98 protein-coding genes and 1 riboswitch (1 of these 99 running past the window's edge) are annotated in these 115343 nt (G+C 35.2%); of the genes, 85 read left to right on the top strand and 13 right to left on the bottom strand.

Annotation, left to right across the window (positions count from 1 at the left end; all coding sequences use genetic code 11):
• Positions 1-493: the start of a glycoside hydrolase family 2 TIM barrel-domain containing protein gene (locus C8E03_RS13730; protein ID WP_110291284.1), read on the bottom strand. It extends 2510 nt beyond the left edge of the window; the window shows 493 of its 3003 coding nt (coding positions 1-493); the start codon lies at positions 491-493; its stop codon lies beyond the left edge, outside the window.
• A 220-nt stretch (positions 494-713) separates the two neighbouring features.
• Here C8E03_RS13730 and C8E03_RS13725 point away from each other — a divergent pair, with 220 nt between their 5' ends.
• Positions 714-1562 carry a helix-turn-helix domain-containing protein gene (locus C8E03_RS13725; RefSeq protein ID WP_170123003.1) on the top strand — a complete coding sequence of 283 codons (849 nt, stop codon included), beginning with the start codon at positions 714-716 and terminating at the stop codon, positions 1560-1562.
• Between the two features lie 71 nt (positions 1563-1633).
• On the opposite strand, the gene C8E03_RS13720 is transcribed toward C8E03_RS13725, so the two are convergent.
• Positions 1634-1936, bottom strand: coding sequence for a helix-turn-helix domain-containing protein (locus C8E03_RS13720; RefSeq protein WP_170123002.1), 303 nt, complete (start codon positions 1934-1936; stop codon positions 1634-1636).
• A gap of 158 nt (positions 1937-2094) precedes the next feature.
• Here C8E03_RS13720 and C8E03_RS13715 point away from each other — a divergent pair, with 158 nt between their 5' ends.
• The 7 genes from C8E03_RS13715 (at position 2095) to C8E03_RS13690 (ending at position 7920) form a co-directional block, all read left to right on the top strand.
• Complete coding sequence (locus C8E03_RS13715) at positions 2095-2337, top strand: hypothetical protein (RefSeq protein ID WP_094378197.1); 243 nt, start codon at positions 2095-2097, stop codon at positions 2335-2337.
• Positions 2338-2393: 56 nt separating this feature from the next.
• A complete protein-coding gene (locus C8E03_RS22000) occupies positions 2394-2570 on the top strand; it encodes a hypothetical protein (RefSeq protein ID WP_170123001.1) in 177 nt (58 codons plus the stop codon).
• Between the two features lie 242 nt (positions 2571-2812).
• Positions 2813-3997, top strand: coding sequence for a pyridoxal phosphate-dependent aminotransferase (locus C8E03_RS13710; protein ID WP_094375828.1), 1185 nt, complete (start codon positions 2813-2815; stop codon positions 3995-3997).
• 50 nt (positions 3998-4047) lie between these two features.
• Positions 4048-5331, top strand: coding sequence for a WS/DGAT domain-containing protein (locus tag C8E03_RS13705; protein WP_242993544.1), 1284 nt, complete (start codon positions 4048-4050; stop codon positions 5329-5331).
• Positions 5318-5986, top strand: a complete 669-nt coding sequence (locus C8E03_RS13700) for a DUF6320 domain-containing protein (protein WP_094375830.1) — start codon at positions 5318-5320, stop codon at positions 5984-5986. Before C8E03_RS13705 ends, C8E03_RS13700 begins: the two co-directional genes overlap by 14 nt.
• A gap of 8 nt (positions 5987-5994) precedes the next feature.
• Positions 5995-6915, top strand: a complete 921-nt coding sequence (locus tag C8E03_RS13695; protein WP_094375831.1) for an alpha/beta hydrolase — start codon at positions 5995-5997, stop codon at positions 6913-6915.
• A gap of 99 nt (positions 6916-7014) precedes the next feature.
• Positions 7015-7920, top strand: a complete 906-nt coding sequence (locus C8E03_RS13690) for a ComEC/Rec2 family competence protein (protein WP_242993542.1) — start codon at positions 7015-7017, stop codon at positions 7918-7920.
• A gap of 347 nt (positions 7921-8267) precedes the next feature.
• On the opposite strand, the gene C8E03_RS13685 is transcribed toward C8E03_RS13690, so the two are convergent.
• The 6 genes from C8E03_RS13685 to C8E03_RS13660 all read right to left on the bottom strand — a co-directional run bounded on the left by C8E03_RS13685 (position 8268) and on the right by C8E03_RS13660 (position 13577).
• On the bottom strand, positions 8268-8846 hold the full coding sequence (locus C8E03_RS13685; RefSeq protein WP_110291283.1) for a biotin transporter BioY: 579 nt from the start codon (positions 8844-8846) through the stop codon (positions 8268-8270).
• A gap of 1 nt (position 8847) precedes the next feature.
• Positions 8848-9813 carry a biotin synthase BioB gene (bioB, locus tag C8E03_RS13680; protein WP_110291282.1) on the bottom strand — a complete coding sequence of 322 codons (966 nt, stop codon included), beginning with the start codon at positions 9811-9813 and terminating at the stop codon, positions 8848-8850.
• A 218-nt stretch (positions 9814-10031) separates the two neighbouring features.
• Positions 10032-10502, bottom strand: coding sequence for a helix-turn-helix domain-containing protein (locus tag C8E03_RS13675; protein ID WP_110291281.1), 471 nt, complete (start codon positions 10500-10502; stop codon positions 10032-10034).
• A gap of 193 nt (positions 10503-10695) precedes the next feature.
• Complete coding sequence (locus C8E03_RS13670; RefSeq protein ID WP_094379011.1) at positions 10696-11979, bottom strand: aminotransferase class I/II-fold pyridoxal phosphate-dependent enzyme; 1284 nt, start codon at positions 11977-11979, stop codon at positions 10696-10698.
• 226 nt (positions 11980-12205) lie between these two features.
• Positions 12206-12655 (bottom strand): CYTH domain-containing protein, encoded by a 450-nt coding sequence (locus tag C8E03_RS13665; RefSeq protein ID WP_110291280.1) that lies wholly within the window; start codon positions 12653-12655, stop codon positions 12206-12208.
• A 91-nt stretch (positions 12656-12746) separates the two neighbouring features.
• Positions 12747-13577: an AraC family transcriptional regulator gene (locus tag C8E03_RS13660; RefSeq protein ID WP_094379015.1), complete on the bottom strand. Its 831-nt coding sequence runs from the start codon at positions 13575-13577 to the stop codon at positions 12747-12749.
• A 264-nt stretch (positions 13578-13841) separates the two neighbouring features.
• Here C8E03_RS13660 and C8E03_RS13655 point away from each other — a divergent pair, with 264 nt between their 5' ends.
• The 21 genes from C8E03_RS13655 to C8E03_RS13555 all read left to right on the top strand — a co-directional run bounded on the left by C8E03_RS13655 (position 13842) and on the right by C8E03_RS13555 (position 38690).
• Positions 13842-15278, top strand: a complete 1437-nt coding sequence (locus C8E03_RS13655; protein WP_094379017.1) for an MATE family efflux transporter — start codon at positions 13842-13844, stop codon at positions 15276-15278.
• Positions 15279-15421: 143 nt separating this feature from the next.
• Positions 15422-15973, top strand: a complete 552-nt coding sequence (locus C8E03_RS13650) for a DJ-1 family glyoxalase III (RefSeq protein WP_094379019.1) — start codon at positions 15422-15424, stop codon at positions 15971-15973.
• A 14-nt stretch (positions 15974-15987) separates the two neighbouring features.
• A complete protein-coding gene (locus C8E03_RS13645) occupies positions 15988-16773 on the top strand; it encodes a DUF975 family protein (protein WP_094379020.1) in 786 nt (261 codons plus the stop codon).
• A gap of 2 nt (positions 16774-16775) precedes the next feature.
• On the top strand, positions 16776-17441 hold the full coding sequence (locus tag C8E03_RS13640) for a hypothetical protein (protein WP_170123000.1): 666 nt from the start codon (positions 16776-16778) through the stop codon (positions 17439-17441).
• Positions 17442-17574: 133 nt separating this feature from the next.
• Positions 17575-18714 carry a M20/M25/M40 family metallo-hydrolase gene (locus C8E03_RS13635; RefSeq protein WP_110291278.1) on the top strand — a complete coding sequence of 380 codons (1140 nt, stop codon included), beginning with the start codon at positions 17575-17577 and terminating at the stop codon, positions 18712-18714.
• Between the two features lie 196 nt (positions 18715-18910).
• Positions 18911-20200, top strand: coding sequence for a trigger factor (gene tig / locus C8E03_RS13630; protein ID WP_110291277.1), 1290 nt, complete (start codon positions 18911-18913; stop codon positions 20198-20200).
• A 232-nt stretch (positions 20201-20432) separates the two neighbouring features.
• The gene (gene clpP, locus C8E03_RS13625) at positions 20433-21014 is read left to right on the top strand and encodes an ATP-dependent Clp endopeptidase proteolytic subunit ClpP (protein ID WP_094379028.1); all 582 of its coding nucleotides are present in this window, start codon (positions 20433-20435) and stop codon (positions 21012-21014) included.
• Between the two features lie 40 nt (positions 21015-21054).
• A complete protein-coding gene (gene clpX, locus C8E03_RS13620) occupies positions 21055-22353 on the top strand; it encodes an ATP-dependent Clp protease ATP-binding subunit ClpX (protein WP_094379030.1) in 1299 nt (432 codons plus the stop codon).
• A gap of 137 nt (positions 22354-22490) precedes the next feature.
• Entirely contained in the window at positions 22491-24851 is a 2361-nt protein-coding gene (gene lon, locus C8E03_RS13615) for an endopeptidase La (protein WP_110291276.1), read from the top strand.
• Positions 24852-24894: 43 nt separating this feature from the next.
• A complete protein-coding gene (yihA, locus tag C8E03_RS13610; protein WP_094379034.1) occupies positions 24895-25503 on the top strand; it encodes a ribosome biogenesis GTP-binding protein YihA/YsxC in 609 nt (202 codons plus the stop codon).
• Between the two features lie 30 nt (positions 25504-25533).
• Complete coding sequence (gene ytvI / locus C8E03_RS13605) at positions 25534-26658, top strand: sporulation integral membrane protein YtvI (RefSeq protein ID WP_094379036.1); 1125 nt, start codon at positions 25534-25536, stop codon at positions 26656-26658.
• A gap of 188 nt (positions 26659-26846) precedes the next feature.
• Positions 26847-28007: an iron-containing alcohol dehydrogenase gene (locus C8E03_RS13600; RefSeq protein WP_094379038.1), complete on the top strand. Its 1161-nt coding sequence runs from the start codon at positions 26847-26849 to the stop codon at positions 28005-28007.
• Between the two features lie 152 nt (positions 28008-28159).
• Positions 28160-29410 (top strand): hypothetical protein, encoded by a 1251-nt coding sequence (locus tag C8E03_RS13595; protein ID WP_110291275.1) that lies wholly within the window; start codon positions 28160-28162, stop codon positions 29408-29410.
• Positions 29411-29694: 284 nt separating this feature from the next.
• Positions 29695-30075, top strand: coding sequence for an ArsR/SmtB family transcription factor (locus C8E03_RS13590; RefSeq protein ID WP_334294028.1), 381 nt, complete (start codon positions 29695-29697; stop codon positions 30073-30075).
• A gap of 11 nt (positions 30076-30086) precedes the next feature.
• Positions 30087-30332 (top strand): cation transporter, encoded by a 246-nt coding sequence (locus tag C8E03_RS13585; RefSeq protein ID WP_330410822.1) that lies wholly within the window; start codon positions 30087-30089, stop codon positions 30330-30332.
• A gap of 20 nt (positions 30333-30352) precedes the next feature.
• On the top strand, positions 30353-32212 hold the full coding sequence (locus C8E03_RS13580) for a heavy metal translocating P-type ATPase (protein WP_207657806.1): 1860 nt from the start codon (positions 30353-30355) through the stop codon (positions 32210-32212).
• 283 nt (positions 32213-32495) lie between these two features.
• Positions 32496-35081 (top strand): ATP-dependent chaperone ClpB, encoded by a 2586-nt coding sequence (gene clpB, locus C8E03_RS13575; RefSeq protein WP_094379044.1) that lies wholly within the window; start codon positions 32496-32498, stop codon positions 35079-35081.
• Positions 35082-35312: 231 nt separating this feature from the next.
• Positions 35313-36386 carry an HD-GYP domain-containing protein gene (locus tag C8E03_RS13570; RefSeq protein ID WP_094379046.1) on the top strand — a complete coding sequence of 358 codons (1074 nt, stop codon included), beginning with the start codon at positions 35313-35315 and terminating at the stop codon, positions 36384-36386.
• 19 nt (positions 36387-36405) lie between these two features.
• The gene (locus C8E03_RS13565; RefSeq protein ID WP_094379048.1) at positions 36406-36579 is read left to right on the top strand and encodes a DUF4250 domain-containing protein; all 174 of its coding nucleotides are present in this window, start codon (positions 36406-36408) and stop codon (positions 36577-36579) included.
• 70 nt (positions 36580-36649) lie between these two features.
• Entirely contained in the window at positions 36650-37339 is a 690-nt protein-coding gene (locus C8E03_RS13560; protein WP_094379050.1) for a polysaccharide deacetylase family protein, read from the top strand.
• Between the two features lie 31 nt (positions 37340-37370).
• Positions 37371-38690, top strand: a complete 1320-nt coding sequence (locus C8E03_RS13555) for a replication-associated recombination protein A (RefSeq protein ID WP_110291274.1) — start codon at positions 37371-37373, stop codon at positions 38688-38690.
• A 37-nt stretch (positions 38691-38727) separates the two neighbouring features.
• Here C8E03_RS13555 and C8E03_RS13550 read toward each other — a convergent pair whose 3' ends face one another.
• Genes C8E03_RS13550 through C8E03_RS13540 form a run of 3 tightly spaced genes read right to left on the bottom strand, consistent with a single transcriptional unit; the run spans position 38728 to position 41365 of the window.
• The gene (locus tag C8E03_RS13550) at positions 38728-39243 is read right to left on the bottom strand and encodes a DUF4364 family protein (RefSeq protein WP_094379054.1); all 516 of its coding nucleotides are present in this window, start codon (positions 39241-39243) and stop codon (positions 38728-38730) included.
• Between the two features lie 38 nt (positions 39244-39281).
• Positions 39282-40211 carry a TIGR01212 family radical SAM protein gene (locus tag C8E03_RS13545; RefSeq protein ID WP_110291273.1) on the bottom strand — a complete coding sequence of 310 codons (930 nt, stop codon included), beginning with the start codon at positions 40209-40211 and terminating at the stop codon, positions 39282-39284.
• Between the two features lie 2 nt (positions 40212-40213).
• Positions 40214-41365: an NAD(P)-dependent malic enzyme gene (locus tag C8E03_RS13540; protein ID WP_094379058.1), complete on the bottom strand. Its 1152-nt coding sequence runs from the start codon at positions 41363-41365 to the stop codon at positions 40214-40216.
• A 212-nt stretch (positions 41366-41577) separates the two neighbouring features.
• Positions 41578-41755: riboswitch (Lysine riboswitch) on the top strand.
• 301 nt (positions 41756-42056) lie between these two features.
• On the opposite strand from C8E03_RS13540, the gene dapA reads away from it, so the two are divergent.
• The 7 genes from dapA to C8E03_RS13505 all read left to right on the top strand — a co-directional run bounded on the left by dapA (position 42057) and on the right by C8E03_RS13505 (position 51864).
• The gene (dapA, locus tag C8E03_RS13535; RefSeq protein ID WP_094379060.1) at positions 42057-42947 is read left to right on the top strand and encodes a 4-hydroxy-tetrahydrodipicolinate synthase; all 891 of its coding nucleotides are present in this window, start codon (positions 42057-42059) and stop codon (positions 42945-42947) included.
• A 37-nt stretch (positions 42948-42984) separates the two neighbouring features.
• Positions 42985-43740: a 4-hydroxy-tetrahydrodipicolinate reductase gene (gene dapB, locus C8E03_RS13530; RefSeq protein ID WP_094379062.1), complete on the top strand. Its 756-nt coding sequence runs from the start codon at positions 42985-42987 to the stop codon at positions 43738-43740.
• Positions 43741-44091: 351 nt separating this feature from the next.
• Complete coding sequence (locus C8E03_RS13525) at positions 44092-45255, top strand: galactokinase (RefSeq protein ID WP_094379064.1); 1164 nt, start codon at positions 44092-44094, stop codon at positions 45253-45255.
• A gap of 41 nt (positions 45256-45296) precedes the next feature.
• The gene (galT, locus tag C8E03_RS13520; protein WP_110291272.1) at positions 45297-46790 is read left to right on the top strand and encodes a UDP-glucose--hexose-1-phosphate uridylyltransferase; all 1494 of its coding nucleotides are present in this window, start codon (positions 45297-45299) and stop codon (positions 46788-46790) included.
• Between the two features lie 163 nt (positions 46791-46953).
• A complete protein-coding gene (locus C8E03_RS13515) occupies positions 46954-48006 on the top strand; it encodes a tetratricopeptide repeat protein (RefSeq protein ID WP_170122999.1) in 1053 nt (350 codons plus the stop codon).
• A gap of 20 nt (positions 48007-48026) precedes the next feature.
• The gene (gene hflX / locus C8E03_RS13510) at positions 48027-49277 is read left to right on the top strand and encodes a GTPase HflX (protein WP_110291270.1); all 1251 of its coding nucleotides are present in this window, start codon (positions 48027-48029) and stop codon (positions 49275-49277) included.
• 169 nt (positions 49278-49446) lie between these two features.
• Positions 49447-51864: a ribonucleoside triphosphate reductase gene (locus C8E03_RS13505; protein WP_110291269.1), complete on the top strand. Its 2418-nt coding sequence runs from the start codon at positions 49447-49449 to the stop codon at positions 51862-51864.
• A gap of 88 nt (positions 51865-51952) precedes the next feature.
• Here C8E03_RS13505 and C8E03_RS13500 read toward each other — a convergent pair whose 3' ends face one another.
• Positions 51953-53626: a S8 family peptidase gene (locus C8E03_RS13500; protein ID WP_242993540.1), complete on the bottom strand. Its 1674-nt coding sequence runs from the start codon at positions 53624-53626 to the stop codon at positions 51953-51955.
• A gap of 291 nt (positions 53627-53917) precedes the next feature.
• Between C8E03_RS13500 and C8E03_RS13495 the strand changes: the two genes are divergently transcribed.
• The 23 genes from C8E03_RS13495 to hisA all read left to right on the top strand — a co-directional run bounded on the left by C8E03_RS13495 (position 53918) and on the right by hisA (position 76457).
• Complete coding sequence (locus C8E03_RS13495; protein ID WP_110291268.1) at positions 53918-54847, top strand: ABC transporter ATP-binding protein; 930 nt, start codon at positions 53918-53920, stop codon at positions 54845-54847.
• Entirely contained in the window at positions 54825-55625 is an 801-nt protein-coding gene (locus C8E03_RS13490; protein ID WP_170122998.1) for an ABC transporter permease subunit, read from the top strand. The genes C8E03_RS13495 and C8E03_RS13490 overlap by 23 nt, the downstream gene beginning before the upstream one ends.
• Positions 55626-55763: 138 nt before the next feature.
• Positions 55764-57047 (top strand): dihydroorotase, encoded by a 1284-nt coding sequence (locus tag C8E03_RS13485; RefSeq protein WP_110291267.1) that lies wholly within the window; start codon positions 55764-55766, stop codon positions 57045-57047.
• Between the two features lie 69 nt (positions 57048-57116).
• On the top strand, positions 57117-58040 hold the full coding sequence (gene pyrF / locus C8E03_RS13480; protein ID WP_110291266.1) for an orotidine-5'-phosphate decarboxylase: 924 nt from the start codon (positions 57117-57119) through the stop codon (positions 58038-58040).
• 57 nt (positions 58041-58097) lie between these two features.
• Positions 58098-58865: a dihydroorotate dehydrogenase electron transfer subunit gene (locus tag C8E03_RS13475; RefSeq protein ID WP_094379082.1), complete on the top strand. Its 768-nt coding sequence runs from the start codon at positions 58098-58100 to the stop codon at positions 58863-58865.
• Complete coding sequence (locus tag C8E03_RS13470) at positions 58865-59767, top strand: dihydroorotate dehydrogenase (RefSeq protein WP_094379084.1); 903 nt, start codon at positions 58865-58867, stop codon at positions 59765-59767. Before C8E03_RS13475 ends, C8E03_RS13470 begins: the two co-directional genes overlap by 1 nt.
• 60 nt (positions 59768-59827) lie before the next feature.
• The gene (gene pyrE / locus C8E03_RS13465) at positions 59828-60502 is read left to right on the top strand and encodes an orotate phosphoribosyltransferase (protein WP_094379086.1); all 675 of its coding nucleotides are present in this window, start codon (positions 59828-59830) and stop codon (positions 60500-60502) included.
• A 17-nt stretch (positions 60503-60519) separates the two neighbouring features.
• Positions 60520-60672: a hypothetical protein gene (locus C8E03_RS21995; protein WP_170122997.1), complete on the top strand. Its 153-nt coding sequence runs from the start codon at positions 60520-60522 to the stop codon at positions 60670-60672.
• A 157-nt stretch (positions 60673-60829) separates the two neighbouring features.
• Positions 60830-61294 carry a VanZ family protein gene (locus tag C8E03_RS13460; protein ID WP_110291265.1) on the top strand — a complete coding sequence of 155 codons (465 nt, stop codon included), beginning with the start codon at positions 60830-60832 and terminating at the stop codon, positions 61292-61294.
• Entirely contained in the window at positions 61291-61617 is a 327-nt protein-coding gene (locus tag C8E03_RS13455; protein ID WP_094379089.1) for a DUF6142 family protein, read from the top strand. The genes C8E03_RS13460 and C8E03_RS13455 overlap by 4 nt, the downstream gene beginning before the upstream one ends.
• A 43-nt stretch (positions 61618-61660) precedes the next feature.
• Positions 61661-63736 (top strand): aminopeptidase, encoded by a 2076-nt coding sequence (locus C8E03_RS13450; protein ID WP_181899238.1) that lies wholly within the window; start codon positions 61661-61663, stop codon positions 63734-63736.
• 315 nt (positions 63737-64051) lie between these two features.
• On the top strand, positions 64052-65179 hold the full coding sequence (gene purK, locus C8E03_RS13445) for a 5-(carboxyamino)imidazole ribonucleotide synthase (RefSeq protein ID WP_094379091.1): 1128 nt from the start codon (positions 64052-64054) through the stop codon (positions 65177-65179).
• 22 nt (positions 65180-65201) lie between these two features.
• Positions 65202-65717, top strand: a complete 516-nt coding sequence (gene purE, locus C8E03_RS13440) for a 5-(carboxyamino)imidazole ribonucleotide mutase (RefSeq protein ID WP_094379093.1) — start codon at positions 65202-65204, stop codon at positions 65715-65717.
• A 39-nt stretch (positions 65718-65756) separates the two neighbouring features.
• Positions 65757-66782: a phosphoribosylformylglycinamidine cyclo-ligase gene (gene purM, locus C8E03_RS13435; RefSeq protein WP_110291264.1), complete on the top strand. Its 1026-nt coding sequence runs from the start codon at positions 65757-65759 to the stop codon at positions 66780-66782.
• Complete coding sequence (gene purN / locus C8E03_RS13430; protein ID WP_094379097.1) at positions 66776-67402, top strand: phosphoribosylglycinamide formyltransferase; 627 nt, start codon at positions 66776-66778, stop codon at positions 67400-67402. The genes purM and purN overlap by 7 nt, the downstream gene beginning before the upstream one ends.
• Before the next feature lie 11 nt (positions 67403-67413).
• Positions 67414-68685, top strand: a complete 1272-nt coding sequence (purD, locus tag C8E03_RS13425) for a phosphoribosylamine--glycine ligase (RefSeq protein ID WP_110291263.1) — start codon at positions 67414-67416, stop codon at positions 68683-68685.
• A 246-nt stretch (positions 68686-68931) separates the two neighbouring features.
• Complete coding sequence (locus tag C8E03_RS13420) at positions 68932-70893, top strand: fructose-1,6-bisphosphatase (protein ID WP_094379101.1); 1962 nt, start codon at positions 68932-68934, stop codon at positions 70891-70893.
• Between the two features lie 210 nt (positions 70894-71103).
• A complete protein-coding gene (locus tag C8E03_RS13415; RefSeq protein WP_110291262.1) occupies positions 71104-72129 on the top strand; it encodes an ABC transporter ATP-binding protein in 1026 nt (341 codons plus the stop codon).
• Positions 72113-72976 carry an ABC transporter permease gene (locus C8E03_RS13410; protein ID WP_094379105.1) on the top strand — a complete coding sequence of 288 codons (864 nt, stop codon included), beginning with the start codon at positions 72113-72115 and terminating at the stop codon, positions 72974-72976. The genes C8E03_RS13415 and C8E03_RS13410 overlap by 17 nt, the downstream gene beginning before the upstream one ends.
• Positions 72977-72988: 12 nt before the next feature.
• Entirely contained in the window at positions 72989-74452 is a 1464-nt protein-coding gene (locus C8E03_RS13405) for a GldG family protein (RefSeq protein WP_094379107.1), read from the top strand.
• On the top strand, positions 74452-75081 hold the full coding sequence (locus C8E03_RS13400; RefSeq protein WP_110291261.1) for a DUF4340 domain-containing protein: 630 nt from the start codon (positions 74452-74454) through the stop codon (positions 75079-75081). The genes C8E03_RS13405 and C8E03_RS13400 overlap by 1 nt, the downstream gene beginning before the upstream one ends.
• Before the next feature lie 73 nt (positions 75082-75154).
• Positions 75155-75538 (top strand): hypothetical protein, encoded by a 384-nt coding sequence (locus tag C8E03_RS13395; protein ID WP_094379111.1) that lies wholly within the window; start codon positions 75155-75157, stop codon positions 75536-75538.
• Between the two features lie 142 nt (positions 75539-75680).
• On the top strand, positions 75681-76457 hold the full coding sequence (hisA, locus tag C8E03_RS13390) for a phosphoribosylformimino-5-aminoimidazole carboxamide ribotide isomerase (protein ID WP_094379113.1): 777 nt from the start codon (positions 75681-75683) through the stop codon (positions 76455-76457).
• Between the two features lie 217 nt (positions 76458-76674).
• Here the strand turns inward: hisA and C8E03_RS13385 are convergent, their stop codons facing one another.
• On the bottom strand, positions 76675-76875 hold the full coding sequence (locus C8E03_RS13385; RefSeq protein ID WP_094379115.1) for a cold-shock protein: 201 nt from the start codon (positions 76873-76875) through the stop codon (positions 76675-76677).
• Positions 76876-77288: 413 nt separating this feature from the next.
• Here C8E03_RS13385 and C8E03_RS13380 point away from each other — a divergent pair, with 413 nt between their 5' ends.
• The 26 genes from C8E03_RS13380 (at position 77289) to radA (ending at position 114981) form a co-directional block, all read left to right on the top strand.
• The gene (locus C8E03_RS13380; RefSeq protein ID WP_110291329.1) at positions 77289-78629 is read left to right on the top strand and encodes a TrkH family potassium uptake protein; all 1341 of its coding nucleotides are present in this window, start codon (positions 77289-77291) and stop codon (positions 78627-78629) included.
• Positions 78630-78638: 9 nt separating this feature from the next.
• A complete protein-coding gene (locus tag C8E03_RS13375) occupies positions 78639-79295 on the top strand; it encodes a potassium channel family protein (protein WP_094379117.1) in 657 nt (218 codons plus the stop codon).
• A 168-nt stretch (positions 79296-79463) separates the two neighbouring features.
• The gene (gene gmd / locus C8E03_RS13370; RefSeq protein ID WP_110291260.1) at positions 79464-80543 is read left to right on the top strand and encodes a GDP-mannose 4,6-dehydratase; all 1080 of its coding nucleotides are present in this window, start codon (positions 79464-79466) and stop codon (positions 80541-80543) included.
• A gap of 25 nt (positions 80544-80568) precedes the next feature.
• On the top strand, positions 80569-81510 hold the full coding sequence (locus tag C8E03_RS13365; protein WP_094379121.1) for a GDP-L-fucose synthase family protein: 942 nt from the start codon (positions 80569-80571) through the stop codon (positions 81508-81510).
• 255 nt (positions 81511-81765) lie between these two features.
• Entirely contained in the window at positions 81766-83484 is a 1719-nt protein-coding gene (locus tag C8E03_RS13360; protein WP_094379123.1) for an oleate hydratase, read from the top strand.
• 282 nt (positions 83485-83766) lie between these two features.
• Positions 83767-84198 (top strand): MarR family winged helix-turn-helix transcriptional regulator, encoded by a 432-nt coding sequence (locus C8E03_RS13355; RefSeq protein ID WP_094379125.1) that lies wholly within the window; start codon positions 83767-83769, stop codon positions 84196-84198.
• Between the two features lie 65 nt (positions 84199-84263).
• Complete coding sequence (locus tag C8E03_RS13350; RefSeq protein WP_110291259.1) at positions 84264-85991, top strand: ABC transporter ATP-binding protein; 1728 nt, start codon at positions 84264-84266, stop codon at positions 85989-85991.
• Positions 85991-87889, top strand: coding sequence for an ABC transporter ATP-binding protein (locus tag C8E03_RS13345; protein ID WP_330410817.1), 1899 nt, complete (start codon positions 85991-85993; stop codon positions 87887-87889). The genes C8E03_RS13350 and C8E03_RS13345 overlap by 1 nt, the downstream gene beginning before the upstream one ends.
• Before the next feature lie 131 nt (positions 87890-88020).
• Positions 88021-88494, top strand: a complete 474-nt coding sequence (locus tag C8E03_RS13340) for a methylglyoxal synthase (RefSeq protein ID WP_094379129.1) — start codon at positions 88021-88023, stop codon at positions 88492-88494.
• A 400-nt stretch (positions 88495-88894) separates the two neighbouring features.
• Complete coding sequence (locus C8E03_RS13335; protein WP_110291258.1) at positions 88895-95971, top strand: rhamnogalacturonan lyase family protein; 7077 nt, start codon at positions 88895-88897, stop codon at positions 95969-95971.
• A 335-nt stretch (positions 95972-96306) separates the two neighbouring features.
• Positions 96307-97140 (top strand): BglG family transcription antiterminator LicT, encoded by an 834-nt coding sequence (gene licT, locus C8E03_RS13330; RefSeq protein ID WP_110291257.1) that lies wholly within the window; start codon positions 96307-96309, stop codon positions 97138-97140.
• A gap of 197 nt (positions 97141-97337) precedes the next feature.
• A complete protein-coding gene (locus tag C8E03_RS13325; RefSeq protein WP_110291256.1) occupies positions 97338-98156 on the top strand; it encodes an HAD family hydrolase in 819 nt (272 codons plus the stop codon).
• A gap of 32 nt (positions 98157-98188) precedes the next feature.
• Positions 98189-99601 carry a glycoside hydrolase family 1 protein gene (locus tag C8E03_RS13320; protein WP_110291255.1) on the top strand — a complete coding sequence of 471 codons (1413 nt, stop codon included), beginning with the start codon at positions 98189-98191 and terminating at the stop codon, positions 99599-99601.
• A gap of 31 nt (positions 99602-99632) precedes the next feature.
• The gene (locus C8E03_RS13315) at positions 99633-99890 is read left to right on the top strand and encodes an HPr family phosphocarrier protein (RefSeq protein ID WP_110291254.1); all 258 of its coding nucleotides are present in this window, start codon (positions 99633-99635) and stop codon (positions 99888-99890) included.
• 17 nt (positions 99891-99907) lie between these two features.
• Positions 99908-101539, top strand: a complete 1632-nt coding sequence (gene ptsP, locus C8E03_RS13310; protein ID WP_110291253.1) for a phosphoenolpyruvate--protein phosphotransferase — start codon at positions 99908-99910, stop codon at positions 101537-101539.
• Positions 101540-101713: 174 nt separating this feature from the next.
• The gene (locus tag C8E03_RS13305; protein ID WP_110291252.1) at positions 101714-103144 is read left to right on the top strand and encodes an NAD(P)/FAD-dependent oxidoreductase; all 1431 of its coding nucleotides are present in this window, start codon (positions 101714-101716) and stop codon (positions 103142-103144) included.
• A gap of 3 nt (positions 103145-103147) precedes the next feature.
• Positions 103148-104401, top strand: a complete 1254-nt coding sequence (locus tag C8E03_RS13300; protein ID WP_110291251.1) for an NAD(P)/FAD-dependent oxidoreductase — start codon at positions 103148-103150, stop codon at positions 104399-104401.
• 13 nt (positions 104402-104414) lie between these two features.
• Positions 104415-104825 carry a DUF1667 domain-containing protein gene (locus C8E03_RS13295; protein ID WP_110291250.1) on the top strand — a complete coding sequence of 137 codons (411 nt, stop codon included), beginning with the start codon at positions 104415-104417 and terminating at the stop codon, positions 104823-104825.
• Positions 104782-105351 (top strand): glycerol-3-phosphate responsive antiterminator, encoded by a 570-nt coding sequence (locus C8E03_RS13290; RefSeq protein WP_170122996.1) that lies wholly within the window; start codon positions 104782-104784, stop codon positions 105349-105351. The genes C8E03_RS13295 and C8E03_RS13290 overlap by 44 nt, the downstream gene beginning before the upstream one ends.
• Positions 105352-105355: 4 nt before the next feature.
• Positions 105356-106864 (top strand): glycerol kinase GlpK, encoded by a 1509-nt coding sequence (glpK, locus tag C8E03_RS13285; RefSeq protein ID WP_110291248.1) that lies wholly within the window; start codon positions 105356-105358, stop codon positions 106862-106864.
• Between the two features lie 286 nt (positions 106865-107150).
• Positions 107151-109049: a beta-glucoside-specific PTS transporter subunit IIABC gene (locus tag C8E03_RS13280; RefSeq protein ID WP_094377523.1), complete on the top strand. Its 1899-nt coding sequence runs from the start codon at positions 107151-107153 to the stop codon at positions 109047-109049.
• A gap of 215 nt (positions 109050-109264) precedes the next feature.
• Entirely contained in the window at positions 109265-109816 is a 552-nt protein-coding gene (locus C8E03_RS13275; protein ID WP_110291247.1) for an HdeD family acid-resistance protein, read from the top strand.
• Between the two features lie 139 nt (positions 109817-109955).
• Entirely contained in the window at positions 109956-110324 is a 369-nt protein-coding gene (locus tag C8E03_RS13270; RefSeq protein WP_110291246.1) for a GntR family transcriptional regulator, read from the top strand.
• A 14-nt stretch (positions 110325-110338) separates the two neighbouring features.
• Entirely contained in the window at positions 110339-112795 is a 2457-nt protein-coding gene (locus C8E03_RS13265) for an ATP-dependent Clp protease ATP-binding subunit (RefSeq protein WP_094377526.1), read from the top strand.
• Positions 112796-112907: 112 nt separating this feature from the next.
• Positions 112908-113321 (top strand): endosialidase, encoded by a 414-nt coding sequence (locus C8E03_RS13260; protein ID WP_094377527.1) that lies wholly within the window; start codon positions 112908-112910, stop codon positions 113319-113321.
• Between the two features lie 304 nt (positions 113322-113625).
• Entirely contained in the window at positions 113626-114981 is a 1356-nt protein-coding gene (gene radA, locus C8E03_RS13255; RefSeq protein ID WP_094377528.1) for a DNA repair protein RadA, read from the top strand.
• The last annotated feature ends 362 nt before the right edge of the window (positions 114982-115343 follow it).

The following is a 115343-nucleotide window of genomic DNA, read 5'->3' as shown; positions in this document are numbered from 1 at the left end:
TATTAAATTCACTCGTAGAGTGCGAAACCTGACTGTAGCCTACGAAAGTTTGATTGACATAGACATAAAAGCAGGAATCTACACCCTCAAAATTTAAATATTGTAAATAATTACAATTTTCCTCTGTTATATCGAAGCTTTTATGATAAACGCAGGTTGGGTTCTGCTGAGGTACATAAGGAGCATCATATGCAAATGGGAAAGGGATATTCGTGTAATGGTGATGGTCATAACCATACATTTGAATACATCCGGGAACTGGAATAGAATCATAGTTTTTATAGGAATAGCCTAACTTTGTAAAATCCTCTAAAACATATGGATTCTCATAATATCGAAAATCCCAGTTACCATTTAATGTAAGGATTCTTGAACTTTCGTTTGTGTTTTCCAAAGTAAAAGGAATATAGTAGCTTCGATTGTCTTCACATCCTATGTGAAGTGAAGAAGGATCTTCATAATAGTTTGGTAGTTTTAATTCATTGGATAACATAACAATCCCCTTTCGTGATAGGCATAAAGTTTATATTTTATCTAATAATTACGAATAAAAATATGTTGAATAAATAAAACTATTCTATAAAGAATATATCAAAATGCAAGTTATTATTCCATACATAAAATTTAAGTTCATATGCATAAAGTTTTCAAAATCTTTGACAAAAATAAAAAATTATTTTATGATAATAGAAAAAGGATTGAGGGAGATAGGTATGAAAACCGTCGTAGGCTATTATGACTGGGAATCAAATGAAAAGTCTGTATCTGACCAAAATTTTTTTGTACATTGCAGTGGTAGATATCGTTTGGTACATAAGGAAAGGTTTGCAACAGAGCGTCCGAGCGGTTCCAATAACTATCAATTGCTTTATATTGCTGATGGGAAAGCCAGATTTTTGATACATGATAAGCTGCATATATTGGAAAAAGGACATTGTGTACTGTATCGTCCAATAGATGCACAATATTATTATTATTTTCTTGAGGATCACCCAGATATTTACTGGGTACATTTTTCCTGTAAGGAAGATAATTTATTTTTTGAAAAAACAGGCTGGGGAAGTGGAAATATTTATTATGTGGGTATGCATAATGCATATGTACAGCTCTTTGATGCTATGATTTTGGAATTACAGCTAAAACAGCCTTATTTTGAGGAACAGCTTCAATTTTTGATTCAGGAATTGATGCTTAAAATGGGAAGAAATCAAATCCGAGAGAGAACAATTTTTGAAAGCTATAACAGAGAAGTAGAAGATGCCATACGTATGTTTCATTTAGAGCCTGAGCGAGATTTTACAATTAAGGAGTTTGCAAGGGAAAGAGGGCTGAATTATTATCGCTTTATTGATAATTTTACTCATTATGCAGGAGTCTCACCAAGACAGTATATCATTAATTTACGTATGATGATTGCTAAGGATTTGCTGTTGAATTCATCCTTTCAGATAGCAGAGGTCGCAAGGTTGATTGGCTATGGAAATGCACTTTATTTTAGCAGATTATTTAAGAAAAATATCGGTGTGTCCCCTACAGAATATAGACAACAGATTCGAATTTGAAAGATAGGAGTATGAAACAACAGCATTGAGCTGCACGAAAGGTGTAGCCCAATGTCTGTTATAGCCTATTTCTAGTCCTCTTTCATTAATTCTATGAATTTCTGAAGCTTTTCAGGGGCTATCTTGTATTTAATACATTCTCTTACAATAGAATCATATTTTCCCTCTTCCAAGGTATCAAATCCACAAAGCCAATCCATACTAACGCAAAAAGTTTTGGATATCATGATAAGCATGTCTAAAGTAGGCTTGATTTGACCATTTTCGTATCGGGTGATACTTGACTTATTGATTCCTAATTTCCTAGCCATATCTATTTTGTTAAGTCCATTTCTTTGTCTTAATTCAATCAGTCTTTCTTTGATTTCTTTCACTGTTACGCTCCTCTTAATATATTTATATGATTACGCAACTAATTTTACACTATAAAATGAATTTGCGCAACAAAACTTTCTTGACATTTGGATATAAATGGTATAAAGTATAATTAGTAGTTGCTTTAAAGACAACAATGACAAAAAGGGGAAGAAATATGTTGGACAATCCAAGAGACAGATTTATTAAGCTTGAAGCCATTAGAGTAAAATACGGCTTATCCAAAGAACAGATGACAAATTTTCTTGGTCTGGATAATGTTGCGGCTTATGAAGATAAAATAAATAAAAAGTATCCGTTTACCTATGATGAGTTACTAATTATAAAAGCTACATTTAATCTAAAAGCAGAAAGAAGAGGTGAAAAATTATATACGGTAGATGATATTTTTTTAGATTAGAAATTGTCTAATAGACAACTAAATAACTAAAACACGGTGAAATGGGAGGAAAAATTTTGGAACAGGAAATTAAGTTTGATATGAGTGAGAAAACAAATAGGGAAATTCTTCGTTTTCAACTTGAGCAATTAGCCGAGGTTTCTAAGGATTGCTTGACAGAGGAGTTGTCTAAGATAACAAGTTCCATGATTGAAATTGTATCATACCTGGAAAATAATCAAAGTGTTCAATAAGCGTAAGTTGTGTTTCATACACAACTTACGTTTTTTTTTATTTCATAGGAAAGACCTTGTTGTGGTAATGTATAAAAGTATTGATTCCTATGAAATATTTATATTTTTATAATTAAATTGTAATTATAAATAGTGATATTGAAAACTCTATGGTATAATTTACCCGAACAGTATTTGCGATTGGTAAAACATATACGATGATCGTATTGATGGAATATATGCAATTATAACAGGAGGAAATCATGGTACCAGAACGATATAAAGAAATGCTAGGTAAGAAATCCGTTATTCGGGAAATGTTCGCATATGGAGCAAAAAGGGCAGAGGAAATTGGCTATGATCATGTATTTGATTATAGTTTGGGCAATCCATCCGTGCCTGCACCAAAAGATTTTCAGGAAAGATTACTTGAGTTAGTACAAAGCGAAGAGCCTACAAAGCTTCATGGCTATAGTCCGAGTTTGGGAATTGAGTCTACTAAAAATGCAGTTGCAAAATCTCTGAATCAACGTTTTGACATGAGCTATCAATCAAAACATATCTTTATGGTTTCAGGGGCAGCGGGTGCAATCGCACATGCGGTTAGAGCAGTGACAAACGGTGGGGATGAGGTTATTACCTTTGCACCGTTTTTCCCAGAATATATACCATATATAAATTCAACAGGGGCTTTGCTTCAAATAGTGCCGGCTGATATTAACACCTTTTCAATTAACTTTGATAAATTATTAGAGTTTTTCAATCCAAAAGTCACCGCTGTGCTTATTAATACTCCGAATAATCCGTCAGGAGTGGTGTACTCTACCCAGACCTTAACCAAACTTAGTCAGATATTGAGTGAAAAGGAAAAAGAATATGGTCATCCTATTTACTTAATCTCAGATGAACCTTATCGGGAAATTGTATTTAATGGCGTGGATGCGCCTTATGTTGCAAAGTTGTATCACAATAGTCTGACCTGCTATTCCTTTAGTAAATCTCTTTCCATACCAGGTGAGAGAATCGGTTATATTGCAGTGAATCCACAATGCGAAGATGCCGATATACTGGTAGATGTATTTGGACAAATTTCAAGAGGAATTGGACATAACTGTCCTCCGTCCTTGATGCAGCTTGCCATTGAAACGGTTCTTGATAAGACCTCCGATTTATCGGTTTATGAGAAGAATAAAGAAATACTTTATGAGGAATTGAAAAAATTAGGATTTGAATGTGTAGAGCCAGGTGGAACCTTTTATATGTTTCCAAGAGCCTTGGAAGAGGATGCAAATCGATTTTGTGAAAGGGCAAAAGAATTTGATTTACTGCTTGTGCCTGGAGACAGCTTTGGTTGTAAAGGCCATTTTCGGATCTCCTATTGTGTAGACACCCCAAAAGTAATACGTTCCTTAGAGGCATTTCATAAATTAGCGAAAATTTATAAATAAAATGGGGAGAATACCAATAGGTGCATTTGTACCGCACAGGGAGAGACATGATGAAGAAGAATCATAAGGAAACAAGGTGGCATAAGCTAGATAATACAGCTAATATTTTTCCTGTGATAGCGAGTGAAAATCTTAGTAATGTATATCGCATATCAGTCACATTAAAAGAAGATATTAAACCAGAGCTTTTACAAGAGGCACTTGATACGGTGCTTCCTTGGTTTGAGGTATTTAACGTACGATTAAGAAGAGGAATATTTTGGTACTATTTTGAAACAAACAGACACAGACCTGTTGTGGAATTAGAGAGTAATTATCCTTGCAGATATATTGATCCGTATAATAATTATAAATTTTTATTTCGGGTATCTTACTATCAAAAACGGATTAATCTGGAGGTATTTCATGTACTGACAGATGGAATGGGTGCCATCACTTTTTTGAAAGAATTAACCTATCAATATTTGCGATTATGTGAACCAAAGTTTAGAGATTGCGTTGAGGCGAAACCAAGCAGAGAATGTTCACTTAATATAGAAGACAGCTACTTAAAATACTATAAAAAAAGTGATGCAAAGGGTTATAAGACGAAAAAGGCTTATCAGCTAAAGGGGAAATTTATGCCTCCTACTGTTATGGGAGTCGTTCATGGATATATTGAGATACCTAGTTTAAAAGCAGCCTGTAAGATTTACGATGTAAGTATTAATCAATATTTGGTTGCTCAATTGTTATGGAGTATTTATACAGAATATTTAAATAAGCAAATATGCAAGGAACCTATTTGCATTAATATTCCGATGAATTTAAGAAAGATTTTTGAATCCAGTACTACCAAAAACTTTTTTGCAGTATTATTAGCAGAATTTGAGTCTGATAGAGAGGACTATACCTTTGAGGAAATATTAGAGAAAGTTACGAACAATCTTAAGAAGCAGATGACCAAAGAGCATTTGCAAGGTCTAATTTCCTATAATGTGTCAAATGAAAAGAGATTTTATGTAAGAGCAGTACCTCTTTTTATTAAAAATATTGCAATTAAATATATTTATCACAATTCCTCTAAGGCATTTACTACTACAATTACAAATTTGGGAAGTATTAGCGTATTAGATGAATTTCAAGATTATATAGATAAATTTCATTTGGTTTTGTCCGTTTCTAAGAAGCAAAGTTTAAAATGCAGTGTTTGTTCCTATAAAGATGAGCTTGTTTTTACATTTGCATCCGTGTTAACAGATATGAATTTGGCAAAGACTTTTTTTAGAAATCTTGCATTGCAGGGAATTAGAGTGTCAATAGAAAGTAATGGTGTTTACAATGAAGAGATGTAATAAGTGCAATGTAGAAATATTAGAAGAGATCAGTGTATGCCCACTATGTCAGCATGGACTGGAAACTATTTCTGATGCAAAACACAAGAAAATGTATCCTAAAATAGAATTTGATAACCAGAAGTTTGTCCTGCTGCTTCGAATATTTATCTTTATTTCGATTATTTTGGTGCTTGGCTTAGTCATTATCAATGCTGCTACCTACAATGGGCTTTGGTGGTCACTCATTTGCGTTGGAGTAATTTCGTATTTTTGGGTAACGGTAAGATATTCTATACAAAATAATACGAATTATGCTGCAAAGATATTAGTACAAACGATTGGAGGTATGGGGCTGTGTCTTTTGACTGATGTAGTTATGGGATATCAGGGCTGGTCCATTAATTATGTGATTCCGGCTATCATATTAGTTGGATATTTTGCAATACTAATGCTTATGATTGTCAACTTTATGAGCTGGCAAAGTTACATTCTATTTCAATTTACATTAGTGATTTTTAGCATGATTTTGATGGGATTACATTTTCTTAATATTATAACCAAACCGATTCTTTCCTATGTTACGGCGGGAATTACTCTGGCAATTTTTATCGGAACAATTGTTTTTGGAGATAAAAAAGCAAAAACAGAATTAATAAGAAGATTTCATATATAGGTGCTTAAATGAAGAGAACAATACAAAGTGTGCAAGGAAGAATTCTATCCAATTTAATGGCAGATATTACTTCTGCACATGTAATAGGGAAAAAAATAAAAAGCGGTGAGTACAGAAAAAGACCAATTGAGCCTGTATGGAGGTGCCCAAAGGGCTATCAGCTTTTAAAACAATATATGGGAAATTATGAAATGGAGTTGCTCGAGCCATACAATCCAAAGAGAAGCTTAGTCGTATTACAGCTTCATGGAGGAGGTTATATAGGGCCGATGAAGAATATATATCGAACCTTTGCAGTCCTATATTCAAAAGCAGCAGATGGTGCAAGCGTTGCTACCATTGATTATCGGGTTGCTCCGGAAAATCCTTATCCGGCGGCTTTAGAAGATGCAATTCATGCCTACTTCTGGTTATTGGAAAATGGTTATTCAAAGGAGCAGATTGTGGTTGCGGGTGATTCTGCGGGTGGTGGTCTTGCTTTGGCATTGTGTCTTTACTTAAGAGATGAATGCAAACCACTTCCTAAAGGAATTATAACAATGTCTGCATGGTCTGATTTGACTTGTGAAGGGGAATCCTATACTTCGAATTATGAAATCGACCCTTTATTTGGAAATACAAAAGATAGTATGCTGTTTCAAAGCGACTATATTGGAGATAATGATGCCAAAAATCCATATATTTCACCGGTGTTTGGTGAATATCATGAGTTTCCGCCTGTTTTAATGCAGGTTGGGAGTGCAGAAATGCTTTTGAGTGATACACTTGAGGTGGCACAAAAAATTAAAGAACAGGGTGGGAAGATTAGAGTTAGTGTGTATGAGGGCATGTTTCATGTGTTTCAAATGTCAAAATTTTTAATACCTGAATCACGAGAAGCTTGGAAAGAGGTTTCATTCTTTTTTAAGTCCATTTTGAATAAATTGTAATAAAAAATTAATATAAAAAGTGAATTATACAGATAACAAATTTAGCTGTTGTGAATAAATAATAAGATAGAAAGTAAATAGAAATTTGGTAGAAAACAAGTGAAGAAAAAAACAAGTAATAAAAAGAAAAGTAAATTGATCTATAGCATTCTTGCAAGCGCAGTTTTTTTGGCAGGAGCATTCTTGCAAAAGAATGGATATGATTTGCAAAAGCATGTTGCATCCTTTAAATACAACCAGCTAAACTCTGTAATGGAGGTACATTTTATTGACGTTGGGCAGGCAGATAGTATATTGATTGAATCAGGCGGAAAATATATGTTAGTAGATGCTGGGACAAATGAGGATGGAGAATTAGTGGTTGATTATCTAAAAAAGGAAGGTGTGTCTAAGCTTGATTATGTAATAGCAACTCATCCGCATGAGGATCATATAGGAGGTATGGATGACGTTATTAATAGTTTTTCTATAGGAACGGTTTTCATGCCAGATGTAACACATACGACTCAAACTTTTGAAGATGTATTAACTGCTATTTCAGGGCAGAATCTAGAAATAACAATTCCACAGGTGGGAGAACAATATACGATTGGTGAAGCCAGCTTTGTTATCCTTGCACCGAATAGCGATGACTATGGAACTCAGTTGAATAACTATTCGATCGGCATTAAATTAGTGAATGGAAATAATAGCTTTCTTATGTGCGGCGATGCAGAAAAAGAAGCTGAGCATGATATATTAAAGAATGGCATTGATATTAAAGCACAGGTCTATAAGGTGAGCCATCATGGAAGTAATACGGCAACGACAGAAGAGTTTTTGGATGCGGTTTCGCCAGAGTATGCAGTGATTGAATGTGGTCAGGATAATGATTATGGACACCCTAATAAAGAAACATTAGACAAATTTAAGGCTAGGGGAATTGAAGTATTTCGAACTGATATGAATGGCACGGTAGTTGCAGAGTCAGATGGTACCAATATTACTTGGTCAAGTGAAAAATAAACATTCTATGGAAAATACAAATGAATACATGTAAATATGTTAATATAGGATAGTATATGTGCACAAAGTACCTGAGTCCCTTACTCCATAGAGACTCAGGTACTTTATTTCTTGTTTCATAGGAAAGACCTTGTTGTTAACGTATAAAAGTTTTGAATCCTATGAAATAAAAACACAATGTGCACGAATGCAAGTGGAAACTGTCACTGCATAATCGCATTTGGCGCGGCAAAGCGGTCAAGTCCATCATGATTGAGGGATTAGGGAGCTGATGCGGACTTGTTTCTTTGCTCTAAACTATTATTATAGTAAAAGAATGAAGCATACATATATTTAATGAACGAACCCTATATTAAATTGGCTCTTAATAATCTTGATTTTAATATAGGTCCTACAATTGCTGCAAGAGCAATCTTAATTCCATCACCGATTAAGTATGGAATGACACCGGCCATTAAAGCTTGCCAAAATGTTAAATTGGCCTGATAAGCAAGCCATCCGGTTCCAAGCAGATAGGCAGCAAATGTAGCCAGAATAAGTCCTAGAATAGACATAAATAATTTCCCATTGAATTTTTCTATAAAATAGCCACTGATAAGAGCCATAAATATAAAGCCAATTAAATAGCCGCCGGTGGGACCAAAGAGCTTTCCCGGACCACCTGAGAAACCGGAAAATACAGGCAAGCCAACAAGTCCAATCAGCAGGTAAATAAAATAACTGATTGTTCCACGTTTCCACCCAAGTATAAAGGCCGTTAAATAAATTGCCAGATTAGTAAAGGAAATAGGTACAGGACTAAAGGGAATTGGTATAGAAAGCGGTCCGAGAATACAAGTGATTGCCGCCATAATTCCAATTAAAGCTATTTGATAAGCGGAACTTTTGGTTATTTCTTTTGAAGTAAAATCAGTATTTGTTTTCATATTATCTTCTCCTTTGGATGTCCAATCCCATACTTGTTAGCATTGCTTTATCCTGAGCCGTGTTGCAGCCTGTGGTTGTTAGCATGTTCCCGGTAATGGTTGCATTGGCACCAGATAAAAAAGCACGTTTGCCGGAATCAATCATAAGAGTGCGTCCGGCAGCAAGCCGAATATCCGCAGACGGATTAAGAAAACGAAATATAGCTATTGTTCGTAGTATTTCATCTTCTGATAATTGATCTAAATTCTCTAGCACAGTACCTTGTATTGGAATCAGCACATTTATTGGAATAGAATTAATATGCAATGCAGCCAGAGTAAGTGCCATATCAATTCTGTCCGCCCAAGTTTCACCCATACCAATAATACCGCCGGAACAGACATGTAATCCAGCCCCTTGAGCCATTTTAATACACTTAATTTTATCATCAAAGGTATGAGTGGTACAAATGTTTGGAAAGAATCTTCTGGAGGTTTCAATATTAGCATGATACATTTTGACTCCGCAGGATTTCAATGCCTTAAAGGAATTCTCATCTAATAGACCGTGCGATGCACATAGATCTATTGCACATTCCTTATGCATTCTGGCGTAGGCTTTAAGCGCTGCTTCGAAAGGCTTGCCCGTAAGAGTTCTTCCAGCAGTTACAATAGAATAGCGATGCACACCATCGTCAGCATTTGCATGGCAATCAGCTACGATTGTAGCTTCGTCAAGAAAAGAATAGGACGATACAGCTGTATGGTGATATCCAGACTGTGCACAGAATTTACAATTTTCACTACATTTTCCACTGCGGCCATTGATGATAGTGCACAGATCAATATGGCTGCCGCAAAGCTTGATACGAATTTTATTTGCAGCATCACATAAATCTTCTAACTCTTCAGTTAGAAGAAAGCTAAGATCATCTGTGGCGTTTAATCGCTTCCCATTTATAATATCATTTGTTAATTTATGTAGCATAGTTCCTCCTTTACAGTAAATCAATAGTTTTCAATAACGTTATTTAACAATAATTAATAAAAGAAACATAAATAAAACAGTTTGTGGTTTCAAAACAGATTATAGATAAAAACAGGTTAAATGTCAACCGATTAAATCATTAAGGTTAACATTAAGACGAAAAGAATGATGAAATAGCTTTATACTATTTCATCATAGACTTTTGTTATAATAAAGAATTAATTATTGAGATTTTTTTTTGATTTGTAGCTATTCTTGTATTTGCAAGAAACAAAAAGTCGTATATCCTCCTGGTCAGAAATACTTAAATGTTTATAATTACTTAAAAAATTGATATCATTTTGTGTAATCGATTTGAGATCAAGTGATGGCGAACTATTTAACAATAATATTCCCAAATCCTTTAACATATTGATACTAATTGAATCATCTGCTGAATATTCTGCCACTGATTCTAAAAGAATGCTATCAGATATTGAAATTATATTTTGATTAATTAGTTGATCTATTCTAATGTTATAAAGTTCTGCAAGCTTCAATAAACTTTCACTACTGGGAATACGTTTGCCCGTTTCGTATTGAGAGTAACCACCACGTGAGATATGTATGTATGAGCTGACATATTCCTGCGTATAATTATGTTGTTTGCGTAATTCAATTAGTTTTAGCGGTAGTAAAGATACTGACATAAAATAAATCCTTTCATAACTTTTATAAATTAGTGCAAAATAACTATAATTATTATAACAATTTAAAATATGAATTGCTGAAAACGAAACACATTGAATCAGAATTGGAAAGAAATGGAAAAAGCAACGAAATGTTACATATATTTCGTTGCTTTAAAGAAAAAATAATAGAATACTTTAGATAAGAAATGTGTTAACTTTTTAATAATTTATTTACACTAACCAATTTGACACAAAGAGTAAATAATACAGCAGCCTGCTGCATTTCATCGGGAGTTGGAAAAGAAGGAGCAATTCGAATATTTGAATCAAAAGGATCTTTTCCATATGGATAAGTAGCGCCTGCATTCGTCATAACAATTCCTGCTTCTTTGCACTTTGCAATGATATCCTTTGCACAACCATTCATTGCTTCAAAGGAAATGAAATAGCCGCCCTTTGGTGCTAGCCAGCTGCCAATTTCCAAGCCGCCAAGCTCATTTTCCAGTACCTTAATTACTGCTTCAAATTTAGGTCTCATAATATCAGCATGTCTTTTCATATGAGCCATAACACCGTTTATATCTTTAAAATATCTCACATGTCTTAGCTGGTTGATTTTATCATGACCAATTGTTTGAATGGTCATGAATTTTCTAATATAATCAAGGTTTGCTTTTGAGGCTGCAACAGCGGAGATTCCCGAACCGGCAAAGCTTACCTTTGATGTAGATGCAAATTCATATACCATATCGGGGTTTCCTGCTTTTTCACACTCGCCTATAATATCTAACAGTGTGGCTTGGTCATTGTCATACAAATGATGAATTGCATAAGCATTATCCCAGAATATTCTAAAATCTTTTGCGGCTGGTTTCAATCTTGCAAATCTTTTTACCGTTTCATCCGAATAGGTAATTCCCTGTGGGTTCGAATATTTTGGTACACACCAGATTCCCTTGATTGATTCATCCTTAGTTACTAATTCTTCTACCATATCCATATCCGGTCCATTAACAGTCATAGGAACATTAATCATTTCAATTCCAAAAAGCTCTGTGATAGCAAAATGACGGTCGTAGCCGGGAACCGGACATAAAAATTTAACCTTGTCTAATTTAGCCCAGGGAGTGCTTCCTAATACTCCGTGAGTCATGGAGCGGGCAACTGTATCATACATAATGTTTAAGCTTGCATTTCCGTTTACAATTACTTGGTCAGGAGAAACTTCCATAATATCAGCCATGAGTTTCTTCGCTTCGGGAATCCCATCTAAAACTCCATAGTTTCTGCAATCTACGCCACCCTCTGTTAATAATTTGCTAGAGCTGTTTAACGTGTCCATAATATCCATAACCATATCAAGCTGAGAAACAGAAGGTTTACCTCTTGACATATCAAGCTTTAAACCTTTACCCTTTGCATCTTCAAAGCTTTTTTCCAGTTCAGCTTTAAGCTGTGTTAATTCGTCTTTACCCATATCCTTCAATGATTTCATAATAGCCTCCTACTTATCTACGTTTTAAACTTTCTTAATTCTATTTGATAGCAGGTAGTATTGTCAAGCGTAAAAATGTACGAATATTACGTTAAAAAGCATGAATTTAGCAGAGTTTAGAACCCTGATTCGTGGATTGTTATGCAATTTATATGTATTTGTGTGAAATACAACTGTTCGCATAGGGCAGAATAACCAAAGCGCATTAAATAAAATATAAAAGTAGTTATACCACCTTAGTACTTAAATAACTGTTTTGATATTCACAACTATAGGTGACATCATCACCAAACCAGTCTAATGGTGTAAAGGCTTTGGCCTGTGCTTCTGTATCAAATTCTATTTCAGCAAGTACGAGTGAGTCAAAAGGTTCATTAAATATGTCAAGCTCAATGGTCAGATTAGAGTCAAGTGGAATTAGGTAGCGTCTCTTACTGATTATGTTACCGTCTATTTTTTCTCTTAAGTGATAATAAGCCTCTTTGGTAAGAGGCATATTATATTCTTCGCGAGATAAAAAGCCTTTTGATTTGTAAGTTAACGTATACTTTTCATCGCTTTTGCGAATACGAACTACAGGTTCAGTAGATAAATAGCCCTGTTCAATTGTTTGGTAGGTATATTCCTCTAAGTTGGAAGGGAGCTTGTTTACTAAAAATTTTCTTTCTATTTCCATATGAAACCTCTTTCTAAAATGAATTACTTAACGTGTCAACAATAATAATTATATAATTGCAAAGCTTGTTATATGATAAATTTATTATCAATTAAATTATCTCCCGTGTTTTTCTATATTGAAGGGGAGAAACACCTTTCAATTTTCTAAATACATCTCCAAAATAATTACTGTCACTAAAACCGCATGAAAATGCGACTTCTGTAATTGATTGGTTGGTTTCAAGCAACAGCTTAGAAGCTTCTGTAAGACGGATTTTACAAAGATATTCTTTAAAACCAAAGCCGGTTACATTTTTAAATTTTCTGGAAAAATAAGTTGCACTCATATTGGCTTGAGAAGCTGCCATTTCCAAAGTGACAGGCTGATTATAATGACATCTGATATATTTAGCAGTATTTTGGATAATTTCGTCCGTAATACTAGTTGCAAACTGAGATTGTTGGTTTGTTTTCTGATAGCGTATCAGAAAAATAATTAATTCCTGCAAATAATTATTGATTAAATCCTCAGAAAACGGATCTGAATAATTGGATTCATAAATTAATTTTTGAAATAAACTCTCAATGTATTCACGGCGATTTAATTGTATGGAAAGAAACGGCAGAGCAAAGCAATTTAGTATAAACTGTTTTGAATATTTTTCATACAAAGGGGTTAAAGACTGATCTGAAAAATTTAGTATAAATCGTTCGTGTGTTTCATCAGATAGGTAGGTCGTCCGATGAAGTATGTTTTTATTAATGAGTAAAATATCGCCTCGTCCCAAGGTATAAAGTGTGTCATTTACGAAAATCCTTCTTTTGCCTGAATATAAATAGTAGATTTCGTAATAAGGATGAAAATGCGAATGTTCCATATTAAAATATTGCTCTCGTTTTACTCGTTCAGCATATAAGTCGTGCTGGCCATTACTTAACATAAAAACACTTCCTTATTCAGTATTGTATCTCACTTTTTAAAGTGGTATTTCATCATATTATTAAATGCAGTTACAAAGAATGCATAACAGATTATGAAGTGGCATCTCGTCTTACAAGTAAGTTTATTTTATCATAAAGAAAGCAAAAAATCAGTAATATAAAAAAAATAGAATTAAAATTTAAGGAAAATACATAAAATTTGTCTTAAAATGTAAAAAGAAGTAAAATAAATAATATGTAATTAAGAGGCAAAGGAGTTTTTTATGGCTAAAGTAGAAGTGGTTTTGTCAAAAAAAGATGAAGAATATCGTGAATTTTCTTTAAATGGAAATATGTGGAAAGTGGTGCTGCACGTGGGACTGCCCTTAGCACTTTTTCAGGGATTGACACAAATATTTAAAATATTAGACTCCATGATGGCCTCCTATATCAGTGCAACCTCAGTGTCTGCAGTTGCTTATTTATCTCAAATCAATATGATGATTGGAGCAATCGGAGGAGGACTTGCGGTTGGTGGAAGCTTGAAAATAAGTCAGGCCTATGGAGAAGGCGACTATGAAATGGTGAAAAAGAGAGTGAATAGCTTATTTGCGTTATGTGCATTGCTTAGTTTTGGTTTATTATTCTTAATACCTTTTACCGTTCCGCTGCTTAGACTTGCCAATACGCCAGAAGAACTTATAACAATTGGCAGCAGGTACTTTGAATTAGAACTGATTGGATTAATTATTTGGTTTTTTAACAATGTATATATCTGTGTAGAACGTGCCAGAGGAAATTCAAAGAGAATTTTATATTTAAATTTGTTAGTTATTGCAGTTAAATTATTATTAACAGCAATTTTTGTATATGTACTAAAAGGTGGGATTACCATGATTTCCGTCGCAACTATTTTGTCGCAACTAATACTTTTCATTGCAGGGGGAGTGAATTTAAACCAAAAAGGGAATGCGTTTGGACTGTCATTAAAAAGTATGACCTTAAAGAGGAAAGTTATTAAGCCAATGCTTTCACTGTCTTTTCCTGTTATTGTTGAGAAGGTGGCTTTTTCATTTGGAAAGGTAATTGTTAATTCGATGAGCGGTATGTATGGTTCGCTCACGGTTGGAGCACTTGGAATATCCAATAGCATTGGAGGTCTGACTACAAACCCTCAGAATGGTTTTCAAGATGGCGGCGCTGCGATTATCAGCCAGAATTTAGGGGCAGGAAAGCCGCAAAGGGCATTAGATGCATTTAAAAAAGAATTAGTTATAAATGTAGTGGTAGGAATCATTGGGTTGGTGTTAACCAGAACTTATCTAAATCAAATCAGTATTATATTTTCTGATTCCATGAATGGTATGAATTACGAATTTAGGGAAATGATTTGTAATATATATAAATTAGAGTCACTTGGCGGCTGTATTCCGTTAGCTATTAACGCCACGGTGATCTCCTTGATGCTTGGCTTTGGATATACCAAATGCACGCTGTTGATTAATTTTTGCCGTATATTTATCTTTCGCATCCCGGTTCTTTGGGGCCTGCAGCATTTTACGACTCTTGGCAATGAAAGTGTTGGCATTGTCATGTTGGTTAGCAATGTGGCAGTTACTATATTTTCTTGTATTGTGGCTTGGGTTGTGATTAAGAAAATCTGCAAGGAATATCAAGTTAGTTTTTGGAACGTGCAAGAAATAATTGAGCATACGAATTAAGAGATATGTTTCAGGCAATTAATTGAAACATTAATTATCATAATAAAACATATAATATTCAAGATTTGGTAATAGACTTATTGTAAAAGAACCATATTTTTGCTAAAATAGGGAAGTAATTACAATTTCGAGGAGGAATAAATATGAGCAGGGTATGTGTTTTCTTAGCCGATGGATTTGAGGAAATTGAGGGGTTAACCGTAGTTGATTTGCTAAGAAGAGCAGGAATTGAGACAGATACAGTTTCAATTATGAAAAGGAAAGAGGTTAATGGCGCGCATAATATTATTATCATGTCAGATAAATTATATGAGGAAGTGGATTATAATAATTATGATATGTTAGTGTTGCCAGGAGGAATGCCAGGCACGTTAAATCTTGGTTCACATAAAAGTCTGGCAGCTTTACTAAAGCAGTTTGCCAGTGAGGGTAAAAACATATCAGCTATCTGTGCAGCACCGTCAGTCTTGGGTGATAATGGAATTTTAAAGGGAAAAAGAGCAGTCTGCTATCCAGGATTTGAAGAACGGTTGGCAGGAGCAGTGGTATCTAATGAGAAGACTATAGTTGATGGGAACATAATAACAGGAAAAGCAATGGGAACTGCAATTGATTTTGGACTTGCAATTATAGAGAAACTAATAAATCAGGAAACAGCAAATAAAATAAAAGCATCCATTTGTTATAATATTTAGAAAAGGAGTTAATTATGTGGAATAGAGCTGGACTTAAGGAAAATGCAAAAGAAAATTTAAGAAGATTTTACTGGCCTGCGTTTTTGGTTTGTATTATTTCTGGCATTTTTAATGGAGGAGGCAGCCAGATAGCAGGTTATAGGAGGCTTGTAGTCAATTTTAATAAGAATGACCAACACATCTACAACAGTGTTTTTTCAAAAAAGATTTTAATAAATGAGTATCATTATTCTTCCCTATTTTTAGTCGGAGGAATTATCTTATTTATCTTGTTAATGGCAATAGTGATTGCAATTGCAGTAAGTATCTTTGTGGGCAGCCCGCTATTGGTAGGTAAAAACAGATACTTTATGTGTAATAGGGATTTCAGCACCGGTGTAGGAGAAATCGGATATTCTTTTAGCAGCGGACATTATTGGAATGTCGTTAAAATTATGTTTTTAATGAATCTTTATGTATTCCTTTGGTCCTTGTTATTGTTTATTCCAGGTATCATAAAAGCTTATGAATATGCAATGATTCCATACATACTGGCTGAAAATCCAGAGATAGACAGTTTTCGTGCATTTGAGCTAAGTAAGGAAATGATGATGGGGCAAAAATGGAACTATTTTGTTTTACAGTTGTCCTTTATTGGATGGTTTTTGTTGGGCTTCATACTTTGTGGCTTAGGTGGACTGTTTGTACAGCCTTATTATGAAGCAACGTTCGCAGAATTTTATGGTTGGGCTAGAGAGAGCATGTTAGCGGCTGGAAACAGTAATAACTATGAATTAAGAGGATTTGGAGAGGGAGTATAAAAGTGATTAGAGTAAAAAAGGGTTTAGCAGCACTGCTAAGCATATTATTGATTTTGTGCTTAAATGGTTGTTCAACAATAAATTTGCTGACACAGGGAGAATTTGATGCTTCAGGGTATGTGAATGGAATTTTGGATTCTACCTATAAAGGCGTTTTTGATCAGTACATTAAGCTGACTGAGGACACAGAAGAAAATGCACAAAAAGCATATGATGCGGTTATGGAGGCAAAAGCTGAAAGCTTTGCTAATTTTGTATCCGTCAATCTGACAGATGAGACAAAGGCTAAATTTATAGAATATAGTAAACAAATTTATCAAAATGCAAAGTATGAGGTAAAGGATGCAATCAAAACAGACAATGGTTTTACCGTAGATATTATAATTTCGCCAATGACTATAATGCAGAGTATAGCTACAGAGGGTGAGAGTTTTGTAAATGATTTCAATGATAAAAATTCAAATGGTGATTTTGCTGATCTAACGGAAGAGGAATTTGAAGCAGAATATGCAAAAGGAATTATGCAGGTTTTTGACAATAATATTTCGAATATTCAGTATGCAGATCCTGTTACGATAACCGTTAATGTAACATTGCAAGATGATAAGGTTTATTCTATGGCATCTGATGAATTTACAAAAATTGATAGCGAAATGCTGCAGCAATAATTAACCAGAACAAATTAATATAATATTTAAAAAAGTTGGTTATAAGTTTAGCTTATCACCAACTTTTTTAAAAACAATGTCTGCTTTGAGGTATTGGTAAGTAGGATAAAATGACAGGAAACGGAGTAAAGGTATGATTAACAAAAAGGCACTGATGGAAGAATTTTGTAGTCTGGCAGCAATTGATGCACTTTCTTTTCAGGAAAGAGAGATAGCTGATGTGCTGAAAGAAAAGCTTATCGCACTTGGGTTTACTGTTATAGAAGATAACGCAGGTGTACGATATAATGGTAATTGTGGTAATCTTTATGCGTTTTTGCAAGGTGAAATTGGCAGTGAGCCACTTTTATTTTCAGCTCATATGGATACAGTAGGACCAGGAACGAACAAAAGGGCTGTGTTTCATAAGAATGGAATGATAACCAGTGATGGAACTACGGTACTTGGTGCGGATGATTTGTGCGGAATTGTATGTATATTGGAGGCTATCCGCTCCTTGAAAGAGGATGGTGTGCCTCATCACAGTATTGAAGTGTTGTTTACCATAGCAGAAGAGATGTATATACGTGGGAGTGAGGTTTTTGATTATTCTTTGGTGAAAGCGAAAGAGGCATATGTGCTTGATTTAAGTGGTCAGGTTGGAACCGCTGCGATTGCAGCACCAACTTTATTTTCCTTTTCAGCAGTATTTATCGGGAAAGCATCTCATGCAGGCTTTGCACCGGAGCAGGGAAAGAATGCAATCATGGCAGCGGCAAAGGCAATAACTGAAATTTCACAGGGTAGATTAGATGAAGAAACGACTGCTAATGTCGGTATGATAGAAGGCGGACAGGCAAGAAATATTGTGCCTGATCTTTGTACGCTAAAGGGAGAAGTGCGAAGTCTTTCACATGAAAAGGCAATCAAAGCGATAGACAACATAAAGCAAAAAATAGAAAAGGTCTGTAAAGAGCAGGGCATAAAGTTTTCTTTTAATTACGAGGTTGGATGTCTTAGCTATCGAACCCAGATAACACATCCTGTGGTTCAACGCTTTGAACGCTCTTGTCAGTTTCTGGGCTATAAAACACGGTATATTGATACATTTGGTGGAAGTGATAACAATAATTTTATGAAAAATGGAATTACAGGGATTGTAATTGCAGCGGGAATGAATCAGGTGCATTCGTGTGATGAATACACAAATATCAACGAATTAGAGAAAGCTGCAAGGATTGTAGCTGCTTTAATGACATTGGATGAAAAGGGAGAAAATAGCTACGGTGTATAATCTAAAAATTGTACTGCTTTGTTTTTACAAATCACAAGAAACCTTAAAAAGACTAGGAAATACCCACGAATGAAAGGGAGAATCAAAGAAAAAAGACTAGTAATTTAAAAAAGCTTATGATATACTATTAAAATGACTGTAAGTATGGATAAGTATAGAAACTTTTCGCATATATTTTAAGGAGGAAATTGTTAAAATGAGTTTACAAGTAGAAAAATTAGAGAAAAATATGGCAAAGCTTACAATAGAAACTTCAGCCGAAGATTTCGAAAAAGCACTTCAGAGTGCTTATCAGAAAAATAAAAACAAATTTAATGTGCCCGGATTTAGAAAAGGTAAAGTACCTCGTCAAATGATTGAAAAAATGTATGGAGCAGGTATTTTTTACGAAGATGCAGCAAATGAAATTATTCCGGAAGCTTATGCCAAAGCAGCGGATGAAAGTAAACTTGATATTGTTTCACAGCCAGATATTGATGTAACTCAGATTGAAAAAGGTAAATCCTTTATTTTTACTGCAGAAGTAGCATTAAAGCCAGATGTAACCTTAGGCGATTACAAGGGAATCGAAGTTGAAAAAGCTGTGATTGATGTGACAGAAGAAGAAATAGATGCTGAAGTAGACAAAGAAAGAGAGAAGAGTTCAAGAGTAGTTGTTGCACCAAGAAGAAAGAAAGTAAAAGATGGTGATATCACAACAATTGATTTTGAAGGCTTTGTTGACGGTGTTGCTTTTGAAGGCGGAAAAGGTGAAGACTATTCATTGACAATTGGTTCTCATTCCTTTATTGAAGGATTTGAAGAAGCACTGATTGGAGTTGAGATTGGAGAGGAAACTGACGTAAACGTAACTTTCCCTGATAATTATCAAGCAGAAGAATTGGCCGGAAAACCTGCTGTATTTAAAGTGACAGTTAAAGAAATTAAGGTTAAAGAGCTTCCAGAAGCAGATGATGATTTTGCAAAGGACGTATCTGAATTTGATACAATGGCTGAATATAAAGCTGATTTAAAGGTTAAACTGGAAGAGAAGAAAGTGAATGAAGCTAAGGGAGCAAAAGAAGATGCTATTATTGAGAAAATCATTGAAAATGCAACCATGGATATACCGGATGCAATGATTAAGACTCAGGTAAAACGTATGGTGGATGACTTTTCTCAGCGTATTACGTCGCAAGGTCTATCACTGGAACAGTATTTCCAGTTTACAGGCTTAGATCAGGATAAATTGACTGAACAAATGAAGCCACAGGCTTTAAAGCGTATTCAAAGCAGGTTAGTATTAGAGGCAATTACAAAGGCTGAGAATATAGAAATAAAAGAGGAACAATTAGAAAAAGAAATTGCTGATATGGCAGCCGCTTATAAGATGGAGGTTGACAAATTAAAAGAACTCATTGGTGATAATGAAAAAGAACAAATGAAATCAGACATAGCAGTACAGGAAGCAGTAAAATTGATTGTTGATGCTTCAATCGAAAAATAATGTAACTCTTTTGAGAGCATTTTTCCATATAGATAGATTAGATGTGTTTGGTTTAATTAGCATAAAGATAGATAAATCGGAGACATATTATATATGTCTCCGAAGAGTCTATTATCATATATTAAAAATTCGGTTCTAATTGTGCAATAAGTTGCATTACATGAATAGAAAGAAGATATAATCATTTGAGATTATTAAAACATTTGATTCGTTGAGAATAGGAGGAATTAGTATGAGTTTAGTGCCATATGTCATTGAACAAACGAGCAGAGGGGAAAGATCTTATGATATTTATTCCAGACTGTTAAAGGATAGAATTATATTTTTAGGTGAAGAAGTAAATGAAACAACTGCCAGCTTGATTGTAGCTCAAATGTTGTTTTTAGAGTCAGAAGATCCGTCAAAAGACATTCATTTATACATTAACAGTCCAGGGGGATCTGTTACCGCAGGTATGGCCATTTACGATACCATGAATTATATTAAATGTGATGTAGCTACTTACTGTATTGGTATGGCAGCGAGCATGGGAGCATTTTTATTAACTGGTGGAACAAAAGGAAAGAGATTTGCTATGCCGAATGCAGAAATTATGATTCATCAGCCATTGGGCGGTGCTCAGGGGCAGGCAACAGATATTAAAATTGCAGCGGATCATATTGTTAAAACTCGCAAAAAATTAAATGATTGTTTAGCAGCAAATACTGGACAGCCATTAGAGATTATTGAAAAAGATACGGAAAGAGATAATTGGATGTCAGCGGATGTGGCGAAAGAATATGGGTTAATTGATGATGTTATTGTTAGCAGATAATTTACAATAAAGCAGAAGATATTATGAGTGAGGTGAGAGAATGGCGGGAAGAAGTGGTGATGACAAACTTAGGTGTTCTTTTTGTAACAAGACTCAGGAACAGGTTAGAAAGCTGATTGCAGGTCCCAATGGAGCCTATATATGTGATGAATGTGTAGACATATGTGCTGAGATTATTGAAGAAGAATATGAAGAAGAACCAAGAAGAACGGAAGAAATCAATCTATTAAAGCCTGAACAGATTAAAAGCTTTCTTGACGATTATGTCATTGGTCAGGACAATGCAAAGAAAGTTCTTTCGGTTGCTGTATATAATCATTATAAAAGGATTACGTCTGAGAAAGATTTAGATGTAGAACTTCAAAAAAGTAATATTTTAATGCTTGGACCAACTGGTTCAGGTAAGACTTTATTAGCTCAGACACTTGCAAGGCTAATTAATGTACCGTTTGCAATTGCAGATGCAACAGCATTGACAGAGGCAGGCTATGTAGGTGAAGATGTAGAGAATATTTTATTGAAGCTGATTCAGGCTGCTGATTACGATATAGAGAGAGCAGAATATGGAATTATTTATATTGACGAAATTGATAAAATTACAAGAAAGTCTGAAAATGCATCAATTACAAGAGATGTATCAGGCGAAGGTGTACAGCAGGCATTACTTAAGATATTAGAAGGAACGGTTGCGTCAGTACCACCACAGGGTGGAAGAAAACATCCACATCAGGAGTTGTTACAGATTAATACGACTAATATTTTATTTATTTGTGGTGGCGCTTTTGAAGGTTTGGAAAAAATAATTGAAACAAGAATGGATCAGAAATCTATTGGCTTTAATGCAGAGATTGCAAGTAAACGCGAGGAAAATATCGGAGTATTATTGCGTCAGGTATTGCCACAAGATTTTGTGAAATTTGGACTGATTCCTGAATTCATAGGACGTGTACCTGTTAATGTTTCCTTAGAGCAGCTTGATAAGGATGCCCTAATTAGAATACTAACACAGCCAAAGAATTCAATTGTAAAGCAGTATAAGAAATTATTTGAATTAGATGGAGTGAAGCTTAGTATTGATGAGGAAGCAATTGAAGTAATTGCTGAGCGTTCCATAGCCAGAAAAACCGGAGCCAGAGGACTTCGTTCTATCATGGAGGATGTTATGATGGATATTATGTATACCATTCCATCTGATGAATCTATTGCTACATGTAGAATTACAAAAGAAGCGGCGCTAGGTACATCACAGCCTGAAATTGAACGAAGAGATTCAGCACAACCAAGAAAGAAAACAATTGCACAGAAAATTCTAACAAAGGCCGGAGACGAAAGTGCTTAAGCTAAAATAGAGTGATAAAATGTAAGGTGTCTCATAGGGGGCACCTTATGTATTAGGTGATAGAAAATAGTAAGGAAATCCATATATGAATATAAAATACCCAAGTTGTTATTATAAACTACAGTAGGAGGAAGAAAATGAGTGATTTAGAACAAGTAAAGTTAATGCCGACAGTTACACTCAGAGGAATGTCAATTCTTCCAGATATGGTGATACATTTTGATGTAAGTAGAAAAAAATCGATAAAAGCTGTTGAGAAAGCAATGCTAGGAGATCAGAAAATTTTTCTGGTTACTCAAATTGATGTAAATGAAAATGAGCCAGAAATGGAAGATCTATATGATATAGGATGCATCGCAATAATTAAACAGGTTATAAAACTTCCTAATAATATTTTGAGAGTATTGGTTGAAGGCGAAGGAAGAGGACAATTAATTGAAGTCGTCGAGGAAGAAGAATATATCATTGCAAAAGTATTGGAATTTAAAGAGGATATAGGCATGCAAATTCCTGATAACAACCGTACTGCTATGGTAAGAAATCTAAAAGAAGTGTTTTTATTATACAGCAACGAAAATTATAAAATAGGCAAAGAACTAACAAAGCAGATTCTGGAGAATGATGAGTTACAAAAATTAGTAGATCAAATAGTCATTAACTTTTCATTACCTTTTGAAGAAAAGCAAAAATTGCTTAGTGCGGTGAGTTTGCAAGAGAGATACGAATTATTGTCCATATTATTAAATAATGAAACAGAGATACTTAAAATTAAAAAGGAACTGCAAGTAAAAATCAAAGATAAAGTTGACAAAAATCAAAGAGAATATTTATTGCGAGAGCAGCAAAAATTAATAAGAGAAGAATTGGGAGAAGAAAGTCTTGAGACAGAAGCTGACCTTTATATGGAAAAGCTTAAGTCTGTTAAAGCTTCAAAGGAAGTGAAAGAAAAGATTGAGAAAGAAATAAAAAGATTTAAAAATACGTCTTCAAGTTTATCTGAAAATGCAGTGGTCAGAGGATATTTGGAAACGCTTCTCGAAATGCCGTGGAATAAAACTTCAAAAGATAATACCGATCTAAAATATGCAAAGAAGATATTAAATGATGATCATTATGGATTGGAGCAAGTAAAGGAAAGAATACTCGAATTCTTAGCTGTTCGAATATTAACCAATAAGGGACAAAGCCCAATTATATGTTTGGTAGGACCTCCAGGAACAGGTAAAACCTCCATTGCAAAAAGTGTAGCAAAGGCTCTTGGCAAGGAATATGTAAGAATTAGTTTGGGTGGAGTCAGAGATGAAGCAGAAATCAGAGGCCATAGAAGAACTTACATCGGAGCAATGCCTGGTAGAATTGCCGGAGGACTAAAATCAGCAGGGGTAAAGAATCCATTAATGCTGCTGGATGAAATAGATAAGGTCAGCAGTGATTATAAAGGTGATACCTCCGCAGCATTATTAGAGGTTCTTGACTCAGAGCAGAATAATAAATTTCGGGACCATTATATTGAACTTCCTTTAGATTTGTCAGAAGTCTTGTTTATTGCAACTGCAAATTCACTCCAAACAATCCCAAAGCCGTTATTGGATCGAATGGAAATCATACAAGTAACTAGCTATACCGAAAATGAAAAAGAACATATAGCAAAAGAACATTTAGTAATAAAGCAACTTAAAAAGCATGGACTAACCACAAATCAACTTACAATCAGCGATAAAGCGTTATCTTCTATGATACGATATTATACCAAAGAAGCAGGAGTTCGAAGCCTTGAGAGAAAAATAGGAGAAATATGCCGAAAGACGGCTAGGCAAATTTTAGAAAAAAACAAAAAGTCTGTTAAGATTACACAAGTTAACCTTGAAAAATTTCTAGGAAAGCCCCAATTTAGCTATGATATGGCAAACGAAAACGATGAAGTTGGAATTGTTCGTGGCTTAGCCTGGACAAGTGTAGGAGGCGATACACTTCAAATTGAAGTGAATGTAATGCCAGGTAAAGGTGAGCTGCAATTGACCGGACAACTTGGTGATGTGATGAAAGAGTCAGCCAGAGCCGGAATCAGCTATATTCGATCCATGAGTGAAAAATATAATATCAAAGACAGTTTTTTTAAGGAAAATGATATTCATATACATATTCCTGAAGGTGCAGTGCCAAAAGATGGTCCTAGCGCAGGAATTACTATGGCAACGGCTATGATTTCGGCAGTTACCAAAACTCCGGTTCGTGCAGATGTGGCAATGACAGGAGAAATTACGCTAAGAGGAAGAGTTTTGCCAATTGGAGGGTTAAAGGAGAAAATTCTTGCAGCAAAAAATGCAAATATTAAAACGGTATTGGTACCGGATAAAAATCGTAAGGATTTAGATGAAATATCGGAAGAAATAAAAAAAGATTTGGAAATAATATATGTAGATAATATGGAAAGGGTGCTACAAGAAGCCTTAACAAATCATGCCCACGAAATAATGCAAAAAAAGGCGGATAAATGATGATATATACTACTGATTAGCTTGCATGATATGGAGGGAAAGAATGATAATTAAAAATTCAGAATTGGAAACAGTGTGTGGAGTAACAAGTAAACTACCTGATAATAGTTTGCCTGAAATTGCATTTGCGGGTAAGTCAAATGTAGGAAAATCGTCATTAATTAATGCACTAATGAATAGAAAGTCACTAGCCAGAACATCATCGCAGCCGGGTAAGACGCAAACTATAAATTATTATAATATTAATCATGAACTGTATTTTGTAGATTTACCAGGCTATGGCTATGCTAAGGTTTCAAAGGAAATAAAGGAAAAATGGGGCAAAATGATTGAAAGCTATTTAAAGAATTCAAAGCAGCTAAAAAAAGTTTTTCTTCTTATTGATATTAGACATGAGCCATCCCAAAACGATAAGAATATGTTTAACTGGATTGTATATCAAGGATACCAGCCAGTTATTATTGCTACGAAGCTTGATAAGATTAAACGCAGTCAGGTTCAAAAGCATTTAAAAATGCTTAGAACGGGTCTTGAAGCAGGGAAAGAGACACAGATGATACCTTTTTCCTCTGAAACGAAGCAGGGAAGAGATGAAATACTATTATTGGTTGACAGTTGTATCAATTGTGAAGCAGAGGAACTAAAAAATTAGTAAAATGTACCATATAACAGGGGTGATTGTTTGAAAGCATCGACGAAGTATTTAAAGCTATTAGTTAATTTTTTGATTATTATTATAATGATAATTTTTTTGGTGTTTGTAGTTCCAAGGATAATATGGTTCTTCTTTCCTTTTGTAGTAGGGTGGATATTATCAGTAATTGCGAATCCATTGGTTAAGTTTTTGGAGAAACGGGTAAAGCTTATAAGAAAACATAGTTCAATGCTTATCATTATTGGTGTATTAGCACTGATTGTGATCGGCGGATATTTTGCTTTGGCAAAGCTAAGTGGAGAAATTGTAAGTCTTCTTAATAACCTGCCAGAAATATATGAAAATATTTCGAATGAATTCAATGAAGTGGGAGACAATTTGCAGGTGATTTTTAACAAACTTCCAAAAAATTTTCAGCAAAGTATACTTGAGGCAAGATCAGAATTTACAACTTACATTGGAAATGTAATTGGTGTAGTTGGAGCACCAACAGTAGAAGCAGCAGGCAATTTTGCTAAAAATCTTCCGTCAAGGCTCATTTCTATTATCATGACTATACTTTCTTCGTATTTTTTTATTGCAGACAGAGAGAAAATTTTAGTTATTGTGAATCAGTGCACTCCTTACAGTATAAGAAAAAATGTCGGAGCCATTATTTTGGACTTTAAACGTTTGGTTGGAGGTTATTTTAAGGCACAATTTAAAATTATGACCGTTGTAGCTGTAATACTGTTAATCGGGTTTTATATATTACATGTAGATTATTCAATACTTTTGGCAATACTGATTGCATTTTTAGATTTTTTGCCTATTTTTGGTACCGGTACAGCATTAATTCCCTGGGGCATTATTAAGCTTTTGTCAGCTGATTATAAAATGGCAATAGGTCTTTTTGTTATATATGGCGTTAGTCAGCTGGTAAGGCAATTAATTCAGCCCAAAATTGTTGGTGATACAATTGGCTTGAATCCTTTATTGACCTTAGTATTTATGTATATTGGCTATAAAGTGAAAGGTGTATTGGGAATGATTATTGCGGTTCCAGTTGGGATGATTTTGATTAATCTGTTTCTAAATGGAGCTTTTGATCATATGATTCATATTATTAAGGAGATATTGAAAGATATCAATGATTTTAGAAAAATAGATTAAAGTAATTAATATTGACTTTTATAACTATGTAATTTTAATCAGGTTACTTTTTTACTGCAATCAAGAATTTAGCTTTTCATTTTGCATCAAAATTTTGTTAATTACTTGACATAGAGCTAACTCTAAGAAGTATAATGAAAGCTGAAAGATAATAATTAAAAAAGTGGTTTTGAGGAAAGGAGTTTAATATGGAAAATTTTAAATTTAATGCTTACACAGAAATCCTTTTTGGAAGAGATCAAATTGATAACTTGCCTAAAAGCTTAGCAGTGTATGGAAAAAATGTCTTATTAACATATGGCGGAGGCAGTATTAAAAAGAATGGAATTTATACTAAGGTGATGGATTTACTAAAAGGATTCAACGTTGTCGAATTGGCAGGAATTGAACCAAATCCTAAAATCGAAAGCGTTAGAGAAGGTGTAAGGTTATGTAGAGAACACCAAATTGATGTTATACTAGCAGTAGGTGGTGGAAGTACTATCGATTGTAGTAAAGTAATCGGAGCCGCCTATTATTATGAAGGTGATGCTTGGGATATTGTAACAACTCCATCTTTAATAGATAAAGTACTCCCAATTATAACAATACTTACTATAGCGGCAACTGGTTCTGAAATGAATAAGAATGCAGTTATAACTAATATGCAAACCAATGAGAAATTGGGAACTGCAAGCACAAACATGATACCTCAAACCTCAATCCTCAATCCGGAGTATATGTTTACGCTGCCTGCAATCCAAACAGCGGCAGGAACAGCAGATATTATGTCACATGTATTGGAAAATTATTTTCAAAAAACAGAGGGAGCCTTTGTACAGGATAAGATTTCAGAAGGGCTATTAAAAACATGTATTAAATACTGTCCGATTGCGATTAAGGAGCCTGATAATTATGAAGCAAGAGCGAATTTAATGTGGGCAAGTTCACTCGCATTAAATGGCTTGTGCGGATGTGGTAAAGGGGGAAGCTGGACCTGCCACCCAATTGAACATGAGTTAAGTGCTTATTATGATATTACTCATGGCGTAGGTCTTGCTATTATAACGCCAAGCTGGATGCGATATATATTAAGTGATCAAACAGTTGATAAATTTGTGGAATATGCAGTTAATGTATGGGGATTATCACCAATGGAAGATAAATTTAAATTGGCAAATCAGGCTATTAATAAGACAGAAGAGTTTTTTATAAGTTGTGGAATTCCATCAACTTTAACAGAGCTTGGCATAGATGCTTCTAAATTTGATTTCATGGCAGAAAAGGCTGTTAAATTTGGATATTTAAAATATGCATATGTAGGACTTGAGCCAGCAGATGTTAGAACAATTCTAGAAAATTGTTTGTAAAAATAGTATAGCAAAGAGGTGGAAGGGCATGATAATCCTTTCCATCTTTTTTAATCTACTGATAAGAGGTATAAAGTAAATATTTGACAATTGTGTAAAAAAATTATATACTTTTTTAATAGTTAAATATAACGTGAAGGGAGAAATTAGTTATGAGTTTTTTAAAAAAATCAACCGTATTGACTGTTTTAACATTCGTATTTGTTTTGGCAGCTGGAATTTTTGTGCCAGCCAAAACTTCATTTGCTGCTACAAAACCGTCATTAAATTCAGCTAGTGGTACCGTATTTTTGTATACGCAGGATACCTTGGAGGTACAAGATATTCCCAGTGGTCTTGAAAGAATCTCATGGTCATCCAGTAATACATCAGTTCTTAAGGTGAAATCTAATTCAAAGACAGGAGTAGAATGTACTTTATTACCTAAAAAAGCAGGAACAGCTACTGTAACTTGTACAGTAGTTTCATCAGAAAAAACTTATACATTAACCTGCAAGATAAAAGTAAAAAAAGCGAATCCTTTTAAAAAAATCTACATTGAAGGAAAGAACAAACATAAAGCCAAAGCTTCAACCATTACATACGAAACTTCAAATAAAAAGGTAAAAGTTTCTACGAAAATGTATAAGGGTTGGACGTTGGTAAGTAAAGAATATGAAGTATATAATACTGCCACAAGTACAAAAGCAATTAAGGATGTACCAAGCAACAATAAGGTTCCAATCGGGAATTACCAGACAAAGGTTTATTTTACAGCAATAAACAGCAGTAATGAATCTTTTACTTATACAGTAGTTCTTAAGAAGAAAATAAGTGCAACTGCTAAGCCAAGTTTTGCAAATAAATCAGAAACCATTTTCCTTAAAACTACCAATAATGAAGTATCCATTAAGAATTTTCCAAATGGTGCATCAACTATTTGGTCATCCAGTAATACAAGTGTTGCAACCGTTAAAAAGAGTAGTGAAAGTGATGGAACGGCTATACTTACTCCAAAGAAAAAAGGTTCTACAACGATTCAGTGTATTGTAACCAAAGTGGATGGAAGTGTTAGCACAATTTCTTATACATTGAATGTAAAAAGCAAAGTAAAGCCATTAGAGGCGGTTAAGATTGATGGTTCAAATATAATAAGCAAGACAAAGAACAACTACTATAAATTTAAAACAACAGACCATTCTGTATTAGTTCAAAGTTATGAGAACAGTGGTTGGACAATAACAGAAGAGAAGTATACTGTATACAAGACACCTACAATATATGGTAATGAAACTAAAATTACAGGTAATGGTGAAGTGAGTATTGGTACTTACAAAACAGTTGTAAAAGTAAAACTTAGAAATAAGTCAAAAGCATATTATACATTTACTCTAGAATTATATAATTCAAACTATAAGAAATAGTAAATCAAAATATTTAAATCTAAGATAGAAAAAAGGAATATGCAGCAAGATGTTAATGTCTGGCTGACATATTCTTTTTTTAATATACAGGAAAGTTTCGATGGATTTTCTAGTTATTAAAAGTACTAGGGCCACATTTTGTATAAAAAACCTGAACCTTAAGTTGAGTGGTAAGAATTGATGTGCTGCAGATTCTTTGGTAAAAAAAATAAATGGTTGACAATTTTTTGAAAAGTGCTAAAATGAACATATGAACATGTATTCATATGAAAGGAGATGATAAGGTGATAGATGATAATAAAGTGTCGAAAGAAAATGAAGTGGAGCAATGCGACTACATTTGTGTACATGAAGAAATCATTGAGAAAGTGGAACAGCAAATGCCATCAGATGAAATGCTGATTGACTTAGCCGATTTTTTTAAAGTGTTTGGAGATACTACAAGAATTAAGATATTATATGTTTTATTTCAATCAGAGATGTGTGTGTGTGACATTGCAAATCTTCTTAATATGACACAATCAGCAATATCACACCAACTAAGAACGTTAAAGCAAATGCAGCTTGTGAAATTCAGGAGAGAAGGCAAGACTGTATTTTACTCTTTATCAGATGGACATATAAAAACAATAATTAATCAAGGAATGGAACATATTTGTGAATAGGGAAAGACTGTATGAAGCAGCAGAAAGGAAAGATAATGAAAAAAATATATATTTTAGAGGATTTGGATTGTGCGAATTGTGCAGCAAAGATAGAGAATGCAATTAATGAGTTGGATATTGTCAATAAGGCTTCAGTAACCTTTATGACAAAGAAGCTTGTATTGGATGCAGACGAAGATAAAATGGAACAGGCAATTCAGGAAACAGTTAAAATTGTTAAAAAAATAGAACCGGATGTAATTATGAAAGAAAAATAAGTAGATAAAGGGATGGCACTATGACTAAGAAGATGAAAAATCAATTACAAAATATTGTAATTGCAGCAATTGTATTCCTGGTTGGAACGATATTACCCACCATAATTTCAATAAACAGCAATATTGAATTGATAATTTTCTTAGCTGCATACGTTATTATTGGAAGAGATATCGTAAAACGAGCTGTGAAAAATATATTATCCGGCCAGGTATTTGATGAAAACTTTTTAATGAGTATAGCAACCATTGGAGCATTTTTGGTTGGAGAATATCCAGAAGGGGTAGCAGTTATGCTATTTTATCAGGTAGGAGAACTCTTTCAGGCATATGCAGTTGAAAAGTCGAGAAATTCAATTACAGATCTTATGGATATATATCCGGAATATGCAAATCTAAAGGATGGAGATAGCATTAAACAAATTGATCCTGATGAAGCTGAAATAGGTGATATTATCATCATTAAACCGGGAGAGAAAGTACCTTTGGATTGTAAGGTTTTAAAAGGAAATACAACATTGGATACAAGAGCATTGACAGGTGAATCAATGCCAAGAGAAATAGAGGTTGGAGATACATTAATCAGTGGATGTATTAATATCAACGGGGTAGTTGAGGCCGAGGTAATAAAAGAATTCGGAGAATCAACAGTTAGTAAAATTCTTGATTTAGTAGAAAATGCGAGCAGTAAAAAGGCAGAGGCAGAGAACTTTATCACTAAGTTTGCGAAATATTATACGCCGATTGTTGTAATTTGCGCAGTCTCGTTAGCAGTTATTCCATCCTTAATTGTAGGAGAATGGGAGACTTGGATTTATCGAGCATTATCTTTTTTGGTTATTTCATGTCCATGTGCATTAGTTATTTCAATTCCATTGAGCTTTTTTGGTGGACTTGGAGGAGCTTCAAGATGTGGAGTTTTGGTTAAGGGAAGCAACTATTTAGAGGCATTGGCAAATGCAGAAATAGTGGTATTTGATAAGACAGGTACACTTACAAAAGGTACTTTTCAAGTAAAGGAAATTAGAAATAAGAAACCTTACAGTGAAGAAGAGATAATAAAGCTGGCAGCTTATGCAGAAAGCTACTCTAATCATCCAATTGCGGAAGCACTCAAGAGTGCATATGGAAAAGAACTTGACAATCATATGCTGAAAGAGGTAGAAGAAATAGCAGGACATGGAGTAAAGGCTAATATTGACGGTTTGCTTGTATATGCTGGAAATGCTAAATTAATGAACAAACTAAAGCTGAACTTTGATGATATTCAGGTGGCGGGTACGTTAGTTCATATCGCAGTGGATAATCAATATGCAGGCTGCATTATTATTGCCGATCAGGTAAAGGAAGATTCAAGAATGGCAATTGATTTGTTAAAGGCCTCAGGAGTAAAACAAATTGTTATGCTTACCGGAGACAGTGAACTTGCAGGAGAAGTTGTAGCCAAAGAACTTGGAATAAGCAAAGCCTATGCGGAACTGTTACCTGGCGATAAGGTGGATAAGGTAGAAGAACTATTTAAACAAAAAACGAATTATGGAAAATTGGTATTTGTAGGTGATGGAATTAACGATGCACCAGTACTGGCAAGAGCCGATATTGGTATTGCTATGGGAGGACTTGGCTCAGATGCGGCGATTGAAGCAGCAGATATTGTCATTCTTACTGACGAACCGTCAAAAATAGCAAAAGCGATGCAAATTTCTAAAAAGACACTTCGAATTGTAAAACAAAATATTGTTTTTGCAATTGGGATAAAAATACTCGTATTAATTTTAGCGGCATTTGGAGTAGCAACGATGTGGGCTGCAGTTTTTGCAGACGTTGGAGTATCCGTGATTGCCATTTTAAATGCAATGCGTGCTCTTAAAGTAAAAAATTAAAATGAAGAGAAAGTGTGTAGGTCATAATCCTTACATACTTTCTCTTCATTTTATGTCTAAATGATTCATTATAAATTGAATAGATGGAAGATCAATGTAGATTTAGTCAGTCAAAAAAATATAATAATAAAATAGAGAATATAGCTGAAGAATTAACATATAATATTCATTAAAAAAATTAAAAATCTGTTGACATTACAAAAAAGTGTGTTATATTAGTTATAGAACAAACAAACATATATAGGGTATTCAATTTTGATTGAGAAATATAGGAGGTGTAGTTATGAATATCAACAAATTTACTCAGAAATCAGTTCAGGCAGTCAATGATTGTGAAAAGCTAGCATTTGAATACGGGAATCAGGAAATAGATCAGGAGCATTTGCTATACAGTTTATTAACACAAGAAGATAGCCTTATATCTAAACTGATTGAGAAGATGGAAATAAATAAAGAACATTTTCTAAATACTGCACAAAATTATATAAAAAAAAGGGTGAAAGTTTCTGGAGGACAGGTTTTTATTGGTCAAAGCTTAAATAAGGTATTAATTCATGCTGAAGATGAAGCAAAGCAAATGGGAGATGAATATATTTCAGTTGAACATTTGTTTTTGGCTCTTATTAAGTATCCAAACAGTGCTTTAAAAGAAATTTTTAAAGAGTATGGAATCACTAGAGAGAGGTTTTTACAAGTGTTATCAACGGTCAGAGGAAATCAAAGGGTAACAAGTGATAACCCAGAAGCAACCTATGATACATTAACAAAATATGGTTATGATTTAGTGGAACGTGCAAAAGATCAAAAGCTAGATCCTGTGATTGGCCGAGATGGAGAAATACGTAATGTTATCAGAATCTTATCTCGAAAAACGAAGAATAATCCAGTATTAATAGGAGAACCTGGTGTTGGTAAAACAGCTGTAGTAGAGGGGTTAGCGCAAAGAATTATCAGGGGTGATGTACCGGAAGGATTAAAGGATAAAAAGTTGTTTGCCCTAGATATGGGTGCATTAGTTGCTGGTGCAAAATACAGAGGAGAATTCGAAGAGCGGTTAAAGGCAGTACTGGACGAAGTTAAGAAAAGCTCAGGGCAGATTATTTTATTCATTGATGAGCTGCATACTATAGTGGGAGCTGGTAAAACCGAAGGTTCTATGGATGCTGGTAATATGCTTAAGCCAATGCTTGCAAGAGGAGAACTTCATTGCATTGGTGCAACCACACTGGACGAATACAGAATGTATATTGAGAAAGATGCGGCTCTGGAACGAAGATTTCAGCCGGTTACAGTGGAAGAACCAAGTGTTGAGGATACCATATCTATTTTAAGAGGCTTAAAGGAACGTTATGAGGTGTTCCATGGAGTGAAAATCACAGATTCAGCACTTGTCAGCGCATCCGTATTGTCTAACCGATATATATCAGAGAGATTTTTACCGGATAAAGCGATTGATTTAGTAGACGAAGCGTGTGCCCTAATTAAAACGGAGTTGGACTCTATGCCGACGGAGTTAGATGAATTGGCAAGAAGAGTAATGCAAATGGAGATTGAAGAGGCTGCACTTAAGAAAGAAACAGACCGATTAAGTAAGGAACGTCTGGAAAGCTTACAAAAGGAGCTTGCCGAGTTAAAAGATGAATTCACTAATATGAAAGCAAAATGGGATAATGAAAAGAATGCGGTTGAGAAATTACGGAAATTACGTGAAGAAATTGAAGATATGAATAAACAAATTCAAATAGCGCAACGTAATTATGATTTAAATAAAGCTGCAGAATTGCAATATGGCAAGTTGCCCAAATTAGAACAGCAGCTCGCTATTGAGGAAGAAAAGGTTAAAAATACAGACCTATCTTTAGTACATGAAAGTGTCACAGAAGAAGAAATTGCAAAAATAATTTCCAGGTGGACTGGCATTCCAGTGGTTAAACTGACAGAAAGTGAGAGAAGCAAGACACTAAATCTTGATAAGGAACTTCATAAGAGAGTGATTGGGCAAGAAGAGGGAGTGACGAAAGTTACGGAGGCGATTATTCGTTCCAAAGCCGGAATAAAAGACCCTACAAAGCCAATCGGCTCATTCATTTTCCTTGGCCCTACAGGTGTAGGTAAAACTGAGCTTGCGAAGGCGTTGGCTGAAACGTTATTTGATAATGAACAAAATATGGTAAGAATTGATATGAGTGAATATATGGAAAAATATTCTGTTTCCAGATTGATTGGAGCACCTCCAGGTTATGTAGGTTATGAGGAAGGCGGGCAGTTGACAGAGGCTGTTAGGAGAAAGCCATATTCCGTAGTATTATTTGATGAAATAGAAAAGGCACATCCTGATGTATTTAATATATTGCTGCAAGTATTGGATGATGGTAGAATAACTGACTCACAAGGAAGATGCGTAGACTTTAAAAATACGATTTTAATTATGACTTCCAATATTGGTTCAGGATATTTGCTGGACGGAATTAATGAAGAAGGCGATATAAAAAAGCAAAATATCAACATGGTGATGGAGGAACTAAGAGCACATTTTAAACCTGAATTTCTAAACAGATTAGATGAGATTATTATGTTTAAGCCTTTGACAAAGAAAGACATTAAAGCCATTATTAATCTGCTGGCAGACGATTTAAACAAACGGTTAGCAGATAAAGAACTTACTATAGAAATTACAGAAGATGCAAAAGCTTTTATTGTAGAGCATGGATATGATTCAGTTTATGGAGCAAGACCCTTAAAAAGATATTTACAAAAGCACGTAGAAACGCTTGCAGCAAAACTAATATTGGCAGATCAGGTATTGGCAGGCAGCAAAATAGTAATTGAAGTCAGAGATGGTGAGTTAAATGCTTATGTTAAGGATTAATGTAAAGGATTAATGTAAAGGCTGTATTTTCATTAATAAGTATTTAGATAAGTAATAACGGTGAAATATAAGTTTCGCTGTTATTACTTAGAAATATATCTAATAATCTAAAATCTTATAAAATACCCCAATTTTATCAGGAAATTCAAGACAAATTTTATTGAGTGTAGTATAATAAGTCTAACAAAGTAACTGTGTTAATATTTCCCGTAAAGAAAGTTGGGTGATGAAATGAACAGTACGAGTGTATTAGTGGTAGATCAGCTTAATCCTGGTATGGTGGTGGCAGAAGATGTATATGACAACAGAGGGCATTTGATTGTGTCACACGAGCTTCCTATTTCAGAAAAAACGATTTTACGTTTTAAACTTTATTCGATTGAAAGAGTTAAAGTGTATAATCAAATAAGTGACATAATCATAATGCACGAAAGAAATGAGCAGGGCATTCAAATTACAGAAAGCTTAGAATTTCAGGAATTCAAACAAAAATATATGGAAAGTGTGCATGAATTCAAGGATGCAATTAATGAGATTGTATATGGTACAGAGCACATTGATCAGAAGCGAATACTTAATAATATTAATCAGCTCATTTTGGAAAGTTCCAGTAAATCTCAAGTATTTTGCTTGTTAAGGAATTTGAAGCAACGAGATGATGAAACATATACCCATAGCTATAATGTTGCCATAATATGCATGATGTTTGGAATATGGCTGAATAAGAGTCAGGAGGAAATTGAGGTTCTGACATTATCAGGTCTTTTACATGATATTGGTAAGATACCTATTTTTGAAGAACTAAATCTTAAAAGAGAAGCAGAGCTTAATCAGGCAGAACAAGAGATAATGAAGCTTCATACCATTAGAGGATATGAAATTTTAAAGAATACGAATCTAGATGAAAGAGTAAAGCAGGTAGCATGTCAGCATCATGAACGTAGAAATGGCAGCGGATATCCTTATGGTCTTATGGAAATATGTGAATATGCGCAAATTGTTGCGATTGCAGATATTTATGATAATATGACATCCAAAAACCGTATTTTATCTCATTCTCCATTTAAGTTTTTCGATTATTTTAAGAGAGAGGGTTATGACCTATTTGAGAGTAAGTTTTTATTACCTTTTATTGAAAAAACAGGTGAAACCTTTTTGCATAACAGGGTTATCTTGACAAATGGAATAGAAGGTGAAATAATTTTGATCAATGAACAAGAAAAAAGCAGACCATTGATAAGAACAAAATATGGTTTCATTGACTTGAATATGGAGAGAAATTTAGAAATAGAAGAAGTATTATAGAAATCAGAAAGAGGCAGTTATGTTACCAAAGGATCCGTTCATACTACTTAGCTATGTCAATACACAGCTAAGAGATTTTTACCCAAGCTTAGAGGAAATGTGTAATAGCATGAACATTATGCAATCGGATATCATTAAGCAGCTAAAAGCAATTGATTATGAATACGATAAAGCCCTGAACAAGTTCGTTTAGGGCTTTATGTGATTAAATGATTTAATTCTACATATATTAATATAGAAATAATTAAGAAAAGGCTTGTATTATGAAACTAAAATGCTGTATTCTTTTATTGATTGATATCTCTTTATTCATATTATTGATTGCTGTCAGTACTACATGGAACAAAAATCAGAATTTAGTGACACAAACGCAGAGTGAAATCTCGAAAAGCAAGGATGAATCTAAAAAAATTGCAATAACCTTTGATGATGGTCCTCATCCGATTTATACGCAGCAGTTATTAGATGGGCTAAAGGAGAGAAATGTAAAAGCAACCTTTTTTGTAATTGGTAAAAATGCGGAACAATGTCCGGAGGTTGTGAAAAATATATATCATGACGGTCATCTTATTGGGAATCATACATACAATCATGTTCAATTAAATATCATCAGCCTGAAGGAACAATGTGAAGAAATTGTAAAAGCGAATGAAGTATTATATAAAATAACGGGTGAATATCCGGAATTTATTCGACCTGCGTTTGGTGAATGGGATAAGAATCTGGAATGTAATTTAGATATGATACCGGTGTTATGGAATGTGGATACACTTGATTGGACAACAGAAAATGTAGAGAAAATTGTTAGAAATGGAACAAAGGATATTAAAGATGGTGATATCATATTAATGCATGATTATTATAAGACGTCAGTTATTGCTGCTTTAAAGATTGTAGATATACTGCAAAGTGAAGGCTTTGAGTTTGTAACAGTAGAGGAAATGATATTATAATAACAAAAGGCTTATTTTAAGGAGAAGACAAATGGATTTATTTGATTATATGAGAAACAATACGCTGCAAAAGGAGTCACCGCTTGCTGCCAGATTAAGGCCATCAAAGCTAGAGGAGATTGTTGGACAGCAGCATATCATAGGTAAGGATAAACTGCTTTATCGGGCCATCAAAGCGGATAAACTAAGTTCAATAATATTTTATGGTCCTCCTGGAACAGGTAAGACTACAATAGCAAAGGTAATTGCAAATACAACTAGTGCCGAATTTACGCAAATTAACGCTACTGTAGCAGGAAAAAAGGATATGGAGCTTGTAGTGGACCAGGCTAAGAATAATCTTGGTATGTATGGTAAAAAGACGATTCTGTTCGTGGACGAGATTCATAGATTTAATAAAGGACAGCAGGACTATTTGTTACCATTTGTGGAAGACGGCACTCTTATTTTAATTGGCGCCACAACAGAAAATCCTTATTTTGAGGTTAATTCTGCTTTACTATCACGGTCTATTGTATTCGAATTAAAATCCCTTGCAAAAGCGGATATTAGTAAGCTCATAGAAAGAGCCGTATATGACAGCGAAAGAGGAATGGGAGCTTATGACGCAGAAATTGATGAGGATGCCAAAGAGTTTTTGGCAGATATATCGAATGGGGATGCCAGAAGTGCGTTAAATGCGATTGAATTGGCAGTTCTTACTACAGAGAAATCTTCAAATGGTAAAATTCGTATTACACTTGAGGTAGCAGAGGAATGTATTCAAAAAAGAGTAGTCCGATATGATAAATCGGGAGATAATCACTACGATACTATTTCAGCTTTCATTAAAAGTATGAGAGGATCAGACCCGGATGCCGCCGTTTATTATCTGTCAAGAATGTTGTATGCAGGAGAAAGTATCACGTTTATAGCCAGAAGAATTATGATATGTGCATCAGAAGATGTAGGCAATGCAGACCCCAATGCTTTATGTGTAGCAGTAGCCGCCTCACAGGCGGCAGAGCGTATTGGTATGCCGGAAGCAAGAATCATTCTTGCACAAGCAGTTACCTATATTGCAACAGCACCAAAGAGCAATGCGGCTATAACAGCAATAGATAAGGCTTATGGGATTATGGAGGCAACAAAAACAGCCTCTATACCAAAGCATTTGCAGGATGCTCATTATAAAGGAGCGTCAAAGCTAGGGCACGGAGATGGATATCAGTATGCTCATAATTTTCCAGATAACTATGTAAAACAGCAATATTTACCGGATGGATTAGAAGATATGGTATTTTACCAACCAACCTTGAATGGCTATGAGAAACAGATTACAGAGCATATGAAAAAAATCAGAAAAGAATAGATTCTAAATAACAGGCAGAAGCGTTTGCTTCTGCCTGTTATCTCATCAGCTTATCCATAAGATAAGCATAAACTTCTTGACTTTCGTTTTTCCAGTTATTGCATATTGAATTGGCCTGCTCTTTAGTAGGAACAGTAAGAGTCAGGCTGATTAAATCGTAATTCTTTTCTTTCACCTTGCATTCAACTGCATAATCATTGTTTGTGGTTTTATAATAGTCAGCAGTAGTTGAGACTTCATCAAGCAAAGAATATTGATTGGTAGTCAAAAATTCATCAATGTCAGCTACGATAGATGCAGAAATCTTATTTCCAAAGTACTCCAGTGTATTCGTTCCTTCTTCAGTTATATGATAATGTGAACTGTTTCGAAAAGATTCAACTTTAATTAGGTCGGCATCAATAAGTTCTGAAATTGCTTGTCTGAGAGAAAAATAAGTCGTGTATTCTTTTCCTAATATAAAATCTGTTATTTGAGCCTCAGTAAGCGGAAAGCTAACCTTATCAAGCATATATAAAACTATCAATTTGTAAAGTGTTAGTGGTTCAGACATCTATTATACCTCCTATATCATGACTGCATTGTGGCAGATTATGTAAGCTTACCCTGCCAGGTGTCTCTTAAGCGAAATTCTTTGTGAATAGTATTTAAAACTCGCTTTTTATCAGCGCTCCACAAGGGTTCTATTAAAAGATTTTTTGGACCATCTCCTGTAATTCGATGAACTACTATATCAGAAGGAAGACGTTCCAAAATTTTAATTACTATATCAGTATATTCTTCTAAAGATAAAATATGAAAATTTGTATTAAAATACAGGTCAGCTAAATCGGTATTTTTTAATACATGAAGTAATTGAAGTTTAATTCCGCCAATTGGTAATTTACTAATGTAATCAGCCGTCTTAAGCATATCTTCAAAGCTTTCATTTGGAAGACCCAATATAATATGAATAATTACATTAATATGAAGTGAAGTCAGTCTGAAAACGGCTTCTTCTAAGCAGAATAAAGGATAGCCGCGTCTTATTAATTGGGCACTTTTTTCGTGTATTGTTTGAAGTCCCAGTTCAATCCAAACTGGCTTTATACAATTGAGCTCGCCTAAAAGCAATAAAATATTATCACTGAGGCAATCTGGTCTTGTAGCAATTGATAAAATAGCAATATCAGGATGAAAAATGGCTTCATAAAATATTTTACGAAGATATTCAATTGGTGCATAGGTATTTGTATAAGCCTGAAAGTAAGCTATAAATCTTCGACTAGTCGTCTTACTCTTAACCAAGTCCTTTGCCTCTTCTATTTGCTCAGTTATGGAAAGAAGAGGGTTGGCTGCAAAATCCCCTGAACCGCCCTCGCTGCAAAAAATGCAACCATTGTTTCCAAGCGTACCATCACGGTTGGGGCAAGTCATACCTCCATTTAGCGACAGCTTATATATCTTCTCGCCGTAAGTATTCTTTAAATAGCTGTCCAATGAGAAATACCGTTTTTCGTTCCATGCCTGATTCTTGAACATAATTATTTAATATGATCCTTAACGGCTTTACTGACTACGTCAGCAACACGTGGATCAAATGCCTCCGGCATAATATTATCTTCGTTTAAATTCTCATCAGACACTAAGCCAGCGATCGCATTCGCAGCAGCTAATTTCATTTCCTCTGTAATTCTCTCAGCTCGACCTTCTAAAGCGCCTTTGAAAATACCAGGAAAAGCGACTACGTTATTTACCTGGTTGGGAAAGTCCGAACGTCCGGTCCCAACTACTTTTGCACCGGCAGCCTTTGCAATATCAGGCATAATCTCCGGTATTGGATTGGCCATTGCAAAAAGGATTGCATCTTGATTCATAGAGGTTACCATCTCGGCAGTTACAATGTTAGGAGCAGATACTCCAACAAAAATATCGGCACCTTTTAATGCATCGGCTAAGCTTCCTGACTGATTGGAAAGGTTTGTAACTTCTGTCATATTTTGCTGCATCCAATTTAAATCCATAGTATCTTTTGATATCATACCACATTTGTCACACATTGTAATATTTTGAAAGCCATAGGTCAATAAAAGCTTCGTGATGGCAATACCAGCAGAACCAGCACCATTTACTACCACACGACAGGTTTCCTTATTTTTACCCGTAACCTTTAAAGCATTAATGATTCCAGCTAATACTACAATGGCAGTACCATGTTGATCATCATGAAAGACAGGAATATCGAGCAAATCATTTAGACGTTCTTCAATTTCAAAACAGCGGGGAGCAGAGATATCCTCAAGATTGATTCCACCAAAGGCAGGAGCGATGTTTACCACAGTCTTGATGATCTCTTCTGTATCCTGTGTATCAAGACAGATAGGAAATGCGTTTACATTACCAAATTCTTTGAACAATACAGCCTTTCCCTCCATAACCGGCATGGCAGCGTAAGGACCGATATTTCCAAGACCCAAAACCGCGCTTCCATCCGATACGACGGCTACCATATTTGATTTGATAGTATATTTGTAGGCAGCCTCCCGATCCTTAGCAATCACTTTACAGGGTTCCGCTACACCAGGGGTGTAAGCAAGACTTAGGTCTTCTCGTGATTTGACAGGTGTTTTCGATACGGTTTCAAGCTTGCCATTCCATTTTTCATGAAGAAGTAAAGCTTTTTCATTTGTTGTCATAATATCCTCCATTTTCGCAAATGCGAAATTATATTGTTTAATACTTTGTCATTAGAATAATAATATCATTTACTTTCAACCAAATCAAGGATGAAACTAAGAATATCACTACAAGAAATGGGTAATTATGCATTCAATGCATAAATGCTTATTGACAGCCGATATGAATAATGTTATAGTTAAAACAACTTAATAAGGTAGCAGTAATAAACTGCTTTGGTAGAGGTTGCGTTTAACATGAGTAAATTATCTGATATGTCAGGCATAGAGGAGGGTAATTGAAAGGGAAAAACGCCGAAGTAATATATATCCTGTGTATATTTTGCTGGGCATGCGATAAATAATTGTATGACTGTCATCTTAAATTTAAGATGGTGCGCTATCTGGAAGAAAGTACTGAAAAAGAAATCTTTTTGGAGTCTGATGCACCGCGTCGGCTCTTTTTTTATTTCATAGGAAAGACCTTGTTATGGTAACGTATAAAAGCTTTGATTCCTATTAAATAAAAGGCACTACGTGTTAAAATGCGCATCTCGCAAAAAGGAATGTCATTGCTTTGCAATCCACTTGGGCGCGCGAGTGTCTGCGAGACACTTTGTTTTTTGCAGGATGCACAAAAATATTATTGAATGGATAGACTATATTACCAGATTAATTAAGTGAATAGGTTAATTTAAGGAGGATATTAGGCATGGCTATTTTTAAAGGAGCAGGTGTAGCAATTATTACACCATTTAAAGATAATGGGGATGTAAATTTCGAAAAATTAGAGGAGATTATCGATTTTCAAATTGACAATGGAACAGATTCGATAGTTATTTGTGGGACAACAGGAGAAGCTTCCACCCTTACCCATGAAGAGCATTTAGAATGCATTAAGGTGGCGGTTGACAGAACTAAAAAAAGAGTTCCGGTTATTGCGGGAACAGGCTCTAATTGTACTGATACAGCAATTTATCTTTCAAAAGAAGCGCAGCAACACGGGGCAGACGGAGTATTAATCGTAACGCCTTATTACAACAAGGCTACTCAAAATGGTCTCATTGCTCATTATACGACAATTGCTAAGAATATTAATATACCGATTGTAATGTACAACGTTCCAAGCAGAACAGGATGTAATATTCTTCCAGAAACAGCAGCTAAGCTTGTAAAGGAAGTAGATAATATTGTTGCGATTAAGGAAGCAAGTGGAAATATTTCACAAGTAACGAAACTGATGCATCTTACGAATGGAGACATTGATTTATATTCAGGCAATGATGATCAAATTGTTCCATTATTATCCCTAGGTGGGCTTGGCGTTATTTCTGTACTTTCTAATATCGCACCACAGGAAACTCACGATATCGTTGCTATGTATCTTGACAATAAGATAGAAAAAAGTCGCAAATTGCAGCTCAAGGCATTACCTTTAATCGAACAGCTATTCTGTGAAGTAAATCCGATTCCTGTAAAAAAGGCTATGAATCTGATGGGAATGAAAGTTGGACCATTAAGAATGCCATTAACTGAAATGGAAGAAGCACATGCTAAAAAACTTGCTGACGCAATGAGAGAGTTTGGTCTTAAATTAGCATAAAGCTTAATTTATATAGCTACAATTGAGAGGTAATAATATGATAAAGATTATAATGCACGGATGTAACGGACATATGGGTCAGGTTATTTCAGAAATTGTTAAAAATGATGAGTTTAGTACCATTGTTGCGGGGATTGATATTAATGGGGAACAAAAAAATGACTACCCGGTATTTAATAGCTTAGCAAAATGCAATATTGAGGCGGATGTAATGATTGATTTTGCATCATCAAAAGCGGTAGATGCACTATTAGACTATAGTACATCAAAAAACATACCGGTAGTTCTATGCACAACGGGTTTATCAGAGGAACAACTTAAGAGAATTCAAGAGGACAGTAAGAGAGTGGCTATATTGAAATCAGCTAATATGTCTTTGGGAGTCAATACACTGCTAAAACTTCTGCAAGATGCTACTAAGGTATTTGTACCAGCAGGATATGATGTGGAAATCATTGAAAAGCATCATAATCAAAAAGTTGATGCACCAAGTGGAACAGCACTTGCCTTGGCAGATTCCATCAATCAAGTATTAGATAATGAATATGAATATATATATGACAGAAGTTTAGAGCGCAAGAAACGCGAGAAGAAAGAAATCGGTATCAGTGTCGTTAGAGGTGGTACCATTGTTGGAGAGCATGAAGTATTATTTGCAGGGACAGACGAAGTAATTGAAATAAAGCATACTGCTTATTCAAAGGCTGTTTTTGGAAAGGGAGCTGTAGAGGCCGCTAAATTTCTTTCAGGAAAAGCGCCAGGCTTATATGACATGAGTGACGTGATAGGATAAATTATCAAATCCACTACAACTCTTGATTAAATTAATATAGCTTATAGAAACAGAATAAGGGAGTCGCACTAGCAATCAGTTAGCGCGACAGCCCTTATTTTTTATGTAATAAGAAATTGCGTCCTATTACATAAAAATGCTTCGCAGGATGCGGACTTGTTCACTTTATCCTTTCATAGGAAAGAACTTGTCCGCTTTCTTGAATACTAACAAATAAAGAATAAATTTATTAAGAAAATACCGGTTTGAAAATGTAATGTAATTTCGTATTTACAAGTAAATAAAATGTGATATAATACAATTAATAACATAAAATGTGTTTTAAAACAGAAAAAAATAAGGAGCAGAAGAATGAAACAAAAATTAGTGAAACAGTTTAAAGACATTTTTGGCAGTGAAGGAATAATAAAAACTTATTTTGCACCAGGAAGAGTAAATTTAATTGGAGAGCACACAGATTATAATGGTGGACATGTTTTTCCATGTGCATTGACAATTGGTACTTATGCAATTGTCAGAAAAAGAGAGGATCATAAGCTTCGATTTTATTCCATGAATTTTGAACAGCTAGGAATAATAGAATCTGATTTAGATAGTCTGGTGCATGACAAAAGTGCAGACTGGACCAATTATCCAAAGGGGGTAATGTGGGCGTTTAAGGAGAAAGGCTTTATAATAGAGAATGGATTTGATCTTCTTTTGTTTGGTAATATTCCAAATGGATCGGGTCTTTCCTCTTCTGCTTCCGTTGAAGTGGTAACCGCAGTGATAATAAAGGATATGCTAGACTTTGATGTTAATATGGTGGATATTGCATTAATCAGCCAATATGCGGAGAATCACTTTAACGGAGTCAATTGCGGAATTATGGATCAGTTTTCCAGCGCGATGGGGAAAAAGGATCATGCCATTTTCTTAGATACCAGTAATTTAACTTATGAATATGCACCAATTAAATTGGAAAATAGTAAGATTATAATTGCCTCCAGTAACAAAAAGCGAGGCTTAGGAGATTCCAAATATAATGAAAGAAGAATGGAAAGCGAGGCTGCCTTAGCTGAAATTCAACAAATTAGAGATATCAAAGCGTTAGGTGAGTTAACAGAAGATGAATTTGAGGAAGTCCAGTCTGCTATTAAAGACCCAATAAGACGAAAAAGGGCAAAGCATGCAGTTTATGAAAATCAAAGAACAATAAAGGCAGTAAATGCATTAAAAGAAAATAATATAGCGCTTTTTGGTAAGCTGATGAATGAATCACATGTTTCTCTTAGAGATGACTATGAGGTAACAGGAAAAGAACTGGATACTTTAGTAGAAGCAGCATGGGAGCAGGAGGGTGTGATTGGATCAAGAATGACTGGTGCTGGATTTGGAGGCTGTACAGTCAGCATCGTAGAAAACGATAAGGTGGACGGTTTTGTGAAGGCGGTTGGAGAAAAATATTTAAAAAATATTGGATATGCAGCAGATTTTTATGTGGTGGATATTGGAGATGGGGCAAGAGAAATTTAAAGCTTACAATTTTTTTAAGCTGTTCTATAAGGGAGAATATCATGATAAACAGATATATAAAAAAGCTTGTGTCTTATGGGATCGAAACAGGTTTGCTTAAGACAGAGGATAAGATTTATGCAACCAATCAGTTACTTGAAATTCTTAGATTAAACGAATACGAAGAACCGGAGAAGGAGTATACAGATATTGATTTAGAAGAAGTGCTTAAAGCAATCTGTAATTATGCCTTTGAACAAAAGATTATTGATGATAATGGAACCGCGACCAGAGATTTATTTGAAACGAAACTTATGAATGTACTTTTGCCAAGGCCAAGTGAAGTGATTCATAAATTTCAAACATGTTATAAAGATTCGCCTAAAAAAGCGACTGATTATTTTTATCAGTTTAGTCAAGATAGTAACTATATTAGGCGTTATCGAGTCAGCAAGGATATAAAATGGGTAGCGAATACCAGATATGGAGATTTAGATATTACCATTAATCTTTCTAAACCTGAAAAAGATCCAAAAGCAATTGCAGCAGCAAAGAATGCAAAGCAAGGAGGCTATCCAAAGTGCTTATTGTGTAAGGAAAATGAGGGATATGCAGGGAGAATCAACCATCCGGCAAGGCAAAATCATAGGATTATTCCAATTCAGATTAATAATAGCCAGTGGGGATTTCAATATTCACCCTATGTATATTATAATGAGCATTGCATCATTTTCAATGGAGAGCATATTCCAATGAAAGTAGAAAAAACCACGTTTAAAAAATTATTTGATTTTATTAAACTGTTTCCACACTATTTTATTGGCTCAAATGCAGACTTACCAATTGTTGGGGGTTCCATACTAAGTCATGATCATTTTCAGGGCGGCAATTATGAGTTTGCTATGGCAAAAGCACCTATGGAGCAGTATTATCAAATCAAAGGGTTTGAAGATATTGAGGTTGGAATTGTGAGATGGCCATTATCTGTTATTCGGGTTCGTTCAAAGGAAACTAGCCGGTTAGTGGAGATTGGAGATTATATTCTTAAAAAGTGGCGAGAATATACAGACGAAGAAGCCTTTGTATATGCCTATACGAATGATGAGCCACATAACACGATAACTCCAATAGCCAGAAAAAAAGAAGAAATGTTTGAGTTAGATTTGACACTTCGAAATAATATAACGACGAAGGAATGTCCATTAGGTCTGTATCATCCACATAATGAGCTTCATCATATTAAAAAAGAAAATATAGGCTTAATAGAAGTGATGGGACTGGCTGTTTTGCCGGCAAGGTTAAAAGACGAAATGCAGGAATTAGCCAATTACATTCTTGATAAAAAAGATATCAGCCAAAATGATTTAATTAAAAAGCATGTTGATTGGGTGGAAGAATTTATTCCAAAGTATCGTGAAATCAATCAAGATAATATAATGGAAATATTAATGAAAGAAATTGGAATTGTTTTTACAAAAGTGTTAGAGGATGCAGGTGTTTTCAAATGTGATGAGAAAGGACGGCTTGCTTTTAAGCGCTTTATCAAGTCATTATAAAATAATTATTCTATAGAAGTTCATGGTCAATAAGCTTCACGCTGATTTAAAACAGTGTGGGGCTTTTTCCAAATTAAATGATGTATTTCTTATGGAATAAATGGTATAATAGCGTTGATGATTTTTACAAGAGATTAGAAACAAGGCATTAATGGAGGAAACAATGAAGAAATATATAACAATTTTGATTTTTATTTTGCTTACGCTTAACGGATGCAGCCAAAAATCTAATCAGGAGACATCCTTTACAGAGCAAGGTATAAACGCGATAGAAAATAAAAGTTATGATGAAGCATTGACATATTTTGAAACGGCTGCCAGTAATGGAGAGGATGAGCAATTGGTATTTCGGGGCAAAGGGATCGCCTATATTGGAAAAGGTGAATATGAAACAGCAATTGAAAATCTAAAGCTTGCGCTAAAAAAGGCAACAGGAAAGGTAAATGATTTAGAAATTGATACGTCTTATTATCTTGCGTTAGCACAATATAAAAACAGTGACAGAGAAGGTGCAATACAAACCTATACGAATATATTAGCCTTTGATGAGGAGGATGCCAACGCATATTATTTACGAGGAACCGTATATTTGGCAGATGGAAATCTGGAGAGTGCAATCAGTGATTTTGATAAGGCAATTCAAAGTGATTCAGACGAATATGAGATGTATGTGAACATATTTAATAATCTGGATAATAAAGGCTATACAACTCAGGGGCAGGATTACTTAAAGAAAGCATTGGAAATCAAAGACAGTAAAGATGACGGCTTGAAAAAGGGAATGATTTACTACTATTTGGGAGATACTGAAAATGCATTGACTCAGTTAAATAAGTCTAAGGAGGCAGGGAACAAACAGGCGCTTCTTTATCTTGGTAAGGTGTACCAGCTTTTAAAGGATAATGCTACAGCTGTGGGACTTTACGAAGAATACATTGCTGCTGGTGAAAGCAAGGAAGGGCTTGGTACTGTGTACAATATGATTGGTATGTGTAATATGGAAAATGAAAGCTATCAGGAGGCTTTGACAAACTTTCAATCCGGTATTGCTCTTAATGAAAGTGATTCTATGCAGGAACTATTGTTTAATGAAATTGTTTCCTATGAATATTTAAGTGATTTTGAGACTGCTGCTCAAAAGATGCAGGAATATTTGAATCTGTATCCAAATGATAATACAGCAAAAAGAGAGTATGACTTTTTAAAAACAAGATAGAATTAAGTGAGGTAAATTAATTGTCTAATATGATAGAAACAGATGAAATAAAGGAAAAAGTAATTTTAATTGGAGTCAGCTCTCAAGAGGGTGATGACACAGAGGAATCCTTGGAAGAACTGGCAGATTTGGTTAAAACAGCAAATGCGCAGCCAATTGCAACTGTGATTCAAAATAGAGAGAGCATCCACCCGGGAACTTATATAGGAAAAGGTAAAATCGAAGAAATAAGATTAATGATTAATGAGCTAGATGCTACCGGAGTAGTGTGTGATGATGAATTATCACCAGCACAGCTTAGAAATCTGGAAGAAATGTTAGATACGAAAGTAATGGACAGAACTTTGGTTATTCTTGATATTTTTGCCAAAAGAGCAACTACCAGTGAGGGAAAGATACAAGTTGAGCTGGCACAGCTAAAATATAGCTTAGCTCGTATGGTAGGATTAAGAAGCTCCTTGTCAAGGCTGGGAGGGGGAATCGGAACAAGAGGACCTGGAGAGAAAAAACTTGAAATGGATCGAAGACTAGCCAAGGATCGAATTGCACAGCTTAAAAGAGAGCTAGATGAAATGCAACGACACAGAGAAGTGACAAGAGGACAAAGAAGCAAAAATAAAATCCCTGTGGCGGCTATTGTTGGTTATACAAATGCGGGCAAATCCACTCTTTTGAATACGCTGACAGGAGCAGGAGTACTTGAAGAGGACAAGCTTTTTGCAACACTGGATCCAACCACACGTTTATTGGAGCTTCCTAGTAAACAGCAGATTTTGATTACGGATACGGTAGGTTTTATAAGAAAGCTTCCTCATCATTTGATTGAAGCTTTTAAAAGTACGTTATTAGAAGCGAAATATTCGGATATGATTATTCATGTTGTTGATGCCTCTAATCCTCATATGGAAAAGCAAATGCATATTGTATATGAGACGCTTAATAATCTGGAGATTAAGGATAAGCCTGTCATAACGTTGTTTAATAAGCAGGATAAATTGAATGAAATAGCTTCTTTAAGAGATTTTCGCGCGGATAAAACACTTCATGTTTCGGCAAAACACGGAGAAGGGCTTGATTTGCTCCAAAATGAGTTGGAAGAAATGTTGAGACAGAAAAATATTCTGGTTGAGCGTTTATTTCCTTATAGCCAAGCAGGAAAAATTCAGTTAATTAGAAAATATGGAGAACTTTTGGAGGAAGATTACAAAAGCGATGGTATATATGTTAAAGCGTATGTACCCTTGAAAATCTATGAAACAGTTGTAAATTGAGAGTTTTCGCCCTTGTCAAGTACTTAGTTCAAAAGCACTACATATTGTGTAATATTAACAAAAAACACAATATGTAGTGTTTTTTATTGACTCTCTATCTTTAATTTGCTACAATTTTTGGTAACGGATTATTTGAATCGTGTTTGTATATTCAAGGAGGGAGAAAGAAATGTTTCAAGTAGTAAAAAGAGATGGTGAAATAGCAGATTTTAATCTTAGTAAGATAACGGAAGCTATTTCAAAGGCATTTGATGCAACACAAAAGCAATATAATGAGGATATCATTGATTTACTTTCCTTAAGAGTGACAGCTGATTTTCAAAAAAAGGTGTCAGAAACACATGTACATGTAGAGGATATACAAGACAGCGTTGAGACTATTTTAGAGCAGGCTGGATATACAGATGTTGCGAAAGCATATATTTTGTACCGCAAACAAAGAGAAAAAATACGTAATATGAAGTCGACCATTTTAGATTATAAGGATATTGTAAACAGCTATGTTAAGATTGAGGACTGGAGAGTAAAAGAAAATTCTACAGTTACTTATTCTGTTGGAGGACTGATACTGAGTAATTCAGGAGCTGTAACAGCTAATTATTGGTTATCGGAAATATACGATGAAGAAATTGCAAATGCACATAGAAATGCAGATATACATTTACATGATTTGTCCATGCTGACAGGTTACTGTGCAGGATGGTCATTAAAGCAACTGATACGTGAGGGACTGGGAGGCATTACAGGTAAGATTACCTCGTCACCGGCAAGTCATTTGTCAACACTTTGTAACCAAATGGTAAACTTTCTTGGAATTATGCAGAATGAATGGGCAGGAGCACAGGCTTTCTCCTCTTTTGATACCTATTTGGCACCGTTTGTGAAAGTGGATAACTTAAGCTATTATGATGTAAAACAGTGTATCCAGTCTTTTATTTACGGAGTGAATACACCAAGCAGATGGGGAACACAGGCACCATTTTCAAATATTACCTTAGACTGGACCGTGCCGGATGATTTAGCAGAGCTTCCTGCTATCGTTAGCGGAAAGGACATGGATTTTAAATACAAAGATTGTAAAAAAGAAATGGATATGATAAATAAGGCCTTTATTGAGACAATGATTGAAGGCGATGCAAATGGAAGAGGGTTCCAATATCCAATTCCAACTTATTCCATTACAAAAGATTTTGACTGGTCGGAAGAAGAGAATAATAAATTATTATTTGAAATGACCGCTAAATATGGCACACCATATTTCTCAAATTATATTAACAGTGATATGCAGCCAAGCGACGTAAGAAGTATGTGCTGCCGGCTGAGACTGGATTTAAGAGAACTTAGAAAGAAAACAGGTGGATTTTTTGGCTCAGGTGAAAGCACGGGCTCCATTGGTGTTGTAACAATTAATATGCCACGAATTGCCTATTTATCTAAAAATAAAGAGGATTTTTATCAAAAACTTAATAGAATGATGGATATTTCAGCACGTTCTTTAAAAATTAAGAGAGATGTTGTTACCAAATTATTTAAAGAAGGTTTATATCCTTATACGAAACGTTATCTGGAGAACTTTGATAATCATTTTTCAACAATTGGATTAATCGGTATGAATGAGGTAGGATTAAATGCAGCTTGGCTTCGTAAGGATTTGACAAGCAAAGAAACGCAGGAGTTTACAAAAGCCGTGTTAAATCATATGAGAGATCGCTTATCAGATTATCAGGAAAAATATGGAGATTTGTATAATCTTGAGGCAACACCAGCAGAGTCTACGACTTATCGTTTGGCAAAACATGATAAGAAGCGTTATCCTGATATTATCACAGCAGGTCATGAAGGTGATACACCCTATTATACAAACAGTTCACATTTACCAGTTGATTATACAGCGGATATTTTTGAAGCCTTGGATATTCAAGACGAGTTACAGACACTGTATACTTCTGGAACTGTATTTCACTCTTTCCTTGGCGAGAAGCTTCCGGATTGGCAGTCAGCTGCAAAATTAGTAAGAACCATAGCAGAGAATTATAAACTTCCATATTATACCATTTCACCAACTTATTCAGTATGCAAGGAGCATGGCTACATAAGCGGAGAGCATTATAACTGTCCGACTTGCGGTAAGGTGGCTGAGGTATACAGTCGTATTACGGGATATTACAGGCCAGTACAAAATTGGAATGAAGGTAAAATTCAAGAATATCAAAATAGAACGAATTATAATGTCAATCAGGCTGGAAAAGAATGCGTATTAAAAGAAACAGCCTGCAGCAGTGAAGATAATGAAGAATCCAACAAAAGCTATGTTACCATTTCAAATGATGAGGTTACTATTACTTCAGCTAAGCAGGGAGTAAAATATTTATTTACTACAAAGACATGTCCGAATTGTAAGATAGCCAAAGAATATTTATCAGATAAAGAATATCAGCTAATTGATGCGGAAGAGAATGCTTCTTTGGCAAGAAAATACGGAGTTATGCAGGCACCAACCTTAATTGTAATAAAGGATGGTGAGATTGAGAAATACGTAAATGCATCTAATATCAAAAAGTATGTAGAAAATAAGAACAGCAATTAAATAATGAATGAACTAAAAAGATTCCCTCTAATAATAAGAGAGAATCTTTTTAGTTATAAGAAAAGAATAGAAATTACTTTCTATGAAATCATACGATTAGCATTTTAAACAGACCATAAACATCTATTTTACCATAGCCCCATACATTATTGGGGTATGTTTGGTTAGGATATCTTTTGGCACCTCGTATGAGCAGCTCTTTAATAATAAAGCCATTAATGGGAGTAAAGTTATCTTCTACAATTGCCCATTCGAATACCATTGCCATGATTCCAGTAGTATGTGCGGCTGCAGCACCCGTTCCCGATACTGAGCCATAACTATTATTAAGGGTAGGGCAGGTGAGATTTACACCGGGAGCAGCCATATCCGGTTTTACTAGCCCAACTCTTGTATAACCGCGGCTGGAAAATATTGCAATGCCTTCTGTCACGGGGTCATAAGCAGTAACCGCAGTAGGATCGGGTGCATTAGCGGGTGAAGTAATCGTAGTATCAGGATTAGAATTTAAGAAATAAGTTTCATTTGTAATTAAATCACCAGAGGGAAGCCATACGTGAAAGTTTGATGATATATTTTCAATATTTCGGATACCAAATTTCCAAACACCCTCCTGGGCATTTTCAAAGCGAAGAAAAATTAATTGATCTCCTGACTCAACATCAAAAATCAAATTATTAACCCAAAGCTTTGTTGGCTCAAAAATAAAATTAAGCTCTATGCATTCATTGAGTGATGGATAAATGGGAGCGATATATTCCCCTGTAGGAGAACGGATATCAATAGTTACCCGATATGGAACCTCTTGCCATAAGTCAATAAAAAATTCCTTGTCATCTTTCCCAACATTTACCTCAAACTCAGTGACTTCGTTTGTAGTTTTGGTTGTTCCAAAGTAATGTCTTTTGGTATTACCTTCGTTACCGGCAGATATTGACACGCTGGTATTAGACAGACGAGTGGCATAATTCAAAAAACGGCTAAATGTTCCATAACCGTCATGACCGCTTTGATTGGTTCCCATTGCAATACAAATGGCCAAAGGGCGGTTGAGTGATTTGGCTACAGACATCAGATAGTTTATACCAAATATGATGTCAGATTCTTCATAGCATAACTTGTCGGCAGCTACAGATAAGATTTGCTTATTAATTAATTTAGCAGGCTTTAACTTAGTTACTACAATCTCCGCATCTGGAACGACACCACTAAAGTCAGCAGATACCTTTGGGGTTCCGGCAATAATTCCTGCCAGCATGGTTCCGTGACCGATTTCATCCTTAGAGGGTACAATAGATAGCGGATCAGGACTCTTTAAGGCGGCATCAATTTGCTCTTTCTTGTATTCAGTTCCAAAGGGAAAGCCTTCCGGAGGAGAAGCACCATTGTTAATTGTTTGATCCCAAATGGATACAATTTTAGTAGTGCCGTCTCTTCCGAGAAAAGCTTCATGTTGATAATCAATACCAGTATCGACAATTCCTATTAAAACTCCGTGACCATACAAATTGAAATTTGGATTCAATTGAATTTGCTGTATTCCGGATTTTTCTAAACTAATCGTAGATTCTAATGTATATAGAGTAGGAAATATAGAAAAGGGATATTTGCCTAAACTACATTTATTTATACTGCTCTTGGGGAGATGTACAACAGAGTTTACAAAAGTAATATAGGTAAAGCTTGCATCATCAAATAATGGTAGTGATTCATTATCTATTATCAGGTCGATATAATCCTCGCTGACTATTTCGTTTGCCAAGGCTTACCCCTCCCTATATTGTGCTAATATCAAATATATTTTTATATCATATGAGTATGATTGATTAGTTATGCAAAGTCAAAGTGATGTAAAAGCATTTTGCAGGTCTAAAATAATCTTTTAAGGATTCTAATATTGCAATTGTTATGGAATAAGTGTAAATTTAATTTAACAAAAGCTTGGGATGGTGATTATGAAAGTAATAGTTGAGCATTCAGACAAAGAGAATTTGCAAAAGCTCAATGAGAGATTAGGGATATTAAAAATAGAAAACAGGAGGAAGTGGATTAGATGGAGCAGTCTGTAATTGAAATTTTGAATCTTACAAAAGATTATGGTGATGGCAGAGGAATATTTAATACAAATCTAATCGTGAAGCAGGGAGAAGTGTTTGGCTTTTTGGGTCCAAATGGAGCAGGGAAATCAACAACAATTAGAAATTTAATGGGATTTATCAGGCCAGATGGCGGAAGTTGTAAGATAATGGGTATGGATTGCTATCTGGAAGCAGACAAAATACAGGCGCGTTTAGGTTACCTGGCAGGCGAAATTTCATTTATTGATGGGCTGACAGGTAAGCAAATGTTGGATTTTATTGCGGATATGAAAGGGATTAAGGATAAAAGCAAAATGCATGAATTAATGCAGCACTTTGAGCTTAACTCAAGTGGCAAAATCAAGAAAATGTCAAAGGGTATGAAACAAAAGGTAGCTATCATCTGTGCCTTTATGGGAGAACCCGATGTTATTATACTGGATGAGCCAACCAGTGGACTTGATCCATTAATGCAAAATAAGTTCATTGATTTAATATTAGAGGAAAAGAAAAAAGGAAAAACAATTTTTATTTCTTCCCATATATTTGAAGAAATTGAACGTACCTGTGACAGAACGGCTATTATTAGAAAAGGCAGATTAGTTGCGATTGAAGATATGAAATCCTTAAATAAAAGAAAAAAGAAATCCTATATTATTACGTTTCAATCAATAGAGCAAGCCAATCAATTTCTACGAGAAGGCTTTGATATTATAGATCAAAAGGATAAACAGATAACGGTGGCAATACAAGGAGATATAAATCCTTTCATTCATTCGTTGGCACATTACGAGATAAAAAACTTAGATATCAAAATAGAAACAATTGAAGAAATATTTATGCACTTTTATGGTGAAGAAAATCAGGCAGGAGGTGACCAGCATGATCGCAAGGGCACTGTTTAAGGTAGATATGAAAAAGTCTATAAAACTAATGTTCATATTTTGGGTAATCTTAGTTATGTACAGCGTTGTAATTATTTGGATGTTTGATCCTGAATTTTCTGAAATGTTATTACAGTATCAGCAAATGATGCCAGAACTTATGTCTGCATTTGGAATGGAGGGGGAAACAAACAGTTTAATTGCATTTATGAATACGTATCTCTATGGATTCTTAATGCTGATCATACCTATGATATTCGAACTAATGCTTGTAAATCAATGTGTAATGAAATATGTAGATAATGGTTCAATTGCTTGTATTTTGGCTACTCCTAATTCAAGAAAGAAAATTATAATCACTCAGATGCTTGCAATATTAATCAGTATTGTCATATTAATTAGTGCAACTGCTATGGCTGGATATCTATCAGCAGAAATATTGTTTCAAGGTGAGCTTGATGTTGCTAAGTATATTAATTTGAATATTAGTACTCTGCTTCTTCATTTCACAATAAGTGGAATTTCATTTTTTTCTGCCTGCTTTTTCAATGAAGAAAAGAACTATCTGGCAATTGGTGCAGGCTTGCCACTCGCTTTTTACTTAATTCAGATGCTATCTGGCATGGGGGATAGTTTGGATAAGTTAAAATATTTTACCATATACACACTGTTTCCGGCAGATTACATTATATCAGGAGAGGGAAATGTATTGTTTTATAATCTGATGATGTTGTTTCTGGCAGCTTTACTCTATTCTCTTGGTGCCATACGGTTTATAAAAAAGGATATGCCAATTTAGATTACTTTCCAAAATATAGTTGAGGGGCTAATTTACTAATTATTGCTTGGCATACTTTTTTATTGTGGCACGAAAAGGAGTATGGTACAATAAGTTATAATGATAATTAGTGATGAGTGTTCGTGAAAGGAATGGAGAATGAAGCTATTAATTAAAAATGGTAGAGTGATTGACCCTGGATGTAAACAAGATGAGATAATGGACTTACTCGTTGAAAATGGCAGAATTGTTAAGAAAGAAACTCAAATTAAAGAATGTGAAAAAGAGCTTAACGTAATTGATGCGAAGGGTTGTTTTGTCATGCCCGGATTTATTGATTTACATGTACATTTGCGAGAACCAGGACTAGAGCATAAAGAAACTATTGCAACTGGTGCAAGAGCAGCTGCGCGAGGGGGCTTTACTACTATTTGCGCTATGCCTAATACAAAGCCGGTGATTGATAATGTGGATCGTCTTCGATTTGTGCTTAATAAGTCAGAGCAGGTGGCAGCGGTACATGTGTGTCAGGTAGGTGCTGTTACCGTATCTCAAATGGGTGAAGAGCTTGCTGATATCGAAGGTATGGTGAAAGCCGGTGCGGTTGCTATCAGTGAAGACGGTAAATCTGTAATGAATGTAAGGCTGTATGAAGAGGCTATGAGTCTTGCGAAAGAATTAGACATACCCGTGCTTGCTCACTGTGAGGATAAGAATTTAGTGGGGGCAGGCGTTTTGAATAAAGGAAAAAAATCAGAGGAATTGCGAGTAGATGGGATTAGCAATTTGGTTGAGGACATTATTGTAGCCAGAGATATTATGCTTGCTAAGGAAACTAAAGTAAAGCTTCATTTGTGCCATTGTTCAACGAAAGATAGCGTATTAATGGTAGAGGAAGCAAAAAAGAAAGGAATTCTTGTTACAGCAGAGGTGTGCCCTCACCATTTTTCATTGACTGAGGATGATATTGTGGAAGGAGATACGAACTATAAGATGAATCCACCTCTGAGAACGAAAGAAGATGTGGAGGCATTGAAGCTTGGACTTAAGAATAATATTATGGATGTAATTGCTACGGATCATGCACCACATCATAAAAGTGAGAAAGCTTTATCTATGAAAGATGCGCCTTTTGGTATTGTCGGTCTTGAGACAGCGGCAGCTTTAACAATAACCGAGTTGGTGGAGAAAGGCTATTTAACGCCGATGCAGATGGCAGAAAAATTAAGCTTTAATCCAGCTAAAGTAATCGGATTAGATAAAGGAACATTAGAAGTCGGTAAGACAGCGGATATTACGATTCTAAATCCAGATAGGGAATGGACAGTAGATACTGAGGAGTTTGCATCTTTGGGTAAAAATACACCATTTGCAGGAAAGAAATTACGAGGACAGATTATGGCAACAATTGTAGATGGAGAAGTTGTTTATAGACATAAATAATTGTCAGTAAATAAGAATTAAGATAATATGAAATGAATAAGATAAATGCCCAAGGCAGAAGGAGTAAACATGATTAACAAATTGATAACCAAGATTCAAAAAACTAATGCACCAATTGTTGTAGGCTTAGATCCAATGCTTAACTATATTCCGAAGCAGATTCAAAAGAGGGCGTTTGATGAATACGGAGAAACTTTAGAAGGAGCAGCAGAGGCCATTTGGCAATACAATAAGGAAATTGTGGATGCAGTTTATGATTTGATACCGGCAGTAAAGCCACAAATTGCTATGTATGAACAATTTGGCATTGAGGGACTTAAGGCTTTTAAGAAGACAATAGATTACTGTAAGCAAAAGGATCTTGTTGTAATAGGTGATATCAAAAGAGGTGATATAGGCTCTACATCAGAGGCATATGCAATTGGGCATCTTGGAAAAGTTACGATTGGGTCAAAGACCTGTCGTGGATTTGATGAAGATTTTGTAACAGTAAATCCATATCTTGGTACAGATGGAATCAAGCCATTTATTGATGTTTGCAAATCTGAAAAAAAGGGGTTGTTTATTCTTGTAAAAACATCAAATCAATCAAGTGGAGAATTTCAGGATCGATTCATTGACGGAAAACCGTTATATGAATATGTAGGCGAAAAGGTAGCGGAGTGGGGAGCAGATTGTATGGGGGATTCCTATAGCTACATCGGAGCGGTTGTAGGTGCCACCTATCCTGAAATGGGTAAGGTACTTCGTAAGGTAATGCCGAAATCATTTATTCTTGTACCTGGCTATGGAGCACAGGGTGGAAAGGCTTCTGATTTGCTCCCTTATTTTAATGAGGATGGATTAGGTGCAATTATTAATTCATCTAGAGGAATTATTGCGGCTTATAAGCAGGAAGCGTATGCTCAATTCGGTGAGGCTTCGTTTGCAGATGCATCAAGACAGGCTGTACTGGATATGATAAAGGACATTAACGAAGCCATCGGGAAATAGGGATTAATATGGTAATGATAAGGGTGCTGAATAGTTACCAAATAAGGAGTAAATGACATGTCAGATAAATTTCATGAGGAAAGCATAATTATAAAGCAGGAGCAAATTGCAAACGGCATATACAGTATGTGGCTTAAAACAGAGCAAATTGCAAGTGATGTCAGACCGGGACAATTTATATCTATATATTGTAACGAAGGAAGCAGAATGCTTCCAAGACCGATTAGCATTTGTGAAACAGATAAAGAAAATAATGCTTTAAGAGTAGTCTACCGAGTAGCTGGAAAAGGAACAGAGGAATTCTCAAAATATAAATCAGGAAATACGCTTAGAATTATGGGACCTTTAGGAAATGGTTTTCCTATAAGTAAAAAAAAGGCATTGTTGATAGGAGGCGGTATCGGAATACCACCTATGCTTGAGCTTGCCAAAGAATTAGATTGTGAGAAACAGATTGTAGCAGGATACAAGGATGAAATATTTTTGCAAGAAGAATTAAAGCTGAATGGAAAATTTTATGTTGCGACGGAAGATGGAAGTGTTGGGACAAGAGGAAATGTTATGGATGCAATAAAAGCCAATGGCATAAAGGCAGAAGTAATTTATGCTTGCGGACCAACTCCGATGCTAAGAGCAGTAAAAGCTTTCGCAATTGAGAATGAAATCGAAGCGTGGGTTTCTCTAGAAGAAAAAATGGCATGTGGAATCGGCGCTTGTCTGGCATGTGTTTGTAAGTCTAAGGATAAGGACGAGCATACAAATGTAAAAAACAAGAGAATTTGTAAGGACGGTCCTGTCTTTTTAGCAGGGGAGGTAGAGTTCTAATGAATATGAAAGTATGTTTAGCAGGCATAGAATTAAATAATCCGGTTATGACTGCATCTGGTACCTTTGGATCTGGAGAAGAATACAGCGAGTTTGTTGACCTTAGTAAGCTTGGGGCAGTTGTTACAAAGGGGGTTGCTAATATTCCCTGGTCAGGAAACGAAACGCCTCGGATTGCAGAAACCTGTGGTGGGATGATTAATGCAATTGGGCTTCAAAATCCCGGAATAGATGTATTTATAAAAAGAGATTTACCATTTCTTAAGAAATATGATACTAAAATCATAGTAAATGTATGTGGAAAAACAACTCAGGATTACTGTGAAGTAGTGGAAAGATTGGCAAATGAGCCGGTTGATATGTTGGAAATTAATATATCCTGTCCCAATGTTAAGGAAGGGGGAATTGCTTTCGGACAAAATCCATGCTCTGTGGAAGCGATTACAAAAGAAGTGAAAAAATATGCAAAGCAGCCAATTATCATGAAGCTAAGTCCCAATGTAACAGATATTACAGAGACGGCCAAGGCAGCCGAAGCAGGAGGCGCGGATGTGCTTTCTCTAATTAATACCTTAACAGGAATGAAGATAGATATTCATAGAAGAAGTTTTGCACTGGCAAATAAGACAGGAGGGCTTTCCGGTCCCGCAGTTAAGCCAGTAGCGGTAAGAATGGTATATCAGGTGGCGCAGGCAGTTAAGCTTCCTATTATTGGAATGGGCGGAATTGTAAGTGCAGAGGATGCAATAGAATTTATTCTGGCAGGTGCCAGTGCAGTTTCTGTAGGAACAGCTAATTTTACAAATCCAACAGCTACCCTTGACGTAATAGAAGGTATAAAAGCTTATATGAACCGGTATCAGGTTGCAAATATACAGGAATTGATTGGCGCTGTAAAATAAAATGCAATCAAAACAGATTCAAGTCAGATTGAATATAAGAATAGAAAGGGCTTAGAGTAAATGAACGAATATAAAAAAGAGTTTATCGAATTTATGGTGGATTGCAAAGTACTAAAATTTGGAGATTTTGTTACAAAAAGTGGAAGAAAAACCCCATTTTTTGTCAATACAGGTTTTTATAGAACGGGGGCACAGCTTAGAAAGCTTGGTGGCTATTATGCACAGGCAATTTATGATAAATTTGGTGTAGATTTTGACGTTTTATTTGGACCAGCCTACAAAGGCATTCCGTTAACTGTTGCCACAACGATGGCAATCAGTGAAACATATGACAGAGACATTAAATATTGCTCGAACCGTAAGGAAACGAAAGACCACGGTGACACAGGAATTTTACTTGGAAGTCCGATTAGTGATGGAGATAAAGTAATAATTATTGAGGATGTAACTACAGCAGGAACGTCAATTCAGGAAACGCTGCCTATTATCAAGGCACAAGGAGATGTCAATGTATTAGGGCTTGTTGTGTCTGTTGACAGAATGGAAAGAGGGCAAGGGCAAAAAAGTGCATTAGACGAAATTGAAGAAAACTATGGTTTTACTACAACTGCTATCGTTACAATGCAAGAAGTAGTGGAACATTTATACAATAAGCCTTATAATGGAAAAATAATTATTGATGATAATTTGAAAAAAGCAATTGATGCATACTATGAACAATATGGCGTAAAATAGTTTAGGAGGTGACTAATATGTGTGAAAAGGCATATAAATCAATGAGTCGGGTTGGTGCTTTAAACATCGCGGTAGGAATTGTTGTTTTGATACTTGGAATTGTTTCGGGTGTTTTACTTATTGTAGGTGGTGCGAGACTTCATAAGAACAAATCAGGAATTATATTTTAATAAGATTAGGAATTAGAAGTGTCTTAAAATAGTTATATTTTGAGGCACTATTTTCGCTTTAGAAAGATAAGTATTACAAAGTAATGTGATAAAGTGTTAAAACCTAAAAAAAGTGAGCTGGTGAGGATAAAAATGGGATAGAAAAGAGGAAGTTACTTTGAAAAAGAAAGAAGCAAATAAATTAGAAAAGTTTGGTATTTTGCTTTTTATTATATATATTATTTTATTGTTTTACTTTTTATTTTTTGCCGAAAGTATGGGGCGCACGATAAGTGACAGGGAATATTGTTATAACTTAGTTTTGTTCAAGGAAATTAAGAGGTTTATTGTGTACCGAAAAGAGTTGGGAATCATGGCTGTATTTACTAATATTATTGGTAATATTATATGCTTTATTCCGTTTGGCTGTATGCTGCCAATCCTAAGTACACGATGCAGAAAATTTGCACTTGTTACTTTAATAAGCTTTGAGCTTAGTCTTGTGATTGAAGTAATGCAGCTATTATTGAAGGTAGGTAGCTTTGATGTGGATGATATGGTATTGAATACATGTGGTGGAATGCTTGGCTTTGTATTTTATCATATTGCAGATAGATTAATAAGAAAGTGGATAAAAAAGTGAATCGAGGAAAGAGAAGAATAAAATTTTCGAATAAAAGTCATGCTATTAACGGCATAATATCTACAATACTTGGGGCTATTTCTTTTTTATTGATGATAGCCTTAGTTATTGTTTCTTATTTTTTTAAGGGAGAAGCGGGGGTTTATATAGGTTCACTAGGATTAACAGCATTTGTCATAGCTGTTGTTGGACTAGCAAAGGGATTAACCAGTTTTAAGGAAAGAGAACGCTATTATTTATTTTCTAAAATCGGTTCCATATTTAATGCAATCATGATTGCACTATGGGCAGCAATTTATTTAATTGGAACATGGTATCTTTAAAGACTAGGTATTATATTGACAGTAAATAAAAGGAGAGGTAAATATGAATTACAGAGAATTATTTAAAGTAGAAAACGAATCCGTCATGGAACGATATGACCTTTCTATGGGGCGTATTGAAACAATGATGAGCGAGAAAAATATAACTGAGCCATATTTGGATTATTTTCATAAAACAGCAGAGTTTATTATGCAGATTGAGCAATTAGCCAGAAAGTTAATGCGTGATGAATTGGAAGATCAGCCAATTGAAAAACTGAAAGATTTAAATGCTTCACTTTATGCAGATATTGTTGGTGATAATTATGAACACAGTTATGCAAATCCAAGCTATGCGGTTAAGACTCTTGGAGAAGAATATGGTAAATACTTAAGCTTTTTATATACGGAAATCAGAGGAATGATTGTATATGCATATGAGCTTCGATTAACAGAAATCACAATTCATAATGAGCTGTTTATTGAGATTTATAATGCATTTGAAGAGGCAGAAGAGTTAAACAGCGAAAAAATCAGAAACATTTTGTATTGGTTTGTAAGTGATTATGCGGATATGACAGTTGAATATCGGGTGAGAGAATTATTGGATACAAATTTATCCTTTGCTGCCGATATTATTATGAATGAGGACTTGACTGACTTAAGGTATTTATATCGGTTTGGTGAATTTATTACAGGTAATGAGCTGGACACAGCAAAGCATTTGAATGAGATGTCTGAAAAGCAGATAGAAGCCATGGCTGCGACCTATACAGAAGGATATCGTATGGGCTTTATTTTGGGAAATAAAGATTTATCAAAGAAAGAAATTGTCAATATTCGATATACTCTTGGATTTGAAAGAATTGTTAAAAAAGCAATAGAACAGTTTGAAAAAATGGGACTGAGAACATCTATTTATCGGGCAGCAGTGAGTAGCATAAATAAAAAACAGCATTATAAACAAGGATTTTTTGGTGCGATCGCGAATAAGCAATATGAATATGACCATAGAGCAGATAATGCCATCTACTTGGATAAGGCATTTATGGAAAGAAAGCTTGGTGTTCTTAAAGTAGCTTATGAGAAGTATAAAAAGGAGGCTTCCAAATTTGCAGGACCAGCCGTAATGGAAATATTCGGAGAACATCCATTTAGTCCAATTAGTAAAAAGGAGTGTCTAAAGCTCTCTGACAAACAACAGAAATTAGCTGTTGAATTTGATATGGAGGCAGGACAAATTGTAAACCAGTATATTAAGGGCGAAGAAAGAAGTTTTACTATAATTGCATATCCTGTTCCGGAAATTGGTGAAAAGTACGAAGAAATTTTTGACGAAATTGTCAAAATTAATACATTGGATTATAAATTATATGAAAGAATTCAGCAAAATATCATTGATGCGTTAGACAAAGGAAGTCATGTTGTAATTAAAGGAAGAAACGAAAATAGAACAGATTTAACCGTTTGCTTCAATCCACTTAAAAACCCAGAGAAAGAAACCAATTTTGAAAATTGTGTTGCTGACGTTAATATTCCTGTTGGTGAAGTATTCACATCACCAGTCTTAGCGGGAACAAATGGAATTTTGCATGTGAGTCAGGTTTATTTAAATGAACTGAAATATATTGATTTGGAAATTGAATTTCAAGATGGAAAAATTAAAAATTACACTTGCAAAAACTTTGAAAAGGAAGAAGAAAATAGGAAATTTATCAAAGAAAATATTCTGTTTAATCATGAAACGTTGCCAATTGGAGAATTTGCAATTGGAACCAATACGACTGCCTATATGGTAGCAAAGAAATATGATATTGCAGATAAGCTTCCAATTTTGATTGCTGAAAAGATGGGGCCTCATTTTGCTGTTGGTGATACGTGTTATAGCTGGTCCGAGGATAATAAGATATACAATCCGGATAAGAAGGAAATTGTGGCAAAGGACAATGAAATTTCAATTATGAGAAAAGAGGATGTAAGTAAGGCATACTTTAATTGCCATACAGACATTACAATTCCTTATGAGGAGCTTGGAGAAATTACCGTCGTAGCTGAAAGTGGTGAGAGAATTACCATTATTAAGGATTCTCGCTTTGTGCTTTCTGGCACAGAGGAGCTTAACAAACCTTTTGAGAGGTAAGAAAGATTGTAATATTACAGTACAATAATGCGCAAGGCGTTTTGCAAAGCAAAATTCCGAGCTTTGTAGCGGCAAAATGTAATATTATTGCATTTTGTGTGCATCGCATAGCGTTAACTAGGAAGTTACTGAATATACTGAATGTTACGAAAAATCAATTAATATTGATTAGAAAATCTAATAGACAAAAGGATAGAAAATGAGAAATATAGGTTGACTACTTCTAAAAGACCTAGTAAAATTACTTATAAATAAAGCTATATTTAGCAATTTAACTTATAAGAAAAAGGAATCGAAAGATTTAAGGAGAAGGTCATGAAAAGAATTGGTATCATAGGCGGCGGCCAGCTGGGTAAGATGATGATTTTGGATGCAAAAAGGCTGGATTATTATTTTGTTATCCTAGATCCAACCAAGAATTGCCCGGCACATAGCATTGCTGATGAGCATATTGTTGCCGGATTTGAAGATATAGAGGCAATTAAGCTTTTGGCAAGCAAAACAGATGTCGTAACTTATGAATTTGAACATATCAGCCTAAAGGCATTGCAGGAATTAGAGGAAATGAAATATCATGTGTACCCCACCAGTAAGACACTTTCTCATATACAGAATAAATATGACCAGAATAACTGGCTCAGTAAGCATCATATACCGGTTGCGGATTATGAAAAGATAAACAGTTTAGAGGAACTTTTAAAGGCGCATGAGAGATTTGGTTATCCTATGATACTAAAGACTTGCACTGGAGGATATGACGGAAAAGGAAATGCTGTGATATCACAGGCCGGTGATGAAGAAAAGGCCTATGAAGCACTTGGAGCTGGAAAAATTCCTCTTATGGTAGAGGAATGGATTCTATTTGAAAAAGAAGTATCCATTCTAGCGTGCAGAAGCATTAATGGGGAGATTCAGGTTTTTCCGGTAGCTGAAAATGTGCATAAGAACAGTATCCTTGATGAGACTACAGTACCGGCAAATATCAGTGAAGCTTCCAATCAGGAAGCCTTTTTGGTGGCTAAGGCTTGTGTAGAAGCTTTTGACGCATATGGAATGCTTTGTATTGAGCTTTTTGTTACAAAAGAGGGCAGAATTCTTGTTAATGAATTGGCACCAAGACCACACAATTCTGGACATTATACGATAGAAGGCTGCTATACTTCGCAATATGAGCAACATATTCGTGCAATTTTAGGTGTTCCTCTTGGAAACCCGGGATTAATTCGACCTACTGCCATGAAAAACATTATCGGTGATAAGAGCGGTAAGGTTGAATGGAAAGGATTGGAGGAGGCTTATCAGTTTCCCAATGTAAAGCTTCATATCTATGGCAAGGAAACTGTCTCGAAAGGCAGAAAAATGGGACATATAACGGCTACGGCAGATACCATAGAGGAAGCTTTGGCTCAGGTAAGAGGAGCTTATGATAAATTAAGCTATTAAAGTGCACCAAGGAGGTATAAGCATGAAACCAGTTATCGCAATTATAATGGGAAGTGACTCGGACTTGCCAGTTATGGCAAAGGCAGCCGAGATACTTGACGATTTGAAACTATCTTATGAACTTAGTATTGTCTCGGCACACCGAACCCCGGATAAGCTGTATCATTATGCAAAAACAGCAAAGGAAAAGGGGATTAAGGTAATTATAGCGGGTGCAGGAGGTGCTGCACATCTTCCAGGGATGACGGCCGCTATGACCACCCTGCCGGTTATCGGGGTACCGGTTCAAACAAAAGCATTGGGTGGCGTTGATTCTCTCTATTCTATCGTACAGATGCCCCCGGGGATACCTGTTGCGACAGTAGCAATCAATGGAGCATTAAATGCAGGGCTGCTGGCAGCTAAAATTGTTGCAATCAGTGATGAGGAGTTAGCAGGAAGAATAGAGGCATATGCAAAGAGCTTAGAGGTAATGGTTGAGGAAAAATCCTTAAAGCTTGAGGAGATCAAATATAAGGCATATTTAGAACAAATGTAAAGAAGAGTGATAAGAAAGTGCAATCTAGGAGGAATAAGAATGGATTACAAAAAAGCAGGCGTTGATATTGAAGCAGGATACAAATCAGTGGAACTTATGAAGGAGCATATCAAAAAAACAATGCGTCCGGAGGTTCTTACTAACATAGGAGGATTTTCAGGCGCTTTTTCAATGGAAGCCTTTAAGAATATGGAAAAACCTACTCTTGTTTCAGGTACAGATGGAGTAGGTACAAAATTAAAGCTCGCATTTATTTTAGACAAGCATGATACCATTGGTATTGATTGCGTTGCTATGTGTGTAAATGACATTGCCTGTGCAGGTGGTGAGCCATTATTTTTCTTGGATTATGTGGCATGTGGCAAAAATGTGCCGGAGAAGATTGCAACTATCGTTAGCGGTGTGGCTGAGGGATGTGCGCAGTCAAATGCAGCACTGATTGGAGGAGAAACGGCGGAGATGCCGGGATTTTATCCAGAGGAAGAGTATGACCTTGCAGGATTTGCGGTAGGTGTAGTGGATGAAAAGGATTTAATTACCGGTAAAGAGTTAGAGGTATCTGATGTGTTAATTGGTATCAAGTCATCAGGAGTCCACAGTAATGGTTTTTCACTTGTAAGAAAAGTATTTGATATGACGAAAGAGTCCTTAAACACCTATTATGAGGAGCTTAACTCAACGCTTGGGGAGGCGCTTCTTGCTCCAACGAAAATATATGTAAAGGCATTAAGAGATGTTAGAAATGCCAATGTTAAGATAAAGGCTTGCAGTCATATTACTGGCGGAGGTTTTTATGAGAATGTACCAAGAATGCTGCCAGATGGAAAACGAGCAGTCATAGAAAAGAAAAGCTATGAGATCCCTGCTATCTTTAAAATGCTTGCTAATAAGGGTGAAATATCAGAAGAAATGATGTATAACACTTACAACATGGGTATTGGTATGGTATTGGCAGTAAATACAGATGATGTGAACAAAGCTTTGGCTGCAATCAAGGCGGCAGGAGAAGAAGCTGTAATTATCGGCCATATTGAGGATGGTGAAAAGGGAGTTACATTATGCTAAATGTAGCAGTGCTTGTATCAGGCGGAGGAACCAATCTTCAGGCAATTATAGATGGAATTGACAAAAGTGAAATAACTAATACGCAAATTAAAGTAGTCATTAGCAATAACAAGAATGCCTATGCTTTGGAGCGGGCAAGCCAATATCATATTCCTGCAAAATGCATATCGCCAAAGGATTTTGCATCAAGAGAGCTTTTTAATGAGGAATTACTTAAGACAATTGAGCGTTATGAAGTAGATTTAATTGTTTTGGCAGGCTTTTTAGTTGTATTGTCTAAGCAGATTATAGAAAAATATGCGAATCGGATTATCAACATTCATCCATCCCTGATCCCATCCTTTTGCGGAACCGGCTATTATGGGCTTAAGGTTCATGAAGGTGTCCTGGAAAGAGGGGTAAAGCTGACAGGAGCTACCGTACATTTTGTAGATGCAGGAACAGATACAGGTCCTATCATCCTTCAAAAAGCAGTAGAAGTGAAACAAGATGATACACCAAAGATTCTTCAACAAAGAGTCATGGAGGAGGCAGAGTGGGTAATTATGCCAAAGGCAATTAATCTGATAGCCAATAAAAAAATTAAGGTAATCGACGGTAAGACTGTTATATTGGAATAATGGAGGGAACAATGAAAGTATTAATCGTAGGCAGCGGTGGCAGAGAGCATGTAATCGCATGGAAAGTAGCACAGAGTCATAAAGTAAACAAAATTTATTGTGCACCGGGAAATGCAGGTATGGAAGAATATGCAGAATGTGTTAATATTGGAGTTTTGGAATTCGACAAGCTGGTAGCGTTTGCAAAAGAAAAAGAAATTGATTTGACGATTGTTGGCCCAGATGATCCTTTGGTGGCAGGAATTGTAGATTCCTTTGAGGCAGCCGGACTCCGGGTATTTGGACCAAGAAAAAATGCAGCCATTCTGGAAGGTTCAAAAGCATTTTCAAAGGATTTAATGAAAAAATATAACATCCCAACAGCCGCTTATGAAAAATTTGATAATCCAGATGATGCAATTGCTTATTTAGAAAAAGTCGAATTTCCAATTGTAGTAAAAGCAGATGGTTTAGCGCTTGGTAAGGGAGTATTAATATGTAATAGCCTAGAGGAAGCCAAAGAAGGTGTGAAATCCATTATGCTTGATAAGCAGTTTGGAGATTCCGGTAATACAATCGTAATTGAAGAATTTATGATAGGGCGAGAGGTATCTGTTCTATCCTTTGTAGATGGCAAGACTATCAAGAATATGACATCAGCTCAAGACCATAAAAGAGCCAAAGATGGGGATCAAGGTCTTAATACAGGAGGTATGGGAACCTTTTCACCAAGCCCATTTTATACTAAGGAAGTTGAGGAGTTTTGTAATCAATACGTCTATCAGGCAACAGTAGATGCAATGCTTGCAGAAGGCAGAGAATTCAAGGGAATCATCTTCTTTGGTCTGATGCTGACAGAAAAAGGTCCAAAGGTGCTAGAGTATAACGCACGCTTTGGAGATCCGGAGGCACAGGTGGTACTTCCAAGAATGAAAAATGATATTGTAGAGGTATTTGAAGCATGTATCGATGGAAATTTGAATCAAATTGATTTACAGTTTGAAGATAATGCCGCCGTTTGTGTTGTATTAGCCTCAGAAGGATATCCATTGCAATATGAAAAAGGGTTAGGTATATCAGGCTTTGAAAACTTTAAGGGTAAAGATGGTTTTTATGCATTCCATGCTGGTACCAAGAAGACGGATACTGGAATCGTAACGAACGGCGGACGCGTACTTGGTGTAACGGCAAAAGGTGCGAATCTAAAGGAAGCAAGAGCCAATGCATACAAGGCTGCGGAATGGATTGATTTTTCAAATAAATATTACCGAAGTGATATTGGAAAAGCAATAGATGAAGCATAAGTAAATAGCATATTGAAGAAACCACAAGAAATCTCGTAATGAGTGTATCTTGTGGTTTTGTTTTGCTAAGATCATCAATGGCTGAATGAAACAGTTTAATAGTATGTGGTAAAGCCAGATTAATTCTTAAATAATTCTTAATAATTTTTAAAAGTTATTTAATTAACAACGAAATATGGTTTAATTAACTGTATTTTTATGATAAAGTATATTAAGTAAACAAACAAGTACTAACGGAGGCATAGGATGAACGATCTTGAGCTTAAATATTTAAAAAGTATTGCAAATCAATATCCGACAATAGCAGCAGCTTCAACGGAAATCATTAACTTGCAGTCTATTTTGAATTTACCAAAAGGAACAGAGCATTTTCTTAGTGATATACATGGAGCTGATGAGCAGTTTTTGCATGTGCTTAAAAACGGTTCCGGTTCAGTGATTCGAAAGATTAACGATGCTTTTGGCAATACACTGAGCAGCAGAGATAAGAAGATGCTTGCAACCTTAATCTATTATCCGGAGCAAAAGATTGAGATTGTACTAAAGGAAGAAGATAATATTGAAGACTGGTATAAGATTACCTTACATAGACTGATTCAAATCAGTAAACGAGTGGCTTCGAAATATACACGCTCTAAGGTAAGAAAAGCATTGCCGAAAGATTTTGCGTACATTATCGAAGAATTAATTACAGAAAAGGCAGAAGTACTCGATAAGGAAGGGTATTATAACGAAATCATTAATACCATCATCAGAATCGGGAGAGCCAAAGATTTTATTATTGCTTTGAGCAAGCTTATACAAAGGCTTGTAATTGACCATTTACATATAATAGGAGATATTTTTGATCGGGGACCGGGACCACATATTATTATGGACACACTTATAGACTATCATTCTGTAGACATTCAATGGGGAAACCATGATGTAGTGTGGATGGGGGCTGCTTCCGGGCATTTGGCATGCATTGCCAATGTGGTCAGAATATCGGCAAAATATGGTCATCTGGATATGTTGGAGGAAGGCTACGGAATCAATCTAATTCCGCTTGCGACCTTTGCCATGAATATCTACAAGGATGATAAATGTGAATGCTTTTATATTAATAATACTTCAGAGGATTATAGTGATAAGGAGCTAGAGATTGATAACAAAATGCACAAGGCAATCGCTGTTATTCAATTCAAACTCGAAGGGCAATTAATTAAGAGAAGGCCGGATTTTGCTATGGAAAACAGACTTCTTCTTGACAAAATTGATTTTGAGACAAATAAAATTATAATTGATAAGAAAGAATATTCTCTACTTGATACAAATTTTCCAACCATTGATCCAAAGGATCCTTATAAGCTGACTGAAGAAGAAGAACAGGTAATGGAGCGTTTAAAATCTGCCTTTAAGAAGTGTGAAAAGCTTCAAAAACATGTGCGATTTTTATTTGCAAAGGGTAGTTTGTATAAGGTATACAATTCTAATTTGCTTTATCATGGCTGTGTGCCACTAAATGAGGATGGCAGCTTTAAAAAGGTAACTCTTTTTGGAAAGCAGTACTATGGCAAGGCATGGTATGATTTCTTGGACAATTATGCAAGAAAAGGCTATTACTCACTGGATGACAAGGAGGAGAGATTAAAAGGGCAGGATATCATGTGGTATATTTGGTCTAATGAAAATTCACCGGTGTTCGGAAAAACAAAGATGGCTACTTTTGAGAGATATTTTCTAAGTGATAAGAAGATACATTGTGAGAAAAAAAACCATTACTATGTTTTAATTGAAGACGAGACTGTAGTAAATCGTATTCTAGAGGAGTTTGGTGTGGACAGTTCAATTGGACATATTATCAACGGACATATGCCTGTAGAGCAAAAAAAGGGAGAGAATCCAATCAAATGCAATGGCAAACTTCTTATTATTGATGGGGGCTTTTCAAAGGCCTATCAAGCTAAAACAGGGATTGCAGGTTATACATTAATCTCTAATTCAGTAGGACTAAGATTAGTATCTCACGAACCCTTTGAATCAGCGGAAGATGCTATTGTAAACGAAAAAGATATCCATTCAGACACCACAATCGTGGAAAGTTTTAGTTACAGGCGGTGCGTAGGTGATACAGATATTGGAAAAGATTTGATGGAAAAGATTAAGGAATTAGAGGCACTATTAAAGGCATATCGCATGGGTGTACTGATTGAAAAAGAGACTTGATTGATTTAATGGAAGCATTTGTAAAAATGAGTCGAGCAAGTTCATAAAAAATACACAGAAATATTTCACAAAAGACACATTTTATTACTATTCTACTAAATGAGTAATAAAAGGTGTCTTTTATATTCTGGAGAAAGAATATAAAGCATCCGATGTGAAATGCTTACAAGTGCGAAAAAAATTATACTATATTTTAGGAGGGAACAAGCATTGATAGAAGTGAAAAACCTTGTAAAAAGGTATGGTAGTAATGTTGCAGTTGACAATTTAAGTTTTAAAGTGGAAAAAGGTCAGATATATGGCTTTTTAGGACCAAATGGAGCTGGTAAATCAACTACAATGAACATCATTACAGGCTACATAGCTGCATCGGATGGTGAAGTTATTATTAATGGCCACAATATTTTTGAGGAGCCCGAGTTAGCTAAGAAGTCAATTGGCTATTTACCGGAAATACCGCCACTTTATGTAGATATGACTCCGTACGAATATCTTAAGTTTGCGGCTGAGCTTAAGAAAATAGATAAAAAAGAAAGAGACAAAATGATTGATGAAGTGATGAAGCTTACAAAAATAACAGATGTAAGTAACAGGTTAATCAGAAATTTGTCTAAAGGTTATAAACAAAGAGTAGGTCTGGCTCAAGCAATTTTAGGTTATCCAGAAGTAATCATTTTAGATGAACCAACGGTAGGACTTGATCCGAAGCAGATAATTGAAATCAGAGATTTAATCAAGAGTCTGAGTAAAAAACATACCGTTATCTTAAGTTCACATATCTTGTCTGAAGTAAGTGCAGTTTGTGATTATGTTATGATTATATCTAAGGGAAAGCTAGTTGCAAGTGATACCCCTAAAAATTTAAGTAAGCTGATGGCAGGCTCGAATTCTTTGGAGCTTACAGTAAGAGGCGATAAGAAAAAGCTTGAGACTATATTAAATGGAATAGATGCGATACAAGAGTTTGAAATTCATAATTCAATTGAAGAACGAGCGGTTGATATTACAATGAAAATAGCTTCACAATCGGATATTAGAGAAGATATATTCTATGCGATGGCAGAAGCTAAATGCCCAATTTTAGCTATGAAAGTATCTAACATGTCATTAGAGGATGTGTTCTTAGAGCTTACCGGAGAGGACAAAGAGGTGAAAGAAAACCAGATAGAATTAGAAAAGAAATCTTTTGAGAAAATGGAAAATGAGGAGGAGAAGGAAGATGAGCGCAGTTTATAAGAGAGAGTTAAGAGCATATTTAACCTCTATGACAGGCTATATTTTTATAGCATTTATTATGTTTTTGGTTGGAATTTATTTTACTGCTTATAATTTAACATATGGCTATTCTCATTTTGGATATGCATTATCATCTTCAATATTTGCATTCTTAATTGTAGTTCCAATTCTTACGATGAGATTATTGGCTGAGGAAAAAAGACAGAAAACAGATCAGATTTTATTAACCGCACCGGTTAAGGTGATGGATATTATATTAGGTAAATATTTTGCGATTCTTACCATATTTTCAATACCTGTCATCCTGTTTTGTTTTTATCCTTTGTTATTGTCAATGTTTGGAACGGTATCTTTTTCAATGACCTACACTACAATTTTGGGTTATTTTTTACTCGGTGCTGCCTATTTGGCTGTCGGAATGTTTATTTCTTCCTTAACAGAAAGTCAGGTTATTGCAGCAGTATTAAGTTTTGGAGCATTGCTTGTCAGTTATATGATAACAGGATTGTCACAGTTTATTTCAGGTACAGCATTTACCTCTTTCATCTGCTTTACAATCTTAATTATTATTCTTGCAGTCATAGCCTATGTTATGACAAAAAATTATGCGTTTGCCAGTGGAACGGCTGCTGTATTAGAAGCAATGACGATAGCGTTGTATTTATTTAAATCAACTCTTTTTGAAGGTGCTATTGCAAAAATACTAAATGTAATTGATTTGGCAACCAAATTTGAAAACTTCGTTAACGGGATATTTGACGTCACTGGAATTGTATATTATCTATCGATAATTGTATTGTTTATATTCTTATCAGTACAGTCATTACAAAAAAGACGTTGGAGTTAAAGGAGGGGCAAAATGAAAATTAGTGAAAAATTTAAAAATAAAAAGGCAGATATGACGCCTAAATTCATAAATAAAAAGAGTTTAAAAAATGGTTCCTACAGTATGGTGATATCGGCACTGATGATTGCCATTGTAGTTATTGTTAATTTAGCAGTATCACATTTGCCATCTACCTATACCAAATTTGATTTAAGTGATACCAAGCTCTTTACGATATCAGATGAAACTAAGAATATTTTAGGTAATTTGAAAGATGAAATTACAATTTATCTGATTGCACAAGATGGCAGTGAGGATAAAACCATAACGGAATTGCTTGATAAATATAAAGCTTTATCCTCCAATATATCAGTTGTTTATAAGGATCCGGTATTGTATCCAAATTTTGTATCAGGCTACACATCGGACGGCTTAAATGAAAACAGTCTAATTGTTGAGAGCGCAAAGCGATCCAAGGTTGTCGATTACAGTGATATTTTTCAAACTACAACCGATTATACAACCTATGAATCCACAACAGAATTTGATGGAGAAGGTCAGCTTACAAGTGCAATTGATTTTGTAACTTCAGACAATCTGCCTATCATTTATACATTGGAAGGCCATAACGAGCAAACATTATCAGATAGCTTACAGCAAGAAATTACGAAACAAAATATTACAGTGCAGTCCGTGAGCCTTGTAACAAGTGAAGCGGTGCCTGAGGACTGTGGCTGCTTATTGATTTATTCTCCGTTAAAAGATATTTCAGAAGAGGAATCAACGAAAATAGCGGATTATTTAAATTCCGGAGGAAATGCGTTTATTGTTTCTGGCTATACAGAAGATGAATTGACAAATTTCAATGCTTTATTAGCAAGTTACGGAGTTTCTAAAACGGCTGAGGTAGTATTTGAAGCAGATGCAAATTATTATGCAATGCCATATAATCATTATCTTGTCCCTGAAATTAACAGTCATGAAATAACATCTCCACTTATTTCCGCAAAGGAAAAGATACTTCTTCCTTATGCAATGGGAATTAAGCAACTAGATACGAAGCCGGACACCATTACTATTACAAGTCTGCTTAGTACAACTGATTCCGCTTATGGCAAATTATTAACACAAAATACTGCTACGACAGAAAAGGAATCCGGAGATACAGAAGGACCATTTGATTTGTCTGTTGTGATAACCAATACAATTGACGAAAATACAGAGAGTAAAATTATTTTAACCGGGTCAGACTATTTATTAGATGATGGAGCAAATAAAACTGTATCAGGTGGTAATCATGATTTTATTATTAACGCACTTGGCTATTTATGTGAGCACGAAAGCAGTATCAGCATTCATTCAAAAAGCATTGACAGCCAAAAGCTTGTGCTAACAGCAGCTCAAATCAATTTCTGGACCACGATTATTATGATATTACTTCCTCTTGCTGTAGTAATAACGGGAATTATAGTATGGTTTAGAAGGAGAAAGAAATAATGACAAAAAAAAGTAAAATGATAAAGCTAATCACCATGATTATTATTCTTGTTTCTGTTCTTGTTGCATACATTGCAGTAGAGAAAGTGAATAAGAATACTCAAGAAAAAGAATCACTCGATAGTGAAAATGCAGAGTCTATTTCTATTAATTCTATAGATCCAGAAGCTGTTGCAGCATTTTCTTATACTTATGATGGAATAGATTATGGATTTTATAAAGAAAATGATATATGGTATAGCTCAAATGATCCGACTAAGGAGCTTGATCAAGATAAAGTAAGCAATTTGGCACAAAATTTTCAAAATGTTACAGCCAGTAGATTAGTAGAAGAATCTGCTTCTGATTTATCGCAATATGGATTAGATCATCCAGACAATATTATAAAGGTAACGGATACAGATGGAAATACAACCAGTTATGATATTGGAAGCTTAAATGAAACGGTCAATGGTTATTATATTAAGCTGGAAGATAAAAATACTATATATTTGATTAGTACTTTCCCAACTGAGTTTTCTTATTCTCTCGATGATTTAATAAAAACGCAAGAGGAAAGTACGGATGAAGCAAGTGATGACAATGTAACAGATGCAACTGATTCTACAGAGACAACAACACAAGAATAAATTAAAATGTATAAAGTAAAAACTTTTTGTGCATATTAATAGTGAAATTCTAAATGTAAAGGAGAACACTATTATGAAAAAGTTTAAAAAATTTTGTGTTGGAGCATTAGTAGTATTATCTATTTCCTGTTTAGCAGCATGTACCAAGGATAAAACGACCACAGACGAAACAAATACTACTACAACAGAAAGTGGAACAAAAAAAGCAACTGATACAACAACTGATACAACAACTGATACTAACAAATCAACCGATACAAACAAAGCGGACGGAAATACCGGTACAACTACTACAGATAACACTGCAACAACAACCGACAATACAACAACAACCGACAATACAACAAATAAAGAAGGTGTTGTAAATGAGGCAGTTGATAAGGTAGAGGATAAAGTGACTGATGACACTAAAACGGCAGATACCACTACAAACACTACTACTACAAATGGTAAGTAAAAATAAGCTTGTATAAAGAGAGTGGTTTGTATATAATATTTCATAAGGCTAAGTGAAACATGAAATCATTTAAGTTTTACTTAGCTTTAATTATTATTACGTTATCTAAAGCATTAAGAATTTAGATAATAGGGAGGGCACTATGAGGTTTCGACCATGTATTGACATACATAATGGTAAAGTGAAGCAAATAATAGGTGGATCACTAACAGATGAATTTGATAGGGCAGAGGAGAATTATGTATCTGAATTAGATGCAAAATACTATGCAAAATTTTATCAAAAAGATCATTTAAAGGGTGGACATATTATATTGCTTAATCATGAAGATTCCAGTTACTATAAAGAAACAAAAAGGCAGGCAGTGCAGGCACTTAACTCATATCGAGGTGGATTACAGATAGGAGGGGGAATTCGTGCAGATAATGCTTGTTATTATTTGGAAGATGGAGCCAGTCATGTCATTGTAACTTCCTATGTATTTAAAAATGGAAGAATTGATATAAATAATTTGGAAAGAATTAAATCTGCTGTTGGAAAAGAGCACTTGGTTATTGATCTTAGTTGTAGGCAAAAGAATAATGAATATTATATTGTAACAGATCGTTGGCAGAAATTTACAGATGTAACAGTGAGCGAAGAGACTCTTGATTTTTTTAAAGATTATTGCGATGAATTTCTTATACATGCAGTTGATGTAGAGGGGCAGGCCTCAGGAATTGAAATAAAACTTGCGAAAATGCTTGGAGCATGGGGCAAAATCCCAATTACTTATGCGGGCGGAATCGGTAGTTTCCATGATTTAGAATTACTAAAAAGTCTGGGAGAAAATAAGTTGGATGTTACAATTGGCAGTGCACTCAATTTATTTGGTGGAAATATGGAATACAGAAAAGTTATAGAATTTATGAATCAATAAATTGAATCAGCAAAAATAAGGTGCCTTACTTTTTATATAAGTACGAACTATTTCCTAAATGCACAATTGGCGGATGAGAAACTTATGTGTTCTCTCCGCCAAGTATGCATAATGTGCAAGGCACATTATATTTCTTCTAGTCACTTGAAATAGCTTTAATCAAAAATAACAAATCGAAATTTATATTAATGAAAAAGGCACATTTAAAAATAACTGATTATAATTTGCTTACGTTAGTAGCCTGAGGACCTTTAGCACCGTTAACAATTTCAAATTGAACAGCCTGTCCTTCTTCTAATGATTTAAATCCGTCCATAACAAGTCCTGAATAATGTACAAAAACATCATTTCCTTCTTCGTCCGAAATAAATCCGTAACCTTTTTGGTTGTTAAACCATTTTACTGTACCTTTGTTCATAATGATATACCTCCATATAAATAAAAAAATAAATTGTATTGTGTTGCAAATATTGCAACATGTCTAAAGAATATCACAAAAGTTACAGCTTGTAAAGATAAAAAATTAAAATATTAGTAAAAAACTAACAATGAATGAAGAAATGTTACTTGGCAATTAGGTAATTGTAACAATTAAATGCAAAAGACGACAGAAAAACAAAAAAAATGTATATTCAAATAGATAAACAATGCATTTTGATTGTATATTATAACGGATTATTTAAAAAGTCCAAAATATTTCAAAAAATGCTAGTCAAACTAAGATTTAAAGAGTATGATATCTGTTAGCTATTTAAAATAAATGGGATCATAAAAACGTTTTTTAAAATGATAATTTGGACTTAATGATATTTGAAAGGAATAAGAAAAATGATGGCGCTCATTTATAAGAAGTTAACGCAATCACAAATGATTGTTATAGGTTTTTTAATAATTATATTAACAGGAACATTTTTGCTGATGCTTCCAATCTCAAATAGAGAAATGGGTGGAGCAAGCTTCTTAGAGGCACTGTTTACAGCAACCTCAGCAACTTGCGTGACTGGTTTAGTGGTTAGGGATACATACCAGTATTGGACCTTGTTTGGTCAAGTTGTCATATTAATATTGATACAAATTGGTGGATTGGGATTTATGACAATTGGTGTATTTTTCTCTATCATTTTAAGAAGAAAAATAGGCCTTAGAACGCGAGGAATACTTCAGGAAAGTGTTAACACATTACAAATTGGAGGGATTGTACGATTAGCCAAAAAGATAATATTGGGAACTGCCATTTTTGAAGGAATAGGAGCGATTATATTATCAATTCGTTTTTACAAACGGTTTGGTTTGATAAAAGGAATATACTACGGAATTTTTCATTCTATCTCAGCATTTTGCAATGCTGGTTTTGATTTAATGGGACAAAAAAATAAATATATATCGCTGTCTGAATATACAGATGATTGGATCATCAATGTAACGATAATGCTGTTGATTATAATAGGTGGAATTGGTTTCTTAGTATGGGATGATATATCTAAGAATAAGTTAAATTACAAAAAGTATAAACTGCATAGCAAGATAGTGTTAATTACAACAACAATTTTAATTTTGGGCGGAGCTGCTTTATTTTATATTTTTGAGAGAAATTATTTAATGAAAGATTTGTCTGATAGTGGAATAATTCTAAGTTCATTGTTTAGCTCTGTTACAGCCAGAACAGCAGGTTATAATACAATAGATACGGCATTATTACAGGATAACAGTAAGTTACTTACGATGTTGTTAATGTTTATTGGAGGAAGCCCAGGTTCCACAGCGGGCGGAATTAAAACAACAACCTTGGTGGTTTTAATTTTGTATTTAAGAGCTAATATTAAGAAAATAAATGGTTGTAACATATACGGACGTCGTCTTGATGATGAAACAATCAAAAAGGCAAGTGCGGTGCTTTGTACAAACTTATTTTTAACCGTAGGAGCGGCACTGGTAATTTCAACCGTTCAGCAATTTACTCTAACAGATATTTCCTTTGAAATATTATCAGCAATAGGGACTGTTGGTATGTCAACTGGAATTACGAGAGATTTAAACACAGTATCAAGAATAGTTATTATATTTCTAATGTTTTGCGGCAGAGTTGGCAGCTTGAGTTTTGCACTGTCTATTGGCAGCAACAAAAAAACAATACCGGTAGCCCAGCCAATTGAGCACATCACGATAGGATAGGAGAAGAGTATGAAATCAATATTAATAATAGGAATGGGACGTTTTGGTCAGCATTTATGTAAAAATTTAAACAAATTAGGCAATGAAGTCATGATAATAGATTTGCTAGAAGAAAAATTATCCGATTTACTCCCTTTCGTAACGGCCGCTAAAATTGGGGATTGTACAAACGAAGAAGTGTTAAAAAGCCTGGGAATCAGCAATTTTGATATTTGTTTTGTATGCATAGGTTCGAATTTTCAAAGTAGTTTAGAGATTACAAGCCTTGTTAAAGAATTAGGTGCAAAATACGTAATTAGTAAAGCGAATCGTGATATCCATGCTAAGTTTCTTTTGAGAAACGGAGCAGATGAAGTAATTTATCCAAATCGTGATATTGCAGAAAAATTAGCAGTCCGATGCAGCGCTAATCATGTATTTGATTATGTGGAATTAACAGAGGGGTATTCCATAGTTGAGATTCCACCGTTGAGTTCATGGTTGGGAAAGAGTATTAAGCAGATTGGAATAAGACCTAATTTTCGTGTAAGTATTTTGGGAATTAAAAAGGAAGATAGTGAAGTAAAGCTATTACCGCCTGCTGACTATATTATTACTGGAAAAGAACACTTAATGATAATAGGAATGAAATCAGATATTGATAAAATACTTGCAGATACCAGATAACAAACATAGAGATAAATGTCATGAAAGGTAAAATATTGCTATTAGCAATATTTTACCTTTTTTAAGCAAAAAAATAGGTTATTAAAACAATTTTATTGTGTTATATTATAGAACAGTTTAGAGATAATAAAGCAATATAAAACATAAGAAATAAATGGAGGAACTATTATGGGTAAAATTGCACTCATCACAGGAGTAACAGGTCAGGATGGCTCTTATTTGTCAGAATTATTGTTGGACAAAGGGTATGAGGTACACGGAATTATTAGAAGACATAGTAGTATTAGTACAGAAAGAATTGAACATTTGTGTAATAACAGACAGATTAAGAATGATAAATTTAAACTTCATTATGGAGACTTATCTGATTCAAGTAATATTAATAATTTATTATGTAAAATTAAGCCGGATGAAATTTATAATTTGGGGGCACAATCTCATGTAGGCGTATCTTTTGAAGTACCAGAATATACGGCAGATGTAACCGGAATTGGAACCTTAAGACTTTTAGAGGCGATTCATATGCTTAAAGCAGATACAAAATTTTATCAGGCATCTACCTCAGAATTATTCGGAGGCTTGCCAAAAACAGCACCGCAGAATGAGAATACTATGTTTTATCCAAAGAGTCCGTATGGAGTAGCAAAGCTCTATTCCTATTGGATTACTGTCAATTATCGAGAGTCTTATGATCTGTTTGCTTCAAACGGAATTCTATTTAATCATGAATCCCCTCGCAGAGGTGAGACTTTCGTAACCAGAAAGATTACAAGAGCGGTAGCTGGAATTGCTAATGGAACCTTAGATAAGCTGTCTCTTGGAAATATGAATGCAAAAAGAGACTGGGGATATGCAGGCGATTATGTAGAAGGAATGTGGAGAATTCTACAGCAGGATAAGCCAAGTGACTATGTACTGGCAACAGGTGAAACACATACAGTTCGTGAATTTGTTGAGCTAGCCTTTGCCGAAATCAGTATAGAACTTGAATGGCAGGGACAAGGCGTTGATGAAAAGGGATATGATAAGAAAACAGGAAAGCTGTTAGTTGACGTTGACCCTGCATTCTTTCGACCAGCGGAGGTAGAAATTTTATGTGGTGACCCAAGTAGAGCACAAAAAGAGCTTGGCTGGACAAGGGGAGTAAGCTTTAGAGATCTTGTTACTATGATGGTGAAATCAGATATTGAAAAATCAGGAAAAGTAGAGTATGTTAGTAACTATGGTTTTATAGAAAAAATAGGTTAAGAAGGATAGAAAGGGTATCATCAATATGGAGAAGAATTCAAGGATATTTGTTGCAGGTCATAGGGGAATGGTAGGTTCGGCAATAGTCAGAACATTAGAAGCATATGGTTATACCAACATAGTAAAAGTAAGCAGCAGTGAATTAGACTTAAGAAGACAAGCACAGGTAGAGGAATTTTTTGAGAAAGAAAAAATTGAATATGTTTTTTTGGCTGCTGCCAAGGTTGGTGGAATCATGGCAAACAGTAACTATCCGGCTGATTTTATGTATGATAACATGATTTTGGAAATGAATGTGATTAAAAGCTCTTTGGATCATCAAGTTAAAAAATTAATGTTTTTAGGAAGCTCATGCATATATCCCAGAATGGCACCCCAGCCAATGAAAGAGGACTGTTTACTGACTAGTGAATTAGAAAAAACGAATGAAGCATATGCATTGGCTAAAATCTCAGGTCTTAAATATTGTGAATATTTAAATAAGCAGTATAAAACCGATTTTATTAGTGTAATGCCAACAAATCTATATGGAATCAATGATAATTACCATCCTGAGAATTCACATGTTTTACCTGCTTTATTGCAAAGAATTCATCTTGCAAAAAAGAATAACGAGCCTGTCGTTACCATATGGGGAAGTGGTAAGCCATTACGAGAATTTCTTTATGCGGATGATTTGGCAGATGCATGTGTGTATTTAATGAACCATTATTCAGGAAATGAAACTGTAAACATTGGAACTGGTAAGGAAATAGCAATAAATGAGCTGGCTGAAACGATCAAAAAGATAGTAGGGTATCAAGGTGAAATTGTTTATGATTTATCAAAGCCTGACGGAACTCCAAGAAAATTATTAGATGTAAGTAAATTAGAAAGTCTTGGCTGGAAATATAAGACTGAGATATCAAATGGAATCAAGCTTGTGTATGAAGATTATCTAATAAATAAAGAACATCATATAAGATGATTTTGGTATTTTGAATGGGAATGTGCTCTGCACATTCTTTTTTTAGTTCATAGGAAAGACCTTATTGTTAACGTATAATAGCTTTGATTCTATGAAATAAAATTACAATGTGCACGAATGCAAAAGGAAACTTAATTTTCGATTATCTATTTGTGAATAAATTTACCGCTTTTAAGAGAAAATGTATAATAACGAAAAAAGTTTGCCTATGCCAAGCATGGCAATATAAAAATAATCGATAAGGAGAAACACTTTATGGGTAAGAAAGTTTCGAAAACACTGGTTGCAGGAGCGACTGCTGCAGCTACGGTAGTAGCCATTTCAGCGGCAAAAAAAAATGCAAAATATCAGCAAATAAAAAACGCTGAAGTTCAAATGAAAAATTATAATCCGGGTAATAAACAAGTATATTTTATAGGTGGAGGACTTGCCAGTATGGCGGGTGCAGCTTATTTGATTCGTGACTGCAACTTCCAAGGTCAGAATATACACATATATGAAGGGATGCACATTTTGGGGGGCAGTAATGATGGAAATGGTACCTCGGAGAAAGGGTTTGTGTGTCGTGGCGGCAGAATGCTTAATGAAGAAACCTACGAAAACTTCTGGGAGCTTTTTTCTTCTATTCCCTCAATAGAGGAACCAGGGAAGAGCGTGACACAGGAAATCCTTGATTTTGATCACATGCATCCAACTTGCGCTAAAGCTAGACTTCTAGATAAGGATGGCAAAATTGTAGATGTAAAAAGTATGGGATTGCATAAAGAGGATAGAATAGCGCTTGCTAAATTAATGATGACGCCGGAAGATAAGCTTGACGATATGACAATTCAGGAATGGTTTGCACATGCACCTCAATTCTTTGAAACGAATTTCTGGATTATGTGGCAGACCACTTTTGCATTTCAAAAGTGGAGCAGTCTGTTTGAATTTAAACGATATATGGAGAGAATGATATTTGAATTCAGCCGAATTGAGACATTAGAAGGAGTTACAAGAACGCCGTACAATCAATATGAAAGTGTAATCCTTCCTTTAAAACAATATTTGGTAGACAAAGGAGTAAATTTCATTACAAATTGTACTGTAAGTGATATTGATTTTAAGGAAGACAGCAATATCACAGTAACAACTTTACATCTGGATCGATATGGGGAGGAAGAACTTGTCAATTTAAAAGAGGGAGATTTATGCTTTATGACAAACGGCTGTATGACAGATTGTGCAACCTTAGGCAATTACTCTGAACCTGCCAAAATGGACTCGTCTAATCCGATATCTGCTGAATTATGGCATAAGGCAGCCGCTAAGAAGACGGGTCTTGGTGATCCAACTCCTTTTTTTTCCAAGCCGGAAGAAACAAACTGGGAAAGCTTTACGGTTACTTGTAAAAGTGATAAGCTTCATAAACTAATCGAACAAATCTCAGGTAATGTAGCAGGCAGCGGAGCTCTCATGACCTTTAAAGATTCCAATTGGCTAATGAGTATCGTAGTTGCTGCACAGCCCCATTTTAAAAACCAAACGGCTAAGGAGAGGATATTCTGGGGATATGGTCTATATACAGGAAATAATGGAGATTATGTACAAAAGCCAATGAGAGACTGCAATGGTGAGGAAATATTAGATGAAATGCTGTATCATTTACATTTACAGGACAATACAGATGAAATAAAGATGGATATTGTTAATGTGATTCCTTGTATTATGCCATATGTAGATGCACAATTCCAACCTAGAAAAATGTCTGACAGACCTTTCGTGGTACCAAAAAATTCAACTAATTTTGCCATGATAAGCCAGTTCGTTGAAATTCCAAAAGATATGGTATTTACAGAAGAGTATTCCGTAAGGGCAGCAAGAATTGCAGTATATACGCTACTTGGAATTTCTACAGCAGGTATATGTCCAGTAACTCAATTTATGAAAGATCCGGTAGTTTTAGTAAACGCTCTGAAAACAGCATATCGATAAAATTTATGAACAGCAGATCATTTTGTAGAACTGCTGTTTATTTTATAGGAATTGATTCTATGAAATAAAACAGAATGCGCACGAATGCAAGAGGAGAATGTCACTGCCTGACAGCATTCGGCTTGGCAAAGCGGTCAAGACCTTCGTGAGTGAAGGATTAGAGAGCTGATGCGGACTTGTACGCTTTGCTCTAAAAAAATATTTTAAAATTAAATTATTGACGAATATAATATTTTTTATTATAATAGTTAGAAATCAAACTAATTACGAGAAAGGTGATGTATGAAAATAAAAAGTATTGGAAAATCGATTATTGATTTATCCTATCTGCTCAAAAGAGATATGGATCAGGCGATAGCCGGACATGGTCTAACAAGAATGCAGGCAGTAATTTTGAAATTTTTGGATAACGAATCGGGAAAGAGGGATATTTTTCAAAAAGATATCGAAAAGGAATTCAGGATAAGAAAATCCTCTGTTACGAGTGTATTACAATTATTGGAAAAGAACGGCTATATTGAACGGGAAAGTATGAAAGAGGATGCAAGATTTAAGAAAATTGTTTTAACCGAAAAAGCAAGGCAAGTGAATAAGATGATAGGTAATGGTCTGGAAAAAAGAGAAATTAGATTTCAGCAGGTGTTAACAAAAGATGAGTTAGTAAATTTTTTTCAGATTATGGATAAAATATCAGGAGTAGTTGAAGAATCTTAGAAAGAAGTTGAAAACATCCTCTTTAGGCAATTAAGTGACATAAAAGAAACAATATGGAGAAAAATATGATAAAAAAATTATATGGTTATATTGGTGAATACAAAAAAGAAACCTTATTAACACCAATATTTGTAATGTTAGAAGTAATATTTGAAATATTTATACCTACATTAATGGCATTGATTATTGATAAGGGTCTGGCATCAGGCGATGTGTATTATGTAATAAAAATAGGCCTAGTCATGATTGTCATTTCCTTATTATCCTTAATTAGTGGTGCATTGGGAGGAAAATATGGAGCAACTGCTTCGGCAGGTTTCGCAAGAAATCTTCGCAAGGCGATTTATAATAACATCCAGGAATTTTCTTTTGGTAATATAGATAAATATTCCACCGCAGGTCTGATTACAAGATTGACTACGGATGTGACAAATGTGCAAAATGCATTCCAGATGATAATCAGGATGTGTGTAAGGGCCCCCTTTATGCTGATGAGTGCAATGCTAATGTCATTTATATTGAATGCAAGGCTGGCACTTGTATTCTTGGGAGCTACCATTTTTCTTGGAACAGCACTTTATTTTATAATGACGAGAGTACATCCTTACTTTGTTTTGGTATTTAAAAAGTATGACAGTTTAAATGCAAGCGTACAAGAAAATTTAACAGGAATTCGAGTGGTTAAAGCTTATGTGAAAGAGGATTATGAAGTAGAAAAGTTTAAAAAAGCATCGAAAACTTTATATGAGTGTTTTATTAAGGCGGAAAAAATAATCATTCTAAATGCCCCATTGATGCAATTTACCATGTATACATGCATTATGTTGTTATCTTGGCTTGGAGCAAAGATGATTGTTTCAAATACGATGGCTACAGGTCAATTAATGAGTTTTTATACCTATGCAACAAATATTTTAATGAGTCTAATGATGATATCCATGGTATTCGTAATGGTAATTTTGGCAAAATCCTCAGCGGAACGTATTATTGAGGTATTAGAGGAAAGAAGTGATTTATTGGTTGCAGCAAATCCAATCACTGAGGTGATGGATGGTTCAGTTACTTTTGAACATGTCTCGTTTAGTTATGGAAACGATATCAATAAGTTGGTGTTGGAGGATGTGCATATATCCATAAAAGCAGGAGAGACGGTTGGAATTATTGGTGGAACAGGCAGTGCCAAATCCTCATTGGTACAGTTGATTCCTCGTTTATATGATGCGACAAAAGGATGTGTTAAAGTTGGAGGCGTTGACGTAAAAAATTATGATATTGAAACCTTACGAGATGATGTATCCGTAGTATTGCAAAAGAATGTACTTTTTTCAGGTACTATTATAGATAATTTACGCTGGGGAAATAAGGATGCCACAGAAGAAGATATTATTCGAGTTTGTAAGCAGGCACAGGTCAGTGAATTTATTGAAGGACTTGAGGATAAATACAACACTTACATAGAACAGGGTGGAAGTAATGTATCAGGAGGACAAAAGCAAAGATTGTGTATTGCAAGGGCATTGCTTAAAAAGCCTAAAATCCTTATTTTGGATGATTCGACAAGTGCAGTGGATACAAAAACAGATTCCCTCATTCGCAAGGCATTTATGGAAGAAATACCGGATACAACCAAGATTATTATTGCACAAAGAATATCTTCTATAGAGGATGCAGATAAAATATTGGTATTAAATGATGGAAGAGTAGATGGGTTTGGAACACATGAAGAGTTATTAAAATCGAATCAAATCTATAAGGAAGTATATGAATCTCAAATGAAAGGAGCACAAGTATAATGGCAGGAATGAATCGAAATTTAAGACCCGTAAAGAAAAGTAAAAATGCCGGTAAGACCTTGAAGAGACTTATTGTATATATTTTAAAGCAATACAAATTACAATTTATGCTGGTTGCTGCTTGCATTATAATAAGCTCACTTGCAGGTGTTGTTGGAACCTTGTTTTTGAAAAATCTGATTGATGACTATATTCTACCATTGCTTGGACAAAGTGATCCTAATTTTATTCCACTTCTAAGAGCTATTATGATGATGGCAGTCATTTATTATATTGGTGTTATCTGCACTTATTTGTATAGCCGTATTATGATCCAGATATCGCAAGGTACGTTAAAAAAAATAAGAGATGATTTGTTTTCTCATATGGAGTCCTTGGCAATACCTTTTTTCGATCAAAATGCTCATGGAGACTTGATGAGCTTATACACAAATGATACAGATACGCTAAGACAGATGATTAGTCAAAGCTTGCCGCAACTGCTAAACTCTATCGTAACGGTCATCAGTGTCTTTATATCAATGGTAGTACTTAGTGTACCACTTGCTGCATTGTCCATTTTTGTAGTAATAATTATGTTAAAAATAACAAAAACGATTGGTCAAAAGAGTGCAACCTATTTTGTGGCACAGCAAAAGGATTTGGGAGCTATCAATGGCTACATTGAGGAAATGATGGAAGGTCAAAAGGTAGTAAAGGTATTTAACCACGAACAGGAAGCGAAAAAAAGATTTGATGAATTAAATGGAGAACTGTTTAACAGCGCCAATCAAGCTAATATTTTTGCTAACATATTAATGCCAATTATGGGTAATTTAGGATATGTCAGCTACGTTCTGACTGCAGTAGTAGGTGCACTGCTGGCAATGAGTGGAACGTTTGGCTTTACAATCGGTGCGTTGGCATCCTTTCTGCAATTGACAAGGAGCTTCAATATGCCAATAACACAGATGTCTCAGCAATTGAATGCAGTTATTATGGCTTTGGCAGGTGCAGAGAGAATCTTTCATATTATGGATGAAGAGCCGGAAGAGGATGATGGTTACGTAAAGCTAGTCAATGCAAAGATCGATGAATATGGTAATATTACAGAAACGGTAGAACGAACCGGCATGTGGGCATGGAAGCATCCACATGAGGATGGTAGTATTACTTATACAAGAGTTCTCGGAGATGTGGTATTTGAGAATGTAGATTTTGGGTATACCGAGGGAAAAATTGTACTCCATGATGTTGCTTTATACGCTAAACCAGGACAAAAGATAGCATTTGTTGGATCGACAGGAGCAGGTAAGACTACCATTACGAATTTAATTAATCGATTTTATCCAATTATGGATGGTAAGATTCGATACGATGGAATTAATATTAATAAGATTCATAAATCCGATTTACGACAATCCTTGGGAATTGTATTGCAGGATACCCATCTGTTTACTGGAACAGTTGCAGAAAATATTCGTTATGGTAAACTAGATGCTACAGACGAAGAGGTGATAAAAGCTGCAAAGCTTGCAAATGCGGATGGCTTTATCCAGCATTTACCTGAAGGATACAACTCGATTCTAACAGGAGATGGAGGAAGCTTGTCACAGGGACAAAGACAACTATTAGCCATTGCAAGAGCTGCCATTGCAAATCCGCCTGTTCTTATATTAGATGAAGCAACATCTAGTATTGATACAAGAACAGAAGCAATTGTACAGCAGGGCATGGATCGCCTTATGGAGGGCAGGACAGTATTTGTAATTGCACATAGGCTTTCAACGGTTAAAAATTCTGATGTCATTATGGTTTTGGAGCAGGGTAGAATTATTGAAAAAGGAAGTCATAATGATTTAATAATGCAGAAAGGCAAATATTATCAGCTTTATACAGGAGCTTTTGAGTTAGCATAAATTTAACGCAAAAAATGTATAATTTTATCGAAAAATGTATTATAATAGTGATAGTGAATATTAAACAGTTTTTATGACAAAAAATATATTATTAGATTCAATCATTTATGTAGTATCAGAAAGGAAAAACTATGATAAACGACGAATATATAACGCTAGCACTAAACAAATGTAAAAGCATAGCATTAATTGCACATGATAATATGAAAAACGATTTGATAGAATGGTGTAAAGAACACTATGATATATTGAAAAAACATATGTTGTGTGGGACAGGAACAACAGCCAGAATGATTACAGAAAAAGCCGGCTTGCCGGTAAAAGGCTATAATAGCGGTCCACTGGGAGGTGACCAGCAAATAGGAGCAAAGATTGTTGAAGGCAAAATAGATTTAGTAATATTCTTTTCAGATCCTTTGACAGCTCAACCTCATGATCCAGATGTAAAAGCCTTGCTTCGAATTGCTCAGGTATATGATATTCCGATTGCAAACAATAAAGCTACGGCTGATTTTATGATTACATCTCCATATGTAAATGAGATATATGAGCATCAGGTAATTAATTTCAATAAAAATATTAAGGATAGAGCAAGCACACTGTAATTCATGAAAAAAGTCATTTACTATTTTATAAAAGAATAGTAAATGACTTTTTTTATTGGGGATGAGTGAATTAATATATCATTTATATTGAAATGAGAATATCTTGTTGCAATCAAGTAAAGCAGAATATTGATCGTTATTATTGATAAAATATAGTCGAATTTGATACTTTGTAGAAATATAGTTAGAATTTTATTTGTAATTTAAAGGGATTATCGAAAACTATTAATCAATTTGACTATTTAATTAGTGAAAATATAGATTGAAATGCAGGAAAGCATTAAAATATCAATGGTTAAAAGTGATAAGCAGTATCAAAATTGATTATTGTACGTGCATTTAAAACAATGGTATATTTTGGTTGTAGTACAATAATCAAAATGGAGAGGAGAGCAATGAAATGAAAAAGATTTGGGGTAAAATAAATCGTTTGTTGGCGATAATGATAGTAATATCATTAGTGGGGGCTAATCTATTTACTTCGGTAATAACATCTTATGCGAAAGAAATAGCGGCAGCAGACGATATTAAGGATGAAGAAGCATCACAGGAAATGGAAACAGAAACAAAAGAAGAAACAAAAGAAGAGACAAAAGTAGAGACAAAAGAAGAGACAAAAGTAGAGACAAAACAAGAAACAAAACAAGAAACAAAAGAAGAAACAAAAGAAGAGACAAAAGAAGAGATAGCAGAAGAGACAAAAGTAGAAACAACAGAGGGGAAAGTATTTTACTTTGGAGAAGGGAAAGACATTTCAAAAGATACTCTTTTTAGTGAGGAGATAGGTTATGGCTATAGTGATGTAACTTATCAGGAGGAAGCACCCGGTTGGGTTTCTAACGTTTATTATCCAAGAGAGGCTAAGATAGTTCAGGGTGTTGCTTCCTATGTTGAAGACAAAACGGACTGCGCCGCAATTTCAAGTAAGGTGTGGACAGAGACAGAAAGTACAGGGTATGGCGTGTTTACCTATGAGGATACTTCAACCTTGGACTTTGCTCTTGAACCGGCTAATTATAATGTGACAATAACTCTGGTTAATCCAACAGACAATGAAATTACAGCGTATTTGGAATCAGAGGACATTACGAAAATAAAAGACATTGCAATAGGAGCAGAGGAAGAAAAAGAGGTTGAATTTACTGCCTGTTTAGTGGATGGTGTATTGAACCTGAAATTTTTAGCCTCAAGTGCTGCTACGTCACAAGCAGATGCAAAGATACAAACGATATATGTAAAAAGTATAAGCTTTAATAAAATTGAAAATAAAGAAGGAAGTAAACCAACGATTTTCATAGCATCAGACTCAACCGTTCAGACCTATGATTCCTATTACTATCCACAGACGGGGTGGGGACAGGTATTATATAATTTTTTTGGCGAGTTTGTAGAGGAGAGAGAATGTGAAAATGCAAATTACAGTCAGAGTCAGACCTATGAAACATCAAATGTTATTATTGAAAATCGGGCAATCGGGGGTAGAAGTTCAAAATCATTTATAGAAGAAGGTAAACTTGATGATTTGTTAGAGGATGTAAAGCCTGGAGATTATTTGCTGGTTCAGTGGGGGCATAATGATGCAACCTATTCAAGACCAAACCGATATGTTTCCGCAGAGAATTTTGAAAAATGGCTGCAATACTATATAGATGGAGCAAAACAAAGAGGTGCAACCTGTATCTTAGTTACGCCGGTTGCAAGATATAGCTATAAGACAACAGAAAGCAAAGAGCTTGATACCTTTGTCAGCAACTTTGAAGCCTATCGTAATGTAATGAAAAAAATTGCAAACGAACAAAACGTTCCTATTGTTGATTTGACAGCTTTGTCAATTGATGTCTGCAATTCCTTTGGCATAGAGGGGGCAAAATCGCTCTTTCTTCAGTTGGCAGCAGGAGAATATGAAGGCTATTATGCAGGCGGAGTATCGGATTCTACACACTTACAGTACTATGGAGCTTATAAATTTGCACAATGTGTTGCAAACGGAATTCAAAATAACGAGCAATTAAAAGGGCTTGCCGCGTATATAACACTTACCTTAGCACAAAATAAGCCATCTATACCAGACAATTTATCAATTGCAGAAGTAGGAGCATCCAGCATAGCACTAAGCTGGAATGCTTCAAAGGATGCAGAGCTATATTATATCTATCGTCAGGAACTAGAGGGTGACCAAAAGGCAGACGACGTCGATTTTTCCAACGCAGATAAGTATTCAGTCAGCTCCAAGACCGCATATACAGATTCTTCATGTGATGGCGGTAAGACCTATGTATATGCGGTGGCTGGCTTTAATGAATTGGGAGTGGGAGAATTATCCAATCGAATTACTGTTTCGACCAAATCATCTGCCTACAAATTTGACTTTGGGATTGCGTCTGCTAAGAATGCAATGTCAGGCTGGACGGAAGTTACAGAAAATCAGATGTATTCTAAGGAGGCAGGCTACGGCTTTGTGAAAGCACCTGGGAATGGAAGAAACCGTTTTGGTAACGGCAACACTGACTCTTCGGCTATGGCAGACGATTTTTGTCTTGGAGAGGCAGAATTTACACTTGACCTTGCAAATGGAGATTATGAGGTGACAATTTATGCCTGCGATTTACTTGCGGGAACAAGTACAATTAAGGCTAGCTATACCGCAGAAGGTATTTCGGTTGGGACACTTTCTACTAAGCAGGCTTTAGCAAGTATAACAGGAAAAGTCCGTGTTACAGACGGACAGCTTAACATAGGAATTGGAGGGACGAATGCCTATATCAATGGGTTGGAAGTGACCAAAATCTTAGGGACGCCAACTATGTTAAGTTATTCAGAAATGAATTTTACTCAAAAGCAGGCTACGTTCTTAATTAATTTTACAGGAATAGACGAAGCTTCCTATTATAATGTATATCAAAAGGCTTCTACTGATCAGAGTTTCTCTGTCGCAAAGACGATTCAGGCAGCACAGATAGATGATTTAGATGCGCGGGCAATGGCCGCTCCACTTGGGGAAACCTATCAATACTATGTTACTGCGGTAACTTCTCTTGGTGCTGAAAGCGCAGCTAGCAACACAGTTGAAATTGTTATGCTAAGTGAGGAAGTAACACTTCCTGTTGCACCATCCAATGTAAGATGTGACAGTGCTAAGAACGGTAAAATTATGATTTCATGGGACAGTCAGACGGATGCCGATTCCTATATTATTTATCGTTCTTCAAAGACAGAGACAGAGAAAGGCTTTCAAGGCTTTACTAAGGTAGGAACGAGCACAAGTACAAGCTTTACCGATGAGAATAGCGATATAACAACCAATATTCATTATTATTACAAGGTGCAGGCTAAAAATAGCGGTGGTGTAGGCGAATTTTCTAAAGTATGCGAAACACCGATTACAGGTGAATTGGTAGCAGCAGCGCCGGAAAAATTAACCGATCGAGGTGTTGTAGCTGTAAACTTGTCAGGTGATAAAGGCGCGTCTACCAACCTATCAGCAACAGATTCTAAGGGAAAAGAATATACCAGCGGAGTCTATTTAAGCTGGAGAGCTTTTGAAAAAGATTTAATAGACAATAACAATTTGTCAACGACTTTTACTGTGTATCGAAATGACACAGCAATTGCTTCTAATATTTCAGTAACAAATCTGGTGGATGAAAGCGGCAGTACAGGAGATACTTATAAGGTGGTTGGAAGCAATGATGCATCCTTGGGGTTGAGCACCAAAGAAGTTGCAGTATGGAATAATCAATATCTTGAGCTTCAGCTCTATAAGCCAAAGGCTCAAACTATGCCAGACAACAGTACATGTACCTATGAGGCAAACGATATGTCAGTTGGTGATATAGACGGTGACGGAGAGTACGAGCTGTTTGTGAAATGGTATCCAAGCAATGCCAAGGATAATTCCTATTCAGGCTATACGGGCACCACCTTTATTGATGCATATGACATAGATATATCAACAGGAAAAGCCAAACTATTATATCGTGTAAATCTAGGAATCAATATTCGCTCAGGAGCTCATTACTCTCCGTTTCAGGTGTGGGACTTTGATGGAGACGGTAAGGCAGAATTAGCGATTAAAACCGCCGACTCAACTACAATTTATCAGAGCAGTGACGGAAGCGATGAGGGGCTGAAAGAAACAGGTTATGTAGGGGCATGCAATGCAGATGCCTTGCCTGTTGACAGCATTAGTGAAAAAAATGATTACAGAAATACATCTGGATATATACTTGAGGGACCGGAATATTTTACAATGTTTGATGATAACGGTACGATACTATCAACGGCTGCTTATCTTCCAGAGAGAGGAAGCGTTTCAGCATGGGGAGACACTTACGGCAATCGTGTTGACCGTTTTTTATCAGCTGTAGCATATTTAGACGGCCAGACACCATGTGCCGTATTTTGCCGTGGTTATTATACAAGAGCAGCCTTAACGGCATATTGTCTAATTGATACCAATCAAGACCAAATAGGAGATACACTTGATGTCTATTGGAAATTCGATACCAATGAATTGCTAGAAGAGTATGATAAAGACATAATAGAAGCACAGGGAAACCATGGGTTAAGCGTAAATGATGTTGATAATGATGGAAAAGATGAGATTATTTATGGTTCCTTAGTTGTTGATCATAATGGTTCCTTAAAATATTCAACAGGTTTAGGACACGGAGATGCAATGCATGTTTCAGATTGGGTAGAATGGAATGATGGGCTAGAGGTAATGCAGGTTCATGAACATGACAATGCAGCCTATCATGTAGAAATTCATGATGCAGAAACAGGCAAAGTATTAATGGGTTATTATACCGGAAAGGATACTGGTCGAGGGGTTGCCGCAGATATTGACCCGACATATCCATTTGCAGAATTTTGGTCCATCGCAAGACCAAGCGATGTTGCAGAGGAGGAGCCAGCGTGGGATTCCAAGGACGGAGGGGTTTATTCCTCCACTTCAACACTTGAAAATCTTATAACCATATCACAAAATTCACCGGCTTCAAATTTTTCAATTTTCTGGGATGGTGACTTACTAAGTGAAATATTTGATCATACCTTTGATAAAACAGCATATGTACCATTAACTACTACAATTGCAAAATGGAACTATGAAACAAGTAAAGAAGAAGTGACTTTTGAATCAGGTGAGGTTTTTACCTCTAATGGAACAAAGGGAAATGCAGGATTAATTGCAGATTTTCTTGGTGACTGGAGAGAGGAAATGATTCTTCGGTGTGCAGCTGATAACAGTAAAATCCGAATCTATACGACAACCATACAAACAGATTATGTGGTACCTTGTCTGATGGAAAATTTGGCATACCGAGAGGGTATAGCTTGGCAAAATGTCGGCTATAATCAGCCTGCCAATTTAAGCTATTTATTATCAGAAGGACTGATTACGGCACAAGTCACGGTAGAAGCAACGGATCAAAACAAAGTGACACTCAATTTTACACCGGCAAATGATGGCACCTATGGTAATGAGATACAAGGCTATGAAATATACAGGGCAGATGCAGGCAGCGATGATTTTTCCTTAATTACCACAATTAAAAATGACAGCTTATCAGTCAAAGATAAGACCACGGGTACAGAAATCATTTATGCTTATACAGATACAACAGTCAAATGTGGAAGTAGTTATCTATATAAAATTGCCGCCATTGTAAATGATAAGACCTCTTTTATGTCAAGAGCAGTCAGTGCCGATACACTGGTGGATATCAAGGAAATAAAAAAAATTGTACTGGATAGTCTTGTAGAGGATACACTTCTTACGGACGGACAAACAGTTGCTGATTTACTACCAAAAACAATCAGTGTAATTGATTCAAATGATAAGGAAGTTTTAACAGAGGTTACCTGGGAGGTAAACGAGGTTGACTTGTCAACGCCGGGAACCTATAAAGTATATGCCATAATCTCTGGGTATTCAAAAAAAGTAGAAACAACGGTAACCATTATAGAAAATACGGTAACAGGCTATACATCAATTGAAGATATAAAAGCAGTCGTTGGCAGCAATATAACGTTACCAGAAACTGTAGAAGTTACTTATTTGAATGGCTCAACAAAACAGATTCAAGTGGATTCATGGGAAGGAGATTTTAACAATAATGTGCTTGGTACTTATGCCTTAACTGCAAAGCTTAAGGAGATTGTTAATATTGAAGTAATTCTTAATGTTATAATAGTGAGTGATTATATTACAGCTTTAACAGAGCAATTAAATCCGATTGAGATAATTGTAAATCAAAAGCTTACAAGCAATGTCCTGCCTGCTTCAATTAAAGTAGAATATGCAAGTGGTAATAGTGGTATGTCAGAAATTATCTGGGATACAAATAATCAGGATACCTCAAAGGAAGGTGTTATAGCAATAACAGGAACAGTAAACGATTATGATTCTAAAGTTACATTATTGATTCGCATTGTACCATACAAAGCCTTGTATAAATTTGATTTTGGAATTAATAACGATCAGGTTGCAGACGGTTGGACGGGAATTACCGTAAATGGCAAAAATGAAACACAGACGGCAGCAAGCTTAGGAATTCAATATTCCAGTGAAAAGGGGTATGGTTTTGACATCACGGATGAAACAATTGTCAATGGAAGATCAGAGCCATTCACCTATTCGAATCCAATTCATCCAACACCTTATATGGTGTACAGAGATTTTGCACTTCCAGCGGGTCTTACTTTTCAAGTGGATGTTTCAAACGGAAAATATATCGTGGAATTAATGAGCAATTCAAGCTATAAAAGTGATATCAAGGGAACGATAGAAGAAACTGTTAACTTTTCTGTAGCAAATACTGCATCTGCTTATACGATAGGCAGCTATGAGGTGGAGGTAAAGGATGGACAATTAAATATTGCATTTGCTTCAGATCGAGTTTCAAGACTCGGAGCAATCATAATAAGAGAAGAACAATCAACAAAACAGGATGATCCTACAACAAAAGGCTATACAATAACATATGAATTAGATGGTGGAATTAATCATCAGGACAATCCTACAGAAGTTGATAATAATAAAAACATAAAGCTGAAAGCTCCCACAAAAGCAGGTTGTTTATTTCAGGGATGGTATACCGATAAAAGCTTTTCTAGCAAAATTACAAAGATTTCAAAAAAGACAAATGAAGACCTTATTATTTATGCCAAATGGGAGAAGATAGAGGTAGATAAGACTACAATTAAGGCTCTTACTAACTCAAGTAAACAAAGCATGAAGATAAAGCTTTTGAAAGTAAGCAAGGCAAAGGGATATGAAATTATTTATTCAACGGACAGTAGCTTTGAACAAAGCGTAAATATTATAAACAGTACCAGTAAAACAAAAACAATAAAAGGACTGATTCAGGGATGTACATATTATGTAAAGGCGAGAGCATACAAATTAGATGGAGCTCAAAATAAAGTTTATGGATCATATAGCTCTGTAAACAAAGTAACAATCAAGAAATAAAATAGGCACCATTTGACTCATAGGATTGTTTTTTCTATGAGTCAAAGTTTCTGATTGGTAAAATTGATTAAAAACACTAAAAATAGTGAATATTCACAAAAAATGTTATAGAGGTTTGAAGAAAATGACGAAAAAATCAATCGACTTTGACAATGTGTAAACAGTATGATATCATTACCAATAGATAGAGTTTGTAATATATTATTAATAAGATTTGGATTGTTACTGGTAATGCAGGCTAAACCAACTAATTTGAACAATAACAATTTAATTGTTCTGATTATGTATGGTTTATTTTTGTGAATGAACTAGTTGGTGGCAGGAGATATCATAGGATGAAGATTGAGAAGATTATTAATAATAATATTGTTAGTGCTTATGATGAAAACAATCGTGAAATTGTTGTAATGGGTCGAGGTCTTGGATTTGGACGTAAGCTTGGAGATATGATTGATGATATCAAGATAGAGAAAATTTTCAGAATGGATAATGAGGCTGAGTCAGAACGATTGCAGAGTGTATTAGCTGATATTCCATTAGAGCACATTCAAATATCAAACGATATTATAACATACTCAAAAACAGTCATTTCAAAGAAGCTGAATAAGAACATTTATATCACCTTAACCGATCATATTAACTTTGCAATTGACCGATATAAGCAGGGACTTAACTTTAAGAATGCTCTTTTGTGGGAAATCAAAAAGTTCTATTCTGCTGAATATGAGGTAGGTAAGAAAGCTCTGGAGATGATAAAAGAAACGCTTGGCATAGAGCTTCCCGATGATGAAGCAGCGTCCATTGCGATGCATCTTGTGAATGCAGAATTTGGAACAGATATGCCAAATACGATTGACATAACTAAATTAATACAGAATGTACTTAAAATTATAAAGTACTATTATCAGGTTGAACTGGATGAAGAGTCAATTAACTATGAGAGATTTATTACGCATCTAAAATTTTTTGCACAGCGAATCATAACACATCGTCCAAATTCCGGTACAGATGAGGAATTCCATAATATGATTAAGAGCCAATATAAGACGGATTATAGATGTGCAGAGAAAATTAGAAAATATATAGAAAATGAATTTAAAATGAACGTACCGGAGGAAGAATTGATTTATTTAACGGTACATTTAAGAAGAATTACTACGGCCAATTAGGGTTGTTACTGGTAAGGCAGGCAAAACCTAGACTTTAGATTTTACTCTATAAGTCTAGGTTTTTTAAGATAATAGAGAACACCTTGCTGCTATCATGCATTATATTATAATATATAAATCCGGACATTGATACAAGCCGGATACGGTGGTTTGATTGTGTGCGTGAAGCAGGTTTAAATAGAATAAGGAGTAACAAAATGGAGAGACTGATTTTTTTAGATATTGACGGAACATTAAGTGATATAAATGGAATGGTGCCTAAGTCAGCAATTGAGGCGATACAAACTGCCAAGGGCAATGGGCATAAAATATTTTTGTGTACAGGAAGATCCAAGGGAGAAATATATGACAGAATACTGGAAATTGGTTTTGATGGATTGGTGTGCGCAGCCGGTGCTTATGTAGAATGTGATAATAAAGTATTATTTCATAAATGTATGGAAGAAAGTATTGTGAAACAGCTCATAAATTATTTGAAAGAGAATCGAACCGCATTTATATTGGAGACAAATAGTGGTGTGGTCATAGAAAAGGAAAATTTAGAGGTATTAAAGAAACTGTTTAAAGACAGTGGAGTAGGTCAAAACAGTGAGATTGAGGCTTATCTGGGAGTTATTAGGACGGTAGAAAATGCGATAGAGGTTTGCAGTGTGAATAAGGTTTTATTTTTTAATTCATGTAAAAGCTTGGAATGTATGCAAGATAAATTTAAAGAATATTTTATTGTTCTTCCAAACAGCATTGGTGTTTTTGGAGAAGCAAGCGGAGAAATATCGGATAAAAATATTAACAAATCAATTGGTATGCAGATAGTTCTTGACTATTATGGTAAAACTAAAAATGATGTCATTGCAATTGGTGATGGACCAAATGATGCTGAGATGCTTAAATTTGCCCAACTTGGAATTGCTATGGGCAATGCTTCAAAAGAGCTAAAGCAGCTTGCCGACGAGGTGACTGATAAAGTTAATGAAAACGGAATTTATAATAGTTTTTTAAAACATGAGCTAATATAAATTGAAATAATGTATAGAAAGAAGGAGAAAAAATGGTAAATCATTACCCGGAAGGATTTTTATGGGGCGGAGCTGTAGCAGCCAATCAGTGTGAAGGAGCTTATCTAGAAGATGGTAAGGGATTAAGTATTCAAGACGTTACACCAAAGGGAGGACTCGGAGTGATAACGCCGGAGCCAACTGAGGATAATATGAAGTTGGTTGGCATAGATTTTTATCATAGATATAAAGAAGATATAAAATTATTTGCAGAAATGGGTTTTAAGGTTTTTAGAACTTCAATTGCATGGTCAAGAATTTTTCCAAACGGTGATGATGCGATTCCAAATGAAAAAGGACTTAAGTTTTATGATGATTTATTTGATGAATGTCTTAAATACCATATAGAGCCTTTGGTTACAGTCTCTCATTATGAAACTCCACTTAATCTTGCAAAGAAATATGATGGCTGGCGAGACAGAAGACTAATAGGATTTTATGAGAATTATGTAAGAACTATTTTTACCAGATATCAGGACAAGGTAAAATACTGGCTTACGTTCAATGAGATTAATTCCATTATTCATGCACCGTTTATGAGCGGGGGAGTCATGACGGAGAAAGAAAAGTTAGAAATGACGGATTTGTATCAGGCAATCCACCATGAGTTGGTCGCAAGTGCTCTTGCTACTAAAATAGGTCATGAAATTATGCCTCATGCTAAAATAGGTTGTATGGTACTTGGAATGCCTGTCTATCCGTTAACACCGAATCCCGACGATATGATTAAAACATTGGAACGCGACAGAGAAAATCTATTATTCTCTGATGTTCAGGTGAGAGGAAAATATCCGGCTTATGCAAAACGTTTATTTAAAGAGCGTAATATCAAAATCAAGATGGAGCTTGGGGATGAAGAAATTTTAAAGAATACAGTAGATTTTGTATCCTTTAGTTATTATATGAGTATTTGTGAAAGCGCCGATCCGACTAAGAAAGCAGGTAAGGGTAACTTGATGGGAGGCATTCCAAACCCATACTTAAAAGAGAGTGAATGGGGATGGCAGATTGATCCAAAGGGATTGAGATATATTTTGAATACTTTATATGATAGATATGAAAAACCTCTCTTTATTGTTGAAAATGGTTTGGGTGCAGTGGACAAGCTTGTGGAAGATGAAAATGGCAATAAAACGGTAATTGATGATTATCGAATTAAATATTTGAATGATCACCTAGTACAGGTTGCAGAAGCAATAGAAGATGGTGTAGAATTAATGGGATATACCACATGGGGTTGCATTGACTTAGTGAGTGCATCAACGGCAGAACTGAAAAAAAGATATGGCTTCATTTATGTAGATAGAAACGATGATGGCTCAGGTACTTTAAAAAGATATAAAAAGAAATCATTCCATTGGTATAAAGAAGTAATTGCAACAAATGGCAAGTCACTTGTAGAATAATATAATACGCGAAGAAGAAAGGATAATTATTATGAAAAATTTTAAGTATGTAATCAAGGACGAAATCGGAATTCACGCAAGACCAGCAGGATTATTGGTAAAGGAAGCAGGAAAATTTCAATCAGCTATCACTCTTAAATCAGGAGCAAAATCAGGAGATGCAAAAAGAATTTTTGGAATTATGGGTATGGCAGTAAAACAAAATGATGAAGTGACTGTTGAAGCGGATGGAGCAGACGAAGATGAAGCAATTGCAGCATTAAAGAAATTTTTTGAAGAAAATCTCTAAGTAAAGGAAATGATAGGATGATAGTATTAGAAGGAAAAAGTGTTTTTAATGATATTTGCATGGGTAATATATCATTCTACAAACGGAAAGAAAGTGTAATTAAAAGATACAAAGTAGAAGATACAGATGCCGAGATAAAAAGGTTTGAATCAGCAAAGGAAAAGGGAAAGAAGCAACTGCAAAGCTTATACGAAAAAGCGCTTGCTGATGTAGGAGAGGCAAATGCAGCTATTTTTGAGATTCATCAAATGATGTTGGAAGATTTGGATTATTGTGAGTCCATCATAAATATCATTAATTCACAACAGGTCAATGCAGAATATGCAGTTGGTGTTACCGCAGATAATTTTACCGCAATGTTTGCGGCTATGGATGATGCTTATATGCAAGGTAGAGCTGCGGATGTAAAGGATGTATCAGAAAGACTTCTTAAAATTCTTACTAACGCTGAGGATGGTATACAGATATTAAATGACAAGGTAGTTATTGCGGCCGATGATTTGGTACCAAGTGAAACAGTGCAGCTTGATAAGGACAAGGTTCTTGGATTTATCATGCAAAATGGTTCAGCCAATTCACATACCGCCATTTTGGCAAGAAGCATGGGGATACCCGCTATTATTGGTCTTGGAGAAGACTTAAAGAAGGAATTTGACGGTAAATATGTAATTGTTGATGGTTTTCATGGTAAAGTATATATTGAGCCGGATGAGGAAACACTCGCAGTAATGGAAAAAAGACGCAAGGAATCCTTAGAGCGCAAAGAATTATTACAACAATTAAAGGATAAGGAAGATATTACTCTTGATGGTACAAAGATAAACATTTACGCGAATATAGGCAACAGTTCTGATGTCGGTAATGTATTAAAAAATGATGCAAACGGTATTGGACTGTTTCGAAGTGAATTTTTATATTTGGAAAACAGTGATTATCCTACCGAAGAGCAGCAATTTGCAGCTTATAAAACCGTAGCCGAAAATATGGCAGGTAAAAAGGTAATCATTCGAACACTTGATATTGGAGCAGATAAGAAAGTAGATTATTTTAAACTGGATAAAGAAGAAAATCCGGCACTCGGATATCGGGCAATCAGAATATGCCTGACCAGGAAAGAAATATTTAAGACACAGCTTAGAGCATTGTATCGTGCTGCAATCTTTGGTAATATTTCGATTATGTTCCCGATGATTATTTCGGTAGAAGAAGTAAAGGCAATCAAGGTGATAATTGCTCAAGTAAAAGAGGAACTGAAACAGGAAGGAATTCCTTTCAAGGAAAATGTAGAAACAGGTATCATGATAGAAACACCTGCTTCTGTTATGATTAGTGATGAACTAGCTAAGGAGGTTGACTTCTTTAGTGTAGGAACTAATGATTTGACACAATATACGTTAGCAATTGATCGGCAAAACCAAAAGCTGGAGCCTTTCTATAATGCGCATCATAAAGCAGTACTTAAAATGATTAAGATGGCAGCTGATAATGCACATGCAGAAGGTAAATGGATTGGTATTTGCGGAGAATTAGGAGCAGATATCACTCTTACAGAAGAATTTCTTAAAATGGGTATTGATGAGCTTAGTGTATCGGCAAGCATGGTACTTGAAGTTAGAAAAAGAGTGCGTGAAATTGATTTGACAAAATAATAAATATATGATAGATTTAACATAAGTTAATAAACGTGCGAGAGAATGAGAGCAATGTAATGAATTTTTTTCAATACATTGTTCTCATTTTTTTTGTGACAAAGAAAGAGATTTATTTCTAAGAACAAAAACTCGCCAGGGACGCATTCGTTTTTGCGTATAGGAGGATCGACTATGTATGATATATTAATTGTAGGAGCCGGAATTGTCGGCTGTTTTTTGGCACATGATTTATCAAAGAAAGAGTTAAAGGTTGCAGTGTTTGATAGGGAGGCAGATGTAGCCAATAAGGCAACAATGGCAAACAGTGCGATTATTCATTCGGGGCATGACCCATTAGACAATACGTTAAAGGCAAAACTTAATGTAAGAGGCAATGAAATGTATGAGAGTATATGTAAAGACTTAGGAGTCTCATTTAAAAGAACATCTGCCTTTGTAGCAGCTACGTCAATGGAAGAGGAAGACACATTGGATATGCTGTATCAACAGACAAAAAACAGAAATATTCCTGTTATGTATTTAACCAAAGAGGAAGCCATAAAAAAAGAACCCAATTTAAGTGATCATGTGACCAAAGTAATTGAATTACCTACAACAGGTATTGTTTACCCATGGGAGGTTGCAATTGCATTGGCTGAAGAAGCTTCAGAAAATAATGTTGATTTTTATTTAAATGAACAAGTAGAAAAGATTAAAAAGACACAAAAAGGCTTTGAAGTTATTACCAGCAAAGGAAATTATGAAGCAAAAATTATAATTAATGCAGCAGGAGTATGTTCAGACAAAATATATGGTAAGGTTTCCTCAAAAGTAGATTTTGAAATAACTCCAAGAAAAGGAGAATATTTTGTGCTTGATAAATTAAAAAAACCTTTGGTAAGCCGAGTTATTTATCCGGTACCATCCAGTGCAGGAAAAGGTGTTTTGGTTGTCCCAACCACTCATGGCAATGTATTATTGGGACCTAATTCCGAGATGGTTGATAGTGGTGAGCTTAACAACAATACAAAAGACAGTTTAGATTATGTAAAAAAAGAAATTCATAAAACAGTGAAAAACATACCGATGGATAAGGTGATCCACTCTTTTGCAGGGGTGCGGCCAACCTCAACCAGACATGATTTTATAATAGAAGAAGCAAAGGATGTTACTGATTTTATTAATGTTGCCGGAATTGAGTCTCCAGGTCTTGCATCAGCACCTGCGATATCGGAGTATGTCATTAATGAAATATTATCAAAGAAGATTAGAATGAATGAAAAAAATATGTATACAAAAAGAAGACCAAATATAAAATTAAAAGAAATGACAGAGGAAGAAAAAAATGAGTTGGTAAAAAAGAATCCAGCCTTTGGAAAAATTGTATGCAGATGTGAACAGATTACAGAGGGTGAAATTATTGATGCAATCAGACGTCCACTTGGAGCTACAACGGTTAAGGGGATTAAGAAAAGAGTCAGACCGGGTATGGGAAGATGCCAAGGAGGGTTTTGTGAGCCATTAGTAGTAGATATTCTGGCACGTGAACGAAAGATATCACCGCTGGAAGTTAGGTTGGATGGTGATAATTCAGTAATGTTAATGGAAGAAACAAAGGAGTAAGCGATGAAAGAATATGAAATTGTTATAATCGGAGGCGGTAGTGCCGGACTGGCAAGTGCAATTGAAGCATATAAAAATGGCTGTAAAAGCATTTTAATACTTGAACGAGATAAAGAGCTTGGAGGAATACTTTTACAATGTATCCACAATGGCTTTGGACTTCATATGTTCTCTGAGGAATTATCAGGTCCTGCTTATGCAGAAAGATATATTGAACAATTAAAGGAACTTGGTATCGAGTATAAGGTGAATTCCATGGTGATACATCTAAGCAAAGACAAAATAATTCAATATGTAAATCCAACGGAAGGCTATGTATCAGTGAAGGCGAAGGCAGTTATATTAGCAATGGGTTGTAGAGAGCGGACAAGAGGAGCTATTGCAATACCTGGTTACAGACCAAGTGGTATATGGACAGCCGGAACGGCACAGCGTTATCTTAATATGGAAGGATATTTAGTAGGTAAAAGGGTATTTATTTTAGGAAGCGGAGATATCGGACTGATTATGGCAAGACGTATGACCCTAGAAGGAGCTAAAGTGTGTGGCGTAGCAGAGTTGATGCCTTATTCAAACGGACTGCCCAGAAATATAAAACAATGCTTAGAAGACTTTGACATTCCACTTTACTTAAGCCATACCATAACAAATATAAAAGGGAAGGACAGAATTAACTCTTTAGTTATTGCACAGGTAGATGACAAGCTTTGTCCGATAAAAGGAACGGAGAAAGAATTCGAAGTAGATACCTTATTATTATCAGTAGGTTTAATTCCGGAAAATGGGTTGAGTGAAGAGGCGGATATTTTACTGCATGAAAAAACAAAAGGTGCAATCGTAAATGAGTCTTATGAGACATCTGTGGAAGGTATCTTTGCATGTGGAAATGTATTGCATGTACATGATTTAGTGGATTATGTAAGCAGTGAAGGAATGAAAGCTGGAAGAGCGGCAGCAAAATACATGAAAGGTGAGTTGACTCAGAAAGAAGGCTTTCAGACCGAGGGAAAAGATGGAATAGGATATGTTCTTCCACATAAAGTGAATGTAGATAATGTAGAAGATAAGATTGAATGTATGTTCCGTGTAACCGGAATCTATAAAAAGGCAGTAATACGTGTCTATAAAGACGGAAATCTATTTAAAACAATTAAAAAACAACATATGGCTCCTGCTGAAATGGAAAAGTTAATATTAAAAAAGGAAGAAATTGAAGATATAAAAAGTGTACTAAGCATAGAAGCAGGATATGAATAAAGAGGTGAAATAGATGACAAAGAAAGAAATGGCATGCATTGTATGTCCAATGAGCTGCCACCTTGAGGTGACATTAGACGATAACAATAATATGATTGAAGTGATAGGAAATACTTGTAAACGCGGTGAAGTCTATGCTAAAAGTGAACTCAAAAATCCTGTCAGAATGCTTACTAGTACTGTGAAATTAGAGGGGGGACTTTATAAAAGACTGCCTGTCATTACTTCAGTAAACATTCCAAAGGATAAACTATTTGATGTAATGAAAGAAATTAATAAGATAGAGGTTTGCGCTCCTATTAAAGTTGGTGATATAATAATATCAGATGTGTGCGGATTGCATGCAGATATTGTGGCGAGTAGGAGTGTTGAGCGTACTGATGGAGATAATAGGACAGAAAGTAATACCTGCAATAGCAAATGAAAAGGATTTTGAGAAATTTTTAGAAAGTAAATATACGTATTGTGTTATTATGAATATGAATATTTCACAGCTTGGAATATTAATTGATATGGCGCATAAGCAGAAGAAAAAGGCATTGGTTCATATTGATTTGATACATGGACTGGCAAATGATGAATATGGATGTGAATATACATGCCAAAGGCTTCGGGCGGACGGTGTTATTTCTACCAAAGGTAAAGTTGTAGAAATGGCAAAAAGGAATAAAAAGATTGCGATATTACGTTTGTTTTTAATTGACAGCAAATCCTTGGAGAAGGGACTAAGCTTATGTAATACCGTCTTACCGGATTATATGGAAGTATTACCTGGAATTGCTGATTCGATTATTCCTTACATTAAATCAAGAGTCAATGTCTCTATTATGAGTGGCGGCTTAATTAAAACAGAGGAGCAAATTGATGCTTGTCTTAATAAAGGAGCCATTGCAGTTACAGTTTCAGATATTAAAATAGCAATTAAATATTTAGAAAGAGATAGGGGTTAGTCAGATGGAAAAATATATTTTGGCAATTGACCAAGGAACCACTAGCAGCCGGGCTATTATTTTTGACAAAGATACCAATATTATTGCAAGCTCACAAAAGGAGTTTACACAAATATTTCCAAAGGCAGGCTGGGTTGAGCATGATGCAAACGAGATTTGGATCAGTGTTATGTTTGTTATTATGGAATTAATTACAAACTCGGGTATTCAGCCTGAGCAAATCTGTGGCATTGGTATCACAAACCAAAGGGAGACGACTGTAGTCTGGGACAAGAAAACCGGAGTACCGATTTATAATGCAATTGTATGGCAATCCAGACAAACGGTAGAAATCTGTGATGAATTAAGGGAAAAGGGATTTGAAGAAATCATTCATAAGAAAACAGGATTATTAATCGATCCTTATTTTTCGGGTACAAAGGTTAAGTGGATTCTGAATCATGTAGAGGGAGCAAGGCAGAGAGCACAAGAAGGAGAATTATTGTTTGGAACAATAGACTCGTGGCTTGTATGGAAACTATCGGGAGAAAAGAGCCATGTGACAGATTATTCAAATGCCTCAAGAACCTTATTATTTAATATCTATGAACTAAAATGGGATGAGGAATTACTCGATATATTTGATATACCAAGAGCAATGCTTCCAGAAGTAAAGCCATCCTCTTACATATATGGGAACACGGCACCCTATCATTTTTTTGGACAAACAATTCCAATAGCCGGGATAGCAGGAGATCAACAGGCAGCGCTCTTTGGGCAGGCCTGTTTTGAGCCGGGAATGGTCAAGAATACATATGGAACAGGCTGCTTCATGCTGATGAATACAGGTGAAAAAGCCATTCAATCAAAGCATGGTTTACTAACAACAATAGCATGGGGGTTTGAGGATAAGGTAGAATACGCTTTAGAAGGAAGTATTTTTGTAGCCGGCAGTGCAATTCAATGGTTAAGGGATGGACTAGAGCTGCTTCATTCTGCATCCGAAAGCGAGGAGATTGCAGGACAAGTAAAGGACAGCGATGGCGTGTACGTCGTTCCGGCTTTTGTGGGACTGGGTGCACCATATTGGGATGATAAGGCAAGAGGAGCAGTATTTGGACTTACAAGAGGGACGACCAAGGCTCACCTTGTAAGGGCAACACTCGATTCATTGGCTTATCAGACCAAGGATATTATCATTGCCATGTCAAAGGACAGTCAAATTGATTTAAAGAAGCTAAAGGTTGATGGCGGTGCTGTTAAAAATAGTATTCTAATGCAATTTCAAAGCGATATCTTAGATGTTTCAGTTGAAAGGCCAGTGGTAAATGAAACAACGGCATTAGGGGCAGCTTTTCTTGCGGGACTTGCCGTTGGTTTTTGGTCTGATAAAAAAGAAGTAACGCAACATTATAAAATTGACCAGGTATTTTTGCCGTCTATGGAAGAAAAAACGAGAGAAAAGTTATACAAGGGCTGGCTAAATGTGGTAAAGGCAACCTGTAGTTATCATAATGAAAACGATCTACAGTAATAATGACGGATTATTATGTGGAAATAGAATTAAATCATTAAAAATTGCATAAAAAGATTGACAAAACGAATCGAGTGTAGTAACATATCACTATAGTGAATATGAAAAGGTTTGCGGATTGTTACTTTTAGGGAGGCAAAACCCAAATCAGGTTTAGGTAGACGCGTATACTTAAATTTGATTTGGGTTTTTCTATTTTAAATTAATAAAATAATATCTATTCACTTAAATAATATAAAAATAAATGGAAATAAATAAATAGGAACTATAAAAGGAGAATACAAATATGAATAAATATGATGGATTAGCAAGAATAATTATTCAAAATGTAGGTGGTAAGTCAAATATTGTAAGCCTTACTCACTGTATCACTAGACTACGTTTTAAACTAAAAGATGAAAGCAAAGCGAACACTGATATGTTGAAAAGTACAGATGGTGTTGTTACAGTTATACAGAGCGGCGGACAATATCAGGTAGTTATCGGCAACCATGTACCGGATGTATATCAGGCTGTTTGTGAGGTTGGACATATTCAAAGTCAAGTATCAAGTGATGAAGAAGAAAATGATAACCAGAATTTATTTAACAAATTTATAGCCATAATCTCGGCTGTATTCACACCATTCTTAGGTGTACTAGGTGCCTGTGGTATGATTAAAGGTTTTAATGCGTTGTTTGTGGCATTAAACTTTTATCCTAACACAAGCGGTACTTATATGGTTTTACAGGCAACAGGAGATGCGTTCTTTAACTTTTTACCTATTGTTCTTGGATATACAGCAGCTAAGAAATTTAAGGTAAATGAGTTTGTAGGTATGGCAATTGGTATGGCAATGCTTTATCCAAGCTTGGCAGCTATGACCGCAGGCGAACCTTTAATGACAGTATTTACTGGTATTCCAATTATTGAATCTACTGTTTATTTAACCTTTTTAAAAATTCCGGTTATATTAATGAGCTATTCTTCCACAGTTGTGCCAGTTATCTTAGCGATTGTTTTAGCGTCCAAGGTTGAACGATTCTTCAAAAAAATAATACCGGATGTTGTTAAATTATTCTTAGTACCATTTTGTACATTGCTTGTAACAGTTCCGCTATCATTAATTATAGTAGGACCTATTGCAACTTGGTTATCTAATTTAGTTGGTGCCGGATTGGCTGGCTTGATTGCAATTAGTCCAGTCTTGGCGGGAACGATTCTTGGAGCTTTATGGCAAGTATTGGTAATATTTGGGTTGCACTGGGGGGTTGTTCCGCTTGCAATGAACAATATGTCGACTTTAGGGTATGACACTTTATTATCATCTGTATTTGCAGCATCTTTTGCACAGACAGCAGTTATCATTGCTATCTTTATTAAGACAAAAGACAAGAAACTTAAAACTTTAGCAATACCAGCAATTGTATCAGGTATATTTGGTGTAACAGAGCCAGCTATTTATGGTATTTCATTACCAAAGAAAAAACCTTTTGTAATCAGTTGTATTAGTGCGGCAGTCGGCGGTGGTGTAGCGGGCTTCTTAGGTCTTAAGACATATGTAATTGGTGGACTTGGTATCATGGGATTCCCTGGATTGATTAATACAACAACCGGTGATACGAGTGGAATGCTTTCAGGGGCAATTTCTGTATTGATAGCAATGGTCTTAGCTTTTGTAGTAGCAATGGCAATGTATAAAGACGACGATAAAGAAAGCACAAGTAAATCAAGTGGATCAAGTGTGTCAAACACATTAACAAACATTGTTTCGCCTGTAACAGGTGAAGTAAAAGAACTAAGTCAGGTAGAAGATGATGCATTTGCAAGTGGTGCATTAGGAAAAGGTGTAGCAATTATACCGGCTGACGGTAAAATTGTTGCTCCGTGTGATGGTGAAATATCTACGTTTTTCCCTACCGGTCATGCATTTGGAATTATAGCCGATACAGGAGCAGAAATCTTAGTACATGTAGGTATTGATACTGTAAAATTAAATGGCAAATACTTTACTATGAAAGCGAAACAAGGAGATAAAATTAAAAAAGGACAGGTTCTTCTTGAGGTCGATTTAGATGGAGTGAAAGGGGAAGGATTTTCTACTACAACTCCAGTTATTATTACAAATGCAGATAATTATACAGATATTATTTTTGAGACAAATAAAAATGTCAAATCTGGTGAGAATTTAATCAGTTTGTTATAATTATATAACAGTTATAAATATAGGCGGAGTAAATACTTCGCTTATATTTTGCTTGATTAGGATAGATAGAAGAAAAAGTGGGAAAGCCAATCACAAAACGATTAGCCTACTCACTTTTTTGTCTAGTAAAATGAACTCCTTCTATAATTTTGTGTGGAAAATAAAACTTGTTTAGAGTATTATAAATGTAATTACTAATAATAGGAGATGATAGTATGGAAAGAGTTTTGAAAAATACAAAAGTCAGTATCGCATTAACTGCAATTTTAAATATCTGCTTAGGAATCACATTACTTGTTTACCCGAAAATGACGATGACGGCAATTTGCTATGCCTTTGGTGGTGTGTTAATTATTTGCGCCTTATTTCATGTGTTTTTTTATTTCAAATATAAAAAACAAAATAGTCTTGTTAATTTTAATATAATTATAGCGATTGTAACAGGGGTAATCGGAATATGGATTGTTAGTAAACCGTCTATGGTTATTTATATCATACCTGTTATATTTGGATTTGTATTAGTGATTCATAGTATTGTTAATGTAAAGCAGGGGATCGAATTGAAAGAAAAATTTTATCAGCATTGGTGGATTTCATTTTTTATGGCAGTGATTCATATCGGCTTTGCTTCTCTGTTGTTTATAAATCCGTTTCAGGCGGAAACTACATTAATGATAGCAATTGGAATTAGTCTTTTATATGATGGAATATCCAGTATATGGATATTGACCAAGATAGGCAAGGCAGAAAGAGAAATAAAAAAGTAACTATACACATTAAATACATTAGGTGAAACATATATTGATGAAAAGCTTTAAAAAAACATTGCAAATATTTCACAGTGTGCTACTATATATATAACAAAATTATTGAATTTACAAATTTATTACTGAAGAAGGTGACAATGTGTTTATTGAAATTGATTTTAATAGTGAAGAAGCTTTGTATGTTCAATTAAGAAACCAAATTATTATTGGAATTGCAACTTCAAAAATTCAAGAAGGAGAAACACTACCATCAGTCAGACAGTTAGCAGATAATATAGGAATTAATATGCATACAGTGAATAAAGCATATTCTGTGTTGAAGCAGGAAGGTTTTATTACATTAGATAGAAGAAACGGGGCAATTATAGCTCTAAGCAGTGATAAAATAAAAGCTTTGTCTGAGATGAAGAAAGAATTAACCGTACTGTTAGCAAAAGGCTGCTGTAAAAACATTACGCGCTGCGAGGTACACGAATTAATAGATGAAATATTTAACGAGTATATTTAAAATGGAGGAATAGTATGCAAGGAAACTACACACAAAAGGCTGCGAACGCTCTGGATATAGCTAAAAAAACTGCAAGACAGTTAAAACACAGCTATATAGGAACAGAGCATATTCTAGTTGGATTATTAAAAGAAAGAACAGGCGTTGCAGCGAACGTATTATATAATAGTAATGTGGAGGAAAAAGCATTACTGGATTTAATCGAGCAATTAATTGCGCCGGCACAAGATAATACTTCTGTTCTAGAAAAGGAAGGCTATACACCCAGAGCATTAAAGATTTTGGAAAATAGTAAAAAAGAAGCAAGAAGATTTAAATCAGAACAAATTGGGACAGAGCATTTACTCATAGCTGTTATCAAGGAAACAGATTGCATAGGCGCAAGACTTCTCAATACATTAGGTGTTAATATGCAAAAAATTTATGTGGACACACTAGTAGCTATGGGAGAAGATGGAAGTCTTTATAAAGAAGAGTTTCAGAATGGAAAACCAATAAAAAAGAAGAGTAAACTGGATACGCCAACTCTGAATCAATATAGTAGAGATTTAACCGAGCTTGCCAAAAATGGACAGTTAGATCCTGTAATAGGAAGGGATAAGGAAATTGCAAGAGTAGTACAAATACTAAGTAGAAGAGGTAAAAATAATCCGTGCTTAATTGGAGAGCCAGGTGTTGGAAAAACGGCAATAGCAGAAGGACTAGCATCCAGAATGATGGCAGGAACACTGCCGGACAGTGTGAAGAATAAAAGGCTTGTTACATTAGATTTATCAGGGGTAGTTGCAGGCTCAAAATACAGAGGTGAGTTTGAGGAGAGAATTAAAAAGATATTAAGTGAAGTTAAAGAGGCTGGTAATATACTTTTATTTATAGATGAAATTCACACTATTATTGGAGCAGGAGGTGCAGAGGGAGCAATTGATGCATCCAATATTTTAAAGCCATCTTTGGCAAGGGGTGAGATTCAGTTAATAGGAGCAACCACGATTGAAGAATATAGAAAGCATGTGGAAAAAGATGCAGCATTAGAGAGGCGTTTTCAGCCTGTCATGATTGATGAGCCAACAATTGAAGAAGCCATAGAAATACTAAAGGGGCTTAGAAAAGAATATGAAAATCATCATAAGGTAGTAATAACAGATGAAGGAATTGAAGCGGCAGTTAAAATGTCAGATCGTTATATTAATGATAGATTTTTACCAGATAAAGCAATCGATATTATTGATGAAGCAGCGTCAAAGATACGATTAAGCAGAACTAAAACGTCAGATAACATGTCAGAATTAGAAGAAGATATCAAAGAACTTGAAAAGTTTAAAGAAGAATTAATCAAAGCTGGAGAATTTGATAAAGCATCAGATATTAGTCAGAAACAAAAAGAAGTAAAAATGAAACTGATGAAATTAACAAATAAAATGAATAAGAGTCACAGTGATAAGAAACTGATTGTAGGAGAAAACGAAGTTGCAGGCATTGTGTCAGATTGGACTAAAATTCCGGTTAAAAAGTTAGCAGAAGAGGAAACAGAACGTTTGAAGCGTTTAGAGTCAATCCTTCATAAGCGAGTAATTGGACAAGAAGATGCTGTAAGTGCAGTATCAAGAGCTATAAAAAGAGGGCGGGTCGGCTTAAAGGATCCAAACAGACCAATTGGGTCATTCCTATTTTTGGGACCTACGGGAGTTGGAAAAACTGAGTTATCAAAGGCTCTGGCAGAAGCCTTGTTTGGAAATGAGCAGTCGATGATAAGAGTTGATATGTCAGAGTACATGGAAAAGCATAGTGTATCTAAGATGATAGGTTCTCCTCCTGGATATGTGGGCTATGATGAAGGAGGACAGCTAAGTGAAAAGGTCAGAAGAAATCCTTATTCTGTCATCTTGTTCGATGAAGTAGAAAAAGCACATCCAGATGTATTTAATGTACTGCTGCAGGTTTTGGATGATGGACATATAACAGACTCTCAGGGAAGAAAAATAAGCTTTAAAAATGCAGTTATTATTATGACATCCAATTTAGGGGCAAGGGCAATTATATCACCGAAAAAGCTTGGCTTTGTCTCAACAGATGACGAAAATAAGAATTACGAAACAATGAAAGCAAATGTAATGGAGGAAGTAAAGCAAACCTTTAAGCCTGAATTTTTAAATCGTATTGATGAAACAATTGTGTTCCATTCACTTAATAAAGATCATATTAAGAAAGTTATTTCTATTATGCTTAAGACTTTGGTAGACAGATGTAAAAATCAAATGAATATTGATCTTAATGTTAGAGATTCTGTTAAAAAATATATTGCTGAAAGTGGCTATGATGAAAAATACGGAGCAAGGCCGTTAAGAAGAGCCATACAAAGTAAGGTTGAGGATAAACTGGCTGAAGAAATACTAAATGGTAATATAAAGGCAGGAGATACAGTAGCAGTAGGTATCAAAAACAAACAAGTCGAATTTTCTGTGAACAAATGAGAAACTTCTAGTAAAAAGTGTCGATTTATTATATAATGGTTGTAGGATTGAAGAAATGAATCAGTCAAAACCAATAGAAAAATTTCTGTTGCCATAATAGGAGGGCTATAAAATGGCGGTAATAAAAGAGTTAATACGCAGTGAAGCAGACAGCACAATTAGTTTTGGTGATTATACGTTAAAAGAAAAATCAAAACTACAGGATTTTGAACACGAAGGTGACTTGTATAAGGTAAAGACTTATAATGAGATTACGAAGTTAGAACGTAATGGAATGTTTGTCTATGAGTCAGTTCCTGGAACTGCAGTTAATCATATGAAAGTAACTGAGACTGGGGTTCAATTTAATGTTGAGGGTACAGAGGATGCTCAAATAACAGTTGAATTAGCAGAAGATACAGAATATAAGATATTTATTGATGACACCAATGTAGGTAAGATGAAGACTAATTTGGGTGGAAAGTTAGCACTTAGTGTAGAGCTTAACAAAGATTCGCAATCAAAGGTAAAAATTGTTAAATTATAAGATAATCTATTTGATTCACTAATCAGCTTTAGAAGCCTGATAATAGGAAGACGTTCACATAGAAATGTTACAGATAAATGGAAATAATCGTTTACTGTAGCATTTCTTATTTATATAATAGGATATTGTTGAATTTTATAGGATAAAGAACACTTCGTTCTTAAAACGTGCGAATGTAATAGGAAGATGCCATTGCTGGCAGCTTTGAATGAGCAAAGCTCCTGCGTTTTTCATGAATGAGTAGGTGGAGTTGATGTGCAGCAGGCACTAGTTCTAATAGAAAGTATCAATTGAGGAGGAAAGAATGGCAAAAGGGAAGAATAGTATATTTTTCTGTCAGAATTGTGGTCATGAATCATCTAAATGGATGGGACAGTGTCCGGCATGTAAAGAATGGAATAGTTTTGTAGAGGAAGCGATAACCAAGGGTCCATCAGGCAAAAGCAAGGGTGTAATTATTACAGAGCCAACTAAAATATCGGATATAGAAACTAATGATGATGAGCGTATTAAAACAGGGATTGAAGAGCTAGACAGAGTGCTTGGTGGTGGTATTGTTCAAGGTTCGCTGATATTGGTCGGAGGAGATCCGGGTATTGGTAAATCAACTTTGCTGTTGCAGGTTTGTCAGACCTTAACGAAACAGAATAAATCTGTATTATACATTTCAGGAGAGGAATCTCTAAAGCAAATTAAAATGAGAGCACTCCGTATAGGGCAATTTAGTGATGATATGCTCATTTTATGTGAAACAAATCTAGACAGTGCGAGTGAGGTAATAAAAAAAATAAAACCTCAGATCGTTATTATTGATTCAATACAAACAATGTATAACGAAAATGTATCATCAGCACCAGGCAGTGTGTCTCAGGTTAGAGAATCTACCTCTATGCTGATGCAAATAGCAAAGGGATTGGGAATATCTATTTTCATTGTTGGACACGTAACAAAAGAAGGTGTAGTGGCAGGACCTAGGGTATTAGAGCATATGGTAGATACCGTGTTGTATTTTGAAGGGGACAGGCATGCAACCTACCGTATATTAAGAGGAGTTAAAAACCGGTTTGGTTCTACCAATGAAATTGGTGTTTTTGAAATGGTAGAGTGCGGATTGATTGAAGTTAGCAATCCATCAGAATATATGCTTGAGGGAAGAGCAGAAAATGCATCAGGTTCTGTTGTCGCTTGTTCAATAGAAGGTACAAGACCGATACTCATTGAAATTCAGGCGCTGGTATGTCAAACTAATTTTGGACTGCCAAGGAGAACTGCTGTGGGAACTGATTTTAATCGTGTGAACTTATTAATGGCAGTGTTGGAAAAAAGATTTGGTTTACAATTATCATCCTGTGATGCCTATGTTAATATAGCAGGAGGCATTAAAATGAACGAACCGGCAATTGATCTGGGTATTGTTATGGCTATTGTATCAAGCTATAAGGATAGGGTAATTGGTGAAAAAACAATTGTATTTGGAGAAGTAGGCCTAAGTGGTGAAATCCGTTCTGTAAATATGGCTGAGCAAAGGGTGTTAGAGGCTAAGAAATTAGGCTTTAAAAAATGCATTATTCCGAAAGTGTCCGCCGATAGCCTAAAGCAAATCAAAGGAATTCAAATATTAGGTGTTAATAATTTAAAAGAGGCCATTGATTGTATGTAACAATTGAAATATAAATGTTTTAAATTATTAAACAATTTGCAAAAAATCGACATAATAACTTTCTACTTTAAATATGTTGACATATGAAAAAGATTTTGTTAAGATATCCTTTGTCAGCAAAAACGCTAGTTAGCTATAATTAAGCTAAATTTTTTAAATATTATGTATAATTTAAAAAACTTCAAAAAAAATTAAAAAGTTGTTGACAAAGGAAAACATAAATGGTAAGATAATCAAGTCGCTTGAGAGAGCGGTAAGATAAAAGAAAAAGAACCTTGATAATTAAACAGTAATTACAACCTTGAAAATTCAACGGTTTTCGAAGAAAACCAAAAGAGATTTCAGAACAAAAGTATCAGAAA

Source organism: Lachnotalea glycerini (assembly GCF_003201285.1).
Taxonomy (GTDB): domain Bacteria; phylum Bacillota; class Clostridia; order Lachnospirales; family Lachnospiraceae; genus Lachnotalea; species Lachnotalea glycerini.
This window is presented reverse-complemented; position numbering and strand designations above follow the sequence as displayed.

Coding starts and splice junctions, on each gene's coding strand:
- C8E03_RS13350 (WP_110291259.1), top strand. CDS start 84,264: ATGATAAAAAAATTATATGGTTATATTGGTGAATACAAAAAAGAAACC.
- dapA (WP_094379060.1), top strand. CDS start 42,057: ATGGCTATTTTTAAAGGAGCAGGTGTAGCAATTATTACACCATTTAAA.
- C8E03_RS13550 (WP_094379054.1), bottom strand. CDS start 39,243: ATGTCTGAACCACTAACACTTTACAAATTGATAGTTTTATATATGCTT.
- C8E03_RS13655 (WP_094379017.1), top strand. CDS start 13,842: ATGGCTAAAGTAGAAGTGGTTTTGTCAAAAAAAGATGAAGAATATCGT.
- C8E03_RS13335 (WP_110291258.1), top strand. CDS start 88,895: ATGAAAAAGATTTGGGGTAAAATAAATCGTTTGTTGGCGATAATGATA.
- C8E03_RS13635 (WP_110291278.1), top strand. CDS start 17,575: ATGATTAACAAAAAGGCACTGATGGAAGAATTTTGTAGTCTGGCAGCA.
- C8E03_RS13260 (WP_094377527.1), top strand. CDS start 112,908: ATGGCGGTAATAAAAGAGTTAATACGCAGTGAAGCAGACAGCACAATT.
- C8E03_RS13300 (WP_110291251.1), top strand. CDS start 103,148: ATGAAAGAATATGAAATTGTTATAATCGGAGGCGGTAGTGCCGGACTG.
- C8E03_RS13540 (WP_094379058.1), bottom strand. CDS start 41,365: ATGACAACAAATGAAAAAGCTTTACTTCTTCATGAAAAATGGAATGGC.
- purM (WP_110291264.1), top strand. CDS start 65,757: ATGGATTACAAAAAAGCAGGCGTTGATATTGAAGCAGGATACAAATCA.
- C8E03_RS13525 (WP_094379064.1), top strand. CDS start 44,092: ATGAAACAAAAATTAGTGAAACAGTTTAAAGACATTTTTGGCAGTGAA.
- C8E03_RS13585 (WP_330410822.1), top strand. CDS start 30,087: ATGAAGCAGCAGAAAGGAAAGATAATGAAAAAAATATATATTTTAGAG.
- C8E03_RS13280 (WP_094377523.1), top strand. CDS start 107,151: ATGAATAAATATGATGGATTAGCAAGAATAATTATTCAAAATGTAGGT.
- C8E03_RS13595 (WP_110291275.1), top strand. CDS start 28,160: ATGAGTTTTTTAAAAAAATCAACCGTATTGACTGTTTTAACATTCGTA.
- C8E03_RS13265 (WP_094377526.1), top strand. CDS start 110,339: ATGCAAGGAAACTACACACAAAAGGCTGCGAACGCTCTGGATATAGCT.
- C8E03_RS13490 (WP_170122998.1), top strand. CDS start 54,825: ATGATCGCAAGGGCACTGTTTAAGGTAGATATGAAAAAGTCTATAAAA.
- C8E03_RS13475 (WP_094379082.1), top strand. CDS start 58,098: ATGTCAGATAAATTTCATGAGGAAAGCATAATTATAAAGCAGGAGCAA.
- C8E03_RS13650 (WP_094379019.1), top strand. CDS start 15,422: ATGAGCAGGGTATGTGTTTTCTTAGCCGATGGATTTGAGGAAATTGAG.
- ptsP (WP_110291253.1), top strand. CDS start 99,908: ATGATAGTATTAGAAGGAAAAAGTGTTTTTAATGATATTTGCATGGGT.
- C8E03_RS13290 (WP_170122996.1), top strand. CDS start 104,782: ATGGAGATAATAGGACAGAAAGTAATACCTGCAATAGCAAATGAAAAG.
- purN (WP_094379097.1), top strand. CDS start 66,776: ATGCTAAATGTAGCAGTGCTTGTATCAGGCGGAGGAACCAATCTTCAG.
- C8E03_RS13700 (WP_094375830.1), top strand. CDS start 5,318: ATGAAGAGATGTAATAAGTGCAATGTAGAAATATTAGAAGAGATCAGT.
- C8E03_RS13580 (WP_207657806.1), top strand. CDS start 30,353: ATGACTAAGAAGATGAAAAATCAATTACAAAATATTGTAATTGCAGCA.
- C8E03_RS13570 (WP_094379046.1), top strand. CDS start 35,313: ATGAACAGTACGAGTGTATTAGTGGTAGATCAGCTTAATCCTGGTATG.
- C8E03_RS13660 (WP_094379015.1), bottom strand. CDS start 13,577: ATGTTAAGTAATGGCCAGCACGACTTATATGCTGAACGAGTAAAACGA.
- purE (WP_094379093.1), top strand. CDS start 65,202: ATGAAACCAGTTATCGCAATTATAATGGGAAGTGACTCGGACTTGCCA.
- C8E03_RS13560 (WP_094379050.1), top strand. CDS start 36,650: ATGAAACTAAAATGCTGTATTCTTTTATTGATTGATATCTCTTTATTC.
- C8E03_RS13365 (WP_094379121.1), top strand. CDS start 80,569: ATGGAGAAGAATTCAAGGATATTTGTTGCAGGTCATAGGGGAATGGTA.
- C8E03_RS13515 (WP_170122999.1), top strand. CDS start 46,954: ATGAAGAAATATATAACAATTTTGATTTTTATTTTGCTTACGCTTAAC.
- C8E03_RS13420 (WP_094379101.1), top strand. CDS start 68,932: ATGAACGATCTTGAGCTTAAATATTTAAAAAGTATTGCAAATCAATAT.
- pyrF (WP_110291266.1), top strand. CDS start 57,117: ATGATTAACAAATTGATAACCAAGATTCAAAAAACTAATGCACCAATT.
- C8E03_RS13545 (WP_110291273.1), bottom strand. CDS start 40,211: ATGTTCAAGAATCAGGCATGGAACGAAAAACGGTATTTCTCATTGGAC.
- clpB (WP_094379044.1), top strand. CDS start 32,496: ATGAATATCAACAAATTTACTCAGAAATCAGTTCAGGCAGTCAATGAT.
- clpX (WP_094379030.1), top strand. CDS start 21,055: ATGGCGGGAAGAAGTGGTGATGACAAACTTAGGTGTTCTTTTTGTAAC.
- C8E03_RS13340 (WP_094379129.1), top strand. CDS start 88,021: ATGATAAACGACGAATATATAACGCTAGCACTAAACAAATGTAAAAGC.
- radA (WP_094377528.1), top strand. CDS start 113,626: ATGGCAAAAGGGAAGAATAGTATATTTTTCTGTCAGAATTGTGGTCAT.
- C8E03_RS13375 (WP_094379117.1), top strand. CDS start 78,639: ATGAAATCAATATTAATAATAGGAATGGGACGTTTTGGTCAGCATTTA.
- C8E03_RS13485 (WP_110291267.1), top strand. CDS start 55,764: ATGAAGCTATTAATTAAAAATGGTAGAGTGATTGACCCTGGATGTAAA.
- pyrE (WP_094379086.1), top strand. CDS start 59,828: ATGAACGAATATAAAAAAGAGTTTATCGAATTTATGGTGGATTGCAAA.
- C8E03_RS13450 (WP_181899238.1), top strand. CDS start 61,661: ATGAATTACAGAGAATTATTTAAAGTAGAAAACGAATCCGTCATGGAA.
- C8E03_RS13685 (WP_110291283.1), bottom strand. CDS start 8,846: ATGAAAACAAATACTGATTTTACTTCAAAAGAAATAACCAAAAGTTCC.
- C8E03_RS13295 (WP_110291250.1), top strand. CDS start 104,415: ATGACAAAGAAAGAAATGGCATGCATTGTATGTCCAATGAGCTGCCAC.
- C8E03_RS13345 (WP_330410817.1), top strand. CDS start 85,991: ATGGCAGGAATGAATCGAAATTTAAGACCCGTAAAGAAAAGTAAAAAT.
- clpP (WP_094379028.1), top strand. CDS start 20,433: ATGAGTTTAGTGCCATATGTCATTGAACAAACGAGCAGAGGGGAAAGA.
- C8E03_RS13600 (WP_094379038.1), top strand. CDS start 26,847: ATGGAAAATTTTAAATTTAATGCTTACACAGAAATCCTTTTTGGAAGA.
- C8E03_RS13410 (WP_094379105.1), top strand. CDS start 72,113: ATGAGCGCAGTTTATAAGAGAGAGTTAAGAGCATATTTAACCTCTATG.
- C8E03_RS13395 (WP_094379111.1), top strand. CDS start 75,155: ATGAAAAAGTTTAAAAAATTTTGTGTTGGAGCATTAGTAGTATTATCT.
- dapB (WP_094379062.1), top strand. CDS start 42,985: ATGATAAAGATTATAATGCACGGATGTAACGGACATATGGGTCAGGTT.
- yihA (WP_094379034.1), top strand. CDS start 24,895: ATGATAATTAAAAATTCAGAATTGGAAACAGTGTGTGGAGTAACAAGT.
- C8E03_RS13695 (WP_094375831.1), top strand. CDS start 5,995: ATGAAGAGAACAATACAAAGTGTGCAAGGAAGAATTCTATCCAATTTA.
- C8E03_RS13305 (WP_110291252.1), top strand. CDS start 101,714: ATGTATGATATATTAATTGTAGGAGCCGGAATTGTCGGCTGTTTTTTG.
- C8E03_RS13275 (WP_110291247.1), top strand. CDS start 109,265: ATGGAAAGAGTTTTGAAAAATACAAAAGTCAGTATCGCATTAACTGCA.
- C8E03_RS21995 (WP_170122997.1), top strand. CDS start 60,520: ATGTGTGAAAAGGCATATAAATCAATGAGTCGGGTTGGTGCTTTAAAC.
- C8E03_RS13385 (WP_094379115.1), bottom strand. CDS start 76,875: ATGAACAAAGGTACAGTAAAATGGTTTAACAACCAAAAAGGTTACGGA.
- C8E03_RS13400 (WP_110291261.1), top strand. CDS start 74,452: ATGACAAAAAAAAGTAAAATGATAAAGCTAATCACCATGATTATTATT.
- glpK (WP_110291248.1), top strand. CDS start 105,356: ATGGAAAAATATATTTTGGCAATTGACCAAGGAACCACTAGCAGCCGG.
- C8E03_RS13380 (WP_110291329.1), top strand. CDS start 77,289: ATGGCGCTCATTTATAAGAAGTTAACGCAATCACAAATGATTGTTATA.
- C8E03_RS13710 (WP_094375828.1), top strand. CDS start 2,813: ATGGTACCAGAACGATATAAAGAAATGCTAGGTAAGAAATCCGTTATT.
- C8E03_RS13325 (WP_110291256.1), top strand. CDS start 97,338: ATGGAGAGACTGATTTTTTTAGATATTGACGGAACATTAAGTGATATA.
- galT (WP_110291272.1), top strand. CDS start 45,297: ATGATAAACAGATATATAAAAAAGCTTGTGTCTTATGGGATCGAAACA.
- purK (WP_094379091.1), top strand. CDS start 64,052: ATGAAAAGAATTGGTATCATAGGCGGCGGCCAGCTGGGTAAGATGATG.
- lon (WP_110291276.1), top strand. CDS start 22,491: ATGAGTGATTTAGAACAAGTAAAGTTAATGCCGACAGTTACACTCAGA.
- C8E03_RS13355 (WP_094379125.1), top strand. CDS start 83,767: ATGAAAATAAAAAGTATTGGAAAATCGATTATTGATTTATCCTATCTG.
- licT (WP_110291257.1), top strand. CDS start 96,307: ATGAAGATTGAGAAGATTATTAATAATAATATTGTTAGTGCTTATGAT.
- C8E03_RS13495 (WP_110291268.1), top strand. CDS start 53,918: ATGGAGCAGTCTGTAATTGAAATTTTGAATCTTACAAAAGATTATGGT.
- C8E03_RS13320 (WP_110291255.1), top strand. CDS start 98,189: ATGGTAAATCATTACCCGGAAGGATTTTTATGGGGCGGAGCTGTAGCA.
- C8E03_RS13360 (WP_094379123.1), top strand. CDS start 81,766: ATGGGTAAGAAAGTTTCGAAAACACTGGTTGCAGGAGCGACTGCTGCA.
- C8E03_RS13675 (WP_110291281.1), bottom strand. CDS start 10,502: ATGTCAGTATCTTTACTACCGCTAAAACTAATTGAATTACGCAAACAA.
- C8E03_RS13470 (WP_094379084.1), top strand. CDS start 58,865: ATGAATATGAAAGTATGTTTAGCAGGCATAGAATTAAATAATCCGGTT.
- C8E03_RS13315 (WP_110291254.1), top strand. CDS start 99,633: ATGAAAAATTTTAAGTATGTAATCAAGGACGAAATCGGAATTCACGCA.
- tig (WP_110291277.1), top strand. CDS start 18,911: ATGAGTTTACAAGTAGAAAAATTAGAGAAAAATATGGCAAAGCTTACA.
- C8E03_RS13670 (WP_094379011.1), bottom strand. CDS start 11,979: ATGAAATCATTGAAGGATATGGGTAAAGACGAATTAACACAGCTTAAA.
- C8E03_RS13665 (WP_110291280.1), bottom strand. CDS start 12,655: ATGGAAATAGAAAGAAAATTTTTAGTAAACAAGCTCCCTTCCAACTTA.
- gmd (WP_110291260.1), top strand. CDS start 79,464: ATGGGTAAAATTGCACTCATCACAGGAGTAACAGGTCAGGATGGCTCT.
- C8E03_RS13565 (WP_094379048.1), top strand. CDS start 36,406: ATGTTACCAAAGGATCCGTTCATACTACTTAGCTATGTCAATACACAG.
- purD (WP_110291263.1), top strand. CDS start 67,414: ATGAAAGTATTAATCGTAGGCAGCGGTGGCAGAGAGCATGTAATCGCA.
- C8E03_RS13505 (WP_110291269.1), top strand. CDS start 49,447: ATGTTTCAAGTAGTAAAAAGAGATGGTGAAATAGCAGATTTTAATCTT.
- C8E03_RS13405 (WP_094379107.1), top strand. CDS start 72,989: ATGAAAATTAGTGAAAAATTTAAAAATAAAAAGGCAGATATGACGCCT.
- C8E03_RS13705 (WP_242993544.1), top strand. CDS start 4,048: ATGAAGAAGAATCATAAGGAAACAAGGTGGCATAAGCTAGATAATACA.
- C8E03_RS13645 (WP_094379020.1), top strand. CDS start 15,988: ATGTGGAATAGAGCTGGACTTAAGGAAAATGCAAAAGAAAATTTAAGA.
- C8E03_RS13715 (WP_094378197.1), top strand. CDS start 2,095: ATGTTGGACAATCCAAGAGACAGATTTATTAAGCTTGAAGCCATTAGA.
- hisA (WP_094379113.1), top strand. CDS start 75,681: ATGAGGTTTCGACCATGTATTGACATACATAATGGTAAAGTGAAGCAA.
- C8E03_RS13555 (WP_110291274.1), top strand. CDS start 37,371: ATGGATTTATTTGATTATATGAGAAACAATACGCTGCAAAAGGAGTCA.
- bioB (WP_110291282.1), bottom strand. CDS start 9,813: ATGCTACATAAATTAACAAATGATATTATAAATGGGAAGCGATTAAAC.
- C8E03_RS13725 (WP_170123003.1), top strand. CDS start 714: ATGAAAACCGTCGTAGGCTATTATGACTGGGAATCAAATGAAAAGTCT.